Below are 85,827 nucleotides of genomic sequence, written 5' to 3'. Positions count from 1 at the left end.
GATCAGACATGTTCACCGCTCGTTTTTGAACCGTGAATCACGCCGCAAAACGGAAATCAATGGGTCCTGACCCTAGATGTTTTCGCATCTTTTCATTACGCAATAACGGATTGCGCGAAACGGAACTTGATTGCCGACGCAGCGGTTTGTCAAAGCGAGATAGGTTCCCTCTTACAAAACTGCTGCGTGCTTGGCTGCATCAAAGGCTGTCGGGTCAGCTTGTACGTTGCTTGTAATACGTGTCTTTATGGACAATCAGCCCGTCTCGGTAGGTCAGGATGTCAACGCTTAGAAACTCTTCTTTTGAACCATCCTTGTGCACGGCTGTACGGCGATATTCGCAATAAGCCTTGTTGCCGGAAATAGCGCAGTCGAGCGTTTCCCAATGCACGTTCGCGACCTTTTCGAACAGGGCTGCAAAAGCACCACGAATGGTTTCGGCTCCTTCCAGACGCACGCCATGTTCTTCGGGGCCAACAGCGTGATCAAATGTAGCGTCGGTTGCGAAGTGTCTCATTACGGCATCGATGTCATTGGCGTTAAACGCGTCACCGACAGAGTCGACTAGGTCCCGGGTCAAAGCGGTCATGATTTCGGTCCTTTTCCTTGAAGCATATCGCAAGTGTGTTTGAAGAAGGGGCTCGCCGGGTCGACCAGCACATTCAGTTCGTCAAAGTGATCCACATCGGGCACGAAATAGAGGCCCATCTTGCGGTCTGCTGTTTCGTATTTTTCGACATACATTCGTGCCTGCCTGTGGAACTCATCGGTTTCCGCGCCGCCGACGACGACCAGCTGAGGGGCATTGGTACCCGGAGGGTGCTTGGTCATCGGGCTTTCGGCCTGGGCTTCTGCCGGATCCATTCGGATGCCCGCATTCAAAGCCTCGGTCAGGCGGACCGGCTCAAGATAGCTGAGCGGTGAGACCGGAATGCCAGATTTAATCAGGTCTGTTGGCAAGTCATCGTCAAATGCCGGCCAATCGGTCGCCATCATCATCTGGGTAATATGGCCGCCAGCGGAATGGCCCATGACGCAGAAACGGTCTGGATTGATGCCCAATGCGCCCGCGTTGCGCCAGACAAAGGACATGGCCTCACGCGCTTCTTCCGAAATTCTCGTGATGGTCACAGACGGGCAAAGATCGTATCCGATGACAACAACATTGAACCCCGCCTCAACAAACGGCGGCGCAATGAAGCTGTAGATCGATTTGTCGCCACGCTGCCAATAGCCGCCGTGGAAATAGACCAATGTCGGTGCGGCAGTGTCCGCGCAGCGGAAGACATCCAGCTTTTGTTTTTCGCCTTCTCCATAGCGGATATCTAGGCTGCAATCGGATGTTGCACGCGCGTGCGCGCTGTCGCGGCTCCACCCGGGAATGACGGTCACTTCATAGTCCGGCCGCCCAGCCCGCAAATTGTACTGCGCGTCGAATTCGTCAGGGCTGAACCGAGTGTGGAAAGTCAGGTGATCACTCATGATACTGCCTCCGATTGGGGCGCGGAAAAGAACGCGCCGCGACAAAAGACCAGAGGAGGAACGGGTGCATGGGCATAGTTCACGACACGTCCCAAGAGGATTTCATGATCACCCGCATCAACCCGGTTGTGCACGGTGCATTCCAGATACGCAGATGCACCGGGGACCAAAGGCGTCTTGGCCCCAGGAGTCCATTCCGTATCGGCAAACCGGTTTTCCACATTGCTGGCAAAATGCAACGCCAAAGCTTTCTGATCCGCGGACAGGATGTTGACCGCGAAATGATCTGACCTGGACAGCGTCGGGAACACGCGACCCGATTTTGCGACACAGACAGAGATCACAGGCGGTTCGAGTGAGACCGAGGTGAAGGAGTTGGCGGTCAGGCCCCATGGCATGCCCTCGGGGTCATAAGTGGCCACGATTGTAACCCCTGTCGGAAAAGCGCCAAGCGCACGGCGAAAGTCATGCAGGTCCATCACAGAAGTCCTTCGCTGACACAGGCCTTTTCAAGGGCGGCCCACTCATCCGGGTTTGTGCCGAAATGACGCATGACGTGACCCCGGTATGCGGGGCGTTCCGCCAATCGTTCGTACCACGCTTCGACATTGGGCAACGGTGGGCGGTCGACCTCGACATTGAAATAGCGATACGCCACGCAACCCAGCGGAATATCCGCCATGGTAAAGCTGTCGCCACAGACATAGGCCTTATCCGCAAGGTGCTGATCCAGAATGGTCAGCGCTTCATGCGCCTCATCGCGAAGTTTGGCGATCTGTTCCTGGTCCCGTTGGTCGGATTGGGTGCGCACAGTTGCAAAAAACAGGTAAATCACCGGCCCGAAGGCGCGGCTGGCGGACCACTCCATCCATTGATCCGCGATGGCGCGGGTCTGTAGGTCAGAGGGGCTAAACGTTCCCGCGCCGTACCGGTCGCAGAGATACCGCACAATGGCGAGGCTTTCCCAAAGCGCGAAATCCCCATCGCGGATCGCCGGGATCATTTTGTTGGGATTGATCTGCGCGTACATATCAGTGTCGAGCTTGCCAAAGCTGCCCCCGGCCAGTTGGAGCGTATAGTCCAATCCCAACTCATTGGCTGTCCAAATCACCGGAATAACGTTTGATGAATAGGGCCGCCCCCAAATTTCAAGCATGCTCCAACATCCTTTTCTGCGCGATGGATTGTGCCCCGAATTTTGGAACGACATGCTCAAACAGTCGATGCCAACTGGACAGGATTTTCTCATAGGGAACGCCAGTGTATTGCTGCATCAACATGAGGTGGTCGAGGCCGATGGTTTCCTGCCGCTCGGCAAAACGATCCGCTACATATTCGGCGTCACCAACCACAATGATCCCGCGTTTATTGAGGAAATCGAACCAATCCATCTCTTCGTCCTCAGAAGTCATCTCTTCACCGACATCAAGATAGCCATGTTTTGTCCACTCGCCCTTGGGGCGCGACCCGCCGAGGAATTCGTAATAGGCATTGATCGGGCCACGAATGGTGTTCACCGCCTCCTCCATGCTTTCACCGACATAGAAGGCCGTGCAGACGCCAACGCCTTCTCCTGGTTTCACATCGCGCCCTTCACGTTTGGACAGCGCCTCGCGGTAGGGTTCCCAGCAGGCCAGTGTCGCCTTGGGTCCAGCGGCCATCGAGATCACACCCCACCCTTTTTCACCAGCAAGCTTGAATGTGGGAGGCGCATTCGACATGAGCCAGACCGGCGGGTGCGGATCAGAATACGGGCGTGGATGCACGTATATCGCTTTGTACTCGCCATTCTCGTCGTGATAGCGCGGGTCCAGCGGTTCAAAAAAACGGTTGGCTTCTTTCCAGCCTGGAACTGGGAACTCATAGAACTCACCTTGATGGGTGAAGGCCTCGTTGGTCCACGCCTTAAGAATAATATCCAGGCTCTCTTGATAGAGGCGCATCACCTTGGCGTTGTCGCGCCGATCCGCATCCGAGTTGAACTGGATGGTCGAGCGCTCATTGATGCCCTTGGCGACACCAAAATCGAACCGGCCCAGCGACATGTTATCCAGCATCGCCGCGTCTTCGGCCACGCGCAATGGGTGCCAGTCCGGCAAGATGATGGGCGCCGTTCCAACCCGCAGTTTTGTGCAATGAGCAGCCACATGCGTACCCATCTGGATCGGGTTGGGCGGCGCGTTCATATAGCCGTTATGGGCAAAGTGATGTTCTGTGAACCAGGCGGTCGTGAATCCAGCCTGCTCTGCCAGCGAACATTGTTCGAGGATCATCTCCAATGTCCGGGTCCAGGGAATCGTCTCACCAGGACTGAAATTGGCAATCAAATCAAAGCGCATAGCGATCTCCCGGACAGATATGATAAGTTGAATTTTTACCCTATTTTCAACTAAGTTGAATTTTACTCGAAAAATCAACAAAAATCTCTTATCCCGAATGCATGAATAGCAACGTTACTGATACTGACACTCAACGGCTTGGCAGCGAAATCCGCGAAGTGCGCAAGGCGCGTGGCCTGACGTTACAAGACCTTTCGGAAACGGTATCCTGCTCGACGGCGTATCTGAGCCGGATCGAGCTGGGATCAGCAAAAGCATCGGCGGAGCTTCTGCGAGAGATCAGTGAAGCGCTCTCGGTCGATCCCAACTGGTTCTTTCCCAAGCAATCGGGTGCCGGACCATTGGAGCGCAAACATGTCGTACGCAAAGAAAATCGCAGGGCGCTTTCCAACATGTACACGCGTACAACCCAGGAGTTGGGATTCGAAGACGAACTGCTATCCAGCACACTATCCGGACAATGCTATCTGATCCTGTCCCGGTTTCGCCCAGGGGCCGGTACACCGCCCGAACCCCAGGAAGGCTATTCCTTCGAGGGCGAGCAACATGCGATCGTCTTGAGTGGCGAAGTGGAGCTGCGCCTTGGTGAAGAAATCATAGTTCTTCGCAAAGGCGACAGCTTTTCCTACCCTTCAATGATCGCGCATCGGTTCCGCAACCGGACTGACAAAGAGGCCACAATGGTCTGGGCGATGTCGCCAATACGGATTACTTGGTGATTATTGGCCAGCCATCGCTATTGCGAGAATTGCTTTTGATACAAAGCAACGGATAATGGCATTCGGAAAAGCCCACAGGTCTGACCTAACTGCTTGGGCCAAAACCAGTCATTTGGTCAATAGAGACAACAGTTGGCTTTGTCCTGCGATCTGTAAATTCGACCACTAATCGCCGCTACCGTCTGCATGAATGGTTACCCCTTCCGCTGAACAGCAACACCAGATTCTCCTCTCGCACTGCATTTGAGACACTGCGTGCGCTCGCAGCTAACCATCGCGATCTCGCTCTCTTCGATATGGCCATCGACAGTAAATTGTGCGGCTGTGGCTTGGTCACGATTGAAGTCTATGATGTCATGGCTTCTGGTCAGATCCATGAGCAAGCTTCAGACCTGCAAAGCAAGACTCGGAGACCCCTCCACTTCGAGATTCTTGAAGGAACCAGAACTCAGTCGAGAGGTGAATGGAAGACAAAACTAGGGTCGGGTTTGATTACTTTTTAGCAGGGCGTTTCCATGAGCGTTTGGGCATTTCAATGCGCAGATCGTGCGTGATTGGGCCAAGTCTATAGGTTTTTCGAACTCGTTGGTGCTGTCGTGTTGCTCTGCAGCGGAATTTGGTCTCTGTTGCAAGAAAGTCGTCTTATGAGAGGTCACAATGCCCCAAGCATCCGCCACCAATCGTCGTATTGTTCTCGCCAATCGCCCAGCCGGACAACTGGACGAGAATACATTGCGCCTGGAAACCACGAGCGTTCCTGAACCTGGACCAGACGAAATGCTGGTACGTACGGTGTACCTGTCGTTGGATCCTTACATGCGTGGCCGAATGAATGACGCAAAATCCTATGCCGAACCCGTTCCGATTGGCGGTGTTATGACGGCGCAGGTCGTCGGGCAGGTGGTCAAATCCAACATCGAAGGATACGACGTCGGAGAGTATGTGCTCAATACAAGCGGGTGGCAGGATTTTGCTGTCTCAGATGGAACGCAGGTCGTTAAGTTGGGGAAATCCCCGGACAACCCGTCTTGGTCGCTCGGAATTCTCGGAATGCCAGGCTACACGGCTTATGCCGGGCTTCTGAAAATCGGGGAGCCAAAAGCCGGTGAAACAGTTGTTGTGGCTGCCGCAGCCGGCCCGGTAGGCGCAACAGTCGGTCAGATCGCAAAGCTAAAAGGATGTCGCGTAGTGGGCATCGCAGGCGGTTCTGAAAAATGTGCTCATGTAGTCGAAAACCTTGGATTTGACGCGTGTTTGGACCATCGATCTGATGATCTGGCGGCGCAACTGCGCGAAGCTTGTCCAAGTGGAATTGACGTGTATTTCGAAAACGTTGGCGGCAAAGTTCTCTATGCCGTATTGCCACTCTTGAACCCGTTTGCACGGGTGCCCGTCTGCGGGATTGTATCCTGGTACAACCTGCCCGGCCTACCGGACGGCCCGGATATGGGCCCTGCGATCATGGGCACGATCCTGCGGATGAAAGTCAGAATGCAGGGTTTCATAATCTTCGACAACTTTGGTGCCGACGTGTATCAGGAGTTTGTCCGCGATATGACGGCTTGGCTCAAAAACGGTTCAATAAGCTACAAGGAACATGTGGTTGAGGGGCTGGAAAATGCTCCGGAAGCATTCAATCAACTGCTGGCCGGCGGAAACTTTGGAAAGATGGTCGTAAAAGTTGGTTAGCCGGACACGCAGCCAGACATTGTATCGTTCTTTGGATGGTTCCATCGTCAAAGTGCCGCCCAAAGCTGCAGTTGAGCCAAAGGTTCGATCTTCTCGGCTGATCCCGAAATCTGCCATTCGGGCTACTGGAAGGATGCGCCACTTTCAGAAGTTTAGTCCCCCGTCACGGCATTTGGATGACGCTCGACTGGGATTTTGCGTGCGGGCACATTGCTTTGGGAGGCGTGTATGTCGCCAGCGGCGACGCAAATGCAGCCGTCACATACTCGAGTTTTTCAACACAATCGGCTCATAGCGGCCATCGAAGCAAACGCAGCATTCGATGATATTGTAATACGTCAACGTCAGGTTGGCGCTGACGTCAGACATCTCCCATCCCTCTTCAGGCGGAATTTGTCCGGCACCTTGCATGTAAATTTTCTGCTCCGGATCGCAGAAGAAGCCGAGACAGAAGCCTAGTGAAACCGCCTGCGCCACTTCGCGGAGCGCATCCACAAAGGCCGGGTCTGTGTCCTGACTTTTATCGGCAAAGATGACCGGAAAGCCTGCTGTGCGCGTGGGCCTCCGGCTTGTGCGCCAAGGACTCCGCTTGCAGGCCATGGCAGTTCCTGATGACGTGCCGGTCCGCAACGGCCTAGACACAATGGCCGACAACCGAAAGATTGCCAAAAAAAAGAAAGTGTTGCGCCATACATTCAACTTATGGATAGTTGATCCCACTCGAAATGTTCTACGGGCGGACAAAGCCTCTCGCTTGGTGCTTGTCTGCTACCAACTCAAGTTTCACTGTTAGCGAATGTGAGGGAGTGACCGATTATGCCAGTTTCGTATTTGAACAGGGCCGTCGCGGCCGGGTTCCTGATTTTAAGCATTGGGATTGCGCCGGCGCTTGCCCAGGAAGGCAGCGCGGGCGGCAAGCCGAACGTTCTCGTCATTTGGGGCGACGACATCGGCCAGTCCAATATCTCCGCATACACAATGGGGTTGATGGGTTATCAAACGCCGAATATCGACCGGGTTGCCAGAGAAGGTATGATCTTCACCGACTACTACGGTGAACAATCCTGCACCGCTGGCCGGTCATCCTTTATCATGGGCCAGTCGGTCTTCCGCACCGGCCTTTCCAAGGTCGGCCTGCCCGGTGCCAAGGAAGGTATGCAGATCGAAGATCCCACCATTGCCGGCCTCCTCAAAGCCGAAGGCTATGCCACCGGTCAATTCGGAAAGAACCATCTGGGAGACCGGGATGAACACCTTCCGACGAACCACGGTTTCGATGTGTTTTTCGGAAATCTCTACCATCTGAACGCCGAAGAAGAGCCGGAAAACGAGGACTACCCGAAGGATATGGTGTTGGCAGACGGCACGACGTTCCTTGAACGGTTCGGTCCGCGTGGTGTTTTGAACGTGACCGCGACCTACGGCGAAAATGAAATCACCCAGAATATCGAGGATACCGGGGCACTGACCCGGAAGCGGATGGAGATTGTGGACGACGAGACATCAGATGCTGCAATTGCCTGGATGGAGGAACAGACCAACGCCGGCACCCCGTGGTTCCTGTGGTGGAGCGGCACACGGATGCATTTCCGTACCCACGTCAGCGAAGAGAACCGCGCGCTCGCGGATGAGTTATACAATGGGGAAAAAGCTGATGAATACACTGCCGGCATGATCGAACACGACATGGATATCGGCAAGTTCCTCGAAAAGCTTGACGAGCTCGGCATCGCCGATAACACCATCGTGTTCTATTCCACTGATAACGGCGTCCATATGAACACATGGCCGGATGCCGGAATGACCCCGTTCTGGGGCGAGAAGAACACCCAGTGGGAAGGCGCCTGGCGGGTGCCTGCTATGGTCCGCTGGCCCAGTAATATCGCGCCCGGAACGATCTCGAACGAGATCGTGCATCACATGGATTGGCTGCCAACATTCCTGGCCGCTGCAGGCAATGAAACCATCAAGGAAGATTTGCTCGAAGGCATCACCGTTCCGGAAATGGCAGGCCGCGAGTATCGCGTCCATCTCGACGGCTACAACCTATTGCCAATGCTCAAGGGTGACACGGACAAGAGCCCGCGTAATGAGATCTTCTACTTCACTGACGACGGCGACCTCGCGGCGATCCGGCTCAACAACTGGAAGATCACCTTCCTCGAGCAGAAGGCCTGGGGAACTCTCCGGGCCTGGATGGAGCCGCTGACGCCGCTGCGCGTGCCGCTGATCTTCAACCTGCGCCGCGACCCTTATGAACGCGGTTACCGGACGTCGAACACCTATTACGACTGGCTGATGGACCACGCCTTCATGCTGGTGCCGGCCCAGGCTTATGTTGGGCAGTTCCTGGCAACCTTCGAAGAATACCCGCCACGGCAGGAGGCGGCTTCGTTCAGCCTCGACAAGGTAATGGAGAAGCTGTCGCAGCCGGGCGGCTCGCAGTAGACTCATCCCACTTCGTCCCGACGGAGTATTCCGTCGGGGCGCCTAATTTTCCGGTTGCCTCGGCATCCCTTTCCCTGCATTTGCGGAGGTTGTCCCTATGCGTGCTCTGCTAATTTCAATTCCTTTGACAATTCTGTTTGCATCAGCTCCGCTCGCTGACCCTTTGCCGTCTTGGACGGATACGGCCACCAAGGATCGGATCATTGCGTTTGTCGAAGGCATAACGGACCCGGATTCACCTGATTATGTCACCCCGGCCGCGCGTATTGCGACCTTCGACAATGACGGCACGCTCTGGGCAGAACAGCCGGTCTACTTTCAACTGCTATTTGCCATCGACCGATTGAAAGAAATGGCTGCCGCTGATCCCGGGGTGCTCACGTCTGACGTGCTGCGGGCCGCAGTCGAAGGCGACATGGAGACAGTGGCCGCCTCGGGCACTGAGGGACTTTTGGAAATCGTCTCCACCACCCACTCCGGCCTGACGGTGGACGAGTTCCAGGCCGCCGTGCGCAGCTGGCTGGACACGGCCAGGCATTCCGGCACAGGCCTGGCCTATGACCAAATGGTCTATCAACCCATGCTGGAGCTCTTGACCTATCTGCGCGATGAAGGCTTCCGTACCTACATCGCCTCAGGCGGCGGCCTGCATTTCATCCGGGTGTTCTCTGAAAGCGCCTATAACATTCCGCCCGAGCAGGTCATCGGATCCATCGGAAATGGCAGTTATTCCGCCGGGGACGGACCGCCGCGGGTGATGAAGGACCCCGGTTTATTCTTCATCGACGACAAGGCAGGTAAGCCCGTTGCTATCGAGGCCCGCATCGGGCGCCGGCCGGTGATCGCAGTGGGAAATTCCGATGGAGACTTCCAGATGCTTGAGTGGACTACTGCGGGCGATGGTGCGCGGCTGGGCATCCTGCTGCACCATACTGACAGCGAACGCGAATACGCTTACGGCCGTGAAAGCCATATCGGGCAGCTTGCACGCGGACTTGATGAAGCAGCCAGCCGCGGTTGGCTGGTAATCGACATGGCCCGTGATTGGGAGCGGATCTGGCCGAGCCGCGAATGAAGCCCTGCACCATCCCTGTCCATGAACGACCCAGAAAATCGGATGGCCCTCTGAAAATGCAGATTGTAGTCTTGATCCTTCTCTTGCTGCTGGGTCTGCCAGCGATGGCCCAGAGCCTTGACGGCTACTTGGGGTCGGATAGTTGCACCGGTTGCCATAAGGACAGTGCCGCAGGCTGGGCAGGATCGCATCACGCTCAGGCCTGGACAACGCCGTCGCAGGAGACGGTCGCAGGTGACTTCGGCGGAACGGCCTTTCACCATGACGGTATGACCGCCCGGTTTCAGACAGGAGCTGAGGGCGGATACTACGTCGAGGTGATCGAAAAGGATGGATCGCATGCGGAATACAAAGTGCATTCGGTTGCGGGGATCGAACCGCTGCAGCAATATCTTCTCGAGACCGAACCGGGGCAGCTGCAGAGTTTTGACGTGGTCTGGGACACCGAAGAGGGGAAGTGGTTCCACCTTTATCCGGACCAGACCCTGCCCCCGTTGGATGGTCTGCATTGGACGGGTCCCTACAAGACCTGGAATGCGCGCTGTGCGGAGTGCCACGCCACCGGGTTCCGCAAAAACTACGACGCACGCCGTTTAAGCTATGCATCAACCCAGGTCGAAATAGGCGTTGGCTGCGAGGCCTGCCACGGACCGGGAAAGGACCACGTTGATTGGGCTGATACGTGGGAAACGACAAGGACACCGCCGCCCGCAAACCATGGATTTCCTGTGGATTTCGCCGATCCTCGGCAGGCAGTCGAACAATGTGCGACGTGCCATTCCAGACGCGAAGCCAACTTGGACGGCAACCCGGTGCCAGGCACGCGTTTTCATGATGCCTACACGCTCGCACTTTTGCGCCCAGGACTTTACCACGCGGACGGGCAGATCCAGGACGAGGTCTATGTCTACGGCTCCTTTCTGCAATCTAAGATGCACGCTCGGGGCGTGACTTGCCTGAATTGCCACGGCGCACACAGTCTGGACCTGAAGGCAGAAGGCAACGGCCTTTGCACCCAATGCCACAGCCCGGCGGGTAATCCGGACTTCCCAACACTCACAGCAGCGGACTACGACAGCCCTGCACATCACTTCCACCCGGAAAACAGCGCCGGAGCGAAGTGCCAGTCCTGCCACATGCCAGAACGCGTCTACATGGGCAACGACTGGCGCGCCGATCACTCCTTCCGCATTCCCCGGCCGGACCTTTCGCCAGTGACGGGAGCACCGGATGCCTGCACCGCCTGCCACCGCGGCCAGGACGCAGCCTGGGCAGCTGCACAGATTTCCGCTTGGTACCCGGACGACAGAAATCGTGGCCGACATTACGGGGAGGTGCTGGCGCGGGGGCGTGCCGATGCGGCAGCGGCCGCCGGCGACTTGACAGCGCTTGCGCAGAATACCAGCCAGCCGGGCATCGTGCGGGCCACTGCGCTCTGGCTTCTGGAGCAGTCCAACGACCCGCTGTTCGCCGCTAGGCTGACGGACCTGCTGCGGGACCCGGATCCGCTTGTCCGCGCTGCCGCGGCCTCTCTGCAGCGCCTTGCACCGCTTCAGGAAAGGGGCAAGCGCCTGGCCGATGTCTTTGCCGACCCTGCCCGCAATGTGCGCATGGCCGCTGCCCGCGCGATGCTGGGTGATACGGAGAACGGCCTCCAGAATGGAACCGCCAGAGAGCTGCAAGCCGCCATGGCTGAATGGCAGGATGCCATGGCAAACCGGCTCGATTTTCCTGAAACCCACCTCCAACTGGGCGGTGTGGCACTGACCATGCGCAACATGGGCATGGCCACATCCGCGTTCCGCGAGGTGGTGCGGCTGGATCCGCAACGGCTGGATGCATGGATGATGCTGGCCAGGATCACAGCGGCAACCCAAGGACGCGTTGCTGCCGCCGCGGTTGTGGCAGAAGCTCTGTCAGCCAATCCGGAACATCCCGCACTTCTGGCCACACAGGCAGAGCTGGAAGGAAAACCTGCACTGCAAGGAGATAGCGAGTGACTGCTCTTGCCAGAATCCGGAACCTCAGAGCGGACCGCTGAGCTGCTCAGCTTCTGCTATCTCTGAAGCCACCCGGCACACAATGAAACGTTAGCTCAAAAGGCACTGCCTATGAAAACGATCTTGACCGCAATCGCGCCGGCAGTTGCCGGCATCCGGGCCCGCGTCTGCTCAGAATACTGACTGGAACTACGAGGCAACGATCTACCTGTTCGCGCCCGAGACCAAAACCGCAATCGATACACCCGCAGGGCAGATCAAGGGCGCACTCATGTTTGGCGACGCGCTTGAGAATCTGGACTTTGCCTTTATCGGAGCCTTTGCCGCCAGTAACGGGAAATGGAGCTTTCTCACCGACTATATGTACACGGACCTGTCCTTCGGCAACGAGATTGTATCTTTGATACTAGAGATGCGCCGCAACGCGTGCCAGCCCTCATTGGTGTCGGCAGACATCCACGGCATTTCTTCATGTAAAGAAGATACTGTCTCGTCCACCCAGTGCTCGTCTCTCGGCTCCACCAAGCGAACCTCATTCATTAGTGGGCGCAGTCGTTAGATTTCTTTCTCCGAAAGATGCCCAAGACCTGAGGCTTCAGCCCTGTGTTTTGGGATGCGCTGAACTAGATTTTTGATGCGCCGCTTGTCATCTCAAGTTAGCGCGACACCATCCGATAGTTCGCGAGCAACTTTATCGAAATCATCTCCGCCGAGATCGACCGAATGTTCATCGTCTCCGATGAATTCTCTGGCCAGCCGCGTTTTGCGCTATTTCTTCAAATATTCAGTGAACCGATGCGTAAGAGCATCTTTTTTAAAATTGGGATCAGTGGCGAGTAGGAGTTTGATGGTCTTCATAGCAGTTCCCTCATCTATCCAGTGAGAAAAACCGACCGACAACGTGCGAAGAAGAGTAGAATTGAGAAGCAGCCAACGGTCGGCACTAACAGGGGCAGATCAGAGAAATCGTATGAGAAAGATATGCTGTGATGTCGTCATAGAATGAAACAGCCCTATTGCCGGACGCACGTCAATACCTTCGTACTATTGATACTGGCTGAGAAAGCATCTGTTAAGAAAATCAAACGCTTTCCCACCCCTATGATAACAAGGGGATTTTGATACTAGGCCGACAAAGACCTTGTCTTTGGGCGAAAAAATCGCTGATTTGGGTCTCAATTGCTTGGTGTACCAACAACAGAATCCACTACTTCAGCTCACCCGCATTTAGAGTGACCGCAGCTACGGCAGGTCATGCATCCTTCGATCATCACCATGTCGAACTGACCGCAGGACGGGCAGGCTTTGCCGCGGGGGCCGTCGAGGTTGACCACTTGCGCCTGAGGGTCGGATTTCAGCCCCATCCCTTCGCCCTCAAGGAAGCCTATATTGATCAGGTGCTGCTCGATCACTCCGCCAATCGCGGCCAGGATCGAGGGGATGTATTTGCCTTTCACCCAGGCCCCGCCACGCGGGTCGAACACCGCCTTGAGTTCCTCGACCACAAAGGACACATCGCCGCCCCGACGGAACACGGCCGAGATCATGCGGGTCAGCGCAAGCGTCCATGCATAATGCTCCATGTTCTTGGAGTTGATGAATACCTCGAACGGACGACGGCGGCCGCCAATGACAATGTCATTTATGGTCAGGTAAATCGCATGCTCGCTGTCGGGCCATTTCAACTTATATGTTGACCCCTCAAGCGATTGTGGGCGGTCCAGCGGTTCGGACATGTAGATGACATCGCCGCCATCAACCTCGTGCGGCGCATCCGCGCTTTCTCCAGGAGCTTTGTCGGCACTCTCTGATACGGTCAGAACCGACCCCGTCACATCGTTGGGGCGATAGGTCGTGCACCCTTTGCAGCCCTGATCCCAGGCCTGCATGTAGACATCTTTGAAAGCGTCAAAGCTGATATCCTCGGGGCAGTTGATCGTCTTGGAAATCGAGCTGTCGATCCATTTCTGTGCCGCCGCCTGCATCTTGACATGATCAGACGGAGGCAGCGTCTGCGCGTTGACGAAATAGTCGGGCAGGTCCTTATCACCAAACTTGTCGCGCCACATCTGAACGGCGTAATCCACGACTTCTTCTTCGGTGCGCGAGCCATCTTTTTGCAGGACCTTGCGCGTATACGCATAGGCAAAGACCGGCTCGATCCCCGAAGAGACGTTGCCCGCGTACAGGGAAATCGTCCCCGTCGGGGCAATCGACGTCAGCAGCGCGTTGCGGATGCCGTGTTCGCGGATCGCATCGCGTACGTCGTCATCCATCTGCAGCATTGTGCCGCTGGCCAGGTATTTCTCGGCTTCGAACAAGGGAAACGCCCCCTTTTCCTTTGCCAAATCGACCGACGCCAGATACGCGGCGCGGGCGATTGCGTGCAACCAGCGCTCGGTCTGACGCGCCGCCTCGTCAGAGCCATAGCGTAGACCCAGCATCAACAGTGCATCGGCCAGCCCGGTGACACCCAAACCAATGCGGCGTTTGTCTTGCGCCTCAGCCTCTTGTTCGGCCAGCGGAAATTTCGAGGCGTCGACCACATTGTCCATCATGCGAACGGCGGTGGCGACCAGCTCTTGCAGCGCGGCCTCATCCAGATGAGCGGCATCCTCGAACGGTCCGGTCACCAAACGCGCCAGGTTGATCGAGCCCAGCAGGCAGGCGCCATAAGGCGGCAGGGGCTGTTCGCCGCAGGGGTTCGTCGCCGCGATGGTCTCGACATAGCTGAGGTTGTTGGCCGCATTGATCCGATCGATGAAGATCACACCTGGCTCGGCATAGTCGTAAGTGGCCTGCATGATCTTGTTCCATAGATCGCGGGCCTGGATGGTGTGATAGACCTTGCCATCAAACACCAGTTCCCACGGGCCATCGGCCTTGACTGCCTCCATGAACGGATCTGTCACCAGAACCGACATGTTGAACATGCGCAGACGGGCCGGGTCGGATTTGGCGGTGATGAACTGTTCGATATCGGGATGATCGCAGCGCATGGTCGCCATCATCGCCCCGCGGCGCGACCCCGCAGACATGATCGTCCGGCACATCGCGTCCCACACATCCATAAAGCTCAGCGGCCCCGAGGCGTCCGCCGCCACCCCGTGTACATCCGCCCCACGCGGACGAATGGTTGAGAAATCATAGCCGATCCCCCCACCCTGCTGCATGGTCAGGGCGGCCTCTTTCAACATATCGAAAATACCGCCCATGCTGTCTGGTATGGTTCCCATGACAAAACAGTTGAACAGGGTCACCCGGCGTGCAGTGCCCGCACCGGCGGTGATGCGTCCGGCGGGCAGATATTTGAAATCCTCCAACGCCTCAAAGAACTTGTCTTCCCAATGAGCAGGGTCCTGTTCCACGCGGGCCAGATCGCGAGCGATACGGCGCCAGCTGTCTTCAACCGTTTGGTCTATGGGCGTTCCATCCGCCTGTTTAAAGCGGTATTTCATGTCCCAGATCTGCTCGGCGATGGGGGCGGCAAAGCGGCTCATTGGTGATTCCCTGTCTTGAAAGAGGTATCCAGATTAGCCCAATTCGCACCTTCACCACAACACCTTGATGAAGCGGTGCAGAAGACTACAATATAAAGGTAGCCTTGGGACGACTCTGTGGGAAAGCTGTGGATAAGTACGTAAACCTTATAAAACTGTCCGTCGGATCAGAAAGCGTCGACACGCTGATCGCATGGCAGGAGAGTCGCATGCCTCTGTACGAGGACGGATTGCCGCGCCACGTGACACGCATGTGGCCCAAACGCGAGGCAGAGATTCTGAATGGCGGATCAATCTATTGGGTGATCAAAGGCGTTGTGCAATGCCGTCAGCGCATCCTACGAATGGACGAAGTGATCGGGGATGACGGCATTCGCCGCTGCGCCATCATTCTGGATCCTGAGGTTCATCGCACCCAGAACGCCCTGAAGCGCCCCTTTCAGGGGTGGCGTTATCTCAAGCCCGAGGACACCCCCGCCGATCTGCCAAAAACCCGCGCGCAGGACGATGCCCTGCCCGATGATCTAAACCGCGCGCTGGCGGATATCGGCGTGCTGTAATCAGGCCAGACGGTCGAGCACCTCAGTCAGAACATCCTTGTCTTCGTCCGTATACTTGGCCACCCGGCTGCGCCATAGGGTTGCTTGCGATTGCAGGATCAGCCCGTCTGTCAGGATTTTCAGATGGTTGGCGCGCAGGGTTTCCCCCGTTGACGTGATATCGGCAATCGCTTCGGCGGTTTCATTCATTACCGTGCCTTCGGTCGCCCCCTGGCTGTCGACCAGCGTATAATCGGCCACGCCCGCATCTGTCAGAAATTCACGCACCAACCGGTGGTATTTGGTGGCAATCCGCAGGCGGTGGCCGTGGGTCTTGCGAAAAGCCGCCGCCGCCGCGTCAAGGTCATCAAGCGTGTCCACGTCGACCCAGCAGGCTGGCGTAGCGATGATCAGATCGGCCTTGCCAAACCCAAGCGGAGATACTTCTTCGACCTGCTGTTCCCAGCGCGGCAGCTTTTCATGCACCAGATCAATTCCGGTGACGCCAAGATGAATGCGACCAGCAGCCAATTCACGCGGAATTTCCCCCGCCGATAACAGGATCAGCGAGACACCCTCGATCCCTTCCACCTTACCGGCATATTCGCGGTCCGACCCACTGCGAGACAGGGTGATGTCGCGCTTTTCGAACCACGAAAAGGTCTTTTCCATCAACCGGCCCTTTGAAGGCACGCCCAGTTTCAGGCTCATTGCGCGTCCTCCTCTATCTCCAGCATCAGGTCCGGGCGCAGCACGCCGCCAACTGCGGGGATTTCTGCGCCTTTGCCCAAGTGGCGGGTCAGTGCATCATAGCGCCCCCCAGTGGCAATAGGCGGCAAATCCGGCCGGCCCTCGGCGTAGAAACCAAAGACAAACCCGTCATAATACTCCATCGAGGTCCGGCCATAAGACGCTTCGAAATCCAACCTGTCCACATCCACGCCGCGCGCTTGCAAGGCCGCGATCCGCGCCTCAAGCCGGTCCAGCGCCGGGGTGATCTGCGGCAAGTCCACCGCCACGTCGCGCAGCTGTTCAAGCGCAAAGGGCATGGTTTCGCGGACGTTCAGCAGGGTTTCCAACCCGGCCAGTTCGTTGTCGGAAATCGGTGGGGTATCACGATCCTCACGCAGGGCTTCGATCCGTGCCTGAATTTCAGAGGCGCGGCGCTTGCCGATCATAGGCGCGTCGGTTGCCAAAGGGTCAGCAGCCTCGAGTAAGGTCTTGCGTCCTTCAGGCCCCGGCTTGCGCCCAGCGAAACGGTCCAGCAAGACGCGAAAACGGCGGGGCCGCCACAGATGGCGCATCAGCGCCGCCTTGCGCCGGTCGGAAGTCCTCAGCCCCTGGACAGCAGCGGTCAGAATACCGATATCGCCGGTTGCCGCCCGCAGGGGCAACCCACGCAGTTGCAACGCGAACAGCGAAAACACTTCGGCATCGGCACTGGCCGGATCGGTGCGATCAAACACCTCATACCCGACCTGGATATATTCATTCGCGCGATCCGGATCGTGTTCCTGCCGCCGAAACACCTCACCCGAATAGGTATAGCGCGCCGGTTCGGCACCGTCGGACATGTGCATCTGCACCACCGGCAGCGTGAAATCCGGGCGCAGCATTTGTTCACCATGCAGCGCATCCGAGGTAACGTAAGCACGGGCGCGAATGTCTTCCCCATAGAGGTCCAGCAACGTTTCAGCCGGTTGCAACAGAGGCGGATCAACAACCCGGGCACCTGCGGTCTCGAAACGCACCCGCATCATTGCTGCGCGCGTCTGTATCTGAGTACGGTTGGCCATGGCTCAGTCCTGATTGTCCAGAATTTCGCGCACCTTGGCGACCAGATCACCGCGCGGCACTTCGAACTGGCTTGGGCGTTCTTTCCATTCCTCAAGCGTGGCGCTTTCGGCGATCTTTGCACCAAGGATCAGGTCCTTGATCTGCACGATCCCGTTTGCCTTTTCGTCGCCGCCTTCGATCACGGCAATGGGTGAGTTCCGTTTGTCAGCGTATTTCAGTTGATTGCCGAAATTCTTGGGGTTGCCCAGATACACCTCGGCCCGGATGTCGGCATTGCGCAGCTCGGCCACCATGGCCTGATAATCCGCCATGCGGTCGCGATCCATCACGGTGACAACCACCGGCCCCTTGGCCTGTGCGCTGATCCGCCCCTTTTCGCGCAGAGCAGCCAACAGGCGGTCGACACCAATGGAGACACCGGTCGCTGGCACTTCCTGTCCAGTGAAACGCTTGACCAGATCGTCATAGCGCCCACCGCCTGCGACAGAGCCGAACTGCCGCTTGCGGCCTTTCTCATCCAAGATATCAAAGGTCAACTCGGCCTCATAGACCGGGCCGGTATAGTAGCCCAGGCCACGCACGACCGATGGGTCGATGACGATACGGTCTGGGCCATAACCTTGAGCAGAAAGCAGATTTACTACTTCCATCAACTCTCTTACGCCATCTATGCCTTCACGAGACTCCGATACCAAATTCATAATTGTGTTCAAGACAGATTCATTGTAGCCGAAGTTTGGATCGTCATCTGGGCCGAGAACATCCAGTCGTCGTCGCGCCGTAAGAAATTGGGTGACGCGATCTATTTGCTCTTTTTGAAGCCCAACGCCATCGATATATGCACCCGATGCATCCAGACGCCCTTTGCCTAGTAACTCTCGCACACCGGCCTCGCCCACCTTATCGAACTTGTCGATTGTGCGCAGGACGTTTTCCCGTGCCGCCGGATCATCACCCAGCCCCATCACTTCAAGCACGCCATTCATAATCTTACGGTTGTTGACGCGGATCAGATAGTCACCTTTATCAATTCCGACCTCTTCCAGCGTATCCGACAACATGGCGCAAATCTCGGCATCCGCCGCCATTGATGCGGTACCCACCGTATCCGCATCACATTGATAAAACTGACGATACCGCCCCGGGCCTGGCTTTTCGTTGCGCCAGACCGGACCCATCGCAAAGCGGCGATACGGTGTCGGCAGATCGTTGCGATGCTGCGCATAGACGCGGGCCAATGGCGCGGTCAGGTCATAGCGCAGGGCCATCCAATCGCCCTTGTCGTTCTCATCAAATTCCTGCCAGGCAAAGACGCCTTCGTTCGGACGATCTACGTCAGGCAGGAACTTGCCCAGCGCTTCGACCGTTTCGACCGCGCTGCTCTCCAAAGCATCAAAGCCATAGCGATGATAGACACCCGCGATAGTCCGCAGCATCTCGGTGCGCTGCGTAACTTCCTCGCCAAAATAGTCGCGAAACCCCTTCGGCGTTACGGCCTTGGGGCGGGGCTGTTTCTTGGGCTTGGCCATTTGGGGCGTCCTTGGGCGTTAAGTGTTCCGCGCGCGGTCTATCCCATGGCCCGTTTCGGGGCAAGGCGCGCTTTCGCTGGCCTTGCACAGCCGGTGCCGTTATGACCGGCCCGAGACAGGAGTTTCCAATGCAACATCTGGAAGAGCAGATCGCCCATCTGACCCGCACGGTCGAAGATCTGAACACAATCGTCACGCGCCAGCAGGATGAGATCGACAACTTGACCCGCCGGGTTGAGGTGCTGATGCGCCGCGAAGGTGAACGGGCACAAGAAGGATCAGGCGGCATCATCCTAGGAGACGAACGCCCACCGCATTACTGAGCGATTACAAGCCGAGCGTCGTTTTCACCGCATTGTCGACAACCCCGCCCAACAGGGCATGCTGGTCCTCGGCGCAGCCCTCTCTCAATGCGGCTATGAAGGTCTCGCGCAGTTTCGCTTTGTCCTCGTCCGTGCTTGCGTGATCATTGATATCAATCTGGCGGTTATAGATCGACAGTGCTGTCATCTTCTCGACAACCGCAAAGATATAGGCCTCATCACCGTCCGACTCTTCAACCACCGTTGCACAGGTATGATACATGACGGGCAATGCGTCCTGAACCATTTGTTCAGCAGCTTCGTCGGCGATGGCCATGCCCGGAACGATCATGCACAGGCTTGCGAGAGCGGTTTTCATTTGGGTCAAACGCATCGTAGTCATTTCCAGTTATGTCCAATAAGGGCACCGGCCACGCCGCCGATTGCCGCGCCCTTGCCATCACCAATCAAAGCACCGACGCCCGCCCCGATCAACGCGCCTTCGATGGTGTTCTTTTTCTTCTTGTCGTCCGCCACCGCCGACCCGGCGGTGACCAAGGCCATCGACGCGGCCAATATCAATGTTCGAAAACCGAAATGTGGGATCGTCATATGGTTGCCCTCCTGTGGCATCACCAGAAAATCTCTTTCAGTCCTCAGCCTATCCGGCGGGCGAATGTCAGGCAACTTTTCCGGGGCGGTCAGATTTCCTCAACCGACATCACGCCGTCCAGCGACTTGATCGCCCCTTTGATCTGCGGGTTGATCGGGAATTCCTGGCCAAGGTCCATCTCGACATCTCCCGGCAGGCCAGGATCAAGCAGGCACAGATGGATAGGCCCTTTCGCAGCCCCCTTGGCTGCGCCAGCGGCATCTTCCAGAACTTTGGCAACTGTGGGCAGAACCTGCGGCTGATCAACAAAAATGCGCAGCCCGGTCGCCCCTGCCTCGGCCACGACCGCATCTACCGGCCCGACGGACCGGCCTAGAAGTTTGAGTTGATCGGCCTCCATCGTTGCTTCGGCGGTCAGCACCACCTGTGCACCGGTTTCCAGAAACTCACGGGATTTCTCCAGCGTTTCGGAAAACAGTGTGACCTCATAGGCACCTGTAGGGTCAGAAAGTTGGGCAAAGGCAAACCGGTTTCCGCGCGCAGATTTCCGTTCCTGCCGCCCAGCCACTACACCGGCCATCTTGGCGATCAGCGGACCCGAGCGTGCCTTTTCCATCACCTCATCCAGTGTCAGTACCTGCTTGCGTTTTAGGGCAGGCATATAATCATCCAGCGGGTGGCCGGACAGGTAAAATCCGATGGCCTTGAACTCTTCGCTCAAACGCTCGGCAGGCAACCAGTCCGGCGTCGGCGAAAGGCGTGGCTCGGGCAGGTCGTCGCCCGCCTCGCCGAAAAGCGATACCTGGTTCGAGTTCTTCTGATCGTGGATCGCAGCTGAATATTGCACCAGCGGATCAAGGCTTTCGAAGACGCGGCGGCGGTTCTTGTCGAGTTCATCAAACGCGCCAGCACGCACCAGCATTTCCAAGGGCCGCTTGCCGACCTTCTTCAGATCGACGCGGCGGGCAACGTCGAAGAGGTTGACGAACGGTTTGCCTGCACGTCCTTCTACTACCAAATTCATCGCCTCAACGCCGACGTTTTTCAACGCGCCCAGCGCGTAAACCAGATGCTGATCCACCACGTCAAACGTGGATTGCGAGCGGTTCACGCAGGGCGGTATGTAAGGTAGTTCCAACCCTTTGCGGACTTCCTCGAAGTAAACCGCCAGCTTGTCAGTCAGATGGATATCGCAGTTCATGACCCCGGCCATGAACTCGACCGGGTGGTTCGCCTTCAACCAGCCGGTCTGATAGCTGACCACGGCATAGGCGGCAGCGTGGGATTTGTTGAAGCCATAGTTGGCGAATTTATCCAACAGGTTCCAGACCTCGGTCGCCTTAGCCTCGTCCACGTCATTCTCAGCAGCGCCTTTGAGGAACTTAGGCCGCTCGGCATCCATCGCCTCCTGAATTTTCTTACCCATCGCGCGGCGCAGCAAATCCGCTCCGCCAAGGCTATAGCCCGCCATTTCCTGAGCGATCTGCATAACCTGTTCCTGGTAGACGATAATGCCTTGGGTTTCGTCCAGGATATGGTCGATGGAAGGGTGCAGCGTGTCCCGTTCGCTCAGCTTGTTCTTGACCTCGCAGAACTTGGGGATGTTCTCCATCGGGCCCGGACGGTATAGCGCGACGAGGGCGATGATATCCTCGATACAATCCGGTTTCATCCGCTTGAGCGCATCCATCATGCCCGAGGATTCCACCTGGAACACCGCTACGGTCTTGGCCGCTGAGTAGAGTTTGTAAGTCGCTTCATCATCCAGCGGGATGGCGTTAATCTGGTTCGCGGCCCCTTCGGCGGCTTCGTACAGCTCGGTGCCATCAGCAGCAATGTGCAGGTCGCGCCCGGATTTGAAGATCAGATCCATCGCATTCTGGATTACGGTCAGGGTTTTCAGACCCAGAAAGTCGAATTTAACCAGACCGGCCTGTTCTACCCATTTCATGTTGAACTGGGTCGCAGGCATGTCGGAACGCGGATCCTGATACAGCGGCACCAGCGCATCCAGCGGACGGTCGCCAATCACCACGCCAGCCGCGTGGGTCGATGCGTTCCGCAACAGCCCCTCGACTTGTTGGCCGTAGGTGAGCAGGCGATCGACAACCTCTTCATTACGCGCCTCTTCACGCAGACGCGGTTCGTCTTTAAGCGCCTTTTCAATCGAGACGGGTTTCACCCCTTCGACCGGGATCATCTTGGACAGGCGATCCACCTGCCCGTATGGCATCTGCAAAACCCGCCCGATGTCACGCACGGCGGCCTTCGACAGCAGCGCGCCAAAAGTTATGATCTGCCCAACCTTGTCGCGCCCATATTTCTGCTGCACGTAGCGGATCACCTCTTCGCGGCGGTCCATGCAGAAGTCGATATCGAAGTCAGGCATCGATACCCGTTCGGGGTTCAGGAAACGTTCGAACAGCAGCGAATAACGCAACGGATCAAGGTCGGTGATCGTCAGCGCATAGGCCACCAGCGACCCCGCGCCCGAGCCCCGCCCCGGCCCAACCGGGATGTCCTGATCCTTTGACCATTGGATGAAATCGGCAACGATCAGGAAATAACCCGGAAACCCCATGCCCTCGATGATGTCCAGTTCGAAATCCAGCCGCTTCTGATACTCTTCAGGGGTTACCGCATGCGGGATCACGGCCAGACGTTTCTGCAGACCTTCATTGGCGATGCGGCGCAGCTCGGCCACCTCGTCATCGGCGAATTTCGGCAGGATCGGATCACGGCGATAGGCCATGAACGCACAGCGCCTGGCGATCTCGACCGTGTTTTCGATTGCTTCGGGCAGATCGGCGAACAGGGTCGCCATTTCCTGCTGCGACTTGAAATAATGCTGTGCGGTCAGACGGCGGCGGCCATCCTGCTGATCGACATAAGCGCCCTCGGCAATACAGATCAGCGCATCATGCGCTTCGTACATGTCCGTGGTCGGGAAGTAGACATCGTTGGTAGCCACCAGCGGAAGGTTCTTGGCATAGGCCATTTCAACATGGCCGCGCTCGGTCAGACGTTCGGCCTCGGGCTGACCACCCTCGCCTGGATGGCGCTGTAGTTCGACATACAGACGATCCGGGAACATGGTTGCAAGGCGATCCACCAAGACCTCGGCCGCTGGGCGCTGCCCTTGCTGCAACAAGCGCCCCACCGGTCCGTCGGGGCCGCCAGACAGGCAGATCAGACCATCCGAGCGCTCTGACAGTTCATCCAATGTCACCTGCGGCAACTGCCCGCCCTTGTCCACATACAGGCAAGAGCTGAGCTTCATTAGGTTTTCATACCCGACCTCTGACTGCGCCAGCAGCACCAGCGGCGCGGGGGCTTTCGCTTTCTCGCCCGGTTGCGCCTGCAGATAGGTCAGATCGACCTGGCACCCCATGATCGGCTGAACACCCGCCCCGCTAGCGGTGACCGAAAACTCCAGCGCAGAGAACATGCTGTTGGTGTCCGTGACGGCGACGGCGGGCATCTCAAACTTTTCACACAGACCAGGCAGCTTTTTCAGCCGCACGGCGCCTTCCAGCAGGGAATATTCGGTGTGAACGCGGAGGTGGATGAATCGTGGAGTGCTGCTCATGCCGCCCACGCTATCGCAGCCGGTGATGGTACAAAAGCCTGAACCGTAGGTTCGGATTGCCAAAAAAACATGCGTTGATTGTTCGGGAAATCCATAAGGTGCTTCGGACTCTGAGGGTGAAACATGCTACAAAACCGTTTAGTTTCAATGTGATGAACATCGAAACCACATGAAACACAAGGATCGGACCAATGAAATGATACATCAGAAGCGTGGTTTTTCTTGCCAGATTGGCTGCGCTGTTTCTAACATCTAGTGGCAAGCTATCCGCCCGCACTCTTTCTACGTCGCATCGAAGGAGAGCATTCAGAGGCGCAATTCGGTAACGCGACGGGTTTCACGAATGGATATCACGTTTCTTCTGAACGGAGAGACAGTGGAGTTGGCGAATGTCGATCCGACAGTCACCTTGTTGGATTGGCTGCGCGAGGATCGCTCTCTGACCGGCACCAAAGAGGGCTGCAACGAAGGTGATTGCGGTGCCTGCACTGTCATGGTGACGGATCAGGGAGGAGCCAAAGCTCTGAACTCCTGCATTCTGTTCTTGCCTCAGCTCCACGGCAAAGCGGTGCGCACCGTCGAAGGCGCCAGCAGCCCGGACGGGAAGGCCCACCCGGTTCAGCAGGCAATGGTTGATATGCACGGGTCGCAATGTGGCTTTTGCACCCCCGGCTTTGTAATGTCGATGGTGGCCGGGCATGCGAATGGTGCAACCGATCACGACACACAGCTGGCCGGGAACCTGTGCCGCTGCACGGGCTATGCGCCGATTATCCGTGCCGCCAAAGCCGCCGAAAAGCACCCTGTTCCCGTCTGGGTCAAGGACAAGCCTGACGCAGCACCCGCCGCGTCTCCTATGCTGCCGCGGTCCTCGGACGAGCTTGCCGCCATTTATGCCGAACACCCAGAGGCCACCCTGGTCGCTGGCGCGACCGATGTAGGCCTTTGGGTCACCAAACAGTTGCGCGACCTGAAAACAGTAATCTTCATGAACGGTTGCGATGATCTGAAACAGATCACGGTTACTGACAATGAAATTCGCCTTGGTGCCATGGTCGATATGAACCGCATGGGCGAAGCGCTGGGCGATCTGCACCCCTCTTATGCTGAAATGATCCGCCGCTATGCCAGCGTACAGGTGCGGCACGCCGCAACCGTAGGCGGTAATATCGCCAATGGGTCACCAATCGGTGACAACCCGCCTGCACTGATTGCCCTGGGCGCCAGCCTGCACCTGCGCAAAGGCGACACAAGGCGAACGCTGCCCTTGGAAGAGTTCTTCATCGACTATGGAAAACAGGATCGCGTATCCGGAGAATTCGTCGAAGCCGTAAGCTTCCCGCGCCAAGCGGATCGGTTGAAATGCTACAAGCTCAGCAAGCGGTTTGATCAGGATATTTCGGCCGTTTGTGGGTGTTTCAACATTACCGTTGCAGAAGGTACCGTCACTCAGGCGCGCATCGCATTTGGCGGCATGGCGGGCGTTCCGAAACGCGCCACTCAAGTCGAAGCTTCGTTGACCGGCAAGCCATGGACAGCTGCTACCGTTCAATCCGCTCTGACGATGTTTGCCGAGGATTACGCGCCAATGTCAGATATGCGCGCCTCGGCTCATTACCGCCTTGAGACGGCGAAAGCGATGCTGGAACGTTATTTCCTTGAAGATCAGGGCCAGGTAACCAATGTGCTGGAGGTGTCGGCATGAGCGTGACAAAACCACTGCCTCATGACGCCGCGCCGCTACATGTGTCCGGTTCGGCCCGCTATGTGGACGATATCCCAACACCAAAAGGCACGTTGCATCTGGCCTTTGGTCTCAGTCCCATCGCCAAGGGCACAATCGCCGCGATTGACCTGTCTGCAGTCAAAGCCGCCGACGGTGTCGTCATGGTGATGACCGCCGAAGACCTGCCCTTTGCGAATGATGTCTCACCGTCCATTCACGATGAACCTTTGTTGTCGGACGGCTCTGTCCACTATATCGGGCAGCCCGTATTTTTGGTTGTCGCCACCAGCCATCTGGCCGCGCGCAAAGCTGCACGACTGGGCAAGATCGACTATACTGAAGAAACACCAATTCTGACGATTGAAGAGGCGCTGGCCGCCGACAGTCGGTTCGAGGACGGCCCGCGCATCTACACCAAAGGTGATGCAGACGCCGCCATCGCAGGCGCGGCGCATGTGATCGAAGGCAGTTTTGAGCTTGGCGGGCAAGAGCATTTCTATCTGGAAGGTCAGGCTGCACTGGCGGTGCCGAATGAGGGTGCTGATATGCTGGTCCACAGTTCAACCCAGCACCCGACTGAGATTCAGCACAAAGTGGCAGAGGCTCTGGGCGTTCCCATGCATGCTGTGCGCGTTGAAACCCGGCGCATGGGCGGCGGGTTCGGGGGCAAGGAAAGCCAGGGCAACGCTCTGGCTGTTTCCTGCGCAGTGGCTGCGCGGGCAACCGGCACAGCCTGCAAGATGCGCTATGACCGCGATGACGACATGATCATCACCGGTAAGCGGCATGCCTTTCGCATTGGCTATAGGGCCGGGTTCGATCAGGATGGGCATATTCAGGGGGTATCCTTTCTGCACCATGCCATATGCGGATGGGCACAAGACCTGTCGCTGCCCGTCGCGGACCGGGCGATGCTGCATTCCGACAATGCGTATCTGCTGCCCAATGCGCGGATCGAAAGTCACCGGCTGAAAACCAACACCCAATCTGCCACCGCCTATCGGGGGTTTGGAGGCCCTCAGGGTATGGTTGGAATCGAACGCGTCATGGACCACGCCGCGCATGAGCTGGGTCTGGACCCGGTCGAACTGCGCCGCAGGAACTATTACGCTGCCCCGGCGGGTACCGATGACCATGCCCCTGATCGCAATGGCGGCGATACGCCAAACACCACCCCTTATGGCATGGAAGTCGAAGATTTCGAACTTCACGGCATGACCGAAGCCTTGTTGAATTCCAGCGACTATGCCGCGCGCAAGGCAGCAATTCAGAAATGGAATGCCGAGAACAGCGTGATCAAAAAGGGCATCGCCTTCTCTCCGGTCAAGTTCGGCATTTCCTTCACCCTGACCCATCTGAATCAGGCCGGCGCGCTGGTGCATGTGTACCAGGACGGGTCCGTGCACCTGAACCATGGCGGCACCGAGATGGGCCAGGGCCTGTTTCAAAAAGTGGCCCAGGTTGCCGCCTCACGCTTTGGTATTCCGCTAGAGATGGTGAAGATCACCGCCACAGACACGGCCAAAGTGCCGAACACCTCGGCAACGGCGGCATCCTCGGGAAGCGATCTCAACGGCATGGCGGTGAAAGCCGCCTGTGACACAATCCGCGACCGGATGGCAGAGTATCTGGCCGAGCGACATCAGGCCGACCCGTCGGCTGTCACCTTCGGGGATGGTCATGTATCGGTTGGTGAGGAACGCTATACCTTTGCCGAAGCGGCTGCGCTGACCTATCAGGGCCGCATCAGCCTTTCGGCCACCGGCTTCTATAAGACACCCAAGATCGAATGGGACCGGATCAAAGGCCAAGGTCGTCCGTTTTTCTACTTCGCCTATGGCGCCTCGATCACCGAAGTTGCCGTGGACACACTAACCGGTGAGAACCGCATCTTGCGCACGGATATCCTGCATGACGCGGGCGCGTCGCTGAACCCTGCGCTGGATATCGGTCAGGTCGAAGGTGGCTATGTGCAGGGCGCGGGTTGGTTGACGACCGAAGAACTCGTCTGGGATGGCACAGGCAATCTGCGCACCCATGCGCCATCGACCTACAAGATCCCGGCTTGTTCCGACCGCCCCGACATCTTCAACGTTGCGCTTTGGGAGGCTGAAAACCGTGAGGACACGATCTATCGCTCGAAAGCGGTAGGCGAACCTCCATTCATGCTTGGGATATCCGCCTGGCTGGCACTGTCGAATGCGGTGGCGGCCTGCGGAAACAGCTACCCCGCATTGGATGCCCCCGCCACGGCAGAAGAAGTCTGGCATGGTGTCCAAAGGATGAAGGGGGACGACTGATGGGATTTGACCTTGAGACTTTGAGGGAGGCGGTCAAAACCCATGGGCGCGTGATCCGGGTAGTCATCGCCGGGATCAAGGGCTCGTCCCCACGTGAGGTTGGTGCCGCAATGCTGGTCTGGCAGGACGGGCAATCCGGCACGATCGGCGGCGGCACACTTGAGTTTCAGGCAGCCGAAGCGGCGCGGATACAAACCGCCCAATCGCGCCTGACCCATCACGCGCTTGGCCCCGACATGGGCCAGTGCTGCGGTGGCGCTGTTTCCTTGCTAAGCGAGGTCTATGACCGCAACAACATCAACGATCTGGACGACAGCATCATCGCGCGCCCAACATCGAACCAGGACATGCCACTGTCGGTCAAACGCCTGTTGACCGAAGCCCGCGGACAGGGGATTGCACCAGAGGCACAGCTGATCGAAGGCTGGATGGTCGAGCCGGTCCACAAACCAGCGCGTGCACTGTGGGTCTGGGGCGCGGGTCACGTCGGTCGCGCCCTGGTGGATGTCCTGTCACCGCTGCCCGATCTCGCAATCACTTGGGTCGATACAGGATCCAAGCGGTTTCCAGAAACCGTACCGAACGGAGTCACCGCCGTCCCTGCCGCGAAACCAGCGGAACTGGTTCGGCATGCGCCGCGTGATGCTGAACATCTGGTGCTGACTTATTCACACAATCTGGACTTGGAATTGTGCAACCGTCTGCTTTCGCACGATTTCCGCTTTGCGGGGCTGATCGGCTCGGCTACGAAATGGGCGCGGTTCCGGTCTCGGCTGGCAGCGCTGGGGCACTCGCCCGAGCGGATCAGCCGGATCACCTGCCCGATTGGCGACCCGGGCCTGGGCAAGCACCCGCAGATGATTGCCGTGGGCGTCGCATCACAACTGCTGCGCCCGATCGGGCAAAACAATTTGAAGAAGGATCTGAGCGCGTGACCACTCCACTGCTAAGTTTGCAAGGACTGACCAAAGCCTATCCCGGCGTCGTGGCCAATGATCAGGTGTCCTTTGACATCGGTGAGGGCGAAGTTCATGCCCTGTTGGGCGAAAACGGCGCGGGAAAATCCACGCTGGTCAAAATGATCTATGGCTTGGTGAAGCCCGACAGCGGCACCATGCTGTTGCGTGGCCAACCCTTTGCTCCGCCCGAGCCGCGCGCCGCGCGTGCTGACGGAATCGCGATGGTATTTCAGCATTTTTCGCTGTTCGACGCGCTGAACGTGGCCGAGAACATCGCATTGGGGATGGAGAACCCGCCGCCAATGGGCGACCTGGCCTCGCGCATTCGGGAAGTTTCGGAAACCTACGGCCTACCGCTGGACCCCTTTCGTACAGTCGGCGACCTGTCTGCGGGGGAACGCCAACGGGTTGAGATCATTCGCTGCCTTCTGCAGGATCCAAAGCTTTTGATCATGGACGAACCAACCAGTGTTCTGACTCCGCAAGAAGTCGATATCCTTTTCGAAACGCTGAATAAATTGCGGTCTGAAGGCACATCGATCCTGTATATCTCGCACAAGCTTGAAGAAATCCGCACCCTATGCGACCACGCTACGATCTTGCGTTTGGGCAAGAATGTGGGCGAATGCGTTCCGTCTGAAACCTCGGCCCGGGAGATGGCCGAGTTGATGGTCGGTTCAACCCTGCAAACACCTGAGCGCGGAGGCCGCGAGTTCGGCGAGGTCGCGCTGGATGTCAGCGGGCTTTCCGTGCCCTCACCGTCTGAATTCGGCACCGCGCTGAAGAATGTCCACATGACAGTTCGCAAAGGCGAAGTGCTGGGAATTGGCGGTGTTGCCGGCAACGGACAGGACGAACTGCTGGGTGTCCTGTCTGGCGAAATCCAGACAGCTGCCGATGCGATCAAGTTCGATGGCCAGCCGATTGGCAAACTGGGCCCAACCGCACGGCGCAAGCTGGGCGTACTGACCGCCCCCGAAGAGCGGTTGGGACATGCAGCCGCCCCAGACATGAGCCTGACCGAAAACGCCCTGCTGACCGGATCGGTCCGCGAAGGGTTGGAAAGCAACGGGTTCTTGAAATGGGCAGATACCAAAAGCTTTGCTGAAAAGATCATCAGCGCCTTTGATGTGCGCACGCCAGGGCCCGAGAATGCGGCCCGGTCATTGTCAGGCGGCAACCTACAGAAATTCGTGATCGGACGCGAAGTGTTGCAGAACCCCGATGTACTGGTCGTGAACCAACCCACATGGGGGGTGGACGCCGCTGCCGCTGCGTCGATCCGACAGGCCATTCTGGACCTTGCCGCCAAGGGCACGGCGGTGGTCTGCATCAGCCAGGATCTGGACGAATTGATGGAAATCTCGGACAGCTTTGCCGCCCTGAACGAAGGCAGGCTCAGCGCGCCACGCACAACCACGGGTCTGACCGTGGATGAGATCGGCCTGATGATGGGCGGTGCACATGGCATGGAGGTAGCCCATGTCTGATGCAAAACAAAATATGACGACGGGGGTGTGAGCAGATGATTGTATTGGAGAAACGGCCACAGCCGTCCAAGGCGTGGTCTTATGCGACCCCGCTTGTGGCGGTATTGGCGACGATGCTGTTTGGCGGCATATTGTTTGCCGTCCTGGGTAAAAACCCGGTTCAGGCCATCGGCACCATTTTCTGGGAGCCTCTGTTCGGTGAATTCGCCTTTTATTACCGCCCGCAGCTGCTGGTGAAGGGCGCGCCGTTGGTGCTGATTGCGATTGGCCTGTCGTTAGGCTTCCGCGCCGGTATCTGGAACATCGGCGCCGAGGGTCAGTATATCATGGGCGCCATCTTTGGTGCGGGGGCCGGGCTGGCCTTTTACCCGCTGGATGCCTGGTATGTCTTTCCGATCATGGTGATGGCAGGTGCGCTTGGCGGTTGGCTCTGGGCCTCTATTCCGGCCTTTCTGAAGGTGCGCTTTGGCACCAATGAAATTCTGGTCTCGCTGATGCTGGTATATGTGGCTGAACAGATGATGGCCTCGGTCTCGCTGGGACTACTGAAAAACCCCGAAGGGTTCGGTTTTCCGGGTTCACGCAATCTGCAATCCTATGAGAGTGCGCATAATGCCGAGCTGATCGCAGGATCGGGGATGCATTGGGGCGTTGTGACCGCACTGATAGCCGTGATCTTTTCCTATATCCTGCTGAACCGGCACATGCTGGGCTTTCACATCCGCCTGACGGGTGAGGCCCCGCGCGCAGCCAAATTCGCCGGGGTAAACCCAGCACGACTGATCCTGTTCTGTCTTGGCCTGTCAGGCGCACTGGCCGGGCTGGCGGGGATGTTCGAAGTCTCGGGCCCCTCGGGTGTTGTCAGCATCGACTTTAACGTCGGCTATGGCTTTACCGCGATCATCGTGGCCTTTCTGGGTCGACTGCATCCGGTGGGCATCCTGCTAGCCGGTGGTCTAATGGCGTTGACCTATATCGGTGGTGAAATTGCGCAGTCCCAAATGGGTCTTCCTGCCGCGGCTATTCAAGTATTCCAGGGGATGCTGCTGTTCTTCCTGCTGGCCTTCGACCTTTTGACCAACTACCGCATCCGTGCGGCCCGTAGCGAGGTGGCGTAATCATGGACCTAGGTGAGATTAATCCCGTACTTCTGGTCGCGTCACTGATGGTGGCTGCAACTCCCCTGCTTCTGGCCGCGATCGGTGAATTGGTCGTCGAAAAAGCAGGAGTTCTGAACCTTGGCGTAGAGGGCATGATGATCGTTGGCGCGATCAGCGGTTTTGCGATCTCGGTCGAGACTGGGTCGCCCTGGCTGGGCTTTGTCGCCGCGGCCATAGGCGGTGCAGTACTGTCCCTGCTGTTTGTGCTGCTGACGCAGGTGGCGCTGGCCAATCAGGTTGCCAGCGGCCTGGCGCTGACTCTGTTTGGTTTAGGGTTCAGCGCCCTGCTCGGTCAAAGCTATGTGGGGGTCAAACCCCCCAGCATGGGCGATATCCATATCCCGGTGATCAGCGATATTCCGGTGATTGGCCCGATCCTGTTTCAGCATGACCCGATCCTTTATGTCGGCATCGCTTTGACAGCGGCCGTCTGGGCTACGCTTAAATACACTCGCGTCGGACTGATCCTGCGCGCGGTAGGTGAAAACCACGATGCGGCGCATGCGCTTGGCTATAAGGTGATCAAGATCCGCATCATGGCGATCCTGTTCGGCGGTGCCTGTGCCGGGCTGGGTGGGGCTTATATCAGCTTGATCCGGGTGCCACAGTGGACCGAGGGCATGACAGCCGGTGTCGGCTGGATCGCCCTGGCCTTGGTCGTCTTCGCCAGTTGGAAGCCATGGCGCGCCCTGCTGGGTGCCTATTTGTTCGGCGGTATCACCGTGTTGCAGCTGAATTTGCAGGCAGCGGGCGTTGCCATCCCGGTCGAGTATCTGGCAATGTCGCCCTACATCATCACGATCCTTGTGCTTGTGATCCTTTCCGCCGACAAAAGCAGCGCACCTGCCTCACTCGGCCGGATATTCCATGCCTCGCATTAGACGGGGACAACTGAACCAACTTGGGGAGTAACACATGAAAATTACTACATTTCTGGCAAGCGCTGCCATGGCGCTGGGTTTGGCAACTACTGCCATAGCCGAAGACAAAACCAAGGTCGGCTTTGTATTTGTCGGCCCGGTGGGCGACGGCGGCTGGACCTATGAACATAACAAGGGCCGTCTGGCGGTTGAAGAAGAGTTCGGCGACAAGGTCGAAACCGTGTTTGTTGAATCCGTGCCCGAAGGCCCGGATGCAGAGCGGGTGATGACCCAGATGGCGCTGGAAGGTGCAGACCTGATCTTTACCACCTCGTTCGGATACATGGATCCGACCATCAACGTGGCCAAGAAATTCCCGAACGTGAAGTTCGAACACGCGACCGGCTATAAAACAGCCGACAACGTTTCGGTTTATTCGGCACGTTTCTATGAAGGTCGTGCGGTACAGGGCCATATCGCGGGCAAGATGACCAAGTCGAACATTGTTGGCTATATCGGGTCCTATCCGATCCCCGAAGTGGTCCGCGGAATCAACTCGGCCTATATCCACGCCAAGAAGGTCAACCCGGATGTCGAGTTCAAGATCATCTGGGCCTACACTTGGTTCGATCCGGCGAAAGAAGCAGATGCCGCCACTGTTCTGATCGAACAGGGCGCGGACGTGATCCTGCAGCACACCGACTCGACCGCACCGCAAGCAGCTGCGCAAGAGGCGGGCAACGTCATCACTTTCGGCCAGGCCTCGGACATGAGCGAATACGCTCCGTACCCGCGCGTCTCGTCGATCATCGATGACTGGGCGCCTTACTATATTGCACGGACCCAGGCCGTCATGGATGGCACATGGGAAAGCGCCAATACATGGGATGGCATCCGCGAAGGCATGGTTGCAATCGGCGAAATCTCGGACGCGGTTCCCGCTGACGTCAAAGAAGAGGCACTGGCGCTGAAAGCGGCCATGGCCGCGGGTGAATACCACCCCTTCACCGGACCGCTGAAAAAGCAGGACGGTAGTGACTGGCTGGCCGAAGGCGAGACTGCAGACGACGGTACACTGGCCGGCATGAACTTTTATGTCGAAGGCTTGCAAGGTGAGATTCCGCAGTAAGGCGGCACAGGATAACGCAGAAAGGCCCGCCATGTGCGGGCCTTTTTTGATTTTGCCACCTGTTTTATGCCACTCTTGATCTTCGATAGCCCGAAACCAGCGCCAAGCACATTGATCCGCGGCTCTACCGATCAACGAGGACCAGATGAATTCAAAACGCGAATTGCTGCAGAAACTGTTGAAAGGTATCGAAACCGGGGATGCCGAGGCCGCAGCCGTCGTCAACGAAGAAAAATACATCCAGCACAATCCCCAGACCCATGAAGGCAGCGAGGGGCTGGCCACGTTGTTTGCCCGCCTGTCGAAAACAAATCCCAAGGTTAAATTTGTTCGCGTTTTTGAAGATGGCGAATTCGCTTTTGCCCATAACGAATATGATTTTGCCGAAGTTAAGGCCGCGTTCGAGGTCTTTCGGTTTGAAGACAGCAAAGCTGTTGAGCACTGGGATAACATTCAGCCCCTGCGCGGCCCAAACGCTTCGGGACGCGGCATGCTTGATGGGCCAACTGAAATCACGGATATTGACAGAACCGAACAGAACCGGGAATTGGTCGACAACTTCTCGCAAACGGTCCTGATAGACCGGAAAACCGAGCGGATGAAGGCGTTTGTTGATGCGAACCTGATACAACACGATCCCGATGGTGTTGACGGCATCGACGCCTATCGCATGGTGCTTGAAGCTAGATCAGACGCGGAGTTGATCGTTCAGTATCACCGCGTCCATCGTGTGCTGGCAGAAGGGAATTTCGTCCTGTGCATGAGCGAAGGTGCCAGTCACGGAAAACATACCAGCTTTTATGATCTGTTTCGGGTCGCAGACGGAGTGATCGTCGAGCAGTGGGGCACTATGGAAACCATAGCGCCCCGTAGCGAGTGGAAGAATGACAACGGCAAATTCTGATCTAAGTAAGGGCCGTTAATGCCCGGTCAGAACCAGCGTGTTCACCGGCATCAGGATCAAACGCAGGCGCAGACCCGCCGCATGAACCACGCCGATCGTGTCGACCACATGCAGGAAAGCAGAGTGCCAAAAGCCCAAATCTTCATGCTCCAGCCGCTCGTGGTTATCGGTGTAGACATTCGCCAGACAGTTGCTGCCGGGCGGGATATCATCCGCCATGCCCTTATAAAGCGGTTCAAAATAAACCAGGATCGAGCCCGGCACCTTGTTGGACTGCACGTCTCTCAGCTCGTCTGACGGGCGAATTTGTCCCGATGGGATCACATCCTGAACTTCGACCACCACAACCGGAATAACCGTGAACGGCTTGGTCATGCAGCCCAGCTCTCCGACCATGCCGGGCTTGATAACCTGCGCCGACATCTGATTGAACGCAGCCTGAAAGCGGTCATGCCCGGAATTTGACGGCACAAGAATACCTGCTGGACGCAGCAAAGGACTGACGTAATCGCCAACCTGAAGGCCGAACTGTTCAATCCTCCCCGTCACACCCGCGTTGATCACAGTCTTATCCAGCTCGGTCAAAGCAGCATCCAGGTTCGCATTGGCGCTGGCCAGTTGGGCCGGGATCAGCTCTTCGATTTGCTGTACGACGGCAGCGCGTTGCGATTCAGCCGCAACCAGCTTGGCCTCTCGTTCAGCGACAAGGTTTTCCAGCCGGTCAATCTCGGCCAGGCGGACGGCGCTTGACCCTTCGTCCCGCAGGGTCGTATTGCGTTGCAAGTCCTCCAGCGCCTGATCCAGCGCCGCTTTTGCGCCCGCGATCCCGGCGGCGGCCTCGGCCAGATCGGTCTCCGCGACTTTCAGTGACGCCTGAACTTGCGCGATCTGCGCATGCGCTGCCTCAACCATTGCAGTCTGAGTAAAGTCCTCGATCCGGAAGATTGGCTGCCCAGCAACGACCTGTTGGTTGTTGGAGACATAGACCTCGGACACTCGCCCACCCAGTTGCGGCAAGATCGTTACCGTGCGGAAATACGACGCCGCAGTTTTGCTGGCCGGGTGAAAATAGAACAGAGTGGTGATCACGGTCAGCGCCATAATGGCACAGGTTGTCAGACCCCAGCGCAACTCGTACCACATGGTGAATAATGTGATCTCGTGCCCGATACGTTTTCCCTGCACAAAGCGGCGGAACAGATAATCAGGCAGCACTGTAACCAGCGCGCACATCAGTGTTTCAAGCATGTCCTATTGCTCCTGCTGCGCGACGGGTTCGGGGGATGGAACGGGATCGGGATCAGCAGGCGGTTGCGGCGCCAAAGATCGGATCGCATCGGCAATGGCACGCAAGGGCGCACCTATGTCGGGAAACTGGAATCCGGCGACCAGAATGGCTGCAATCCAGAACAATCCGTTATGAGTGAACAAAGCCAGCAGCGCAAGAATTCCCACAAGCTGAAACTGCGGGTGGTTGGATTCATGCGCGAGCTTTTCGGGGATCGAATGCAGGGTGAAATAGCCAACGCCGATCAGGATGATTACCACAACCGTGAAAATGAACATGACCGTCAAAAGAAAATCGCTGCCATCCGCCTGGGTCACGTAAGACGGAATGTGCCCCGTGGCCAATGGGTGTAAATCTGCTGTGCTCACCCTGCCCTCCTCTAATTGCTTTCCACTTCTTTGGATGGGTTGATGCGCAAATTCAACCCTGCTTAAAGTCTCAATTAGAATTCTACGGTCGTGCACGACGCATTCGACGTCAGAAAATCACGACTGCGGCCAGCAAAGGGGCGACATGATAGATTTCCTGATTATCGGCGGCGGTATTGCCGGGCTTAGCGTGGGCGCGCGGTTGTCAGAGCGCGGCCAGGTCACCGTGCTCGAAGGCGAAGAGGCGCTGGGCTATCACGCATCAGGCCGGTCCGCGGCTATGTTTGCACCCGCCTATGGTCCGCCTGCTGTTATTGCCCTCAACCTTGCCAGCGCAGCGCATTTTGAGACGAATGACTATCTGTCGCCACGCGGCTGGGTTCTGATCGGCGGGAAAGACCAACACGATGTGTTTCACCGGGATGCCGATCAACTTGGCGGCCGACAGATTTCCTTTGACGCGGCACAATCCCTTATCCCGATCCTGAACCCCGAAACCGTCGGGTTCGCGGCGCACAGCGACAGTGAACAAGATATAGATACCGACCGCATGATGCAGGATTTCGCCCGGACGATCCGTGGGAATGGTGGATCCGTTCTGACCCGGCAAAGCGTCACGGCAATTCGCAAACATAGGCACTGGATCGTCGAGGCCACCGAGAGCTTTGAGGCACGACACATCGTCAATGCAGCCGGCGCCTGGGTTGACGAAATCGCGGCGATGGCCGGTATCGCGCCGATTGGTATCCAGCCGCGCCGCCGCTCAATGGCCCGTATCCCGGCCCCCGGCGGGCATGACTTGCGCGCCTGGCCCATGATGTTGGGTGCGGGCGAAAGCTGGTATGCTAAACCCGACGCGGGCAAATTGCTGGTCTCACCTGCCGATGCCGATCCGACCGCTGCCCATGATGCATTTGCCGATGACATGGTTCTGGCCGAGGGCTTGGCCCGGTACGAGGCAATGGTCACCGAGCCTGTGACACGGGTCGAAACCAACTGGGCGGGCTTGCGCAGTTTCGCACCGGATGGCAGTCTGGTTTTGGGGCCCGATCCGACCGATCCTACGTTTATCTGGTCTGCCGGTCAGGGTGGTTACGGGTTTCAGACGGCCCCTGCTGCATCCCAACTGGTAGCGGATCTGACAGTCGACAACCAATCAAGTCTGGACACGGCGACCATCGCCTCTCTGAGACCAGACAGGTTGCACAGATGAACAAGCGCCCGTTACCCTCCAACGCCAGCGTCGCGACTGTAGGAGAGAACGGTCAGTTGGTCGCTCCGGCAGCCAGCCGTAACGTCGGGGCTTTGTGTGATCTTCTGGACCAGTTCGCCCCTTTGACCGGACAAGCGCTGGAACTGGCAAGTGGCACCGGTCAGCACATCGCAGCCTTTGCCGAGTGCCGCCCCGGCATGCATTGGCAACCCAGTGAGGTTGAATCCGAACGGCGGGCCAGCATCAATGCCTACACCGCGGGCCTGCCGAATGTGTCTAAAGCAGTCGCTCTGGATGCAACCATCGAGGGTTGGCATCAGCCGTTTGGCGGCAGGGATCTGATCGTTCTGATCAATCTCTTGCACCTGATCAGCTGGGCCGAAGTGGAAACGCTTGTCGGCGAGGCGGCGCAAGCACTGAACGCGAATGGTCGGTTGGTCCTCTATGGTCCCTTCATGCGAAACAATCGCCTGACCAGCGCAGGGGATCAACGATTTCATACGGCTCTGGTCCAGCAGGATGCTGAAATCGGATATAAAAACGACGGAGACGTTTCTGAGCTTTTGGCCAATCACGACCTGAAAATCCTGGAAGTCGCGGAGATGCCTGCAAATAACCTGGCCTTCATCGTGGAAAAATCTAACACCTGATCCAGATCAAAGCCCGACCGAGGCCAACTAAACATATTCCAAATACACGATGTTAAATGGAATGTAGCATGCCCTGGCAGGAAAAGATCAACGACACGCGAAAAGGTCTTCGCAATTTGAACGGCGCAATCCCTGATACCGCCCGCGCCTTCGGTGCGCTTGGCGCGGCGGTCAAGCAAGGCGGAACGCTGGACTACAAGACCAAAGAATTCATCGCTCTTGGCATATCCGTAGCGGACCGATGCGAACCCTGTATCATGCTGCACACCGAAGCTTTGATCAAAGCCGGCGCGTCACGTGACGAGATTTCGGACGTTCTGTCCATGGCGGTTCAGATGGGGGGCGGGCCGTCGATGATGTACGCCTCTAAGGCGCTGGACTGTTTCGACGAGCTGAGTGCATGAAAAAAGCCCGCGTGCTGCGGGCATTTGAAGGCGGCACCAAAAAGGTGCCGCCGTTCTTATCCAGATCAGCCGTCCTTGCGGATGACCTCGTTTTTCGGATCATAGGGGCTGTCGCAGGTGACGACCGCATCCCACAATTTGTCCTGAAGCTTGACCTTCAGCTTGGTGCCTTCGACCGCCAGGTCGGGTTTCACATAGCCCATGCCGATGGATTTCTCGAACGCCACCGAATAACCGCCCGAGGTCAGACGACCGACGCGTTCACCTTCCGGCGTATACAACACTTCACGGCCCCACGGATCGGCATCCTCCGGTCCGTCGATCAGCAGGGTGCAGCATTTCACGCGCACGCCAGTCTCTTCCAGCTTGGCCTTGCCATAGAAGTCTTTGGACAGGTCGACAAAGCGCGGTAGGTCGGCTTCCAGCGGGGTCGCGTCGCGGCCCAGCTCAGTGCCGAAGGCGCGATAGGATTTCTCCTGACGCAGCCAGTTCTGGGCGCGGGCACCGACCAGCTTCATGCCATGCTTCTCACCGGCTTTTTCCAGCAGGTCGAACAGGTAGTTCTGCATTTCGATCGGGTGGTGAAGTTCCCAACCCAGCTCACCGGTATAGGCCACGCGGATCGCGTTGACCGGGCACATGCCCAGTTCGATCTGACGGGCCGACAGCCATGGGAAACGCTTGTTGGACAGCGCGGTTTCCGGATCGGCGTCTTTGATGACCTCTTTCAGAACGTCCCGCGACTTGGGTCCGGCGATGGCGAAGACACCCCACTGAGTGGTCACGTCCTGGATCTCGATATAGCCGAACTCCTCCATCTTGTCCTCGGCCGCCTTGCGCAGGAAGTCGGCGTCATACTCGGTCCATGCGCCGGCAGAGACGATATAGTAGTTGTTCTCGCCATTGCGAACGATGGTGTATTCAGTGCGGGTGGTGCCGTGCGATGTCAGCGCGTAGGTCAGGTTGATACGACCGACCTTGGGCAGCTTGTTACAGGTGAACCAATCCAGGAACTGGGTCGCACCAGGGCCTTTGACGACATGTTTGGTGAAGGCCGATGCGTCGATCAGGCCAACGCCTTCGCGGATCGCCTTTGCTTCGTCAACGGCATGCTGCCACCAGCCACCGCGGCGGAACGAGCGGGCATCATGGTCGAAGTTTTCGGGTGCATCCAGCGGACCGAAGTAGTTCGGGCGCTCCCAGCCGTTAACCCAGCCAAACTGTGCGCCACGCGCTTTCTGACGGTCATAGGCCGGAACAGTCCGCAGCGGGCGGCAGGCAGCACGTTCTTCATCGGGGTGGTGCAGGATATAGACGTGCTCATAGCACTCTTCATTCTTGCGTGCCGCGAACTCGGTGGTCATCCAGTTGCTGCTATAGCGTTTGGGGTCCAGAGAGGCCATGTCGATCTCGGCTTCGCCATCGACCATCATCTGGGCCAGATAATAACCGGTGCCACCCGCAGCGGTGATACCGAACGAGAACCCCTCGGCCAGCCACATATTGCGCAGACCCGGCGCGGGTCCAACCAGCGGGTTACCGTCGGGTGTGTAGCAGATCGGGCCGTTGAAATCGTCTTTCAGACCGGATTCAGCACAGGACGGCACACGCTCGGCCATCGCCATGTACTGATCCGCAATCCGGTCCAGATCGAGCGGGAATAAGTCTGCGCGGAAACTATCGGGCACGCCGTGTTCGAACTGCGCCGGCGCACCATGTTCATAGATCCCCAAAATCCAGCCACCGCGTTCTTCGCGGGCATAGGATTCGTTGTCGGCATCACGCACAACAGGGTGTTCCGGGTTGCCCGCCTCGCGCCATTTGACCAACTCGGGGTCTTTGTCCATGACGATAAAGGTGTGTTCGACCGGGATCGCAGGCATCTTGATGCCCAGCATATTCGCGGTCCGCTGTGCGTGGTTGCCCGATGCGGTCACGACATGCTCGGCGGTGATAACCACCTGCTCATCCGACGGAATGAGGTTACCGCCCTTCTCGACCATTTTGGTGCAGGTGACTTCCCAATGAGTGCCGGTCCAATGGAAGGCATCGGCCTGCAGCTTGCGAACGATCTCAACACCGCGTTGACGCGCACCCTTGGCCATCGCCTGTGTCACGTCTGCTGGGTTAATATAGCCGTCCTCGGTGTGATATATCGCGCCCTTCAGGTCCGAGGTCTCGATCAGCGGCCAGCGTTCTTTAATCTGGTCCGGAGTCAACCATTCATAGGCAACGTCACAGGTTTCGGCGGTCGACGCGTACAGCATGTATTCGTCCATGCGCTCCTGGGTCTGCGCCATGCGCAGGTTACCAACCACGGCGAAACCCGCGTTCAGGCCGGTCTCATCCTCAAGCTGCTTGTAGAAATCGACCGAGTATTTGTGGATATGCGTGGTCGCATAGGACATGTTGAACAGCGGCAGCAAACCCGCCGCATGCCAGGTCGAGCCTGATGTCAGTTCATCCCGCTCGATCAGCATGACATCGTCCCAGCCTGCCTTGGCCAGATGATAGGCAATCGAAGTGCCGACGGCGCCGCCGCCAACGACCAGTGCTTTGACTTGGGTTTTCATAGCCGGGTGTCTCCCCTTGGAATCTGTTGCCACCATATGGCGCAATCAGCGCCCACCGCGCGACATTCATCCGACCAGTGATATAAAAAAAACGACCCTCAGACATCTGGGGGTCGTTTTTCCTAAAAGTTTTGAACTTTCTCAGCCGCCAGACAGCGAGCAGGTCTTGCGCGCATCTTTGAAGGCGCATTTGCCCGAAGACCCTGCTCCACCCTTGTTCACACGAATCTCGGATGCTTCGTTCACACGTTTCCCAGAAGCATCGGCAGTTTCTGAACCTTTAAAAAACGACTTCAGGCCGCCGAACAAACCGCTCGAGCTTTTCGGTTCGACCTCTTTTTCTTCCGACCCACCCGTTAGCTTCCCGAAAAGTCGCCCAAAAACACTGCCGCCAGATCCATCCGCATCTGCGTTTTCAATTTCCAGGCCAGCCAACCCTTTGCGATACCCGATCTGGATCAAATCATCCGGGGATTGGATATTGTTTGCCGTCAGATCGAAAGCATCAGATGGCAACCCGTGTTGTGCCGCCATTGTATTGGCAAGCAAGGCCAACCCGTTGATGTTTTCGATCCGCAACTGAGCAATCTCGCTGCGCAGCCGGGTGAACTCGACCCGGACTTCGGCCATTTGCAAGGCGCGCTCAATGCCGCCATCCGGGTCGGTAACCGCCTCGTTTCCTACACCAGGCACCGGCCGGCTAAGCAACGCGTTCATCCCATCATAGTCAAGCTGGCTGAGGAATATGCGCACATCCTGCTCCGGGGCATCCGTGTACATCTCAACACGGATTTCCTCACCCAGACCCAGGGTGCCCGTATAGATCTGGAACCCAACCGGCTGTGTCAGATCCGTCACTTTGGCAGTGATCATCGACCAGACTTTACGGACATCGAGATGGATCGGGCTGTACTCTGCTTCGACGAACTGAAAATAGGCAACGCCCCCGATCACACCGAACGGAGCATAGTTGCTGGCGCCGAAATCCATCGAGTCGATCGATCTTGCGATATTGCCCGCAAGTGAATCCGCGGAAGCCTCCTGCCGCAGTTTGATCTCAATCCAGTAAGTGTGACCAGCCTTTTCATAAACCCAGCTTACCTTATCCAGTTTTTTGGCCTGTATTTCAGCTTTTTGAACAGCCACCTTACTGGCAAGCGGGCGCGCGGCCTCACTGACTGATTTCAAGCCCCCCCCTTCACGCGCATCGAGCGTGAAGTCACTGTCCATTATTGCCCGACGCGAAAGCTCTGAATCCGGGACCGGCATATAGGGCTTGCCCCCTGCGCGCCAACGCTTCTGGCGGTCGCGTTCTGCCGCTTCGGCATCCAGTTCTTCATGATAAAGGGCGAACCGCGTTTTGAGCGTTTCCACATAGCCGTTTGCCGACAGCGTACCTTGGTGTTTCTTATCCTGCTGGTAGTAATCCAGCCCGGCGACAACCAATCCAACAATCAGCGCAAACCCGATCAGCCGCAACGCGTCCATCAAATTACCTCAATATTCATTCACTGCTTATTTCGCGCAGAATCTTTGAAAATTGAGGCATCCTTGTGGCTTAGATACGGAATAATCCGCGCGGTTTTTACCCGTCCCGAGCCGGAAATATTTTTCCCGGGTTCATGATATTGTCGGGATCAAGCGCCTTTTTCACCGCCTCCATAAAGGTCAGCGCTGCCCCTAGCTCCTTGGCCAGGTATGACCGCTTTCCTTGCCCGATCCCATGTTCCCCGGTACAGGTTCCCTCCATCTCGATCGCAAGGTCATTCAACCACCCAACAAACCCGTCCGCCTTGGCCACTTCGTCGGCGTTTTCCATATCGATCAACAGCAAGGTGTGAAAATTACCGTCCCCTACATGCCCGACAATCGGCGCCAAAAGCTCAAGTTCCTTGGCCTTGTTCCGGGTCGCAGTCACGCATTCTGCCAGTCGCGAGATCGGTACGCAAACATCGGTTGATATGCCCCGCGCACCGGGGCGCAACTGCAAGCTGGCCCAATACATATCATGGCGTGCCTGCCAGAGTTTGTTGCGTTCTTCGGTTGTCGAAGTGGCCGCGAAATCTGTGCCGCCGAACTCTTCGGCGATCTGACCAAATGTCTCAGCCTGCTCGACCGCACCACCAGTCGATCCATGAAACTCCAATAGCAAAAGCGGGGTTTCCGGTAAGGCCAGTCCCGAATAGGCGTTTGCGGCCTTCACCGACACCTCGTCCAACAACTCGATCCGGGCCACGGGAACGCCGTACTGGATCGTCATCATTACAGCCTGACATGCCGCGTCGACAGAAGGAAAAACACAACGCGCCGAGGTGATCGCTTCGGGGATGCCTTGCAGACGCAGAGTGAGTTCTGTGATGATGCCCAGCGTGCCCTCTGCGCCTACCATCAGGCGGGTCAAGTCATACCCGGCCGACGACTTTCTGGCCCGCTGCCCGGTCCGGATGATTTGCCCGTCCGGCATCACGGCCTCAAGGCTAAGGATATTGTCCTTCATCGTGCCATAGCGCACCGCATTGGTTCCCGAGGCACGGGTCGCCGCCATACCGCCCAGCGAGGCGTTCGCACCGGGATCAATCGGAAAGAACAGACCCTGATCACGCAGATGAGTGTTCAGCTCCTCTCGCGTTACACCTGGTTGCACGACACAATCCAAATCACCGGAATGAACGGCCAGTACCTTGTTCATCTGAGACAGATCGACCGAAATGCCACCGGCTGGCGCGTTCACATGACCTTCCAGCGAGGTTCCGGTGCCAAAGGCAATCACAGGGACCTTATGCGTGGCGCAGGCCTTGACGATTTCCGAGACTTCCTGGGTCGAATGCGGAAACACCACTGCATCAGGGGGCTGGTTTTCGATCCATGTGGTCGTATGCCCGTGCTGCTCGCGGATCGCCTGACCCGCTTGCAAACGGTCGCCGAATTTCTGTTTCAGAATGCCGACGACCGTTTCAATCCCCGCCTCGTTTCGCCGAAGCGACTTTGCTTGCACCATGCTTTCCCTTTCTGACTGGCCGCTAGACTACTCGCCCAGCGCAATGCCCTCACGTCGCGGATCGGCACCGCCTGTCAGCATGTCCCCGATCTCGATGGCATGAAGACCTGATGTCAAATCACGCGCGTTGACCTCATAGCCAAGCTCGGTCAGCGCATCCGAAAGCCCTTCGGCCCCGGTGCCCTGTTCCACGTCGAACGTGCCGAAACGATTGACCAGATGCGGCAGTGCCAAGGCCTGTTGCACATCCATATCCCAATCTGCCCAGGCGATGATCGACTTGGCAACATAGCCGATAATCCGGCTTCCGCCCGGCGACCCGATGGCCAGAACCGGTGCACCGTCCTGCATCACAATGGTCGGGCTCATGGATGAGCGCGGACGCTTGCCCGGTTCCAGACGGTTGGCAATCGGAACGCCATCACTGTGGGTTTTGAACGAGAAATCCGTCAGCTCATTGTTCAGCAAGAACCCGTTGGTCATCAGCCGCGATCCAAAGCCGTTTTCGATCGTCGTGGTCATGGACAGCACATTGCCAAACTGGTCCACGATCGAAATATGCGAGGTCGACGGAAGTTCCAGCGAGATATCATCCGCCCAGTTCGAGGCATGGTCAAATTCGGGATTCCCCGGAACGGCGTCGATCAATGCGGCCTCACCGCTCAGCAACGCGCCCCGTTCGGACAAATAGGCAGGATCGACCAGCCCCTGTGTCGGCATCGGGACAAAATCATGGTCAGCCATATAGCGCCCACGGTCGGCAAAAGCCAAACGCGAAGCATCCCCGATCAGCCGCCAGGATCTGATATCTTCGGGGCCTGACGCTGCCAGATCATAGCCGTTCAACATGCCCAGAATCTGCCCGACCGTCAGCGCCCCTGAGGATGGCGGGCCCATTCCGCAGACTTCATAAACGCGGTAGGTGGCGCAGACGGGGTCACGTTCGATGACCTGATAAAGCGCCAGATCTGTACCAGACAGCACGCCCGGATTCCCAGGCGCGCTGCGAACCGCGCTGACGATCCCGGCGGCAATCTCTCCTCCGTAGAATCCAGCTGATCCTTCCGCAGCCATGATGCGCAGCGTTTCCGCATAGGCCGGGTTCGTCAACCGCTGCCCCTGTGCAAGCGGCTGTCCTTCCGGCAGAAAATACGCGGCTGTCTCGGGAAATCGCGACAGGCGTTCCGCGTCATTCTCAACAAGGCTGGCCAATCGAGGGGAAACCAAAAAACCCTCATCAGCCAACGTAATGCCGTCAGAAAACAGGCCGGGCCACGGACTGCGGCCCCAGCGGCGATGCGCCTCTTCCAACAAAGCCGGGGTGCCGGGTGTGCCGACAGAAAGTCCCCCGACAACCGCATCAAAGAATTTCAGCGGTTCGCCATTCTCGTCCTGAAACAGACGATGGGTGGCCTCAAGCGGGGCGGCTTCACGTCCGTCCAGTGTTGTCAACTTGCCAGAGGCCGCATCATACCAGACCAGAAATGCACCACCACCAAGGCCCGAGGATTGCGGCTCGACCAAACCAAGTACAACCTGCACGGCAACCATCGCATCAGCCGCCGAACCGCCTGCCCGCAGCACCTTGGCCCCAGCCTCAACCGCCAGAGGGTTGGCCGCGGCCACCATCCAGTTCTGCGACGTCACGGGTTCACCGGCCAATTTCGCTTCGAGTGAGGCTATGACTTCTGCGGTCAGGCCTTGAACCTGCCCGTCAGTACCACCCTCAGGTGCAACCGCATCCGCAGCTTCCTGAGAGGCCAACGGCCCGGCAAAGGTCATGGTTGCCAAAAGCAATCCCGAAATCAGACTTCGTTTCATAGTATCCTCCTGAAAAATTGACTTTGTATCGTCCGGCCACCAAGCCGCGTACTATAACATGGACGGAACAACCTGGTCCGGTGGTCGGTGGCCGTCTTCGAATGTCTTGATATTTATGATAACTTTCTCGCCCATTTCGATCCGCCCCTCAAGCGTGGCAGATCCCATATGCGGCAACAGAACCACGTTCGGCAACTGCCGTAGGCGAGGGTTCACCTTCGTTCCGTGTTCGTAAACGTCAAGACCTGCACCTGCGATATCGCCTGACCGGATTTGGCGGGTTAGCGCGTTTTCATCGACCACTTCGCCACGTGACGTATTGACGAGCACTGCACTGGGCTTCATCAGCTTTAGCCGCCGGGCATTCATCAGGTGGAAAGTCGAAGGCGTAGACGGGCAGTTTACCGAGATCACATCCATCCGCGCGACCATCTGATCAAGGCTTTCCCAATAGGTCGCCTCAAGCTCTTGCTCTGTCTCCGGCCTCAACCTACGACGGTTGTGGTAATGTATCTGCATTCCGAAGGCACTGGCACGACGGGCAACCGCCTGACCAATCCGGCCCATCCCCAAAATGCCAAGACGCCGCCCACCGATCCGCCCACCCAGCAACGCGTTGGGTGACCATCCTTGCCAGTCCCCCTTTTGCATGACGGACAGCCCCTCGGGGATGCGGCGGGTCACGGCCAATATCAGCGCCATGGTCATATCCGCAGTATCGTCGGTCAGCACACCGGGCGTATTCGACACAAGGATGCCGCGCTGACGGGCGGTTGCGACATCGATATTGTCAACCCCGGCCCCATAGTTGGCGATCAGTCGCAGCCTTTCACTCGCCTGCCCCAGCAACCCGCCATCAATCGAGTCTGTAACCGTTGGTACAAGTACATCCGCTTCTTGTACGGCCGCTACAAGCTCTTCTCGGGTCATGGGTGCGTCGTCCGCACGCAACCGGACATCGAACAGCTCGCTCAATCGGGTTTCAACAGCCTCGGGCAACCGTCGCGTAACGACAACACTCAGACGTTCTCTAGGCACCTGTGTACTCCCACTGCTTTGCAAACTTTCGCGCGTCATGGCATCGTGGCGCAGGATAGGGCGGGGCACAAGAACCCCTGGGCATTGATCCAACCTTTTTTCGAAGCAAAATTAACAGGCATAAGAGCAGACTGTCAGTGAGTGTTCTCCTACCAGTAAATCGCCGGATTCTGGCGCTTTTTTCAGTAATTTTGCTTGTGCTTGGTCCCTTTGTGGCCAGCGCACAGGATAAGCGCGGCCAGGTCACGAATCTGCCTTTGCCACGGTATGTTTCCATGAAAGCGGCCGAGGGAAACGTGCGCAGAGGACCATCCCTGTCGCATCGAATCGACTGGGTGTTCAAACGGCGCGGGATGCCTTTGCAGGTGACGGCGGAATATGGCAACTGGAGAAAGGTTCAGGACCGCGATGGCGCAGGGGGTTGGGTCCATTACGCCTTGTTGTCTGGCGTGCGCACAGTACTGATCGAATCCGACTTGCTGCCGGTCTATTCCAACCCGGACCCAAACTCGCAGGTCAGTGCGCGGTTTGAAACCGGCGTTGTCGCGCGGCTTGGAACCTGCACGATCGAGTGGTGTCGCATCTCTGCAGGTGGATATCGTGGCTGGGCCCTGAAATCCAACCTTTGGGGCGTCGATCCCTCAGAGATTCGCGAGTAGCGCTGATCTCAGAGCAACCGGCAATGAAGTTCCCGATCCGCCACTCTCGAACTTGCTTATTCTTGTTATCTGCTTCGGCATTGGGCGGCCCTACGTAAGCAGGAGGCGCAACAAAGGGGTGCAGCGCCAGAAAGACCACATTCGCGACTGCCACTCGCCCTCGTTAAACCAATCGAAAACCTGCTTCCTGTCCGCCTGCCAGACGAATCCTCGCCCGGCCCAGCCGTTCAACATCTGTCCGCAGAGTCATGCTTCTTTGGCGGAAGAGCCAATTCACAGCCGTTGCCGTCAAACCATGTTCAACACCTTCGGGCAGGAAGAGGTGCTGCTAACATGACCCGTGAAAGATGCTCTGAATTTTTTTTATAACTGGCCTAATTTTTTTGCCTGAAAGCTCTTGAACCCTACCAACAACAATCGTAGATAGCGCCTCACCGTTGGGGTGTAGCCAAGTGGTAAGGCAGCAGTTTTTGGTACTGTGTATCGTAGGTTCGAATCCTACCACCCCAGCCAAACACTTCCTAATTGTGAGCTAGCGCGAGATCGCCGCCGTATTGTGGCGTGTTTTCCGACTCTTGCCGCATCTGGGTTAAGACAGAGACGCTTATGTGAGAGCAAATCCGGTCAACTTCGGGCCCCAGTCTCAGTTTGCCATTCCGGCGGTACGAGTATGTGGAATTGGGGGAAGTTTTGGTTTAGAACTTCGCGAACTGTTTGCGTTGTTCTGACCAGCAAGCTGGCACACCCAACTTAATGAGAGAGTCAGAGTTCAAACCATCGGGCTGTTCACCAGCCGCAATTGCATCGAGGATGTCTGGCGCGAGCATCGCCAGATCGACCACATCCTGAACGCGCCGATTTGATGTACCCTCGGCCTGCGCGATCTCAGTAAATGTCTTTCCGGCGATAATCATCGCCATCCATCTCTGCGCTTTGACGATGTTTTGCACGAGTGTCCGATCGACCTCGGGAGGGGCATCACCCAGATGCAGTTTCAGTTCGACGCCGCGCTTGCGCATTTGAAACGGTGTTGTCAAGGTGAGCGCTTCTGTGTTGATCCGGTTTGCATCACATGCCAGCGACCGGGCGAGTTCGTATTCGTTCAGACGAACGGTCAGTTTCCCCGGCTTCACGTTAGAGCGCTCGACCAGATGCAAATATTGCTTGGTCTGTCGGATCGCATGCAGTCTGGTTGATTTCTGAGCAATCTCTGACGCAGACAGATCGCAGATAAACCGCGTTACACCATCGTGGAGCTGCAGATGCTTTCTCACCAGACCGGCGATCAATTCTTCCAGTTGTTCCGCTGGCAAACGCCAGGCATCCGGATGCTTTTGGCTTCGATCTTTCACCAGCCGATGAGAGATGTAATAGCGCAAGCGCTTGCCATTCTTCCGGCTGTGGCTGGGTGTCAGACGGTCGCCGGTGTCGTCAAAGAGCTTGCCCGCCAGCAGAGATCGCAAGGCTATTCGCTTTGTGCCGCGAGGCTTGGATGCGGCATCCTTCAACATCTCCTGAACCTTTTCCCAGATGACCGGATCGATGATCGGGGGATGCTGTCCGTCATAGACTTGCCCTTTATGCCGGATCCGCCCGGCATAGATCGGGTTGCTCAGGAGGTGGTGGATGTGCCCGCAATCAAATGGCTTGCCACCAGAGGTACGTCCTGCCCCGCGAACACGCCGCCGCGATCTGAGCCCAATATCCTCCGCGCGCTCCTTTACCACCCGGATCAGTCCATGTTGCAGATAGAGATCATAGAGGTTCCTGATCGTCACAGCCTCTTCATCATCGATCTTCAGCGTCCTGCCGTGCGCCTGGTATCCGAGCGGGACATTACCGCCCATCCAGAGCCCTTTGCGTTTCGACGCCGCGATCTTGTCTCGAATTCGCTCTGCCGTGACCTCGCGCTCAAACTGGGCAAAGCTTAAAAGCACATTCAGCGTCAGCCGGCCCATGCTGGTGGCCGTATTGAAGGACTGTGTCACAGACACAAAGGACGCCTCCGCCGCATCCAGCCTTTCTACCAGCTTGGCGAAGTCGGCCAGCGAGCGCGTCAATCGGTCAATCTTGTAAACGACAATCTGGTCAACACGCTTTTCATCGACGGCCTCCATCAACTGCCGCAAGGATGGCCTTTCAAGATGTCCGCCAGAGATCCCGCCATCATCATAACGGTCCCGAAGCAATTCCCAGCCTTCGTGCTTCTGGCTCGCGACATAGGCTTCACAGGCCTCGCGCTGCGCATCGAGTGAGTTGAAGTCCTGCTCCAGCCCTTCTTCAGAGCTCTTGCGGGTATAGATGGCGCATCGGATCCGGCGCATCACTGAACCCCGAAGAAGCGCGGACCGGACCAGTGCGCGCCGGTGATGTGTTTTGCGATCGCCGACAACGACCGCCAGGATTTGCCATCCATGACATAGCCGCCATTCACCACTTCGACCTGATATGTGCGCCCATTCCACTCCCGGACTAGGTGGGAACCCGGTTTTGCTGTGGCCAGCATAGTCTTTCCCGAGGCAATCTGTTTCAGACGGCGCGTTGTTTTGACTGACACGTCGCCCAACGCTTTGTTTTGGCTATCCCATGTCAGCACACGCTTCATGAATTGCGGCGACAGATATTTGGGCGGTGGACGACCAAAAACCTGCCTCCAGCGGTCAAGGCATCCGGCGCGATCAAGCGCTTCGATCTCTGCAAACAGAACCGACACCTTATCGGGTTGGCCCGTGCTCATTGAACATCACCCTGCTCAACAATCCGATACACCGATCCTTTGTCGGTATCAGTCCGCAACACTGTGCATCCTGCCTTGCGCTGTGCGGAGATCGCGGCCCTTACTGTGTGGGGCTGCCAGCCAAAAGCCTTCTGGATCTGCGCGATCGATGCTCCGGGTTTGCGAGCCAGCAGCTTTCTCAGCTGCGCCTGGCGCGCAGATTTGGCACTGATCCGATTTGATACCCGGGTCGTGTTGTTCGAGTTCGGTGTTTTAGTCATGGGTTTCTCCACTCTGCTGGCAAAGGCCAATCCCTCGCCCTGTACTGAGTGGAGCCCGGTATTCCCCGGGCAGTATTAGTATGTGTTCAGTACCGCTCTGCCGCACTCAGAAGTCCAGTCAAAACTTGCGAACTGCAATCTGATCCAAGCAGACAAAAAAACGCGATCCCGCCTTTTCGAGACCTTTTGGTTGAATTCTGCTAAATTGAATCTTTGGCGGTTGTGCCGGCGCCCAAAGTGAACAACTTAATTTGGCCCTTTCAGCGCTTTGGCTTAGCAGTTGGAGCAGGCCGAGGCGTCAGCACAGCCTTGGTAGGCCAGACGGGCGACGAGCCGTTTGAAGCGCAGCGGAAATCCTTGATGGGCCATTTTGAGAGATCCAGTTTGCAAGCATCTCGGATCGAATTGCGTTTCTTGTCTCCCCACCTTTCTGGTTTGGCGACTGCACGTTTTGCTCCTTTGCCATGTAACTCGTGAAACAATGGGCGGATCTGTTGGGCAATCTTTGGGTTTGATGTCCAGCGGGTATCCCAACAGATCATGGTGGTCGTATGCCGCCCATCGGGAAGCGCATAATGATAATGGATACCTTGCTCAAGGTGGCGATCCAAAAGATCCTTGCAACCGTTGATCGTGAGAAAATCAAAAACCTTCAGGGTGATCTGAACATCCGTGGGAATCTCGCGAATTGGAACCAGAAAGCCGCGTAGAATTTCCCTCGGTGCTGCGGCTTCGAATTCGCTGCCGATGGTCCAAATAACCTCATTGAACTCCCGAGTGACTTCCGCACTAATCTCGATATCCGGCAACTCTACGTCGAGTTTTCGGACTATATTGAGTAGTTGCAGTCGAAGTGACCGGTGGATAGACTCCTGTTCGATCTCTCGCCATTCGCGCCAATATTCGGCTTCCATTAACGCCCAGGCCCGCTCGAAGCTCCTTTTACGCGCGTCGCGAACTAGCCCGCGGAGCTGGTTCAAAACGTAGATGGCCTCATTACCCATCAGCACCTCCACTTCGCACACCTGATAGCCAAAACTTCCCAATGCGATCTGCAGAGCCCAACCGATCTATTCCGCCATCAGTGCGGTCTGCACTCAGAACCTTTCTCGAGTGTAGGCGTGCTGTTCGCTTGCAGTCAGACTAACCGTGGCGTTGCCGCGGCGAATAAAAAACTCTTGCTTCTTCTCGAATTCAACGAACACAGGTTCTTTCGCTTCAGTGACATCAATCACGCAGACCTTCTTTCCATCCGGTGCATCGGCGAACCGCAACTTGCAATGCAGCGAGTAAGGCGCTCCGATGGTTGACGCGAACACACTCAAGAGACTGTTTTCGAAGGCATCGAGACTGTCTTTGACAAGCTTGAGGTCATGTTCGAGACCAATGATTTCTTTGTCATCGGTAACGCCAATGACAAGCGTGCCCCCTTTCGTATTCATAAAGGCGGCCAAGGACTTCAGCACTTGCTTTCGGAGGGACGTATTTTGTTTTCCCTGTCGCATATCCCACTGAAAGGTGCTCTTAAATTCAAGTTCTCTACTCTCGTCGGACTCGATGATTTCTTCCACCGACGGCGGCGGAGGCGGAGGCAGATAGAAAGCCTCCGGCCAGCCGCCGTGTTTCTCGATCACCTCATCGATCTCACCCATCAGACGCCGGGTTTCCGTCAGGGCGACGACAACGCGCCGGTAGTGCAGAATGTCTTCATCGGTCAAGACGCGGCCGGGGCTGGGCTTTTTGCCGCCTTTTCCTGCGCGATCCTTCAGCCATTTTTGGCAGACCTGATAGCCACCAACATAGAAATCCCAAGTCGCTTTGGGCACGTCCTCAAACCAACGGGTTCCGTTCACCATAACTCTTCCGTTTTCGTATTTTGGGTAGCCTTTCTCGACCCTTGCCTCGCCGCTACCAGCAAAACGGATAACTGGCGTTTCAAGAACCGGGGCCTCGTCCTGACGTAGGAGGTGCAGCGCAACGAGGTCGCGACCAAGTGGTACAAGATCTGCAAAGATGGCGCGGTCCTTGGGCGTGGGAATGCGAGGGAAGTCGGATTTCAGAAAGTCGACATAGCGGTTTCGGTAGCCGGGACTGTGCTGGACAGCATAGATATAGTCGAACAGATCGCGCGGACCGAATTGTAGCGCGAGATCGCCGCGTCCGTCCCATTGATCTCCGAGGAGGCCAAGCTGTTCGGCCTTTGGGCGTTGGAACTCAGGTCCGAGGTTTCTTTGTTCGCCACGAGGGATGCCGTCTTCGTAAGCCAAGCCGAGAGACTTGCCGACGCCCTGTGCCCAATCGCGGTTTATGTTGGGGCGGCGGTTGCGTTCTCCCGCTGTGAGATTTAGCCAAAGTGGAAAGAGATAACCGCGCTCTTTCGTGCGGTTCGAGACATAGCAGTCATCTTGAATAGCGTCACATGCAAGTACGTGTTCCCACGGCGTGGTTGCAAGTTGTCGGACGGTTGAAAGTGCCACATTTCCTCCGCTGCTCATGTGTCGCATGACGCGATCACGAAGATGTACGGCTATTTGGTTGTTATAGACCGTTACCCGATGGTCAAATGGCCTGTACGCTACTGATACAATCTCACTTTTCCAATCTATGCTACTTAGCTTTTGCTTTGCGACGCCATAGTTCCATTGGTTCTGAGTGCACAGACGAAGTCGGCCCCTCGCGGTTTCTTCGTTAGGGGTGGCAATCAACCACTCCACCTTCTCTATTTGTTCTGCTTTGGTAAATGAAATTGCATACTGATCGTGTGTTGTGACGATGCCCGGCGCGGGGTCGCCATTCTCACCCATTACTCGCGGCAGACCCTCAAACTCTTGCCACTCCTGTTTAAGGCCCAAGTCAACCTGATAGAAGAAACACTCAGGTAAAACTATTGGACACTTTAGTTGTCCGGAGATCCGTGCGGATGGGTTGACCAAAAAATCAAGTTTCTGAATCTCCGAGCCGAATAAATCATCACGCCACAGCTGGCTCGATTGCTCATTGTCCGAAAGCTTAATCGCTTCCGTGATCGCAACCCCCTGAGCGACACCTTCGAAGACGCCGTCGTCTGCGGTACCGTCCGGGGCCATCTCTTTTTTCTTTACGTTACCATGCAGGTCTAGGATGCGGATCTGACCGAAACTTTCCTTCAGTTTCGCGCGCATTCCCTTAAAGGTTGGATTGTCTAGGAAGGAATGGTTGGTGATGTAACCAAGAACGCCGTATCCAGTTTGGTCGAGTTTGAATTGAGCTAGCCGAATGAACTTAACGTAATCATCTTGCAGCCACTTGCCTTGTCCCGGCTTCAGGAGCTCTGGCCAATCACGTTTGTAATCATAAACTAGCTCCACTATCTCCTTAATATTATTGTTTTTTGAGTGCCCGGCGTATGGTGGGTTTCCTAGAATAACAGTAAATGGCGTTTCAGCTTTAGCTGAATTTGCCTCCTGCGACTCATGCGCCAGTGCTTCGGCCATGAATACGAATTCCATATCCAAGTCTCTTGCCGGCTCTAAGGCATTCGTCAGAAAAATCCGTGCGCGCTCGTTTGCATCAAAACGGTAGCCTGTCTCTTTTAATTTCAGGCCGACCTTCAAATGCGCAATGGAGTATGGAGCCATCATCAGCTCAAAAGCAGTAAGTCGGGGCAAGAGATGCAGCGGTACATACTCGTTCCACTCTGCCGCAACATCAGCCGCGCTGCGTCCTTCGGACTTCCAGAATTCGACCATTCTATCGTGTATCAGGTCGATAACTTCGACAAGGAATGTGCCGGTTCCGGTCGCCGGATCGAGGATCTGAACAAAGGGTTCATCCGGATCGATCTGGTCCGGGACTACAATCTTGTCGTTTCGGGCTGCCAGCTCCCCCCAAGTCGTGGTATCAGCCAAACCCAAAGGAAGGTCAAACTCTGTCCTTAGGATCTCATCCACGCCACGGACAATGAAGTTCACTACGGGCCGCGGCGTATAGAATACGCCCCTTTGCATCCGCTTCTCCGGATCGTACTCCTTAAGAAAGAGTTCATAGAAATGTATGACGGGGTCTTCTTTGGGGTTACGGTCCCCAAAATCTCGCAAAACGGCCTCGAGATTTGCATTTTCAAGCAGCTCAATGACATCCCTAACACCGAGTTCGTCGAAATCCATCGCCTGTCGTTTGTCCCGGCCACTCAAGGACAGAAAGGTCGAAAACAGCTCTCTCAAAAATGGGTTCGTACTTGGGATCATCTCCACGAGGCTGTCGGGGGTGGCTTCTCCCTTAGGGCGCGAGATGTATGACGCGAGTAGACCGTAACTGATCGTCTGCGCGAACATGTCGGCGAACCCATCCTTGTCTAGATCGTGGATCAGGTTCTTTCTGAAGGCCGCCAGCATTTTGCGAAGATTGCCCTGTTCTGTCTCAGCCTCCAGCAGCTCGTTCGCGCGGGCCCGGATATTTGCAGCAAGGTCCGCGAGCGCTTTCGCGAGTTCCTGAGAGGTTCGGACGACTTGGCGGTGTTCAAGTTCGAATGCGCCGCGCCATTCCGACCGCCACTTGTCGTGATCTTCAGGGTGTTCGGGCCATCGCAATTTGGAAGACAGCGTTTCAGCTACGTATTCGTTGTGCAGGCGCGTATCGAGGGCATTCCAACCGAGGACACGCAATGCGGGAAGGTCACCAGCGCCACCGGTGTCTGAGAAATGTGCAAATGCAAGTTCTCTGGCGCCCGAGGCGCCGAAATTCGTAACGAAAATCAAATCATTCTGCTGCCAGGCCTGACGGTCGGAAGACTGACTGCCCGCTCGTTTCCTTACAACCAAAGCACGCAACATTCGCCTCAGGACCGTGACCGAAACTGACTTCTCTTCGAAGGATATGAAAAAAATCCCCCAAGGTTGGCCAGTGGTCAGCGGGCGAAGCTGATGGATCTCACGAACCTTTGCGACTTCCTCGTCTTTCAAACCGAGCTCATCTGCATCCCAGTCAAAGGTGATATCCTCAAAATCTCCTTCTTCTTCGAGGGGCCAGTCGAGCTTGTCACGCAAGAGCGCAACGAGGCTTCCGAAATTTGCTACACGCTCAAGGTCTTCTGTTTTGATATTGGACATAGCTGTTCGGCTTCCAGGCTAATTTAGTTCCATCCACGCTTTCAGCACCGGCTTAACACCGACCGGGGCCTGAACTTTGCGCAGATATGTTCTGTTAATGTGCTTTTCGATCTTGAGGCGAACTTCGCTCAGATCTGCTTGCGGCAGTTCGACCTGGCGGGGCGTGTCAGCCTGACTGCGTACATACTCAACGATCTGAGGTGCCTCTTCGATTATCTTTTCGGTCGCGAGATCATACAGGTACCATTTCACGTCACCGCTGGCTTCGTTCCAGACGTCGCGTCCGGATGTCTCAGATGCCTCCCGATCAAACGCTGGCCTCGCAAAGCAGAAGAAGATGGCCTTCGAGCCGGATTTGATGTGGGATTTTCCGGAAAAAATCCCGTTTGGAAAAGCCGACAGCAGGTCCTCGAGGTCCGGCTGCTCGCTGATCAGATCCTGCCATTCGAGATGCATTTCCTCATCGGGCGTAGCCTTACCTTCATACTGTTCGGCGAAATTCCTCAGATCTTCGTAATCGTCGTCTTCGCGAAGGAGTTTCCTGCCCTCAATGCCAAGCGTTCGGGAAATGCGGAGCGTTTTGTGCGAGACGCGGTTATATAACCGAAGAAGATCATCCAGTTCGTCAGGTGGGAGGAAATTCCAGTAACCAACTGTACCTCGCAAGTCTTTTTGATCAGGGTGATCCTCCAGAATTCGTGCTTCAATATCCGGGTTCATCCGTCGGTCAACACGACCAATTCGCTGCATCAATCGCACCGGATTCCAGTGCAGATCATAGTTGATCAGCCGCGTCGCATCCTGAAGGTTCAGACCTTCTGACAAAACGTCCGTTGAAATCAGAACGCGGGTTTCGTCTTGCCCGGAAGATACAAGGTCACTGCTTGAACTCTCATTGTAGTAGGGCGCAAACCGCTGGATTAGCTTTGCGCGATCTCCTTTCGTGCCACTGTCGATTTGCGCAACGCCATGAATACCAGCCTCTACAAGCTGATCGTGAAGGTACCGGGCGGTATCACTAAACTCAGAAAATATCAGGACTTTGTGAGAACCCAAGATCTTGTCTTTTTTCAGAAGCCTGAGAAGCTCGTTCAACTTCTTGTCTTGGGAAGGTTTGAACTTCTCGAGTTCGTTCAGGAAATCTGCAATCTGCTCCAGATCCTGAATGCTGTCATGAACGATCTTTTCAATGTCGAACTCGTCACGTGAGAGTTCGTCCACAGCTTCAAGAAGCTCAGGAGGCAAAAGGTCTTCGTTGTCTTCGTCTTCGTCGAGAAGATCAAGTTGTGGGCTGTAGCCGATGAGCTTGCCGTTCCTTCGTTTCCAGCGCTCAAGCGCCTGGCGCTCGTGGTCTGTTGCAGCATGCACCTCCAGCCAGGCCAAGATCTTGTAAAGAAGCCGCCAACAGGATTGCCTGAAAGCCTCGGCGGAACTCTCGAAGCGCTTCAGGAAATTCGTTCGGATGAGTGCGACCACCTGCTTTCTTCGCCCCAGCTCCAGTGCCGGAATTACGTCTGGGTCGTCTCCTATGTAGTAGGCATATGGGTTGTAGATCCCGAGAACAAAAAGAGGCTCGCGTTTGTGGAAAGCCTCAGCGACCATATCAAGCAATTTTCCATAAGTCTGCTTTACTGAATACTCGACAACCTTTGGTCTTCTTGGCTCAGGAAAAATAATTTCCTGATCTGTCTCGCGAGCCATACTGGCCTTGACGTAACTTCTGCTCCTCTGCACCACGAGAGCATCAAATAAACTGTCCGACGAAAAGAGATCTCCAACGTCGGACATATCAATGTCCACGCCTTCCCCTTCGCCGTCATGGCTCAAAAGCTGCTTTTCAATAGATTTTTCAAGCTGGCGAATGTGGCCGGCCAGAGAATGGATCCCAAGCGGAGCCTGGCTAAAGTAATCCGCCTGATGACGAGAGAAGAGTTCAACCATGTGTTGGAAATCAAGGAGGCTGTTATTAATCGGCGTCGCCGTCAGCATGAATAGCTGCTTGCCTTGAGCAATATCGTGGAGGCGCCAGTATCGTGACCGTCGTTTTCCATCCTCTTCGCCCCTGGTGCCTGTGTTCCGAAAGTGATGAGCCTCATCAATAACTATCACATCCGCCTGGGCTGCAACCTGCTCAAGCTCCTCTGTCATCTTTTCCCGCATCAGGTCGGTATGACTAAATACTTTGAGTCGACTGTATCCTTTAAAAACGTCAGGCAATCGATTTCTTAGCTCCCGCTCCCAGACCGGTGCTTTGGCCGCTTTTGGGACGAAGAGAGCAACATTTTTACTTTCATATTTTACAAAACGCTCGATTAGCATCAGACCGATGAAGGTCTTGCCCAAACCAACACCGTCACAGAGAAATGCGCCGTTGTATTTGTCCGATCGTTTGAGAAGTGCCCCATACCCGTCCCTCTGATATCGAGCTAGGATAGGATAGATCTTTGAGTTATTTTTCTCCCACTCACTTGCTGTTTCTTCATGTCCAAGAAAATACTGCTGCAAAGACCGCGCATAGATGTCGAATGGCAGATACTCATGAATGTGTTTTTCAAATACGTTGAGTATATCCACGGTAACGTCTTCTGCTTCTTCCCAATGCTCTTCAAACCACTCCTGAAGCACTGCTACCGGTGTGCCTGTGATCTGAACATTCAGTTCGATGTTTTGAGTGAGGCCCGGCACAGTGAAGTTGGACGAGCCCACAAGCGCAGACGACCCCACCACATCGAGGCGGCCGTGAGTAATGTACGCCTTTGCATGAAATTTATCTTTTCGATAAACTCTACATTCTATCTTTCCGGAACGCAGAGCCTGCACGATCGAGCCTACACCGTTGAGGAAATGATTCTTTTCTTTCTCTCGCTCAATACTTTGATCGAGGCGATGGGAAATTTGGTGAATACCCTCCGCAAAGGCCTGTTTTGTGCGCTTTGAAACCTCATCGCCCATCAGTATTCGGATCTTGTCGACCTTCTGCCACTCGTCCTCGAGGGCAAGAAGAGAGCCAACTTCGAAATACCCAGTCGCGATATCGATGGCCTCTGCAATCTGGCACCAGTCGCGCAGATACCGCAGAGCCTTCCAATCTTCCTCGCTATTGTCGACAATGAAAAGTTCACTGCCTACTCGATGGCTTTCACGCCGTGGCATTGTTAGATTCCAATTATTAACTTGTTTTCTAAAGCATACGCGAAAGCCCTTGGACTTACAGGCAAATCGCTCCAGCTTATGCTAAAATACACGCTTTTCATATGAGCAATCGTTGCCTCCCTCGCAGTTCACGCACCCTTGCGAGAAAGTCCCCGATCCCCATAAGCCAAGCCCGCTGATCAACCTGATATGTCTTGTGCAGTGAGGCCGGCAGAACCAGTTGCAGACCCTGTCCCTGCATCTCCGTCGTCTGGATTCTCGAAATGGCAGGCTCGAGAGTGAGCAGATGCTTTGTCCGGATGCGGTCCGCTTCCGCCAGAACCTGTCGCCAGCGGTCCTTGCAGCTTGTTTTCACCGCAAGCATGGCGAGCTGATCATCCGGATAACGAGGGTCGGCGTATTCATCCTCACTAGGAAACAGGAAGTCGGCAGCATTCCGTTTCTCAGTCGTGGCTTCGCGCGTATAGCCAATCGCGTGGGCCTGCAGGATGGCTTCGACATGGTGTCCGAAGGCATAGCCAGCGCGCGATTTGCGACGGTTCTGAACGCTCAGGGAAAAGCTCAGAAAGCCATCGACATCCGCACGCCCTTCGTGAAAAAAACCGCTCTGCAACCGATCAGAAACTACTTCGCGTTCCAGATAACGGAAGAGCGCTTCCTCATGCTCCATCCAGGCAATGAGAGTGCCGTCAGGGTCGGCTACGGGATCAATCCCTGGAAGCGTTTCCCGTGCAAAAGTTGACAGCTGAGCTGTGGTGGGAAACTGTCGCCCGAACCGACCGATCAGATGTTCAAACATATCCGGCTCAGGCTCTTCAACTTCAATACCGAGATCGGCCAACACCGCACGTGCGGCGAAGCCCAGTTCAACGGTATCGTCACGCTCCAGACGCCTCGCGACAGAGCGACCTTCAAATAGATCAAGACCGAAGAGCCACAGTAGCTGCTGGCTGGTCGTAGATCCGGCGGGAGTCAGCAGAACCATCAGGTCGCCGTCTTTGCTGCGTGCAATCACAACCTGATCCCCCGCGCGGGCCTTATGGACGACAGGCTCAGATTCAGTCGCGTAATACAGATGATACTCGGGGCTGCGCCCGCGCTGTCCACGACGGACATCACTCCACGTGCAGAACGATGCTACCTTTACGGGCTCCGTGTCTTCATCATCCACAAGCCAGTAGAAAGTCGCGGGAAACGTCTGTTTCTCTGCTGGTGTGCCCAGAAATTCACGGAATCGACTCACGCCCTGAAACTCGTGCTGGTTTGAGCGCTGACGGTTGATCTCGACCTCGGTCAACACTTTGGCCCCAGCGCCCTCAAACAGATCTGCCAGAACACCGAATTTCATGAGGGCACCGCCACTGGTTCATCCTCAAACAAACCCTGCAGGCTGAGGTCACGATTCTGAGCGATAAGCCAATCGGAGATCGCGCCAAGAACATCGCTCAGATGTTGTCGTTTGCGTCCCTTTAGAGCACATTCCCAGACGATGCCTACACGCCAATCGACATTGCGCAGAGCCTCTGTGTTGGCTTGATCCCGGGCAACATTGGCTCCGATCTTCTGGCGCCAGAAGTCTCCCCGCGTACCGGGCCATTTAAAGAGATGGCAGCCGTGGCCATGCCAGAAGCAACCATGGACAAAGAGCACTGCTCTGTGTTTTGGGAAGACGAGGTCCGGACGCCCCGGCAATTTGCGTTCATGCAGCCGGAAACGGAAACCGCGGGCATGGAGCCCGCGGCGGATTATCATTTCAGGCTTCGTATCGGCGCCCCGGATCGCCGCCATGTTGCGGCTGCGGGTGGCCTCATCATGTACATCAGCCAACCTTGCGCACGACCTCCGCCTGCTTTTCCGTGAGCGACAGGATATGCGGTCGCATGATCCGTCCAACCTCCGCAAACACCGGCACTGCGACTGAATTACCGAACTGCCTATAGGCCTGGGTATCGGAAACCGGGATCCGGAAATCCTCACTGTAACCCATCAAGCGGGCGCATTCCCGGGGCGTTAGTCGACGCGGGTTCTTGCCCTCGCCTCGGCTAACCAGAATTTCCGACCCGTCTTTGTAATACCGCGCCGACAACGTCCGCGAAATGCTGTCTCCATCCACAAGACCAAAACCAAATCCGTTTCCGGCGGCTTTGTGTTTTGCGGCATAGCCCTGAAGGTAGGCCCAGAGCTTGTCCGTCAGCGTGTACTTATCGCTGACAGCCGCATCGGGACCAACGGTGAAATGTCCTTCCGGTTCTTCGGTACCGTTTTCCGGGTGGAATATATCCCGCATGCGTTTGTGACCCCGGGGTGGAATGATCAGATCTTCGAAACTGAAGGGAACGTCAGTTCGGAAACCTACCATCACAATGCGCTGCCGGTGCTGCGGCACAAAATGCGCGGCATCAATGATCTGCGTATGCAGTGTGTAACCCAGTTCTTCGGTCAGTTTGCGCCGCATAACTGCAAAGGTTTTGCCCTTATCGTGGCTTTTCAGGTTTTTGACGTTCTCAAGAAGAAAGGCAGCCGGGCGATGGTGCTTCAAAACCCGCAATACATCAAAGAACAGGGTTCCCTGTGTTTCGTCGTCAAACCCGTGGGCTCGACCCAGCGCATTCTTCTTGGATACCCCTGCGATGGAAAACGGTTGGCACGGAAACCCGGCCACGAGAACGTCATGATCGGGAATTGCTACTGCGTCGACTTCACGGATGTCGCCCGCGATCGGCCGGTTGTCTGCGAAGTTCGCAAGATAGGTCTGTTGCGCGTACTTGTCCCATTCCGATGTGAATACACAGCGACCCCCGGCCCCTTCCATGGCTTTGCGCAGGCCGCCGATACCGGCAAAGAGATCAATGAAACTGAAATCACCAGCACCAGGAACCGGGCGACGGGCTTCAATTTCAAGTTCCAGAAGGCGGGTGACGCCCGCGCGGGGCTTTTCTTCACCGCGGATCCAGCGGTAGATGTGACCCTCTGAATAATCGAGGTGCTTTGCCGCTTCCGGCACAGAATAACCTGCTTTTTTCAGAAGAATCTCAAAGTCTGTCATGACTGCTCTCATCCTGGGTATTTTTCTGACACCATGGCGGGACTCTGCCCGCCAGACAAGAACAAAATGCGGACATGTGGTGTATTTTTGGTTAAGAGATACCCTATCCAGGCCCTGACTGTTCCATTTTTCTGATTGGTCGAACTGTGAACCCGGTCGGTTTCATAGGGAACCACTTGCCGGGACGTATGAAGGGCGGCTGACAGGCCCGCTGGCAGCCGCCCTACGGGTTTTCGACCCAAACCTACCCGATTACAAACGGCCCCACAGCGGCAAAGCGAGCCGCTGTGGGGCGGAGTCGGGATGCGCAACCAGGAGGGATTAGTCGCGGACCCGTTTCTTCAGGCCATCCGTCTTCACGCCCATTTTTTCCAGCAGAGCGATCACATTTTCCCGGCTCTGGCGTTTGTCGCTTTCGCGGGCATCCACCGCAGGTTGGACTTCCAGCATGATATTGATCGCTTTGATCAGGGACGAAAAATGGCCCTTCAGTCCCCTTTTGCAAAGCGCAAGGTAGGAAGCCTCATACCCGTTGAGCGTCACTGTTTTGCCCTGTGGTGTCCGCGCACTGACAGGTTCGGACAGGATCGCTGCGGCATCATTGATCAGATCCGACCTTGTTTTCGGGCGCCCTTTTGGATTGCCCGACTGACCCTTTTGCCACTGGCCGGATTTCGGAGGTTTAGCAAAACCGATTTTGTTGTCGTCAACCATTGCCATCTCCATCGTTTTTGACTGTCACGCCCATCCGACTGAGCGCATCAAGCACGCGCCGTTTTTTCTCTTCCGGATCGACGCGTTCAGTCTGATTTACCCCGGCTTCGTCCAGAATACGCCGCTGCAGGCTTATCGCGCGCGCGTCACCCGACAATGCCAGCTCCCGCAGCTTGCGGATCAGGGCTTCACGGATCGGCATTTGCTGGTCTGCGCCGCTCACCCGGACTTTGCGTTTCAGCACCCTTTGCAACAGCGTGAAGATGTCGTCCTTCTTTTTGGGCCGGCCCCTGGGGTTGCCGGATTTGCCTTTTTGGAAGCGGGTGTGCTCCGGCGGGCTCATGTAGCCAACCGGGATTTTGTTCTGATCGCTCATTCTTCTGCCTCCACTGCAGGCACTGCCGCTTCATCAGCGCGCCGCACAGCGGCACTGGCAAAGCTTTCGCCGGTTTCCGCCAGAACCGCTTCACTGCCTGTCAGCGCCACATAGCGCCGGCAGATCACGTCGCAATAGACCGGATCCAGTTCGACAAGCCGGGCAATACGGCTACAGCGCTCGGCTGCAATCAGCGTTGTGCCGGAGCCGCCAAAGCCATCCAGCACAATGTCGCCACGGCGGGACACATCTTTGATCGCATCGGTGACAAGCGCCACAGGTTTCACTGTCGGATGCAGTTCCAGATCTTTCTGGTTCGCCCCAAAACTGTTCACGCCAGGATATTCCCAGACATTGGTGCGATAGCGGCCGGTATCGCCAAGACCAAAGGTATTGATATGAGGCGCTGTCCCGACTTTCCATGCAAAGACCAGTTCGTGTTGAGAGCGGTAAAACGTACCCATTCCGCCATTCGTCTTTTTCCAGACAATGAGGTTTTTCAGCTCGGAATAGATACCGCTGCCGGCTTTCTGCAACTCGTCAATATGGCGCCAGTCCATACAAACAAAGTGTATAGCACCGTCGACGCTGACATTACTCATGCCAGAGAGTGCATTGGCCAGGAACAGCGTAAAGCCCGCCTGATCCATTTCACCGGACGCCATCGCAAATTCCCGGTGCTGAATGGCGCCGGAGCCGCAGACATGGCCACTGATTTTTACATTGTATGGCGGATCAGTGAACACCATGCGAGCCCGATCATCCTGCATTAGTGCGGCGTAGGTTGCAGGCAGCTGAGCATCGCCGCAGATCAAACGATGATTACCCAGTAACCAGATATCGCCAGGCTGGCTCACCGGCGCATCAGGCGAAGTCTCGGGCAAAATGTCATCCGGGTCTTTACCTTCACCGATATCGCCATCAAGCAGTAAATCCAGTTCGGCCGTTTCAAAGCCGGTGATTTCCAGATCGAAGTCCAGCTCCATGTCAGCAAGGGATTGCAGCTCAATTGTGAGAATGTCGCGATCCCAGCCAGCAAGTTCAGCCAGACGATTGTCGGCAATGACGTATGCGCGCCGTTCAGCATCAGACAAATGCGCAAGTTCAATCGTTGGAACATCGCGCAGGCCAAGCTGCTTTGCGGCGGCAACGCGGCCATGACCCGCAATAACGATGCTATCGGCACCGATCAAAACGGGGTTCAGGAAACCAAATGTTCTGATGGATGCCGCGATCTGCGCAATCTGTTTGTCCGAATGCGTCCGCGCATTGCCATCATAGGCAGTCAGTTTGGCAGGATCGCGATTTACGATTTTCAGCCGGGTTTCGGCCGGAAGGGTCGAAGCATGCGCTTCGTTGGAGATTATAGACATAGGGATTACCCCACAACTTGTGCGCCACCCGGAATTGCCGGGGCTGACGCTGGCTACGCCCCTGTCTCAAGAGCGCAGCCGGTTTCAAGGGATGTGAAGGCCGAGCCGATCATGGCTCTGTGCGAAGGGCCGGATTACTCCGGCACAAGATCGGCAGGCCCTCCCACCGATCACTTCGCTTGGCAGTTCAGACCAGTTCAGTGCCAGTGGAGTTGGTCTGGATTTCGAGCGCCAGACGGCCACTCGCAGTGAAGGACAGAATTTGCTGTGCTTCGATCCGGAATATCTTCATATCCAGCCCAGAAATCTTGAAGAAATGATGCAGCATAAGAAAATAGATTTTTCGATCTTCTGCATCCAAATCTTCAAGTCTGAGTACCGGTATATCTTCCAGAGTTGTCTGCATGGCAGCGTCTGCAAGACCTTGTCCGGCAACGATAACATTGTTGCCGTCAATCAGCACCGGCGTCAGGAAGCCCATGACGCACAGGGTTTCCACGATTTCAGAAATTGCTTCTTCATCGAGTTCGCCCATCGGCTGAAAGTCTCTGGTCAGATTCTCGGGGTTCACCCGGAACAATCTGTCGCGCAACACCGGCGCAACCATCGAGGTTTCAAGGTCTAGTTTGTCATTATTTGGCATAAATCACCTATGAATTTAGGTTTAAGCCGCGCATTTCAGCACGGCACACAAAACTGCCTCGCCAAAGCGACACAGCGGTTCATGTGATGTATGGAAGGCCGGACCAACATCAGTCCCGTACGAAGGGCCGCTTTCGCAGCGTGAGAGGGGAAGGCCTTCGATCCGTCTCACTTCGATTTCTTAACGTGGCGACTAAATGGGCATTCAATTCAATACTGCAAGGGGACTGAAGATTTATTTTATTTCTTTCAATCACCTGGAGCGTTTAAACGCTCTGTCTGGCAGTGAAAAATAAGCATTATTAGCGCTTCCTGGCGGCCATATTCTGCGTCCAGGAAATTCAAATCCGCTTGTCAGCCACCAATCAGCTCGGTGGATCTGGCTCTTAGCGGCCAAATCGGACCAGAGGCAGAGCCATAACTCGCTATCAGGTTCAACAGTCTTTCGCTGATATTGATGAAAAGGCAAAATCAACTGATGCAGCCTGCGATTTCGCAGATATTCACTTACTCATCCCTGGAAGGACAAGACTGCAAGAGAGCACGCTGTTTATAGCGGACGCTCGTCACATTCCCTTTTCTTCGAGCACATTCGATAATTCGATTTCTGCCTGCGCAATTGCCTTGCCACGATAGTAGGCCGTCTTAACGGTTTCCTCGTGTTCCCGCTCATTGAGGTGCTCGATGACATACCGTTCGAAACAATCCGCAAGCGACACCTTCTGCCCGTCATTCACTGCCTCGCGCCGCCATCCTGCTATCACAGAAAACACTGTCAGGCTGTCATAGTAAGCCTTCGCCGGTTTTGTATGCGTCTCTTCTGACTCCGGGTAGAAGCCCAAGGCCAATGCCATGTCTTCATGTCTCGATGTTTCGACCTTCCCCGCAGTCGTTTGCAAATACGCCTTAATCCATTCTGGCAAGTCACGACCTTCGGTGATGCAAACACCGATCACGCGCCAGGCATCGCGAGCATCTCCAGACGTCGTGATCGCCGCATCTGCGATTTCGTTGAGGACGTCCAGTTTCTGCTCAACTGCTTTCATTGTCTCGCTGCCGGATAAGGGTCCTGCGCCACATTTCACAAGAATTTGGCCAGAATGTGAAGCCATCATAAAAGGAGCAAATGATGCATAGAATAAACATATTGAGACCCATCGAACTCAAACGAAGCGACTTACTTCGCGTTGCAAACTGTCTCTCGAAAAACGGTGTCACGAAGATAGTGATCCATCGAGGCGACGACGTACAATACTTGAGCGCCAACATGGAAAACAAACTTCATATGCGCCGTCACGTTGCAAAAAAACTTGTGCAAAAACGCGCCGTCACAAAACCACAAATTGTCAGTGACTGAGAAGGGCGGCTTTCGAGCCGCCTTTTTTCTATCGAATTATTAACACGAGAAGCGCCTAAGTTTCCCGTTGGTGGGTGGCCACTTGCAGCAATGGCTTGATTGAAGACTCGTTTTAATCGTGCGAGCTGAACCGCCAGCCGCGTTTCGTGCGTTTCAGAATTTTCAGCACATCACCTGTTCGCGCGGACCAGCCCGTTTCAGTCCCGGTTAGAAACGACATTTCGCCGTCCCTGCAAAAGGTGGTTTCGGGAATGACGCCGGACCGGTCAGGCCCTTTCGAAGGGCCTGTCTGACAAGTATTACTAGCCCTCATCTTCCTTAACCATAGTTATTCGAGCGATATCTTCAGACGTTCCTGCCAGCTCAAGCAGAATATTGGCCCGGCTTGTGGCAACATAAATCAGCTCAGGATCTCGCAATTCCTCAAGGCCAATTACAAAGACGCAGGGGCGAGACAGACCTTTGAATCTGCGGACAGAGTCGAAGATGATATGGTTGGGGACCAAGTCATCCGCGCGACAAGTTTCGACGCCAGCAATTTTTCCTGGCGGCGCCCTCAAGTCATTCGGGTTGCCTGTTAGCACGGCGACCTGCCCAGCACCGACTTGAGAGGATGACAACAGGCGAGCTATGCGCTCATTGACTTTGGAAAACGCGAGGTCGCTTGAGCGACACTCCATGATGCCAACCGGTTCGCCTTCAGGGCCAATGGCAGTTGACCGCCGGCCCTCGTACCACTTGGAAATAAGTGCATGAATGCGCCGAGTGTTCCGGAGGTTTCGCGTCAGTGGAATGGCTGACTGCGGCAACGCTGAGATGAAGTTGTCGTCCTGTGTGAAAAGACGCTGATTGTCGTCGAAAAACACACAGAAGCGCTGATCTCCTCCATCCTTTAGGATCAGGCGCAAAGAGTTCAACCATGAGTCACGAAAATCCTGACCTTCATCGATTATGATTGTATCGAAGCCGAGATCACGTCGGCTACCCACTGCCTCCATCAGAGCTTCTGGCAGGTGAGTATCAAACAAAGCCTGCCCGGCGTTCGCTGGCAAATGAACTGAAGCCTCTTTAGCAAACTTGCGGCAGAGTGAATGGAAACTGGCGACGACAAGGTTCTCCTGATCTCCGCACGAGTTCTGAAGATGATTTGCCAGTGGCGCGTTGAAACAGGTTAACAAAGTACGCTGTCCGTCCTTTGCAAACCTGATGGCGGCTTCAATTGCCAATACGGTTTTCCCACTTCCTGCTCCGCCAGATATCGCCAGTTCATGGTTGTCAGTCAGGGAGTCAAGAATCCAAGCCTGCTCGCCGGTCAGACGTTCTATTTCCCTGGCGTCATCTGCGAGGCTGCCACCGATATGAGCATGGAGTTCGAAGTGGCTAGCCAAGAGTTCTTCGAGCGCCTTCAATCCATCAAGGCCAAGTGGCTCCTCGCGCACATCAGCACCTTCCGTCATTCGGCGCACGACCCAATGATCAAGTTTCTCCATGTCGTCACCAAAGGCTACGATTTCGAGCGGCGCATCAGATGCAAGTGCCCGGGACGGTCTCGTGCTTCCCGGGAGAATTGCCCCGTGACGAACTCGTAGGAAACGGCTGCCAAGACGCTTCTTTATTCGCTTGAGAAAGTGATGCTTACTACTCCGAGCCTGAGAAATCGGATTCTTAATTCTGAACGTGAATCCATCCCGGTCAGTGGTCAGCCATTGACCATCTTCCCTGCGACAGCTTACACGGCCACCCTTAACTTCAAGAAAAAGGAGTCCGTTCTCGCGATGTGCAACGATGAAGTCGGCCTCACCGTCAAATTCGCCACCGCCGGCATCCGCTTCATGCCACGAGCGTGAATAATAGACATTGTAGTCGCCTGCGAGTTGGTCGCGAAGCTTCTCGTAAACACGAATTTCAGAAGACAGTTTTTGATTTTCAATAACATGTTTAGGAAGCTGCGACGGATACATTCGGGCCATAATCACTCACCCCCGTTGAGAATTTTTCTGAAGAATCCGATTTTAGGCTGGTCCGGTGTGCCGACGAGCATACCGCGATCAAGATGCCGATTAAAATGCTCGCAAGAAGTTTCAGGAAGAAATGTGCAGCAATGGCATGCCGCAGACCCTGAGCCTTCCGACAAAGACAGGATCCCACTGCTGCAAAGTGGATCAGAGGAGCACCATTCCAGATCACGTAAGGCTGAAACCAAAAGCGGCCCCAATTCACTTGTTCGCCCCTTTCGCGATAGCCCGCCCAATGTGCCATCGGAATCCGGCGCCGATGTATAGAGAAGGAAGCCGCACATTCCACCCGGACCAGACGAAACGTACAACCGCTCTCTGATGGAAGCGGTAGAATATCCACTGTCCAGTGAAAGCTGCTCCGCAAGGGCGTGCGCAGTCGTGTGTACCAAAAGGAAACGCGGCGAGATCGTCATCGGGAACGGGCGATCGTCTCCATTGTGCTCTCGCCAAGCGTTCTCCGCCGCAAAGTGCGCCTCTTTAGCCCGGTCAGAAACCTCCTTTCGCGCCTCCCATTTTGAGACCTCTTCTTCATCAAAGTTTATGAAGATCCCTTCTCCACGCACTTCAATACCAGGAAGCCAGTTCAGCTTTGTGTCCGAAAGTGGCGCAACAAATGCACTGTTATCGTTGGCTTCCACAGCATTGAGCCGACTGAAACCTCGCAACACCCGGACCTCACGCAATCGTTCAACTGACACGAGGTGACTCAGGTATCCTGACATCTCAGGTGGCAGGCTCTGTGGGTTGATTTGGAACTCGGGGAAATGCTCGTCACCTGCAATCCCGGAGCAAAGCATCATATGTTCGTTGGGTCGAAGATCGCCCGTTTGGTCATCCAGCAAAACAAGCAAAGTCAGGATTCTTGCCGCCAGTTCCTCTGCAGTAACCTGTGGATCTGGCCAAACCGGGTGTATCTTTCTCTTCACATAGAGAGGGAGCTGGTTCCGATCGTCCAGCGATATCAGATCATCCCAGAATTCCTCCAGCATATCTCGGAAAGAACCACCAAAGGGAGGTACATCTAACGCCGAGGCAATGACCGGAAAGTAAGCATTTGAAGCACCTCGCTGAATTGCTACAGGCTGATGGCTGCAACCCTTAGCCTCAGATTTCAGCCAGGGCGACTTTCCATCACAAGGCAGCTTTCCAAGTGCTCCTGGGGAAAGAGCCCCGTCCAGATCCCTTTCTTGTTTGCACTCGGTACAGTGAACTTTCAGCCCCTTCAAACCAGCGCCATCGCCAATCAGTTTTAGAGGCTTCCTTTTTGAACACTTCTCAAGATGTCTTGGCCATGACATCCACGGAAAGTCCTGAAGATGTCCGGCGGGACAAGTGACGACAAATCGAACCGGCACTGCGTAGACTTTTCTGATCCGCTTTCCTCTGCCGGTACTGCAATTTGTGCAGTAGAGTTCTGGCTTTTCAATCTCAGAGCCCCAGAATCGGCTTCTCTGCAAAAGATTGCAGCTCGGGCAAACATGCCAGTCAGGAAAGCGATATGCGGGCAACAGGCGCGGCCTCTTGGACGGTCCGAACCGTTCCTCACCGACAGGAGGTAAGCGAAATCCGCGTACTTGCAGGCGCGCCTGGAGGGGCTCGTGATTGATGCGCTGGTCATTAAGCAAGCCCGGTTTTGCCGAAAGCTTATCCCAAAATTCGAGGCCAGCGGCCACCACAGAAATTGGCGCCCCGTCTTCACCCCGAAAATCAATAATAGCCCCGGGACCATTGCCGGAGAGAACCTGACTTCTTCGAATTTTTCCAATAGGTTTCAACGATTTGTCTCCGCTTCGCGGGATCCACCAAGGAGAACGAACGGCGTCGACGCCTCAACGGTCCGTAGTGAATTTGGCGTCGGTTTCTGCTTGCTGAAGCGCGCTCTGTTTCCGCGTTCAGCTGCTGCTTCTGCGGAGGTTAAGAGCGCATCGTGATAGTCGCTCCAGTAATCACTAAGACCTTGATGGTCGAACCAGTCATCTAGGAACCTGTCGAGCTGATGGCGCGCAGCTTCAGCCTCGGCTGGATCAATGCGCTGGATACGATCAACGATCTTATCCAGCAACTCCTCTGCGTCCTTCTGATGCTGTTCAATGGCTCCCGGGTCCGTCATTCCGTCTACAAGGTGGCGAACCAGCGCTACATACGGAGCATGAAGTGCTCTGTCTCGGGCGCGCGGCGCGAAGGGTGTGACACTTGTAGCCTCAACGTCTCGATAAAGACTGCGGTGCCAGCTGGCGAAAGTCTCATACCGGCTGCGGTCTCGAGATTTCGCGGCGTTGAAAAGGGTAATCACAAGGCCGGGAGCACGGCTGCTGCGACCAACGCGGCTGGTAGCCTGAATATACTCAGCGATAGTTTTCGGCTGCCCGTTGACCAACATCAAGCCAAGCCGCGAAACGTCCATTCCAACCGAAATCATGTTGCTGGCCAACACGATGTCGATGTGATCCGGATCAGTCCATGGCCGCTCAAGATCCTTCAGGAAGCGAGGGATTTCGCTTGAGCGAACACGGCTCGTCAACTCGATTTGTGTCTGAGCATCGCGCTCTGGCTCCTTCCCATGGCGCGCAGCATAATCATGAATACTTCGTGCCGCGTCGTCTCGCATCAGAACCAGCGCACCACCGAGCTCCCGTAGCGAATTGAAATAGTTTACCAGCGTCCAGTAGCCGTCTCGCGACTTGTCATCCAATCTCTTGTCGGTCGCCGCCTGCAGAAGCGAAGCTGCGACCGCCTGTTGAGTGAACTTGGCCGAACGTCCGACCGTAGTTATGCCAACGTACCGGCGGCCCGGTACAGTGCGATCCTCGACAGCGAACCCTGAATTGGTGTGGTCGAGCCCCGGCGGCGGAAACTGAAAAGAGTTACGGTCAAACAGCGCTCGGATCTGCGCTTCAGCACGACGGATTGTTGCAGTCGAACCAATGATTTTTGGTCGATACCCCGACGTGCCACGGCACAACTCGTCGATGGCAGTTTCATAGAGGCCCGCGAGACTTCCAAGAGGCCCTGAGATAAGATGCAACTCATCCTGAATGATAAGTTCCGGCGGGTCTGACGGTGTTCCGATACCGAACAAACGGCCCGATGTCTGATTTCGTGTGATCTGTGCGTATTTGTCCACCGTTCCAATGATGAGTGTTGGCTGCTCGCGATACACGTCCTCGTCAACGGTCCAGACAGGTACGGGGCCTATTGCCTGGGCCACTTCGCAAGACGCCGAATTACAACGCGCTTCGACCCGATCACCATTGGCGGAAAGTTTCCACTCCATAGGCTCGTGGCAGCAAGGACATGTTCGTAACTGCGCGGGAGAACTTTCGCCGTTATTTGCCAATGCTCTCTCGGCATCCGCCACACTATTTGGGGTCGCACCTTCGCCGACCCAGAGGCCGAGAGAGATCGGTGCGTCAGTGGCGAAGTGCTGTGGCACCTGACTGAAGCCCGCATCGGTCTTGCCGAGCCGGATCAATTCACAGGCCAAAATAAGAGCAGCGGCTCTCTCAAATTGCTGAATTGTAAGTAGACGAAGCGTGTACCTCATGAAGGTGGTCACCCCCGCACCACCCGGATCACCGGCGGCTCTGAGGCGCCGCAGGAAGATAGTAAAGGCTGTGAGGAGCAAATATGCTTCTGTTTTTCCGCCTCCGGTTGGGAACCAAAGGAGATCCATTGTCTCACGCTCGTGAGAGGCGCTATTGGCAAGAGATTCCAAACTCAGAAGTGCAAAACCGAGCTGGAAAGGCCTCCATGACAGTTCCGGCGGGTCGGGCTCGACCCTCCAGGAATATTGAAGTGCAAGTGCAGCATTGGCCATACGAAAGGCATCGAGAACATCAGGCGCTTCTGCCAGAAGCGAGATACCTCTTCGCATCCGGTCCTCTGCCGCACGGCAACGCCTCATGTGTAGATCACCTTGTTCAGCCAGTTGCGCTGGGAGCCCGGCAACACCACCCTCGGTCTTTGCGATCCATGCCGAATATGCATCCACAAATGCACTCAGGGCTTCGCAAAGCTCAATTCTGTCCTGCGTTGCAAGCCAGCGGGCGCTAAGTGCGGCACGAACTTTGTCACTTTCGAACTCTACATCACCCGCTGCGCTAACAACGTGAACGGTCGATTCCGGAAACCAGCTGGTTTCTATCTCCTTGATTGTGCCATCGACCGGCTCCTTCCAGGTTGCGGAGCACGTGTGTCCCACAGCCCATTGCTGCACATTCTTGTAGAGCAGACCGGCTGATTTTGCATCGTCGTCTTGAGTTGCTCCCGCCACGCGTTCTGGCTTTGGAACCAGGCGGCATTCCTGATCGCATTGAACAGACAACGAAACCTGGAACAAAGCGGCTTCTTCGTTTGCCTCACGGCTTTTTTCCCGCGCTGGCTTGGTATCGTTGGTCAGTGCCAGAGTAACCAGCAGAACACCCTCCCACGGTGCGACGCGGTAGTGAAGGCTTGCGCCGGAGAGCCCATGGTCCGCCAGACTGATTGTCGGAACTTCATCAGATCGTAATTTATCGAGTTGAAGAACGAGTTCCGCCACATGCGGCTCGCGTCGCCAATCTTTTCTGCGTCGAGTTTGGGACCCCTCATCCTCGTTCTCAGGCTCCTCGGATCGATAACGGGCTCCTTCAACCCGCACACGCAATGAAGCGCCATTCCCCAGCGACTGAACCCCGAACGACAAGCCAATGGAGCTTGGCCTGAAAGTTGATGCGGCCTTTACGCCGTCGAGTGAGGTGCCTGCATAGTCCGCGTCGTCGGCATCAGATGCCTCATCATCCTCTTCCGCAGAAATTGTTGTTCTGTGAGCAAAGAGAATGCCGGTGAGATATCGGTCCGTCGGCCTGTCGGTGATTAGCTCGTCGTTCGCTTCCGGCCCGATGAGGTCGACTTTCAGTCGTTCCAGCATTATATCTCGGGCATCGTTCATCCGCATTCTCCAAAATTGTTTTCGCTCCAGCGAGGCACCTTTGCAAAGCCCCCTAGCAGAGGCATCAACCCAATAGAAGGAACGTTACCCGTGCGGTCTGGCACGGCAACGGTTGTTGCTCCCACAACGGAAAAACCAGAAATCCGCTCTGGCATTGGACTATCCGAAGTAGTCTGACATACAGAATGCAGCGCTTCGGCAAAACCGGAAGACAGGCCACCAATTGCGACGGCATCGCTTTCGTCGGCCCGAACCAGAAGCCTGCCTTCAGGATCTAAGAACGTCTCAGCAGATACCCCGTGCGCCGCCGCTCGCCAGATCGCTTCGCTCACATGCCGAGCATCACTTACCTGCGCCATTCGAAGAAAATCCTGCCAGTTTTCGAGGTCGCCCTCGAGCCCGATTTCGATCAATCTGTGGTCTTTGCGAGGCGCCCAGTATCTTTCGGGCTTGCCTGTGGAATAATACTTATCCGGATGGATCCATGACGTCCTCAATTCAGCAGAAGAACGTGTCGAACCGACATAGAGAGTACGCGCCTCCTCTCCCCAATCGACTTTGTCGCCGTATGGGGCACGCGTCAAAAGCAACATCACTCGTTGATCTTCACGACCCTTTACGGCGTGGATCGTTGAAAGCAATGGCCCACGTTTGCCTTCATAGTCGCAAAGCAGCTCCAGAGGTACATCTTCAAGCGCTTCAGCCACATGACCGACTAAGATGTATTCACGTCCGCTTCCATCAAGCTCCCGAAGGATTTCCCAACACTCCTCGCAGTTCTGGTCAATTGCCGGATGAACAGCACCATGCAAAAATTCAAATGCATCCCTCGACAGCCTCTCCGACCCTGATAGTCCGCCGAGTGTTGCACCTATCCAAGGCGCGATCCGAATAGGGCGGTCTGGAAGACGCATACGGAACTGACGGCCCTCCGCTCGCAGGGCCTCGGCCGCTGTGAAGAGCGCGTTGCGACTCCGAGTAAGGATCAGGCCGCGTGTCGTAGACGGATGGGTAGTGAAGCTCTTTACATCCGTCTCCAGAGCTGCGCCCTGTATCGCTTGACGAACCTCGAAGTACGTATCTCGAGAGCCTCCAGGGTCACTCCGCAGGGTCTCCCGAGCATTTGAAAAAAGCTGCTTAAGTGAAATGTTGCTGGTGCGGTGATCATGCTCCAGTCTGTAGCTCTCGAAATCATTGGTATCAGCCTTATCAGAGAGGAAAGTGGCCTCAGTCCTATCGCGGCCTTGATAGCCATAGATTGCCTGAGCGAAATCACCAAGAATCGTGACACCACATTCCGGATGCAGCAGCTCGACCAGAGCATCACAAAGCGCCTTTCGATCGCCCACGAGATCCTGCGCCTCATCGATAATGACATGCTCAAGCTGTCCTATTGCATCTGCCACGAGCGGGTCACCGGAACGCAACAGTTGCTCTGCGGCTCTTATGTTCGCATCGTAGGTAGCCGCGCCTACGGCGCCAGTGACGGAAAGAAGACGTGAGGCGAAAGAGTCGAAGGTCCGTATTTGCAGGGCGGTTACATTCGGCTGCTTAGCTAGTCGCGTATAGACCCGCTCCCTGAGTTCCGCCACAGCCATGCGCGTGAAACTCAGGAGCAGGATACGGGAGGGAGAAAGGTTTTCCTCTTGTACGAGCGCAATCACGCGTTCACACGCAACATGGGTTTTCCCCGACCCTGGTCCTGCCTCGACTACGAGGCGGGCCGGGCCCGGTGCTTTGATGACTCTGTCCTGACTCGGATCGCGTGGGCGGGTGCCTTCGGCATCCTCGAACAATGGCACTATCCCGAACCATTCGTTCAGGAATCTGGCATTCAGGTCGCTCAAGGACCACTCCCGCGTCACAGGGTTGAAGGAACCGCACAGTTGAAGCGCGAGACTCAAAGTCTCAGGCACAGGCTCCGGCTTCGTCCATCGGCCCTCTGATGGCAGCAACTCGGTGACACCCTCCAAATCGCTAAGGCCTAATTCCCCCAGCAAGTCGATCAGGGTTTCTGTTTCGCCCGCCTGTACCACCGGGAAAAGAAGATCAAGGTCCTTGCCGGCACCGATACCATGGCTGCCAAGCAAGATAGTGCGGCCATCCGGCAGCGATATGCGCCGCTCAGACAATGATACTAAGACAGTTTCACCACGCATCGTCCCAAAGCCGATGTCGTGAACGCTGCACAACGTATCGATCACATTCTCAACTGTAGTTATTGCCTCTGAGGAGGCACTGCCGCTCATGAACTTAGTCACCAATTCCACGACAGCAATCCGGCTGATGCCTTTCCGAGCATAAACAAAACTACGCACCAGGTCGGCGATCGCCCGTCTGGCACGCGGCCCGAGATCTGCGGGCACAACCATATTTGAAAACTCTTGGGTATTCACGTTCAAAATGAGCTCTCTGTTAAATTAGCGTTGACCTTCATAGGCTTAATAATGAACACTCTCGTCGAGGCGGTACCATTTTTCAACCGCACAACGCGTAATAGATTTTATTTAGATATAGGAGAGCGAATGACGTGGTTCCGAAAGGCTCTGGAGGATCACCACGCTTCGCTTGCCGATCGTTTCTCTGATCTAGCCAGTGAACGCGGAGCCTTTCCGGTTTTTGCGATAGAACATGACCTCGACCAACGGGCTCTCTCGGAACTCAAGGCAGCTCTGGCTCTAGGAATTGAGCATGACCCTCAACTGAAGGGAGCCCAATGGGCGTGGGGCTACCTCCCGTTGCTAGTGGCGGCTGCCGAAACTGGCTATCGCTACCGTGGCACGGGAACGGACTTCTGGCCACTTCTGTCTCGGGAGCTGACGGTTGAGACCGATGGAGAAATCAGGGTTGCGATTACTCGGTTGTTTGAGCTCGGCGCTAAAAATTTTCAGCTGTTTCGCCCCGGGAACAGCCCTTGGGAACGGCATTTTCCACTAATAGCATGGCCAATTGGTAACGCTTTGGTGCCGCTGGAGATTCAGCCCCAGATTACAGACGCACTGCGGCGAGCTATACGTGCAGGAATTTCTTTCGAGGACACAGAGGGGATAATCGAGTATCTCAAAAAGCTGGCCGCAGGACACGCCAGCCGTCGCTTTGAGCATTGGATAAGGAATGCTGATGTCGCGCTTGAGGTTATGCGGCGCCTGCTCCTTCCCGATTCTGAGGGGTGGATGTCTGCTGGCATACTCCATCGGATTGATAAGGATGTCCGTAAGGACGCCCGATCGTTCCGCGCAATTTCCGAAGCTCGCCGCAATTCCACGCGAAGGATCGCACGGCCGAAAGAAATTCCACCGTCCCGGTTCGTGGTAAGCCTTTCTGATAGCTTGCCGACCGAACTGGCAATTCGCGGACCTGTTTTGAGCGCAAGTCTGCGAGAAGAAGTGATCGCCGGGTTGCGTATTCAAGGAGACAAGATAAGAGCAACGGGCTCGGAGCACAGTATTTCATTGCGCTCCTTCCTTGCCGGCGGCGAGATCGTGCTGGGCTCACTCGACATTTTGCCAGAGTCTCCTCTCTACCGAGGCGATACCTTCCTTCGCGCACAGAAGGAAACTGCAGACATTCTCTTGGAGAATTTACAGCCTGCAGAGGCTTCGTTCTTTCTGGTTGAGCCAGAGGGGCACACTGCTACCGCTGTAGTACCTGGAGACGCGCTTCCTGTAGGCGCGGCCGTCATACATTGGATTCGCTCCGACCAAACCGGTTCGCCAGAATTTCGTCGTCTCGAGACCGTTTCAGATGCCGAGTACCTGCGACGGCATGGTTTCACGCTGCTATCAAAGCAGCCAGTACTACGAGTTCTAGGTATTCCAATGCCTAGCGTCACTCCAAGCTATTCTGCACAGTTTCCAATCCTTGTTTCAGCTCGAAATCATGGCCTCACTCCCTTTCTCGACGGCGAGAAACACCCAACGAATTGGCTCGAGCTGCGCGGTAAAAAATGGGCTTCTTTTCAGCCTTCTCCCGGAGAGCATAAGCTCTCATCGCCCGACCTCGATGAGGCTGATTCCATCCTCATCGAGGTCGTGGAGCCTCCCGATATTGAACCGGCATCCATCAGTATTCAGCCCGCAAGGGCAACTTTGCGTGATATTGAGCTAGGCAGACTGGAGATAAAAATCTCTTCGCCGGTAGCATTAGAACAGGTGCCAGTCTGCCTTCGCATTTCGTCGGGCGACCGGCAGATCTCCATGGTCGAAGACACAATAGACCGACTACCTCACGTCATTGCCGGAAGTTCGCCACCGCTGCGGCGCATGCAGACGCAATTGCTCGAGCATCAAACGCCCTTAAACGGCGTGCGCCTCGACGTGGAAGTCCAAGGTCTTCGCCCGGCCTATGCTCTAATTACACCTGGACGCCTGGACCTTAGCTTCGACCAGGCTTCGGGGCTTTGGTTTGACGAAAGCAACGAAAACAGAACATTCTCGACTCTCGTTGCGACCCCGGGCTCTCCACTGCCCCATGCTGACGCCTCTGTAGACGGCGACCTGAGGCTACTCTTGCCTGCTTCCCCTCGGCACGAGACGCTAAGTTCAGGTATTATTGTTTCTGACGACCGTCGGCTCAGCTTTTCACAACTGGCCGGAGAGAAAGTCAATTTACCGACTCTCTTGCGTGAAGCCAACTCCCGTGACGGCTACGCAGGGTTGACCGATGTTGCTCGGGCTACATTGGCTTGGCAACTGGCCGAAGCAGACCACCTGATCAGTAATTGGCGTCGCTTCTCTGTGCTCGACCATCTCGAAGCGGCTGTGATCGGACTGCTTTGTGGCACCGAATGGCAGAAAACAGAGGCGGGAATAGACCTTTCCATTTTGTCTCAACACGGTGCGCTATTTCGATGTGCAGAGTCTTTTGGGCTCCTTACAGGCGAAGACCTGCCGCGGATTGAAATCAATTCCGACTGGGTGTTTTTCAGAGACCGTCTGATTGACCGCTTTCGGGCAATAATAACCACAATACCGGAAGCCGTGCATCACTGGGAAGAGGACGTGGGCGGAGATTTGGATCTTGCCGTTATCGACGCCTACGAAGACCTTCGACTTCATCTGGAGGAAAACGGCCGTGAAGCGTTCGAAGAAGTTGATATGGCGCGCCCGGCAGAGGACTGGCTAAGGGCATTGGAGCAGGCACAGGAAATGCCACTACTTCCAATGTTCAGGCGGTTCATCTTGCCGGACTCACGCTGGATAGCCCTGACCAATGCACCTTATGACGAGTTTACCGAGAACGATCTTGTTGACCTCCTTGACGAGTGCCACGTTGATGCATCCCGTCGGCCTGGCCAGCGATGGATTGGCAGGGCTGAGTTAAGGAACTTAGTGCAATTTTGGCTGTCACCTGAAGCGACAATATTTGAGGAAGACTGGCCACGGCTTTTGTCAAAAGCCTTGTCAGATGTGCGATCGGCCCGCGCCGTTCGCTATGCTGTTCTCCGTTACAAGCTAGCACGCCTCGATATGCGCGATGGAGTGCCAGCGTGACAGATCAATACCTTCGTTTCGTCAATGGAGTTGAGGCACTGCGCCGCAGGACCTCGGCGTTAAGCATCGGCCTTTGCGGAGCTCTCGGTGTGGCCGCCGATCCTCTTCCTCACCAGCTTTCAACGGTACGACGCGTGCTCGGCGATACCCACGTCAGACACCTTTTGTCAGATGAAGTTGGTCTCGGGAAAACGGTACAAGCATTAATGATTATCAATGCTTTGCGCTGGCAGCAGCCCACGCATCGCACAATTATTGTTGCGCCCGACAACCTCTTGTCGCAGTGGCAGGAGGAATGCTGGGTTCGTGGGCACATTATGCCTGCCCTTGCTGGCACCATCGATAGTAGCATCGACGAAACGGCAGCTGTTACACTTGCAAGGCCTCGTGATCTGATGATCCGACAGAGTGAGGGCACACGCACCATCTCTGCGGACCCAACTCTGTTTGATCTGCTGGTAGTAGACGAACCGCAAACTATGCCCCGCGAGACGATCCAACTGTTGTCACAGGCCTCTGACAACTTCAGGCAAACACTCGTACTATCAGCTACCCCGCGCCTCGGTGATCCGGCATGGCGTGAATTGATCCTGCGGATGATTGAACCGGGGGCCAGCCAGTTGGCGCGCTTGGAGGGCCGTAAATTCGACGATGTCCTCTGGGAACGCGAGAATTCCGCTATTGATCTCATCGGAGATAGCACCGACACACAACAATGGTCGCGAAGTTTCCTGCGAGCCGCTGCCGGCAGGAAAGTGATCCGTAACGGACGGAGCCAGTGGAGTGAGTTCTTACCTAAACGCAGGAATCATGAAGTTCGCATCCAACCCATTGAGTCTGAAAGGGCCCGGTATGAAGTTGCCGACAGGCTGCTGCAAGAAGCTGATCCGGAGCAAGGTCTGCAAGGACGGCAGTGGACTGCTGCCCGCGCCTTGCAGAGAAGCGCAGAAGCTGCGCGAATCGTTCTGAGAGACCTTTCAACGCAGGAAGGATCTCTGGGTGAAAAGGCGGAACGAGCGCGCCTCGCTTCACTCGAAGATCCCGGGGACAGCCGTCTCGACGCTCTTTTAGATATTCTTTCAGATCAGTGGAGTTCGGCAGCGGACCGAGCCTTCATCGTCGTCTGTGGCGACAACCCTACAATCGATATGCTCCGCTCAACGCTACCTCGTTATTTTCCTGATCTGGCAGGGGCGATTTCGGTGATGCGGCGCCCTGCAACGAGTGAGCTCGACGGCGTCGCAAACCTTCGAGAGATTCAGGAAACTCTTGCTCCGCTACTCGCTGGAAAGAGCAGGCTTCTTCTTGTGGGTGACTGGGTACAGGCCGGACTGAATTTACATCACGTTGCGCAGGGTATCATTTTCTTCTCGCTGCCTTGGGAAATCGACAGTATCGATCAGCTGATCGGCCGGATCGACCGCCTCGGCGGCTCGAAGTCCCGGCGCAGGGCGCAGAATACCGTTGATATATGGCGCATCCTTATCGAGGGTTCGCAGGAAGCCGCAATTGCGGATGTGGTTGCTTCGATGGGCATATTTGATGCACCGATGCCGCCACTTTCCGCTGACGAACTGCAACACGTTCAAGCCCAGCTGGGCAAAGCAGCAAAGTCGCGAAAAGTTCGCGGATCAATAGCGCGGCTTGCTGGTGACGGAACCGGTTTGACGAGCCGACTAACTGCACAAGATCCATACACGCCAGAGCGAGCGGTCACAGCGTTCTCCGAGTGGCAAGAGCAAACCAGCCCAGCACCAGCTATGATGCAAGATATCGCGCGGCCACAGGACACGCCCGTCAGAAGAGAAGAACGCGCTTTGGGAGCATGGCTTCAAACCATTGGAAAATCTGACGACTTTAACGTGAGTTCGCGGCGCGACAACTTAGACGACTATCGCTTCAAGACGTTGTGGTACTATCGCGAAGCCGCAACCGGACGTGCAGGCGCCAGCCCATTTCAGCTGCCAGCGACCTCCCGCGACAATTGGATGTCCGATCATATTCCATTCATATATCGCCGCTCAGATATTGGCACACCGCCACGAAAGGCTGTGTTCACGGATGAAGGCGAAGAAACGGCCAGGCCCTTGCATTTCCTCGACCATGGGAGCGTTGTCCATGACACTTTGCTGAGCGGATATGCGAAAGCCGTCAGCAGTCAATTCGGACCCGATACACCGGTTGTGCAAACGAGCGTTATTCTTCCCGAAGGCCACCCAGCTCGGGGAATTGGATCTCTAGCGTTCCTAACAGTCGCGCCTTTAGACCCTTTCCCGGATCAAGTGATGCCGCGCCTTTGGTCTTCGGAAGCCAGGACCCTTCTTGACCAAGCGACAACCGACGCACAGAGAAGCTCGCTACTTGAAGACCGGAAAGCTCTACAAGCACTTTTCTACGCCCTGCAGCGAAGAGTGCGTCTTGAAATTCCGGGAAGATTGATCCGAGCGGGGGCTGTAAAAAGTTCAGACGGATGGAAACGCATGAATGCCGAGGATGTTGACCAATGCCTCCAACCTATTACGGAGTCTACCGACAAAGCGATGGCCCGTGGACGAAGGCCTATGTCAAACTTCCTAAAGCCTGAAGTAGCTTCCGCACTTCGTGCAAAACAGATGGAACTCGTACGATCTGAAGCGCATCAGTTTGCTCACGACAGCATTGCACAGCTCTTCCCGGTGCTGGAAGAGTTCGCCACCCAGGTTTCCAGTCAATTCGAAATTGAAATCCGGAACCGGGAACTTAGACTGGAGCGGCGCAGAAGCTCGCAGCCGGAAGGCGTACCCATCGAGCTCTGGCAGGGCCAGATCTCCGCGCTCGAACGCTCACTTGAAATGGCGCGGGTGAACGGCGCGGAGGCGATCAGATTGATCCAGGAATTTGGAGCGGGACGACTGAAACTTCCGCCACCAGATCCTCTGAGCATCTTGGTTTCCCTTGTCAGCGATCTGTGATCCGAACAAAAGTAATGAGCGATGGCTGAACTGTCTTCTCGCGAAAGCTTGGTGACTGGCTGCCCAACGTTTTCACTTCCCTGTTTGCTCCAATTATTTCGCTGATAAACTGAGAAAATTTCCCTGTTATCGGTTTTAGGGAATTTGCGCATAAGCCACTGTTTTCTTTATAACAATGTAGCGTCAAAACGCCGTAAATAGTCAAAATTTTTATTTTTCCCTGTATTTTTCCCTGTTTACAGGGAAATTTGGGGCAGACTGGATAGCTTGAGACTGCGCGCACAGCCAGTTCATCAGATCATAGAACGACAACAGGCTCTTGGGGCTAAACCCTCCGAGAAATGCCCCCGTTTATGCCCCAGCCACCCGAACCACCCGTTAACAATCATAGCGGGTTCTGCGGGGGTGCCCCTCCCACGTTGCGGGAGGAACGGGTTAGCTGTTCCGAAGTCGAGGTTTCTGCATAGCCACAGGTCTATAGCATATCCCAATCGACCCCGTTCGCCTGCCGGTCACTCTCATCCTCAAGGTTATCACGGCGGTCATAACCAACCGAACCTCTCACCCGTCCACCAGCGACCTGAATCCGGCTTCAGTTGAAGTTCCTCTGATACCACAAGCTTACTGTCCAGAATCGGCTTGTTGAACTTCCCGGTCAGCTTGGCAACGCTGTTTTGCGTGATCGAGTTTTCTTCCCCGAACAGCTTGGTGATCAGGGTGCAGAGGGTGCATTTACCTGTCCCTTTATATCGGGAGTAAAAGAACAAAGCCCAAGCTAGTTTCTCAGCCTCATTCTGAAGACCCCACGAAACCCAATCCTTGACGACGCGGCGGTCAGCCTCGTGGCCGAAGATACGCTCAAGAAACCGATCGAACATAGTCGTGTCAGCGTCGGCCACTGCAAGGTCGCGATAGGCCGGTTCATTCCAAGCGTTGAGAGCAACTGTATCGCCCTCAGGTATGATCGGCTCTTTGATGTCGGGGCGGCATTTCGTAGTTCCGTTCCATATCCGAACATTCTAGCTAGGATCATCGTGGATTTCTTCGAAAGCCCGCTGAAACACCGCTCGCACATGGCCTGGAGTAAACTCCATCGTGGGGTAGTTGCTCCGCATCCTACCCAAGCAGATACGTTTGGCCTCCGCCTGCGACAGAGGATGTGAGGGACGTTCAGGTAGATAGAACTGATTTTTATAGCGGACAACCCACTTGCTGATCTGCCGAGCAAGTAATGCCACGTCCTTTTCGATATCAGTTGCCGCCTCAGGTAGAGTTGGGGCGTTCCGGATCACACGGTAGCAAGGTCGACAATACGGACAAAGTGGGTGTTCAAGGAACCTTTTAAAGTGCCTTTTCAATGAACTTTGAAAAAAGCTCACCCTGCGAATTGATCCTAAGTTTCGCGTAAATGTTGCGTCTGTGGATGCGGACTGTGCCTGGAGAGATGCCGAGAATTGTGCCGACAGCTTCTGCCGAATGGCCCTTCAATGTGAACTCAACAACTTCTCGTTCTCGTGGTGTCAGAACGCCATCGCCAAATGCCTGGAATGCTAGATCGACGCGACGACTAACGCCATTCGCTGCGGCGCCGCGGGCCATCGATGGAAAGTCACTCCAATGTTTGCAACAGGCTGCCCGAACGAGCGGCCATAGAGCGTGCAAATGGCGAATTTCCTTGGCGGAAAAAGGCTTCTCTGCTCGCATGAGCGAGACCACAACCATCCCAGCGCCTGGGATATCGATAAAGTAGCCAATTTCCTCTGCTAACCCAGTCCTTTTGTAATAGCTGCGATAGTATTCGCCCTGATAGAACCTGTCCGGTGCGATATCGCGCATGCGGTACAGACCCGGTGTTATCGGTTTTGTCGCGGCCAAAAAAAATGGATCAAGTACGTAGGGCCCGGCTTGGTAGTCCTCAACAAAAATACGCCGTTTGCTTTTGGGGAAATCGTCGTGAAGGTCTATTGGTGCTTCGGTTCCGACATGGCCAAACACTACAGTAAAATCGAATGGCGCGACCTGCCGTAAGCCATCTGCTAAAACACAGGGAAACTCTGGGGTTCCGATCTTCTCCACGACCCTGCCGGCCTCCTCCATCCAATCGTACACACGCAGCTCCAGATTTTCGAAAAGCACCCCTATACCCCAATTGTGGTATATACAGTTATTCCGAGTTATTGTTACTTTTTCCTTGTTTGAGTGGTATGCCAGTAAATGCCAAAAAATCAAGCAAAAGGAAAACGGCAGTATATGAGCTTTGACATGAGCGTCACCATGCAGACGATTGCGGAACTCCGAGGAGTGACCAAGACCTTCGGGAATGTGGTCGCTGCCAAAGACCTGAATCTTTCCATTGGGAAAGGAGAGTTCCTGTCATTCTTAGGCCCATCTGGTTGCGGCAAAACCACTGCACTTAGAATGCTGGCAGGTTTCGAGAAGCCAACCGAAGGTCAGGTGTTGCTCGATGGAGAAGTCGTCAACGACTTGGATGCGCACCATCGCCCAGTCAACATGGTGTTTCAGCACTACGCTCTTTTTCCTCACCTGAGTGTGTTCGACAACATCGCGTACGGCCTGCGCCAACAACGACCACGCGTAGACAAACAAACAATCGCGACAAAGGTTGAGCAAGCGCTGGAAACTGTCCGTCTTGGTGGATTTGGCCCACGTCGCATCTGGGAGATGTCTGGTGGTCAGCAGCAACGCGTCGCTTTGGCGCGTGCGATCGTAAACGAGCCCAAGCTTTTGCTGCTCGATGAACCAATGGCTGCTCTGGATCGAAAGCTTCGAAAAGAAATGCAGTTTGAACTTCAGAACCTGCAACGACAACTAGGAATAACTTTTGTCCTCGTCACGCACGACCAAGAAGAAGCGCTTTCAATGTCCGACCGAATTTGTGTGATGGAAGGCGGCAGTATTGTGCAGGTAGGCAGCCCACGTGAACTCTATGACATGCCCCGCAGCCGCTATGTGGCAGGATTTGTAGGCACCTCGAATTTCTTTGATGCAACCGTAACTGACGCAGCAGCCGAGCAAATCACTGTGCGTTTAGCGAGTGGCCAAAAGGTGCACGGAACTCCGGAGATCCCAATCGATGTAGGGCAGGTAGTGTGCGTCAGTATCCGTCCTGAACAGATCACGCTGACCCGCGCGCTACCCGCAGCTGAAATCGCTCTGCCAGTTACCATTCAAAATCGGATCTTCCTTGGGGAGCACACAGAATACCTTGCGCGCAACGAAGCACTGGGTGATTTCCACGTACTTGTGCCAAGGCAAGCGGAATTGAACGAGGGGACGTTCAATGCGGGAGAGCAGGCCTTTGTTTCATGGGGCGAAGGCGCACTGCTGATCCTGGAAAATTAACAAATCCCGCAATCCAACAACAGAGAGGTTCACAATGACCAAGGATAATGGGACTATTTCCAAGCAAAAGTTCATGGAAGAGCTTCGCCGGTACCAAAAGGGTTCGGTCACACGGCGACATTTTTTGGGCGTGACAGGTCTTGGGATGGCAACGGCCGTTCTGGGCACGGCTATGCCTGGGTTGCGTCCACGCCCGGCATTTGCTGCCGGAGACATTGGCGACCGAGTGATCCTCGCCACGTGGCCGAACTACCATGACGAGATGAACTTCGAAGCCTTCACGGAAGCCACTGGCGCTCATGTTCAGGTCAATGTTTTTGGCTCGAACGAAGAGATGTTGGCAAAACTGCAGGCAGGTGGGTCTGGTTGGGACGTTTTCGTACCGACGAACTACACGATCACTACGTATGTGGGCGAAGATCTGATCATCCCGCTCGATACGTCCAAACTGCCAAACTACGACGCAGGTTCATTCGAACAACGCTTTTCGGATGCCGGCTCTGTCGATGGCCAACTTTACGCGGTGCCGAAAAACTGGGGCACGACCGGCTTTGCAGTGAATACTAGCAAGCTTGACGGCGCTCCGACTCCAACCACATGGAAAGAGTTCTGGGACCTTACTATGGAAGGTTACTCAGGTCGGACAATGGTGCATGATTACCAACTCACCACCATCGGTAATGCCCTGAAATACTTCGGCTACTCCTTCAACTCGGTCGATGAGAAGGAACTGGCCGATGCCGAGAAATTGTTGCTGGATGCTAAACCGCATCTGTTTGCAATCTCGTCGGACTATCAGCCACCGATGCGTAACGGTGACGCCTGGATGACGATGTGCTGGACAGGTGACGGCAAGCAGATGAATGTCGACATGCCTGAAATCGCCTACGTTCTGGGAGCTGAGGGCGGTGAACTCTGGTCCGACTACTACGCTATTCCTAAGGGCGCACCCCATATGGATGCCGCTTATGCCTTGATCGACTTCCTGCTGAACCCGGAAGTTAATGCGAAAGAAGTCCTCGCTCATGGCTATCCATCGGCTGATGCTCGCACCAATGCGTTGCTGCCGAAGGAATTGCTGGAAGATCCGATCCTTTATCCGGCAGCTGACCTTCTGAGTGCGCTCGAGTTCGGCGCGGCGGCTACGCTAACCGATCCAAACCGTGC

Annotated in this window: 64 protein-coding genes and 1 tRNA gene (1 of these 65 running past the window's edge); 25 read left to right on the top strand and 40 right to left on the bottom strand. The window is 55.8% G+C overall.

The features are described from left to right. Nucleotides 1-214: 214 nt before the first annotated feature. Genes AC2FIM_RS14965 through AC2FIM_RS14945 form a run of 5 tightly spaced genes read right to left on the bottom strand, consistent with a single transcriptional unit; the run spans nucleotide 215 to nucleotide 3,821 of the window. Nucleotides 215-589: a nuclear transport factor 2 family protein gene (locus AC2FIM_RS14965; protein WP_271952617.1), complete on the bottom strand. Its 375-nt coding sequence runs from the start codon at nucleotides 587-589 to the stop codon at nucleotides 215-217. Next, nucleotides 586-1,482, bottom strand: coding sequence for an alpha/beta hydrolase (locus AC2FIM_RS14960; RefSeq protein WP_496708360.1), 897 nt, complete (start codon nucleotides 1,480-1,482; stop codon nucleotides 586-588). Before AC2FIM_RS14960 ends, AC2FIM_RS14965 begins: the two co-directional genes overlap by 4 nt. Next, nucleotides 1,479-1,961: a flavin reductase family protein gene (locus AC2FIM_RS14955; RefSeq protein ID WP_271952621.1), complete on the bottom strand. Its 483-nt coding sequence runs from the start codon at nucleotides 1,959-1,961 to the stop codon at nucleotides 1,479-1,481. Before AC2FIM_RS14955 ends, AC2FIM_RS14960 begins: the two co-directional genes overlap by 4 nt. Next, a complete protein-coding gene (locus AC2FIM_RS14950) occupies nucleotides 1,961-2,638 on the bottom strand; it encodes a glutathione S-transferase family protein (RefSeq protein ID WP_271952623.1) in 678 nt (225 codons plus the stop codon). The genes AC2FIM_RS14955 and AC2FIM_RS14950 overlap by 1 nt, the downstream gene beginning before the upstream one ends. After that, on the bottom strand, nucleotides 2,631-3,821 hold the full coding sequence (locus tag AC2FIM_RS14945) for an LLM class flavin-dependent oxidoreductase (protein ID WP_496708359.1): 1,191 nt from the start codon (nucleotides 3,819-3,821) through the stop codon (nucleotides 2,631-2,633). The genes AC2FIM_RS14950 and AC2FIM_RS14945 overlap by 8 nt, the downstream gene beginning before the upstream one ends. A 101-nt stretch (nucleotides 3,822-3,922) precedes the next feature. Between AC2FIM_RS14945 and AC2FIM_RS14940 the strand changes: the two genes are divergently transcribed. Next, complete coding sequence (locus AC2FIM_RS14940; RefSeq protein ID WP_142638879.1) at nucleotides 3,923-4,540, top strand: helix-turn-helix domain-containing protein; 618 nt, start codon at nucleotides 3,923-3,925, stop codon at nucleotides 4,538-4,540. Nucleotides 4,541-5,197: 657 nt separating this feature from the next. Beyond that, nucleotides 5,198-6,229 carry an NADPH-dependent curcumin/dihydrocurcumin reductase gene (gene curA, locus AC2FIM_RS14935; RefSeq protein WP_496679355.1) on the top strand — a complete coding sequence of 344 codons (1,032 nt, stop codon included), beginning with the start codon at nucleotides 5,198-5,200 and terminating at the stop codon, nucleotides 6,227-6,229. Nucleotides 6,230-6,487: 258 nt separating this feature from the next. Here the strand turns inward: curA and AC2FIM_RS14930 are convergent, their stop codons facing one another. Then, on the bottom strand, nucleotides 6,488-6,829 hold the full coding sequence (locus AC2FIM_RS14930) for a hypothetical protein (protein WP_496732131.1): 342 nt from the start codon (nucleotides 6,827-6,829) through the stop codon (nucleotides 6,488-6,490). Between the two features lie 216 nt (nucleotides 6,830-7,045). On the opposite strand from AC2FIM_RS14930, the gene AC2FIM_RS14925 reads away from it, so the two are divergent. The 4 genes from AC2FIM_RS14925 to AC2FIM_RS14910 all read left to right on the top strand — a co-directional run bounded on the left by AC2FIM_RS14925 (nucleotide 7,046) and on the right by AC2FIM_RS14910 (nucleotide 12,311). Further along, complete coding sequence (locus AC2FIM_RS14925) at nucleotides 7,046-8,677, top strand: arylsulfatase (RefSeq protein ID WP_496679361.1); 1,632 nt, start codon at nucleotides 7,046-7,048, stop codon at nucleotides 8,675-8,677. A gap of 97 nt (nucleotides 8,678-8,774) precedes the next feature. Further along, entirely contained in the window at nucleotides 8,775-9,752 is a 978-nt protein-coding gene (locus AC2FIM_RS14920; protein ID WP_281973651.1) for an HAD family hydrolase, read from the top strand. A gap of 56 nt (nucleotides 9,753-9,808) precedes the next feature. Beyond that, nucleotides 9,809-11,752: a multiheme c-type cytochrome gene (locus AC2FIM_RS14915; protein WP_496708358.1), complete on the top strand. Its 1,944-nt coding sequence runs from the start codon at nucleotides 9,809-9,811 to the stop codon at nucleotides 11,750-11,752. A 145-nt stretch (nucleotides 11,753-11,897) separates the two neighbouring features. Next, complete coding sequence (locus AC2FIM_RS14910) at nucleotides 11,898-12,311, top strand: hypothetical protein (protein ID WP_496679366.1); 414 nt, start codon at nucleotides 11,898-11,900, stop codon at nucleotides 12,309-12,311. Nucleotides 12,312-12,969: 658 nt separating this feature from the next. Here AC2FIM_RS14910 and AC2FIM_RS14905 read toward each other — a convergent pair. After that, on the bottom strand, nucleotides 12,970-15,252 hold the full coding sequence (locus AC2FIM_RS14905; RefSeq protein WP_271952531.1) for an adenosylcobalamin-dependent ribonucleoside-diphosphate reductase: 2,283 nt from the start codon (nucleotides 15,250-15,252) through the stop codon (nucleotides 12,970-12,972). Between the two features lie 128 nt (nucleotides 15,253-15,380). Here AC2FIM_RS14905 and AC2FIM_RS14900 point away from each other — a divergent pair, with 128 nt between their 5' ends. Further along, the gene (locus AC2FIM_RS14900; RefSeq protein ID WP_281973647.1) at nucleotides 15,381-15,812 is read left to right on the top strand and encodes a DUF1489 family protein; all 432 of its coding nucleotides are present in this window, start codon (nucleotides 15,381-15,383) and stop codon (nucleotides 15,810-15,812) included. On the opposite strand, the gene hisG is transcribed toward AC2FIM_RS14900, so the two are convergent. From hisG to hisS, 3 genes are read right to left on the bottom strand one after another with little or no spacing between them, the layout of a single operon-like run. Continuing rightward, on the bottom strand, nucleotides 15,813-16,502 hold the full coding sequence (hisG, locus tag AC2FIM_RS14895) for an ATP phosphoribosyltransferase (protein ID WP_496679372.1): 690 nt from the start codon (nucleotides 16,500-16,502) through the stop codon (nucleotides 15,813-15,815). Then, the gene (locus AC2FIM_RS14890; RefSeq protein ID WP_142638892.1) at nucleotides 16,499-17,587 is read right to left on the bottom strand and encodes an ATP phosphoribosyltransferase regulatory subunit; all 1,089 of its coding nucleotides are present in this window, start codon (nucleotides 17,585-17,587) and stop codon (nucleotides 16,499-16,501) included. The genes hisG and AC2FIM_RS14890 overlap by 4 nt, the downstream gene beginning before the upstream one ends. Nucleotides 17,588-17,590: 3 nt before the next feature. Next, a complete protein-coding gene (hisS, locus tag AC2FIM_RS14885) occupies nucleotides 17,591-19,117 on the bottom strand; it encodes a histidine--tRNA ligase (RefSeq protein ID WP_496679375.1) in 1,527 nt (508 codons plus the stop codon). 128 nt (nucleotides 19,118-19,245) lie between these two features. Here hisS and AC2FIM_RS14880 point away from each other — a divergent pair, with 128 nt between their 5' ends. Further along, the gene (locus AC2FIM_RS14880; RefSeq protein WP_142638896.1) at nucleotides 19,246-19,440 is read left to right on the top strand and encodes a SlyX family protein; all 195 of its coding nucleotides are present in this window, start codon (nucleotides 19,246-19,248) and stop codon (nucleotides 19,438-19,440) included. Between the two features lie 4 nt (nucleotides 19,441-19,444). Here AC2FIM_RS14880 and AC2FIM_RS14875 read toward each other — a convergent pair whose 3' ends face one another. The 3 genes from AC2FIM_RS14875 to dnaE form a co-directional block, all read right to left on the bottom strand. Further along, nucleotides 19,445-19,798, bottom strand: coding sequence for a hypothetical protein (locus AC2FIM_RS14875; protein ID WP_496679379.1), 354 nt, complete (start codon nucleotides 19,796-19,798; stop codon nucleotides 19,445-19,447). A 20-nt stretch (nucleotides 19,799-19,818) separates the two neighbouring features. Continuing rightward, nucleotides 19,819-20,031 carry a YMGG-like glycine zipper-containing protein gene (locus AC2FIM_RS14870; protein ID WP_496679382.1) on the bottom strand — a complete coding sequence of 71 codons (213 nt, stop codon included), beginning with the start codon at nucleotides 20,029-20,031 and terminating at the stop codon, nucleotides 19,819-19,821. 89 nt (nucleotides 20,032-20,120) lie between these two features. Beyond that, nucleotides 20,121-23,621, bottom strand: a complete 3,501-nt coding sequence (gene dnaE, locus AC2FIM_RS14865; protein WP_496732128.1) for a DNA polymerase III subunit alpha — start codon at nucleotides 23,619-23,621, stop codon at nucleotides 20,121-20,123. A gap of 343 nt (nucleotides 23,622-23,964) precedes the next feature. On the opposite strand from dnaE, the gene xdhA reads away from it, so the two are divergent. The 8 genes from xdhA to AC2FIM_RS14825 all read left to right on the top strand — a co-directional run bounded on the left by xdhA (nucleotide 23,965) and on the right by AC2FIM_RS14825 (nucleotide 34,149). Continuing rightward, on the top strand, nucleotides 23,965-25,326 hold the full coding sequence (gene xdhA / locus AC2FIM_RS14860) for a xanthine dehydrogenase small subunit (RefSeq protein WP_496708356.1): 1,362 nt from the start codon (nucleotides 23,965-23,967) through the stop codon (nucleotides 25,324-25,326). After that, the gene (gene xdhB, locus AC2FIM_RS14855; protein WP_496679390.1) at nucleotides 25,323-27,647 is read left to right on the top strand and encodes a xanthine dehydrogenase molybdopterin binding subunit; all 2,325 of its coding nucleotides are present in this window, start codon (nucleotides 25,323-25,325) and stop codon (nucleotides 27,645-27,647) included. The genes xdhA and xdhB overlap by 4 nt, the downstream gene beginning before the upstream one ends. Then, nucleotides 27,647-28,582 (top strand): xanthine dehydrogenase accessory protein XdhC, encoded by a 936-nt coding sequence (gene xdhC / locus AC2FIM_RS14850; RefSeq protein ID WP_271952550.1) that lies wholly within the window; start codon nucleotides 27,647-27,649, stop codon nucleotides 28,580-28,582. The genes xdhB and xdhC overlap by 1 nt, the downstream gene beginning before the upstream one ends. Then, nucleotides 28,579-30,096 carry an ABC transporter ATP-binding protein gene (locus tag AC2FIM_RS14845; RefSeq protein ID WP_142638946.1) on the top strand — a complete coding sequence of 506 codons (1,518 nt, stop codon included), beginning with the start codon at nucleotides 28,579-28,581 and terminating at the stop codon, nucleotides 30,094-30,096. The genes xdhC and AC2FIM_RS14845 overlap by 4 nt, the downstream gene beginning before the upstream one ends. Before the next feature lie 35 nt (nucleotides 30,097-30,131). After that, nucleotides 30,132-31,214 carry an ABC transporter permease gene (locus AC2FIM_RS14840; protein WP_142638948.1) on the top strand — a complete coding sequence of 361 codons (1,083 nt, stop codon included), beginning with the start codon at nucleotides 30,132-30,134 and terminating at the stop codon, nucleotides 31,212-31,214. Nucleotides 31,215-31,216: 2 nt separating this feature from the next. Beyond that, nucleotides 31,217-32,137, top strand: coding sequence for an ABC transporter permease (locus AC2FIM_RS14835; protein ID WP_142638949.1), 921 nt, complete (start codon nucleotides 31,217-31,219; stop codon nucleotides 32,135-32,137). 34 nt (nucleotides 32,138-32,171) lie between these two features. Further along, nucleotides 32,172-33,245, top strand: a complete 1,074-nt coding sequence (locus AC2FIM_RS14830; RefSeq protein ID WP_271952554.1) for a BMP family ABC transporter substrate-binding protein — start codon at nucleotides 32,172-32,174, stop codon at nucleotides 33,243-33,245. A gap of 145 nt (nucleotides 33,246-33,390) precedes the next feature. After that, entirely contained in the window at nucleotides 33,391-34,149 is a 759-nt protein-coding gene (locus tag AC2FIM_RS14825) for a nuclear transport factor 2 family protein (RefSeq protein ID WP_271952556.1), read from the top strand. Nucleotides 34,150-34,164: 15 nt separating this feature from the next. Here the strand turns inward: AC2FIM_RS14825 and AC2FIM_RS14820 are convergent, their stop codons facing one another. Beyond that, nucleotides 34,165-35,397 carry an HlyD family secretion protein gene (locus AC2FIM_RS14820; protein WP_142638954.1) on the bottom strand — a complete coding sequence of 411 codons (1,233 nt, stop codon included), beginning with the start codon at nucleotides 35,395-35,397 and terminating at the stop codon, nucleotides 34,165-34,167. A gap of 3 nt (nucleotides 35,398-35,400) precedes the next feature. Then, complete coding sequence (locus AC2FIM_RS14815) at nucleotides 35,401-35,805, bottom strand: hypothetical protein (protein WP_142638956.1); 405 nt, start codon at nucleotides 35,803-35,805, stop codon at nucleotides 35,401-35,403. A 145-nt stretch (nucleotides 35,806-35,950) separates the two neighbouring features. Between AC2FIM_RS14815 and AC2FIM_RS14810 the strand changes: the two genes are divergently transcribed. The 3 genes from AC2FIM_RS14810 to AC2FIM_RS14800 all read left to right on the top strand — a co-directional run bounded on the left by AC2FIM_RS14810 (nucleotide 35,951) and on the right by AC2FIM_RS14800 (nucleotide 38,072). Then, on the top strand, nucleotides 35,951-37,018 hold the full coding sequence (locus AC2FIM_RS14810; RefSeq protein ID WP_271952558.1) for an NAD(P)/FAD-dependent oxidoreductase: 1,068 nt from the start codon (nucleotides 35,951-35,953) through the stop codon (nucleotides 37,016-37,018). Continuing rightward, nucleotides 37,015-37,668, top strand: coding sequence for a DUF938 domain-containing protein (locus AC2FIM_RS14805; RefSeq protein WP_271952560.1), 654 nt, complete (start codon nucleotides 37,015-37,017; stop codon nucleotides 37,666-37,668). The genes AC2FIM_RS14810 and AC2FIM_RS14805 overlap by 4 nt, the downstream gene beginning before the upstream one ends. A 68-nt stretch (nucleotides 37,669-37,736) precedes the next feature. Continuing rightward, complete coding sequence (locus AC2FIM_RS14800) at nucleotides 37,737-38,072, top strand: carboxymuconolactone decarboxylase family protein (RefSeq protein WP_271952563.1); 336 nt, start codon at nucleotides 37,737-37,739, stop codon at nucleotides 38,070-38,072. A 65-nt stretch (nucleotides 38,073-38,137) separates the two neighbouring features. On the opposite strand, the gene AC2FIM_RS14795 is transcribed toward AC2FIM_RS14800, so the two are convergent. The 5 genes from AC2FIM_RS14795 to AC2FIM_RS14775 form a co-directional block, all read right to left on the bottom strand. Beyond that, on the bottom strand, nucleotides 38,138-40,645 hold the full coding sequence (locus AC2FIM_RS14795; RefSeq protein ID WP_496679402.1) for a GcvT family protein: 2,508 nt from the start codon (nucleotides 40,643-40,645) through the stop codon (nucleotides 38,138-38,140). Between the two features lie 141 nt (nucleotides 40,646-40,786). Next, nucleotides 40,787-42,133 carry a hypothetical protein gene (locus AC2FIM_RS14790; protein ID WP_496679406.1) on the bottom strand — a complete coding sequence of 449 codons (1,347 nt, stop codon included), beginning with the start codon at nucleotides 42,131-42,133 and terminating at the stop codon, nucleotides 40,787-40,789. Between the two features lie 97 nt (nucleotides 42,134-42,230). Further along, complete coding sequence (locus AC2FIM_RS14785; protein ID WP_496708354.1) at nucleotides 42,231-43,643, bottom strand: FAD-binding oxidoreductase; 1,413 nt, start codon at nucleotides 43,641-43,643, stop codon at nucleotides 42,231-42,233. A 27-nt stretch (nucleotides 43,644-43,670) separates the two neighbouring features. Further along, nucleotides 43,671-45,464, bottom strand: coding sequence for a gamma-glutamyltransferase (gene ggt / locus AC2FIM_RS14780; protein ID WP_496708353.1), 1,794 nt, complete (start codon nucleotides 45,462-45,464; stop codon nucleotides 43,671-43,673). Nucleotides 45,465-45,515: 51 nt separating this feature from the next. Continuing rightward, the gene (locus AC2FIM_RS14775) at nucleotides 45,516-46,502 is read right to left on the bottom strand and encodes a 2-hydroxyacid dehydrogenase (RefSeq protein ID WP_496708352.1); all 987 of its coding nucleotides are present in this window, start codon (nucleotides 46,500-46,502) and stop codon (nucleotides 45,516-45,518) included. Nucleotides 46,503-46,639: 137 nt separating this feature from the next. On the opposite strand from AC2FIM_RS14775, the gene AC2FIM_RS14770 reads away from it, so the two are divergent. Further along, nucleotides 46,640-47,161 (top strand): SH3 domain-containing protein, encoded by a 522-nt coding sequence (locus AC2FIM_RS14770; protein WP_142638974.1) that lies wholly within the window; start codon nucleotides 46,640-46,642, stop codon nucleotides 47,159-47,161. Between the two features lie 438 nt (nucleotides 47,162-47,599). Then, a tRNA-Gln gene (locus AC2FIM_RS14765) sits at nucleotides 47,600-47,674 on the top strand. Nucleotides 47,675-47,856: 182 nt separating this feature from the next. On the opposite strand, the gene AC2FIM_RS14760 is transcribed toward AC2FIM_RS14765, so the two are convergent. The 18 genes from AC2FIM_RS14760 to AC2FIM_RS14675 form a co-directional block, all read right to left on the bottom strand. Next, nucleotides 47,857-49,485: a recombinase family protein gene (locus tag AC2FIM_RS14760; RefSeq protein WP_496732125.1), complete on the bottom strand. Its 1,629-nt coding sequence runs from the start codon at nucleotides 49,483-49,485 to the stop codon at nucleotides 47,857-47,859. After that, nucleotides 49,485-49,898, bottom strand: coding sequence for a DUF2924 domain-containing protein (locus tag AC2FIM_RS14755; protein WP_496732123.1), 414 nt, complete (start codon nucleotides 49,896-49,898; stop codon nucleotides 49,485-49,487). The genes AC2FIM_RS14760 and AC2FIM_RS14755 overlap by 1 nt, the downstream gene beginning before the upstream one ends. Beyond that, the gene (locus AC2FIM_RS14750) at nucleotides 49,895-50,158 is read right to left on the bottom strand and encodes a DUF3489 domain-containing protein (RefSeq protein ID WP_496732121.1); all 264 of its coding nucleotides are present in this window, start codon (nucleotides 50,156-50,158) and stop codon (nucleotides 49,895-49,897) included. Before AC2FIM_RS14750 ends, AC2FIM_RS14755 begins: the two co-directional genes overlap by 4 nt. A gap of 260 nt (nucleotides 50,159-50,418) precedes the next feature. Then, entirely contained in the window at nucleotides 50,419-51,204 is a 786-nt protein-coding gene (locus AC2FIM_RS14745; protein WP_496732119.1) for a hypothetical protein, read from the bottom strand. A 51-nt stretch (nucleotides 51,205-51,255) separates the two neighbouring features. Beyond that, nucleotides 51,256-55,245 carry a type ISP restriction/modification enzyme gene (locus AC2FIM_RS14740; RefSeq protein WP_496732117.1) on the bottom strand — a complete coding sequence of 1,330 codons (3,990 nt, stop codon included), beginning with the start codon at nucleotides 55,243-55,245 and terminating at the stop codon, nucleotides 51,256-51,258. An 18-nt stretch (nucleotides 55,246-55,263) separates the two neighbouring features. Beyond that, on the bottom strand, nucleotides 55,264-58,398 hold the full coding sequence (locus AC2FIM_RS14735; RefSeq protein WP_496732115.1) for a helicase-related protein: 3,135 nt from the start codon (nucleotides 58,396-58,398) through the stop codon (nucleotides 55,264-55,266). A gap of 97 nt (nucleotides 58,399-58,495) precedes the next feature. Beyond that, nucleotides 58,496-59,746 carry a type II restriction endonuclease gene (locus AC2FIM_RS14730; protein WP_496732113.1) on the bottom strand — a complete coding sequence of 417 codons (1,251 nt, stop codon included), beginning with the start codon at nucleotides 59,744-59,746 and terminating at the stop codon, nucleotides 58,496-58,498. Further along, entirely contained in the window at nucleotides 59,743-60,225 is a 483-nt protein-coding gene (locus AC2FIM_RS14725; RefSeq protein WP_496732111.1) for a very short patch repair endonuclease, read from the bottom strand. Before AC2FIM_RS14725 ends, AC2FIM_RS14730 begins: the two co-directional genes overlap by 4 nt. Continuing rightward, a complete protein-coding gene (dcm, locus tag AC2FIM_RS14720; protein WP_496732109.1) occupies nucleotides 60,218-61,444 on the bottom strand; it encodes a DNA (cytosine-5-)-methyltransferase in 1,227 nt (408 codons plus the stop codon). Before dcm ends, AC2FIM_RS14725 begins: the two co-directional genes overlap by 8 nt. A 321-nt stretch (nucleotides 61,445-61,765) precedes the next feature. Next, the gene (locus AC2FIM_RS14715) at nucleotides 61,766-62,158 is read right to left on the bottom strand and encodes a DUF5681 domain-containing protein (RefSeq protein ID WP_496732107.1); all 393 of its coding nucleotides are present in this window, start codon (nucleotides 62,156-62,158) and stop codon (nucleotides 61,766-61,768) included. Beyond that, entirely contained in the window at nucleotides 62,151-62,534 is a 384-nt protein-coding gene (locus AC2FIM_RS14710) for a DUF5681 domain-containing protein (protein ID WP_496732105.1), read from the bottom strand. Before AC2FIM_RS14710 ends, AC2FIM_RS14715 begins: the two co-directional genes overlap by 8 nt. Beyond that, entirely contained in the window at nucleotides 62,531-63,907 is a 1,377-nt protein-coding gene (locus AC2FIM_RS14705; protein ID WP_496732103.1) for a site-specific DNA-methyltransferase, read from the bottom strand. Before AC2FIM_RS14705 ends, AC2FIM_RS14710 begins: the two co-directional genes overlap by 4 nt. Before the next feature lie 187 nt (nucleotides 63,908-64,094). Then, a complete protein-coding gene (locus AC2FIM_RS14700) occupies nucleotides 64,095-64,550 on the bottom strand; it encodes a ParB N-terminal domain-containing protein (protein WP_496732101.1) in 456 nt (151 codons plus the stop codon). A 565-nt stretch (nucleotides 64,551-65,115) separates the two neighbouring features. Next, nucleotides 65,116-65,595 (bottom strand): hypothetical protein, encoded by a 480-nt coding sequence (locus AC2FIM_RS14695; protein ID WP_496732099.1) that lies wholly within the window; start codon nucleotides 65,593-65,595, stop codon nucleotides 65,116-65,118. A gap of 613 nt (nucleotides 65,596-66,208) precedes the next feature. Continuing rightward, nucleotides 66,209-67,876, bottom strand: coding sequence for a nuclease-related domain-containing DEAD/DEAH box helicase (locus AC2FIM_RS14690; RefSeq protein ID WP_496732097.1), 1,668 nt, complete (start codon nucleotides 67,874-67,876; stop codon nucleotides 66,209-66,211). 2 nt (nucleotides 67,877-67,878) lie between these two features. Beyond that, nucleotides 67,879-69,699, bottom strand: a complete 1,821-nt coding sequence (gene drmB, locus AC2FIM_RS14685) for a DrmB family protein (protein ID WP_496732095.1) — start codon at nucleotides 69,697-69,699, stop codon at nucleotides 67,879-67,881. Then, nucleotides 69,696-72,833, bottom strand: coding sequence for a helicase-related protein (locus AC2FIM_RS14680; RefSeq protein WP_496732093.1), 3,138 nt, complete (start codon nucleotides 72,831-72,833; stop codon nucleotides 69,696-69,698). Before AC2FIM_RS14680 ends, drmB begins: the two co-directional genes overlap by 4 nt. A gap of 17 nt (nucleotides 72,834-72,850) precedes the next feature. Beyond that, nucleotides 72,851-75,250, bottom strand: a complete 2,400-nt coding sequence (locus AC2FIM_RS14675) for a UvrD-helicase domain-containing protein (RefSeq protein WP_496732133.1) — start codon at nucleotides 75,248-75,250, stop codon at nucleotides 72,851-72,853. Between AC2FIM_RS14675 and AC2FIM_RS14670 the strand changes: the two genes are divergently transcribed. Together AC2FIM_RS14670 and AC2FIM_RS14665 are read left to right on the top strand one after the other, a co-directional pair. Continuing rightward, nucleotides 75,239-78,346: a hypothetical protein gene (locus tag AC2FIM_RS14670; protein WP_496732091.1), complete on the top strand. Its 3,108-nt coding sequence runs from the start codon at nucleotides 75,239-75,241 to the stop codon at nucleotides 78,344-78,346. The two genes, AC2FIM_RS14675 and AC2FIM_RS14670, sit on opposite strands and share 12 nt — an antisense overlap. After that, the gene (locus AC2FIM_RS14665) at nucleotides 78,343-81,297 is read left to right on the top strand and encodes an SNF2-related protein (protein WP_496732089.1); all 2,955 of its coding nucleotides are present in this window, start codon (nucleotides 78,343-78,345) and stop codon (nucleotides 81,295-81,297) included. Before AC2FIM_RS14670 ends, AC2FIM_RS14665 begins: the two co-directional genes overlap by 4 nt. Before the next feature lie 542 nt (nucleotides 81,298-81,839). Here AC2FIM_RS14665 and AC2FIM_RS14660 read toward each other — a convergent pair. Both AC2FIM_RS14660 and AC2FIM_RS14655 read right to left on the bottom strand, forming a co-directional pair. Then, on the bottom strand, nucleotides 81,840-82,196 hold the full coding sequence (locus AC2FIM_RS14660) for a primase-helicase family protein (RefSeq protein ID WP_496732087.1): 357 nt from the start codon (nucleotides 82,194-82,196) through the stop codon (nucleotides 81,840-81,842). Between the two features lie 442 nt (nucleotides 82,197-82,638). After that, nucleotides 82,639-83,394 (bottom strand): helix-turn-helix transcriptional regulator, encoded by a 756-nt coding sequence (locus AC2FIM_RS14655; protein ID WP_246097276.1) that lies wholly within the window; start codon nucleotides 83,392-83,394, stop codon nucleotides 82,639-82,641. Nucleotides 83,395-83,547: 153 nt separating this feature from the next. Between AC2FIM_RS14655 and AC2FIM_RS14650 the strand changes: the two genes are divergently transcribed. Together AC2FIM_RS14650 and AC2FIM_RS14645 are read left to right on the top strand one after the other, a co-directional pair. Continuing rightward, entirely contained in the window at nucleotides 83,548-84,660 is a 1,113-nt protein-coding gene (locus tag AC2FIM_RS14650) for an ABC transporter ATP-binding protein (RefSeq protein WP_142638978.1), read from the top strand. Nucleotides 84,661-84,694: 34 nt separating this feature from the next. Next, on the top strand, nucleotides 84,695-85,827 hold the 5' portion of the coding sequence (locus AC2FIM_RS14645) for an ABC transporter substrate-binding protein (protein WP_142638980.1). Its footprint extends 31 nt past the window's final position; only the first 1,133 of its 1,164 coding nucleotides appear in the window; its start codon is at nucleotides 84,695-84,697; the stop codon falls past the right edge of the window.

This window comes from Ruegeria sp. CDSC052, assembly GCF_059610685.1.
Note: the sequence above shows the minus strand (reverse complement) of the source record. Positions and strands in the feature narration are given on the sequence as shown.

Coding starts and splice junctions, on each gene's coding strand:
- AC2FIM_RS14715 (WP_496732107.1), bottom strand. CDS start 62,158: ATGGTTGACGACAACAAAATCGGTTTTGCTAAACCTCCGAAATCCGGC.
- AC2FIM_RS14755 (WP_496732123.1), bottom strand. CDS start 49,898: ATGAGCACGGGCCAACCCGATAAGGTGTCGGTTCTGTTTGCAGAGATC.
- AC2FIM_RS14705 (WP_496732103.1), bottom strand. CDS start 63,907: ATGTCTATAATCTCCAACGAAGCGCATGCTTCGACCCTTCCGGCCGAA.
- AC2FIM_RS14920 (WP_281973651.1), top strand. CDS start 8,775: ATGCGTGCTCTGCTAATTTCAATTCCTTTGACAATTCTGTTTGCATCA.
- AC2FIM_RS14820 (WP_142638954.1), bottom strand. CDS start 35,397: ATGCTTGAAACACTGATGTGCGCGCTGGTTACAGTGCTGCCTGATTAT.
- AC2FIM_RS14890 (WP_142638892.1), bottom strand. CDS start 17,587: ATGGCCAACCGTACTCAGATACAGACGCGCGCAGCAATGATGCGGGTG.
- AC2FIM_RS14695 (WP_496732099.1), bottom strand. CDS start 65,595: ATGAAAGCAGTTGAGCAGAAACTGGACGTCCTCAACGAAATCGCAGAT.
- AC2FIM_RS14875 (WP_496679379.1), bottom strand. CDS start 19,798: ATGAAAACCGCTCTCGCAAGCCTGTGCATGATCGTTCCGGGCATGGCC.
- AC2FIM_RS14955 (WP_271952621.1), bottom strand. CDS start 1,961: ATGGACCTGCATGACTTTCGCCGTGCGCTTGGCGCTTTTCCGACAGGG.
- hisS (WP_496679375.1), bottom strand. CDS start 19,117: ATGGCCAAGCCCAAGAAACAGCCCCGCCCCAAGGCCGTAACGCCGAAG.
- AC2FIM_RS14950 (WP_271952623.1), bottom strand. CDS start 2,638: ATGCTTGAAATTTGGGGGCGGCCCTATTCATCAAACGTTATTCCGGTG.
- AC2FIM_RS14840 (WP_142638948.1), top strand. CDS start 30,132: ATGATTGTATTGGAGAAACGGCCACAGCCGTCCAAGGCGTGGTCTTAT.
- AC2FIM_RS14905 (WP_271952531.1), bottom strand. CDS start 15,252: ATGAGCCGCTTTGCCGCCCCCATCGCCGAGCAGATCTGGGACATGAAA.
- AC2FIM_RS14915 (WP_496708358.1), top strand. CDS start 9,809: ATGCAGATTGTAGTCTTGATCCTTCTCTTGCTGCTGGGTCTGCCAGCG.
- AC2FIM_RS14810 (WP_271952558.1), top strand. CDS start 35,951: ATGATAGATTTCCTGATTATCGGCGGCGGTATTGCCGGGCTTAGCGTG.
- AC2FIM_RS14795 (WP_496679402.1), bottom strand. CDS start 40,645: ATGAAAACCCAAGTCAAAGCACTGGTCGTTGGCGGCGGCGCCGTCGGC.
- AC2FIM_RS14800 (WP_271952563.1), top strand. CDS start 37,737: ATGCCCTGGCAGGAAAAGATCAACGACACGCGAAAAGGTCTTCGCAAT.
- AC2FIM_RS14690 (WP_496732097.1), bottom strand. CDS start 67,876: ATGGCCCGAATGTATCCGTCGCAGCTTCCTAAACATGTTATTGAAAAT.
- AC2FIM_RS14930 (WP_496732131.1), bottom strand. CDS start 6,829: ATGGCCTGCAAGCGGAGTCCTTGGCGCACAAGCCGGAGGCCCACGCGC.
- AC2FIM_RS14880 (WP_142638896.1), top strand. CDS start 19,246: ATGCAACATCTGGAAGAGCAGATCGCCCATCTGACCCGCACGGTCGAA.
- xdhC (WP_271952550.1), top strand. CDS start 27,647: ATGGGATTTGACCTTGAGACTTTGAGGGAGGCGGTCAAAACCCATGGG.
- AC2FIM_RS14925 (WP_496679361.1), top strand. CDS start 7,046: ATGCCAGTTTCGTATTTGAACAGGGCCGTCGCGGCCGGGTTCCTGATT.
- xdhA (WP_496708356.1), top strand. CDS start 23,965: ATGGATATCACGTTTCTTCTGAACGGAGAGACAGTGGAGTTGGCGAAT.
- AC2FIM_RS14710 (WP_496732105.1), bottom strand. CDS start 62,534: ATGAGCGATCAGAACAAAATCCCGGTTGGCTACATGAGCCCGCCGGAG.
- AC2FIM_RS14960 (WP_496708360.1), bottom strand. CDS start 1,482: ATGAGTGATCACCTGACTTTCCACACTCGGTTCAGCCCTGACGAATTC.
- AC2FIM_RS14870 (WP_496679382.1), bottom strand. CDS start 20,031: ATGACGATCCCACATTTCGGTTTTCGAACATTGATATTGGCCGCGTCG.
- AC2FIM_RS14680 (WP_496732093.1), bottom strand. CDS start 72,833: ATGCTGGAACGACTGAAAGTCGACCTCATCGGGCCGGAAGCGAACGAC.
- AC2FIM_RS14740 (WP_496732117.1), bottom strand. CDS start 55,245: ATGTCCAATATCAAAACAGAAGACCTTGAGCGTGTAGCAAATTTCGGA.
- AC2FIM_RS14825 (WP_271952556.1), top strand. CDS start 33,391: ATGAATTCAAAACGCGAATTGCTGCAGAAACTGTTGAAAGGTATCGAA.
- AC2FIM_RS14700 (WP_496732101.1), bottom strand. CDS start 64,550: ATGCCAAATAATGACAAACTAGACCTTGAAACCTCGATGGTTGCGCCG.
- AC2FIM_RS14735 (WP_496732115.1), bottom strand. CDS start 58,398: ATGCCACGGCGTGAAAGCCATCGAGTAGGCAGTGAACTTTTCATTGTC.
- AC2FIM_RS14805 (WP_271952560.1), top strand. CDS start 37,015: ATGAACAAGCGCCCGTTACCCTCCAACGCCAGCGTCGCGACTGTAGGA.
- ggt (WP_496708353.1), bottom strand. CDS start 45,464: ATGAAACGAAGTCTGATTTCGGGATTGCTTTTGGCAACCATGACCTTT.
- AC2FIM_RS14835 (WP_142638949.1), top strand. CDS start 31,217: ATGGACCTAGGTGAGATTAATCCCGTACTTCTGGTCGCGTCACTGATG.
- AC2FIM_RS14750 (WP_496732121.1), bottom strand. CDS start 50,158: ATGACTAAAACACCGAACTCGAACAACACGACCCGGGTATCAAATCGG.
- dnaE (WP_496732128.1), bottom strand. CDS start 23,621: ATGAGCAGCACTCCACGATTCATCCACCTCCGCGTTCACACCGAATAT.
- dcm (WP_496732109.1), bottom strand. CDS start 61,444: ATGACAGACTTTGAGATTCTTCTGAAAAAAGCAGGTTATTCTGTGCCG.
- xdhB (WP_496679390.1), top strand. CDS start 25,323: ATGAGCGTGACAAAACCACTGCCTCATGACGCCGCGCCGCTACATGTG.
- curA (WP_496679355.1), top strand. CDS start 5,198: ATGCCCCAAGCATCCGCCACCAATCGTCGTATTGTTCTCGCCAATCGC.
- AC2FIM_RS14945 (WP_496708359.1), bottom strand. CDS start 3,821: ATGCGCTTTGATTTGATTGCCAATTTCAGTCCTGGTGAGACGATTCCC.
- hisG (WP_496679372.1), bottom strand. CDS start 16,502: ATGAGCCTGAAACTGGGCGTGCCTTCAAAGGGCCGGTTGATGGAAAAG.
- AC2FIM_RS14730 (WP_496732113.1), bottom strand. CDS start 59,746: ATGAAATTCGGTGTTCTGGCAGATCTGTTTGAGGGCGCTGGGGCCAAA.
- AC2FIM_RS14655 (WP_246097276.1), bottom strand. CDS start 83,394: ATGGAGGAGGCCGGCAGGGTCGTGGAGAAGATCGGAACCCCAGAGTTT.
- AC2FIM_RS14785 (WP_496708354.1), bottom strand. CDS start 43,643: ATGGTGCAAGCAAAGTCGCTTCGGCGAAACGAGGCGGGGATTGAAACG.
- AC2FIM_RS14940 (WP_142638879.1), top strand. CDS start 3,923: ATGAATAGCAACGTTACTGATACTGACACTCAACGGCTTGGCAGCGAA.
- AC2FIM_RS14830 (WP_271952554.1), top strand. CDS start 32,172: ATGAAAATTACTACATTTCTGGCAAGCGCTGCCATGGCGCTGGGTTTG.
- AC2FIM_RS14965 (WP_271952617.1), bottom strand. CDS start 589: ATGACCGCTTTGACCCGGGACCTAGTCGACTCTGTCGGTGACGCGTTT.
- AC2FIM_RS14790 (WP_496679406.1), bottom strand. CDS start 42,133: ATGGACGCGTTGCGGCTGATCGGGTTTGCGCTGATTGTTGGATTGGTT.
- AC2FIM_RS14760 (WP_496732125.1), bottom strand. CDS start 49,485: ATGCGCCGGATCCGATGCGCCATCTATACCCGCAAGAGCTCTGAAGAA.
- AC2FIM_RS14650 (WP_142638978.1), top strand. CDS start 83,548: ATGAGCTTTGACATGAGCGTCACCATGCAGACGATTGCGGAACTCCGA.